This window comes from Comamonas sp. NLF-1-9 (genome assembly GCF_019195435.1).
Classification (GTDB): Bacteria; Pseudomonadota; Gammaproteobacteria; order Burkholderiales; family Burkholderiaceae_C; genus Comamonas_C.
Map to the genome: position 1 here is coordinate 57,672 of NZ_CP078069.1, position 113,117 is coordinate 170,788.

At 68.6% G+C, this 113,117-nt stretch carries 96 protein-coding genes (1 of these 96 only partly in view); 52 read left to right on the plus strand and 44 right to left on the minus strand.

Annotation, left to right across the window (positions count from 1 at the left end; genetic code table 11):
* Both KUD94_RS00265 and KUD94_RS00270 read right to left on the minus strand, forming a co-directional pair.
* Positions 1–318, minus strand: partial view of a polysaccharide deacetylase family protein gene (locus KUD94_RS00265; protein ID WP_218237935.1) — the beginning only. It extends 492 nt beyond the left edge of the window; 318 of the gene's 810 nt are visible here — the first part of the coding sequence; it begins with the start codon at positions 316–318; the stop codon falls past the left edge of the window.
* Between the two features lie 13 nt (positions 319–331).
* Entirely contained in the window at positions 332–1,354 is a 1,023-nt protein-coding gene (locus KUD94_RS00270) for a YncE family protein (RefSeq protein WP_255568888.1), read from the minus strand.
* 96 nt (positions 1,355–1,450) lie between these two features.
* Between KUD94_RS00270 and KUD94_RS00275 the strand changes: the two genes are divergently transcribed.
* Genes KUD94_RS00275 through KUD94_RS00285 form a run of 3 tightly spaced genes read left to right on the plus strand, consistent with a single transcriptional unit; the run spans position 1,451 to position 6,800 of the window.
* Positions 1,451–3,835, plus strand: a complete 2,385-nt coding sequence (locus KUD94_RS00275; protein ID WP_218237936.1) for a UvrD-helicase domain-containing protein — start codon at positions 1,451–1,453, stop codon at positions 3,833–3,835.
* A 20-nt stretch (positions 3,836–3,855) separates the two neighbouring features.
* A complete protein-coding gene (locus KUD94_RS00280; protein ID WP_255568892.1) occupies positions 3,856–5,235 on the plus strand; it encodes a chloride channel protein in 1,380 nt (459 codons plus the stop codon).
* The gene (locus tag KUD94_RS00285; RefSeq protein ID WP_218237938.1) at positions 5,232–6,800 is read left to right on the plus strand and encodes a GGDEF domain-containing protein; all 1,569 of its coding nucleotides are present in this window, start codon (positions 5,232–5,234) and stop codon (positions 6,798–6,800) included. Before KUD94_RS00280 ends, KUD94_RS00285 begins: the two co-directional genes overlap by 4 nt.
* Here KUD94_RS00285 and KUD94_RS00290 read toward each other — a convergent pair whose 3' ends face one another.
* From KUD94_RS00290 to KUD94_RS00305, 4 genes are all read right to left on the minus strand, one after another.
* Entirely contained in the window at positions 6,801–7,616 is an 816-nt protein-coding gene (locus KUD94_RS00290) for a BPSS1780 family membrane protein (protein ID WP_218237939.1), read from the minus strand.
* Between the two features lie 66 nt (positions 7,617–7,682).
* Positions 7,683–8,639, minus strand: coding sequence for a homoserine kinase (locus tag KUD94_RS00295; RefSeq protein ID WP_218237940.1), 957 nt, complete (start codon positions 8,637–8,639; stop codon positions 7,683–7,685).
* Between the two features lie 42 nt (positions 8,640–8,681).
* The gene (locus KUD94_RS00300) at positions 8,682–8,996 is read right to left on the minus strand and encodes a hypothetical protein (protein ID WP_218237941.1); all 315 of its coding nucleotides are present in this window, start codon (positions 8,994–8,996) and stop codon (positions 8,682–8,684) included.
* Positions 8,997–9,028: 32 nt separating this feature from the next.
* Positions 9,029–10,237: a serine hydrolase gene (locus KUD94_RS00305; RefSeq protein ID WP_218237942.1), complete on the minus strand. Its 1,209-nt coding sequence runs from the start codon at positions 10,235–10,237 to the stop codon at positions 9,029–9,031.
* A 56-nt stretch (positions 10,238–10,293) separates the two neighbouring features.
* Here KUD94_RS00305 and polA point away from each other — a divergent pair, with 56 nt between their 5' ends.
* The 7 genes from polA to KUD94_RS00340 all read left to right on the plus strand — a co-directional run bounded on the left by polA (position 10,294) and on the right by KUD94_RS00340 (position 18,335).
* Complete coding sequence (polA, locus tag KUD94_RS00310) at positions 10,294–13,053, plus strand: DNA polymerase I (protein ID WP_218237943.1); 2,760 nt, start codon at positions 10,294–10,296, stop codon at positions 13,051–13,053.
* 97 nt (positions 13,054–13,150) lie between these two features.
* Positions 13,151–14,167, plus strand: coding sequence for a hypothetical protein (locus KUD94_RS00315; protein WP_218237944.1), 1,017 nt, complete (start codon positions 13,151–13,153; stop codon positions 14,165–14,167).
* The gene (locus tag KUD94_RS00320) at positions 14,167–14,988 is read left to right on the plus strand and encodes a hypothetical protein (RefSeq protein ID WP_218237945.1); all 822 of its coding nucleotides are present in this window, start codon (positions 14,167–14,169) and stop codon (positions 14,986–14,988) included. Before KUD94_RS00315 ends, KUD94_RS00320 begins: the two co-directional genes overlap by 1 nt.
* A 155-nt stretch (positions 14,989–15,143) precedes the next feature.
* The gene (locus KUD94_RS00325; protein ID WP_255568899.1) at positions 15,144–15,809 is read left to right on the plus strand and encodes an AzlC family ABC transporter permease; all 666 of its coding nucleotides are present in this window, start codon (positions 15,144–15,146) and stop codon (positions 15,807–15,809) included.
* The gene (locus KUD94_RS00330) at positions 15,806–16,120 is read left to right on the plus strand and encodes an AzlD domain-containing protein (protein ID WP_218237946.1); all 315 of its coding nucleotides are present in this window, start codon (positions 15,806–15,808) and stop codon (positions 16,118–16,120) included. Before KUD94_RS00325 ends, KUD94_RS00330 begins: the two co-directional genes overlap by 4 nt.
* A 382-nt stretch (positions 16,121–16,502) precedes the next feature.
* Positions 16,503–17,387, plus strand: coding sequence for a dienelactone hydrolase family protein (locus KUD94_RS00335; protein WP_218239140.1), 885 nt, complete (start codon positions 16,503–16,505; stop codon positions 17,385–17,387).
* 114 nt (positions 17,388–17,501) lie between these two features.
* Complete coding sequence (locus tag KUD94_RS00340) at positions 17,502–18,335, plus strand: ZIP family metal transporter (RefSeq protein ID WP_218237947.1); 834 nt, start codon at positions 17,502–17,504, stop codon at positions 18,333–18,335.
* A gap of 18 nt (positions 18,336–18,353) precedes the next feature.
* Here KUD94_RS00340 and KUD94_RS00345 read toward each other — a convergent pair whose 3' ends face one another.
* Positions 18,354–19,088: a LytTR family DNA-binding domain-containing protein gene (locus tag KUD94_RS00345; protein WP_218237948.1), complete on the minus strand. Its 735-nt coding sequence runs from the start codon at positions 19,086–19,088 to the stop codon at positions 18,354–18,356.
* A gap of 9 nt (positions 19,089–19,097) precedes the next feature.
* Entirely contained in the window at positions 19,098–20,135 is a 1,038-nt protein-coding gene (locus KUD94_RS00350; protein ID WP_218237949.1) for a sensor histidine kinase, read from the minus strand.
* A 40-nt stretch (positions 20,136–20,175) separates the two neighbouring features.
* Here KUD94_RS00350 and argH point away from each other — a divergent pair, with 40 nt between their 5' ends.
* The gene (gene argH, locus KUD94_RS00355; RefSeq protein WP_218239141.1) at positions 20,176–21,654 is read left to right on the plus strand and encodes an argininosuccinate lyase; all 1,479 of its coding nucleotides are present in this window, start codon (positions 20,176–20,178) and stop codon (positions 21,652–21,654) included.
* A 119-nt stretch (positions 21,655–21,773) separates the two neighbouring features.
* The gene (locus tag KUD94_RS00360; protein ID WP_218237950.1) at positions 21,774–22,739 is read left to right on the plus strand and encodes a Bug family tripartite tricarboxylate transporter substrate binding protein; all 966 of its coding nucleotides are present in this window, start codon (positions 21,774–21,776) and stop codon (positions 22,737–22,739) included.
* Here the strand turns inward: KUD94_RS00360 and KUD94_RS00365 are convergent.
* Positions 22,726–26,130, minus strand: coding sequence for an EAL domain-containing protein (locus KUD94_RS00365; RefSeq protein WP_218237951.1), 3,405 nt, complete (start codon positions 26,128–26,130; stop codon positions 22,726–22,728). The two genes, KUD94_RS00360 and KUD94_RS00365, sit on opposite strands and share 14 nt — an antisense overlap.
* Positions 26,131–26,260: 130 nt before the next feature.
* On the opposite strand from KUD94_RS00365, the gene KUD94_RS00370 reads away from it, so the two are divergent.
* From KUD94_RS00370 to KUD94_RS00385, 4 genes are all read left to right on the plus strand, one after another.
* A complete protein-coding gene (locus KUD94_RS00370; RefSeq protein ID WP_218237952.1) occupies positions 26,261–32,266 on the plus strand; it encodes an alpha-2-macroglobulin in 6,006 nt (2,001 codons plus the stop codon).
* A gap of 109 nt (positions 32,267–32,375) precedes the next feature.
* A complete protein-coding gene (locus tag KUD94_RS00375; RefSeq protein ID WP_218237953.1) occupies positions 32,376–35,507 on the plus strand; it encodes an EAL domain-containing protein in 3,132 nt (1,043 codons plus the stop codon).
* A complete protein-coding gene (gene pbpC / locus KUD94_RS00380) occupies positions 35,504–37,750 on the plus strand; it encodes a penicillin-binding protein 1C (RefSeq protein WP_218237954.1) in 2,247 nt (748 codons plus the stop codon). The genes KUD94_RS00375 and pbpC overlap by 4 nt, the downstream gene beginning before the upstream one ends.
* Entirely contained in the window at positions 37,747–39,258 is a 1,512-nt protein-coding gene (locus KUD94_RS00385) for an AMP-binding protein (RefSeq protein WP_218237955.1), read from the plus strand. Before pbpC ends, KUD94_RS00385 begins: the two co-directional genes overlap by 4 nt.
* Before the next feature lie 181 nt (positions 39,259–39,439).
* Here KUD94_RS00385 and KUD94_RS00390 read toward each other — a convergent pair whose 3' ends face one another.
* The 5 genes from KUD94_RS00390 to KUD94_RS00410 form a co-directional block, all read right to left on the minus strand.
* Positions 39,440–40,099: an MAE_28990/MAE_18760 family HEPN-like nuclease gene (locus KUD94_RS00390; protein ID WP_218237956.1), complete on the minus strand. Its 660-nt coding sequence runs from the start codon at positions 40,097–40,099 to the stop codon at positions 39,440–39,442.
* Positions 40,096–41,205: a DUF262 domain-containing protein gene (locus KUD94_RS00395; RefSeq protein ID WP_218237957.1), complete on the minus strand. Its 1,110-nt coding sequence runs from the start codon at positions 41,203–41,205 to the stop codon at positions 40,096–40,098. Before KUD94_RS00395 ends, KUD94_RS00390 begins: the two co-directional genes overlap by 4 nt.
* A 214-nt stretch (positions 41,206–41,419) precedes the next feature.
* Positions 41,420–42,817, minus strand: coding sequence for a type II toxin-antitoxin system HipA family toxin YjjJ (gene yjjJ, locus KUD94_RS00400; protein ID WP_218237958.1), 1,398 nt, complete (start codon positions 42,815–42,817; stop codon positions 41,420–41,422).
* Positions 42,818–42,990: 173 nt separating this feature from the next.
* Complete coding sequence (locus KUD94_RS00405) at positions 42,991–44,757, minus strand: bifunctional diguanylate cyclase/phosphodiesterase (protein ID WP_218237959.1); 1,767 nt, start codon at positions 44,755–44,757, stop codon at positions 42,991–42,993.
* A gap of 15 nt (positions 44,758–44,772) precedes the next feature.
* A complete protein-coding gene (locus KUD94_RS00410) occupies positions 44,773–45,591 on the minus strand; it encodes a hypothetical protein (protein ID WP_218237960.1) in 819 nt (272 codons plus the stop codon).
* Between the two features lie 116 nt (positions 45,592–45,707).
* On the opposite strand from KUD94_RS00410, the gene KUD94_RS00415 reads away from it, so the two are divergent.
* Positions 45,708–46,373, plus strand: coding sequence for a DsbA family oxidoreductase (locus tag KUD94_RS00415; protein WP_218237961.1), 666 nt, complete (start codon positions 45,708–45,710; stop codon positions 46,371–46,373).
* Positions 46,374–46,557: 184 nt separating this feature from the next.
* Here KUD94_RS00415 and ruvC read toward each other — a convergent pair whose 3' ends face one another.
* Genes ruvC through KUD94_RS00450 form a run of 7 tightly spaced genes read right to left on the minus strand, consistent with a single transcriptional unit; the run spans position 46,558 to position 53,088 of the window.
* Positions 46,558–47,124 (minus strand): crossover junction endodeoxyribonuclease RuvC, encoded by a 567-nt coding sequence (ruvC, locus tag KUD94_RS00420; protein WP_218237962.1) that lies wholly within the window; start codon positions 47,122–47,124, stop codon positions 46,558–46,560.
* Positions 47,125–47,134: 10 nt separating this feature from the next.
* On the minus strand, positions 47,135–47,869 hold the full coding sequence (mtgA, locus tag KUD94_RS00425; protein ID WP_218237963.1) for a monofunctional biosynthetic peptidoglycan transglycosylase: 735 nt from the start codon (positions 47,867–47,869) through the stop codon (positions 47,135–47,137).
* Positions 47,866–48,705, minus strand: a complete 840-nt coding sequence (aroE, locus tag KUD94_RS00430) for a shikimate dehydrogenase (protein ID WP_218237964.1) — start codon at positions 48,703–48,705, stop codon at positions 47,866–47,868. The genes mtgA and aroE overlap by 4 nt, the downstream gene beginning before the upstream one ends.
* Positions 48,702–49,571 carry a TonB family protein gene (locus tag KUD94_RS00435; protein WP_370625902.1) on the minus strand — a complete coding sequence of 290 codons (870 nt, stop codon included), beginning with the start codon at positions 49,569–49,571 and terminating at the stop codon, positions 48,702–48,704. Before KUD94_RS00435 ends, aroE begins: the two co-directional genes overlap by 4 nt.
* The gene (locus KUD94_RS00440) at positions 49,568–51,631 is read right to left on the minus strand and encodes a ribonuclease catalytic domain-containing protein (RefSeq protein WP_218237966.1); all 2,064 of its coding nucleotides are present in this window, start codon (positions 51,629–51,631) and stop codon (positions 49,568–49,570) included. Before KUD94_RS00440 ends, KUD94_RS00435 begins: the two co-directional genes overlap by 4 nt.
* A gap of 53 nt (positions 51,632–51,684) precedes the next feature.
* Positions 51,685–52,446, minus strand: a complete 762-nt coding sequence (locus KUD94_RS00445) for a metallophosphoesterase (RefSeq protein ID WP_218237967.1) — start codon at positions 52,444–52,446, stop codon at positions 51,685–51,687.
* 57 nt (positions 52,447–52,503) lie between these two features.
* Entirely contained in the window at positions 52,504–53,088 is a 585-nt protein-coding gene (locus KUD94_RS00450; RefSeq protein ID WP_218237968.1) for a YqiA/YcfP family alpha/beta fold hydrolase, read from the minus strand.
* A gap of 111 nt (positions 53,089–53,199) precedes the next feature.
* Between KUD94_RS00450 and KUD94_RS00455 the strand changes: the two genes are divergently transcribed.
* From KUD94_RS00455 to KUD94_RS00485, 7 genes are all read left to right on the plus strand, one after another.
* Complete coding sequence (locus KUD94_RS00455; protein ID WP_218237969.1) at positions 53,200–54,435, plus strand: GGDEF domain-containing protein; 1,236 nt, start codon at positions 53,200–53,202, stop codon at positions 54,433–54,435.
* A gap of 39 nt (positions 54,436–54,474) precedes the next feature.
* Positions 54,475–55,650, plus strand: coding sequence for a rod shape-determining protein RodA (rodA, locus tag KUD94_RS00460; RefSeq protein ID WP_218237970.1), 1,176 nt, complete (start codon positions 54,475–54,477; stop codon positions 55,648–55,650).
* Positions 55,651–55,671: 21 nt separating this feature from the next.
* Complete coding sequence (gene tldD, locus KUD94_RS00465) at positions 55,672–57,132, plus strand: metalloprotease TldD (RefSeq protein ID WP_218237971.1); 1,461 nt, start codon at positions 55,672–55,674, stop codon at positions 57,130–57,132.
* A 291-nt stretch (positions 57,133–57,423) separates the two neighbouring features.
* Positions 57,424–58,578, plus strand: a complete 1,155-nt coding sequence (locus KUD94_RS00470; protein ID WP_218237972.1) for a 3-deoxy-7-phosphoheptulonate synthase — start codon at positions 57,424–57,426, stop codon at positions 58,576–58,578.
* A 77-nt stretch (positions 58,579–58,655) separates the two neighbouring features.
* Positions 58,656–59,639, plus strand: coding sequence for an MDR family oxidoreductase (locus tag KUD94_RS00475; RefSeq protein WP_218237973.1), 984 nt, complete (start codon positions 58,656–58,658; stop codon positions 59,637–59,639).
* Positions 59,640–59,705: 66 nt separating this feature from the next.
* A complete protein-coding gene (locus KUD94_RS00480; RefSeq protein ID WP_218237974.1) occupies positions 59,706–60,884 on the plus strand; it encodes an alpha-hydroxy acid oxidase in 1,179 nt (392 codons plus the stop codon).
* 191 nt (positions 60,885–61,075) lie between these two features.
* On the plus strand, positions 61,076–62,227 hold the full coding sequence (locus KUD94_RS00485; protein ID WP_218237975.1) for a DNA polymerase IV: 1,152 nt from the start codon (positions 61,076–61,078) through the stop codon (positions 62,225–62,227).
* Positions 62,228–62,245: 18 nt separating this feature from the next.
* Here the strand turns inward: KUD94_RS00485 and KUD94_RS00490 are convergent, their stop codons facing one another.
* The 5 genes from KUD94_RS00490 to KUD94_RS00510 form a co-directional block, all read right to left on the minus strand.
* On the minus strand, positions 62,246–63,817 hold the full coding sequence (locus KUD94_RS00490; RefSeq protein WP_218237976.1) for a PAS domain-containing methyl-accepting chemotaxis protein: 1,572 nt from the start codon (positions 63,815–63,817) through the stop codon (positions 62,246–62,248).
* Positions 63,818–64,039: 222 nt separating this feature from the next.
* Positions 64,040–64,885 carry an NADPH-dependent 7-cyano-7-deazaguanine reductase QueF gene (gene queF / locus KUD94_RS00495; RefSeq protein WP_218237977.1) on the minus strand — a complete coding sequence of 282 codons (846 nt, stop codon included), beginning with the start codon at positions 64,883–64,885 and terminating at the stop codon, positions 64,040–64,042.
* An 87-nt stretch (positions 64,886–64,972) separates the two neighbouring features.
* Positions 64,973–65,827, minus strand: a complete 855-nt coding sequence (locus tag KUD94_RS00500; RefSeq protein ID WP_218237978.1) for a 2OG-Fe(II) oxygenase — start codon at positions 65,825–65,827, stop codon at positions 64,973–64,975.
* A complete protein-coding gene (gene yaaA, locus KUD94_RS00505; protein WP_218237979.1) occupies positions 65,824–66,606 on the minus strand; it encodes a peroxide stress protein YaaA in 783 nt (260 codons plus the stop codon). Before yaaA ends, KUD94_RS00500 begins: the two co-directional genes overlap by 4 nt.
* Before the next feature lie 163 nt (positions 66,607–66,769).
* The gene (locus KUD94_RS00510) at positions 66,770–69,670 is read right to left on the minus strand and encodes an Rne/Rng family ribonuclease (RefSeq protein ID WP_218237980.1); all 2,901 of its coding nucleotides are present in this window, start codon (positions 69,668–69,670) and stop codon (positions 66,770–66,772) included.
* 553 nt (positions 69,671–70,223) lie between these two features.
* Between KUD94_RS00510 and KUD94_RS00515 the strand changes: the two genes are divergently transcribed.
* The 4 genes from KUD94_RS00515 to KUD94_RS00530 are packed head-to-tail and all read left to right on the plus strand — an operon-like array spanning position 70,224 to position 73,305.
* Positions 70,224–71,210: an RluA family pseudouridine synthase gene (locus tag KUD94_RS00515; RefSeq protein WP_218237981.1), complete on the plus strand. Its 987-nt coding sequence runs from the start codon at positions 70,224–70,226 to the stop codon at positions 71,208–71,210.
* Complete coding sequence (locus KUD94_RS00520) at positions 71,207–71,875, plus strand: HAD family hydrolase (RefSeq protein WP_218237982.1); 669 nt, start codon at positions 71,207–71,209, stop codon at positions 71,873–71,875. The genes KUD94_RS00515 and KUD94_RS00520 overlap by 4 nt, the downstream gene beginning before the upstream one ends.
* Positions 71,875–72,258 carry a Rieske 2Fe-2S domain-containing protein gene (locus tag KUD94_RS00525; RefSeq protein ID WP_218237983.1) on the plus strand — a complete coding sequence of 128 codons (384 nt, stop codon included), beginning with the start codon at positions 71,875–71,877 and terminating at the stop codon, positions 72,256–72,258. Before KUD94_RS00520 ends, KUD94_RS00525 begins: the two co-directional genes overlap by 1 nt.
* A 3-nt stretch (positions 72,259–72,261) precedes the next feature.
* Entirely contained in the window at positions 72,262–73,305 is a 1,044-nt protein-coding gene (locus tag KUD94_RS00530; protein WP_218237984.1) for a S49 family peptidase, read from the plus strand.
* A 14-nt stretch (positions 73,306–73,319) separates the two neighbouring features.
* On the opposite strand, the gene KUD94_RS00535 is transcribed toward KUD94_RS00530, so the two are convergent.
* From KUD94_RS00535 to KUD94_RS00545, 3 genes are read right to left on the minus strand one after another with little or no spacing between them, the layout of a single operon-like run.
* Positions 73,320–74,114 carry a crotonase/enoyl-CoA hydratase family protein gene (locus KUD94_RS00535; protein ID WP_218237985.1) on the minus strand — a complete coding sequence of 265 codons (795 nt, stop codon included), beginning with the start codon at positions 74,112–74,114 and terminating at the stop codon, positions 73,320–73,322.
* Between the two features lie 6 nt (positions 74,115–74,120).
* On the minus strand, positions 74,121–74,891 hold the full coding sequence (locus tag KUD94_RS00540; RefSeq protein WP_218237986.1) for an SAM-dependent methyltransferase: 771 nt from the start codon (positions 74,889–74,891) through the stop codon (positions 74,121–74,123).
* Positions 74,888–75,487 (minus strand): Maf family nucleotide pyrophosphatase, encoded by a 600-nt coding sequence (locus tag KUD94_RS00545; protein WP_218237987.1) that lies wholly within the window; start codon positions 75,485–75,487, stop codon positions 74,888–74,890. Before KUD94_RS00545 ends, KUD94_RS00540 begins: the two co-directional genes overlap by 4 nt.
* A 25-nt stretch (positions 75,488–75,512) precedes the next feature.
* Between KUD94_RS00545 and KUD94_RS00550 the strand changes: the two genes are divergently transcribed.
* From KUD94_RS00550 to KUD94_RS00660, 23 genes are all read left to right on the plus strand, one after another.
* Positions 75,513–76,067: a YceD family protein gene (locus KUD94_RS00550; protein ID WP_218237988.1), complete on the plus strand. Its 555-nt coding sequence runs from the start codon at positions 75,513–75,515 to the stop codon at positions 76,065–76,067.
* Positions 76,068–76,182: 115 nt separating this feature from the next.
* A complete protein-coding gene (gene rpmF, locus KUD94_RS00555; protein ID WP_218237989.1) occupies positions 76,183–76,374 on the plus strand; it encodes a 50S ribosomal protein L32 in 192 nt (63 codons plus the stop codon).
* 127 nt (positions 76,375–76,501) lie between these two features.
* A complete protein-coding gene (gene plsX, locus KUD94_RS00560; protein ID WP_218237990.1) occupies positions 76,502–77,551 on the plus strand; it encodes a phosphate acyltransferase PlsX in 1,050 nt (349 codons plus the stop codon).
* Positions 77,551–78,528: a beta-ketoacyl-ACP synthase III gene (locus KUD94_RS00565; RefSeq protein WP_218237991.1), complete on the plus strand. Its 978-nt coding sequence runs from the start codon at positions 77,551–77,553 to the stop codon at positions 78,526–78,528. The genes plsX and KUD94_RS00565 overlap by 1 nt, the downstream gene beginning before the upstream one ends.
* A gap of 52 nt (positions 78,529–78,580) precedes the next feature.
* Entirely contained in the window at positions 78,581–79,534 is a 954-nt protein-coding gene (gene fabD / locus KUD94_RS00570) for an ACP S-malonyltransferase (protein WP_218237992.1), read from the plus strand.
* Positions 79,531–80,271 carry a 3-oxoacyl-ACP reductase FabG gene (fabG, locus tag KUD94_RS00575; RefSeq protein WP_218237993.1) on the plus strand — a complete coding sequence of 247 codons (741 nt, stop codon included), beginning with the start codon at positions 79,531–79,533 and terminating at the stop codon, positions 80,269–80,271. The genes fabD and fabG overlap by 4 nt, the downstream gene beginning before the upstream one ends.
* A 96-nt stretch (positions 80,272–80,367) precedes the next feature.
* Positions 80,368–80,607 (plus strand): acyl carrier protein, encoded by a 240-nt coding sequence (gene acpP, locus KUD94_RS00580; protein WP_003058049.1) that lies wholly within the window; start codon positions 80,368–80,370, stop codon positions 80,605–80,607.
* A 65-nt stretch (positions 80,608–80,672) separates the two neighbouring features.
* A complete protein-coding gene (gene fabF, locus KUD94_RS00585; protein ID WP_218237994.1) occupies positions 80,673–81,917 on the plus strand; it encodes a beta-ketoacyl-ACP synthase II in 1,245 nt (414 codons plus the stop codon).
* A 105-nt stretch (positions 81,918–82,022) separates the two neighbouring features.
* Positions 82,023–82,448, plus strand: coding sequence for a hypothetical protein (locus KUD94_RS00590; protein ID WP_218237995.1), 426 nt, complete (start codon positions 82,023–82,025; stop codon positions 82,446–82,448).
* Positions 82,445–83,077: an RNA polymerase sigma factor RpoE gene (rpoE, locus tag KUD94_RS00595; protein WP_218237996.1), complete on the plus strand. Its 633-nt coding sequence runs from the start codon at positions 82,445–82,447 to the stop codon at positions 83,075–83,077. The genes KUD94_RS00590 and rpoE overlap by 4 nt, the downstream gene beginning before the upstream one ends.
* Before the next feature lie 43 nt (positions 83,078–83,120).
* Complete coding sequence (locus KUD94_RS00600) at positions 83,121–83,726, plus strand: sigma-E factor negative regulatory protein (RefSeq protein ID WP_218237997.1); 606 nt, start codon at positions 83,121–83,123, stop codon at positions 83,724–83,726.
* Positions 83,727–83,810: 84 nt separating this feature from the next.
* Entirely contained in the window at positions 83,811–85,292 is a 1,482-nt protein-coding gene (locus KUD94_RS00605) for a DegQ family serine endoprotease (protein WP_218237998.1), read from the plus strand.
* 174 nt (positions 85,293–85,466) lie between these two features.
* Positions 85,467–87,275, plus strand: a complete 1,809-nt coding sequence (gene lepA / locus KUD94_RS00610; RefSeq protein ID WP_218237999.1) for a translation elongation factor 4 — start codon at positions 85,467–85,469, stop codon at positions 87,273–87,275.
* Positions 87,276–87,280: 5 nt separating this feature from the next.
* Positions 87,281–88,258, plus strand: a complete 978-nt coding sequence (gene lepB, locus KUD94_RS00615) for a signal peptidase I (protein ID WP_218238000.1) — start codon at positions 87,281–87,283, stop codon at positions 88,256–88,258.
* 10 nt (positions 88,259–88,268) lie between these two features.
* On the plus strand, positions 88,269–88,634 hold the full coding sequence (locus KUD94_RS00620) for a DUF4845 domain-containing protein (protein WP_218238001.1): 366 nt from the start codon (positions 88,269–88,271) through the stop codon (positions 88,632–88,634).
* On the plus strand, positions 88,634–89,317 hold the full coding sequence (gene rnc, locus KUD94_RS00625) for a ribonuclease III (protein WP_218238002.1): 684 nt from the start codon (positions 88,634–88,636) through the stop codon (positions 89,315–89,317). Before KUD94_RS00620 ends, rnc begins: the two co-directional genes overlap by 1 nt.
* Positions 89,314–90,243 (plus strand): GTPase Era, encoded by a 930-nt coding sequence (gene era / locus KUD94_RS00630; RefSeq protein ID WP_218238003.1) that lies wholly within the window; start codon positions 89,314–89,316, stop codon positions 90,241–90,243. Before rnc ends, era begins: the two co-directional genes overlap by 4 nt.
* Positions 90,244–90,296: 53 nt before the next feature.
* Entirely contained in the window at positions 90,297–91,052 is a 756-nt protein-coding gene (gene recO / locus KUD94_RS00635) for a DNA repair protein RecO (protein WP_218238004.1), read from the plus strand.
* Complete coding sequence (locus KUD94_RS00640; RefSeq protein ID WP_218238005.1) at positions 91,049–91,828, plus strand: pyridoxine 5'-phosphate synthase; 780 nt, start codon at positions 91,049–91,051, stop codon at positions 91,826–91,828. The genes recO and KUD94_RS00640 overlap by 4 nt, the downstream gene beginning before the upstream one ends.
* On the plus strand, positions 91,825–92,481 hold the full coding sequence (locus KUD94_RS00645) for an N-methyl-D-aspartate receptor NMDAR2C subunit (RefSeq protein WP_255568924.1): 657 nt from the start codon (positions 91,825–91,827) through the stop codon (positions 92,479–92,481). Before KUD94_RS00640 ends, KUD94_RS00645 begins: the two co-directional genes overlap by 4 nt.
* Positions 92,478–92,873 (plus strand): holo-ACP synthase, encoded by a 396-nt coding sequence (gene acpS / locus KUD94_RS00650; RefSeq protein ID WP_218238006.1) that lies wholly within the window; start codon positions 92,478–92,480, stop codon positions 92,871–92,873. The genes KUD94_RS00645 and acpS overlap by 4 nt, the downstream gene beginning before the upstream one ends.
* 58 nt (positions 92,874–92,931) lie before the next feature.
* The gene (gene nagZ / locus KUD94_RS00655; protein WP_218238007.1) at positions 92,932–94,014 is read left to right on the plus strand and encodes a beta-N-acetylhexosaminidase; all 1,083 of its coding nucleotides are present in this window, start codon (positions 92,932–92,934) and stop codon (positions 94,012–94,014) included.
* 2 nt (positions 94,015–94,016) lie between these two features.
* Entirely contained in the window at positions 94,017–95,072 is a 1,056-nt protein-coding gene (locus KUD94_RS00660) for a 6-phosphofructokinase (protein ID WP_218239143.1), read from the plus strand.
* A gap of 18 nt (positions 95,073–95,090) precedes the next feature.
* Here the strand turns inward: KUD94_RS00660 and KUD94_RS00665 are convergent, their stop codons facing one another.
* The 8 genes from KUD94_RS00665 to KUD94_RS00700 form a co-directional block, all read right to left on the minus strand.
* Positions 95,091–95,792 carry an ABC transporter ATP-binding protein gene (locus KUD94_RS00665; RefSeq protein ID WP_218239144.1) on the minus strand — a complete coding sequence of 234 codons (702 nt, stop codon included), beginning with the start codon at positions 95,790–95,792 and terminating at the stop codon, positions 95,091–95,093.
* Positions 95,793–95,812: 20 nt separating this feature from the next.
* A complete protein-coding gene (livG, locus tag KUD94_RS00670) occupies positions 95,813–96,580 on the minus strand; it encodes a high-affinity branched-chain amino acid ABC transporter ATP-binding protein LivG (protein WP_218238008.1) in 768 nt (255 codons plus the stop codon).
* Positions 96,577–97,830, minus strand: a complete 1,254-nt coding sequence (locus KUD94_RS00675; protein ID WP_218238009.1) for a high-affinity branched-chain amino acid ABC transporter permease LivM — start codon at positions 97,828–97,830, stop codon at positions 96,577–96,579. The genes livG and KUD94_RS00675 overlap by 4 nt, the downstream gene beginning before the upstream one ends.
* Entirely contained in the window at positions 97,830–98,759 is a 930-nt protein-coding gene (livH, locus tag KUD94_RS00680) for a high-affinity branched-chain amino acid ABC transporter permease LivH (RefSeq protein ID WP_218238010.1), read from the minus strand. Before livH ends, KUD94_RS00675 begins: the two co-directional genes overlap by 1 nt.
* A 128-nt stretch (positions 98,760–98,887) precedes the next feature.
* Positions 98,888–99,943 carry a high-affinity branched-chain amino acid ABC transporter substrate-binding protein gene (locus tag KUD94_RS00685; RefSeq protein WP_370625903.1) on the minus strand — a complete coding sequence of 352 codons (1,056 nt, stop codon included), beginning with the start codon at positions 99,941–99,943 and terminating at the stop codon, positions 98,888–98,890.
* Positions 99,944–100,143: 200 nt separating this feature from the next.
* The gene (locus KUD94_RS00690; protein WP_218238012.1) at positions 100,144–100,764 is read right to left on the minus strand and encodes a mechanosensitive ion channel family protein; all 621 of its coding nucleotides are present in this window, start codon (positions 100,762–100,764) and stop codon (positions 100,144–100,146) included.
* Positions 100,765–100,782: 18 nt separating this feature from the next.
* Positions 100,783–102,333 (minus strand): lysine--tRNA ligase, encoded by a 1,551-nt coding sequence (gene lysS, locus KUD94_RS00695; protein ID WP_218238013.1) that lies wholly within the window; start codon positions 102,331–102,333, stop codon positions 100,783–100,785.
* Between the two features lie 158 nt (positions 102,334–102,491).
* Positions 102,492–103,604 carry a high-affinity branched-chain amino acid ABC transporter substrate-binding protein gene (locus tag KUD94_RS00700; RefSeq protein ID WP_218238014.1) on the minus strand — a complete coding sequence of 371 codons (1,113 nt, stop codon included), beginning with the start codon at positions 103,602–103,604 and terminating at the stop codon, positions 102,492–102,494.
* 227 nt (positions 103,605–103,831) lie between these two features.
* On the opposite strand from KUD94_RS00700, the gene KUD94_RS00705 reads away from it, so the two are divergent.
* Positions 103,832–104,374, plus strand: coding sequence for a YggT family protein (locus tag KUD94_RS00705; protein WP_218238015.1), 543 nt, complete (start codon positions 103,832–103,834; stop codon positions 104,372–104,374).
* Positions 104,375–104,429: 55 nt separating this feature from the next.
* Here the strand turns inward: KUD94_RS00705 and accD are convergent, their stop codons facing one another.
* The 7 genes from accD to asd form a co-directional block, all read right to left on the minus strand.
* On the minus strand, positions 104,430–105,302 hold the full coding sequence (gene accD, locus KUD94_RS00710) for an acetyl-CoA carboxylase, carboxyltransferase subunit beta (RefSeq protein WP_218238016.1): 873 nt from the start codon (positions 105,300–105,302) through the stop codon (positions 104,430–104,432).
* Between the two features lie 40 nt (positions 105,303–105,342).
* Complete coding sequence (trpA, locus tag KUD94_RS00715; RefSeq protein WP_218238017.1) at positions 105,343–106,152, minus strand: tryptophan synthase subunit alpha; 810 nt, start codon at positions 106,150–106,152, stop codon at positions 105,343–105,345.
* Positions 106,149–107,402, minus strand: a complete 1,254-nt coding sequence (gene trpB, locus KUD94_RS00720) for a tryptophan synthase subunit beta (protein ID WP_218238018.1) — start codon at positions 107,400–107,402, stop codon at positions 106,149–106,151. The genes trpA and trpB overlap by 4 nt, the downstream gene beginning before the upstream one ends.
* 14 nt (positions 107,403–107,416) lie before the next feature.
* Complete coding sequence (locus KUD94_RS00725) at positions 107,417–108,130, minus strand: phosphoribosylanthranilate isomerase (RefSeq protein WP_218238019.1); 714 nt, start codon at positions 108,128–108,130, stop codon at positions 107,417–107,419.
* Positions 108,127–108,951, minus strand: coding sequence for a tRNA pseudouridine(38-40) synthase TruA (gene truA / locus KUD94_RS00730; RefSeq protein WP_218238020.1), 825 nt, complete (start codon positions 108,949–108,951; stop codon positions 108,127–108,129). The genes KUD94_RS00725 and truA overlap by 4 nt, the downstream gene beginning before the upstream one ends.
* Positions 108,952–109,021: 70 nt before the next feature.
* Positions 109,022–111,688 carry a FimV/HubP family polar landmark protein gene (locus KUD94_RS00735; RefSeq protein WP_218238021.1) on the minus strand — a complete coding sequence of 889 codons (2,667 nt, stop codon included), beginning with the start codon at positions 111,686–111,688 and terminating at the stop codon, positions 109,022–109,024.
* Between the two features lie 247 nt (positions 111,689–111,935).
* Positions 111,936–113,048, minus strand: coding sequence for an aspartate-semialdehyde dehydrogenase (gene asd / locus KUD94_RS00740; RefSeq protein ID WP_218238022.1), 1,113 nt, complete (start codon positions 113,046–113,048; stop codon positions 111,936–111,938).
* Positions 113,049–113,117 lie beyond the last annotated feature (69 nt).

A 113,117-nucleotide genomic window follows, 5' to 3' on the forward strand; every position in this document is an offset into this window, starting at 1 on the left:
AAGATCGGCGCGCCAGACCGCGTGCTGCCAGGTGTGCGAGGCAAAGGCGTGGCCTTCGCGCGCGCGTTCGCGCCACCACGGCGCCCAGTATTGGCCCAGGCAGCCGTCGCCCTGCTGCGTGCGTTCGTGCGCGGCAAAAAAGGTGACCGGCACCTGCTGGCGCCGCAGCACCTCGGCCACGAAGGGCGCAATGCCCATGTGGCCGGTGTCAAAGCTCAGGTAGATGGCCTTGTCGCCATATTCAGCATGTTTTCGGGCTGCAGCGCTTATGGGGCAAGCGCCAGCAGCTATCACCGTGAGAGCAATTCTGCGCTGCATGCCCGGCTCCGCTTCAAGTGCGCGCGGCGTGGTCCAGGGTCCAGACGCCGTGCGGCGACTTGCCGACCTTGACCTGGGTGAGGACGGCGCGGCGTGCCACGTCGATCAGCGTGAGACGGCCGGCCCAGCGCGAGCCGACCATGATGAGCGCGCCGTCGCGCGAGACGTCCATGCAGTCGGGGCCCGAGGGCGCGGGGAACTCGGCCACCGCCCTGAGCGTGCTGCAGTCGATCTGGCTGATGGTGTTGGCCACGCGGTTGCTCACCAGCACGTGGCGGCCGTCGCCCAGCGCGCGAAAGGCGTGCGCGCCCTTGCCGGTGGCGATCTGGCCCACGGCGCGGGCCGGCTGGCCGGCGGCGATCTCGAACACCTGCACGCCGCTGCCGCCAGTCAGGCCGACCAGCAGATGGCGCCCGTCGGGGGTGCCAAAGACATCGGCCGGTGTGCTGCCGGTGGGCACGCGATCGCTCAGCCGCTGGCTGGCCAGGTCTATCGCCACCAGCTCGTCGCTGTCTTGCATGCTGGACCACACGGTGGTGCTGGCCGCGTCTATCCACAGATGGCTGGGCGTGCGCCCGGTGGGAATGCGCTGCACCAGCGTGGGGTTCGTGCCGTCCCAGTGGTAGAGGTCGATGTGGTTGAGCCGGTTGGCCGCGGTGACGAACCAGCGCATGTCGGGCGAAAAGCGCAGGTGGTAGGGGTCGAGGATGCCGGTGATCTGGCGCTGCACCTGGGCGCTGCGCGGGTCGATGAAGGTGAGCGAGTCGCTGCCGGCGTTGGCCACGATGACCGATTTTTCGTCCGGCGTCATGTACAGGTGGTGCGGCTCGCGGCCGGTGGCGATGCGCCGCTCCTCTACCCAGCGGCTGGGGTCGATCACGCTGACCGAGCCGCTTTGCGAGTTCAGCACCAGCACCGGCGTGCGCGGCGCCGCGGCCAGCGCCGGGCCAGGGCTGGCGGCGGCCAGCGCCAGGCTGCAAGTGAGAAAGCTGCGCCGCGACCAGGCGGGTGCAGCGGGGAATGCGGTTGCTGGCATGAAATGCTCGGGGCCGTGTGCAGCGGTTGCGGCGCGCGAGTCTACTCCCGCGCGAGCGCCCCCGGGGCCGCGCGCGGCGCCTTTCTACAATGCGGCATGCTTGCCCAAGACCGCGCCGGCGCCGGCGCCGAGATGCCGCTGCTCACGCACCTGAACCCCGAACAACGCGCTGCCGTGACCCTGCCCGCGGGCCACGCGCTGATCCTTGCCGGGGCGGGCTCGGGCAAGACCCGGGTGCTGACCACGCGCATCGCCTGGCTGCTGCAGACCGGGCAGGCCGCGCCCGGCGAGATTCTGGCCGTGACCTTCACCAACAAGGCGGCCAAGGAGATGCTTGCGCGCCTGTCGGCCATGCTGCCGATCAGCGTGCGCGGCATGTGGATAGGCACCTTCCACGGCCTGTGCAACCGCATGCTGCGCGCCCACCACAAGCTCGTCGAGCTGCCGCAGACCTTCCAGATTCTGGATGCGCAAGACCAGCTCTCGGCCGTCAAGCGCCTGCTCAAGGCCTACCAGGTGGACGAAGAGCGCCATCCGCCCAAGCAGGTGGCCTGGTTCATCAACGGCTGCAAGGAAGAGGGCCTGCGCCCCGACGCGGTGCCCGCGCCCAACGACGAAACCCGCAAGCGCGTGGAGCTGTACCGGCTGTACGAGGCGCAGTGTCAGCGCGAGGGCGTGGTCGATTTTGCCGAGCTGCTGCTGCGCTCCTACGAGTTGCTGCGCGACCACGAGCCGATTCGCGCGCACTACCAGCGCCGCTTTGCCCACATCCTGGTCGACGAGTTCCAGGACACCAACCGGCTGCAATATCTGTGGCTCAAGCAGCTTGCGGGCGACGTGGTGGACGGGCAGTTCAGGCCCCGGGGCAGCGTGATGGCGGTGGGCGACGACGACCAGAGCATCTACGCCTTTCGCGGCGCGCGCGTGGGCAACATGCAGGACTTCGTGCGCGAGTTTGCCGTGGGGCAGCAGATCAAGCTGGAGGAGAACTACCGCTCCTGCTCCAACATCCTGGACAGCGCCAATGCCTTGATCGCGCACAACAGCCGGCGCCTGGGCAAGAACCTGCGCACCGCCCGCGGCCCGGGCGAGCCGGTGCGTATCTACGAGGCCGAGAGCGACCTGATGGAAGCGCGCTGGCTGGTCGACGAAATCCGCCAGCTGGCCGCCGACGGCATGGCGCGCCAGCACATCGGCGTGCTCTACCGCAGCAACGCGCAAAGCCGGGCGCTGGAGTCGCAGTTGTTCAACGCTGGCGTGCCCTACCGCGTCTATGGCGGGCTGCGCTTTTTCGAGCGCGCCGAGATCAAGCATGCGCTCGCCTACCTGCGCCTGCTGGAGAACCCGCACGACGACACCAGCTTTGCCCGCGTGGTGAACTTTCCGCCGCGCGGCATAGGCGCGCGCACGCTGGAAGTGCTGCAGGACGCGGCGCGCGGTGCCGGCTGCTCGCTGTGGGACGCGGTCAGCAGCGTGGGCGGCAGCGCCGGCACCAAGCTCGGCGGCTTTGTCGCGCTGGTCGATGTGATGCGCGAGAGGAGCGGCGGCCAGAGCCTGCGCGCCATCATCGAGCAGGTGATCGAAGGCAGCGGCCTGGCCGAGCACTACCGCCAGGACAAGGAGGGCGAGGACCGCCTGGCCAACCTCAAGGAGCTGGTGAGCGCGGCCGAGAGCTTCGTGATGCAGGAAGGCTTTGGGCGCGACGCGGTGGCGCTGCCGGTGGATGAAACCGCGGCGCTCACGCAAAGCCCGGCGAGCCAGGGCGTGGACCCCGACGCGCCCCTGGGCGGGCCGCTGCTGGATGCGGCTGCGGGCGAGACCCTGTCGCCGCTGGTGGCCTTTCTCACGCACGCGGCGCTGGAGGCGGGCGACAACCAGGCCCAGGCCGGGCAGGACGCGGTGCAGCTCATGACGGTGCACGCCAGCAAGGGCCTGGAGTTTGACGCGGTCTTCATCTGCGGCCTGGAGGAAGGCTTGTTTCCGCACGAGAACGCGATGGCCGACCAGGGCGGCCTGGAGGAAGAGCGCCGCCTGATGTACGTGGCGATCACGCGCGCCCGCCAGCGCCTGTACCTGAGCCACGCCCAGGTGCGCATGCTGCACGGGCAGACGCGCTACAACATGGCCAGCCGCTTCTTTGACGAACTGCCCGAGGGCGCGGTCAAGCACCTCACGCCGCGGCGCCGCCTGCCGGGCTCTTACGCTACTGATTACGGAGCTGGTGGCGCCCGTCAATCAAGCGTTTCAGGCGTATTTGGCCTGGATTATTCCAGCCTGGGCAGCGCCAGCCTGCCGGCGCGCAAGGAGGCGCCGGCGCACGGCATCACCCAGGGCGCGCAGGTGTTTCACACCAAGTTCGGCGAGGGCCGGGTGCTGGCCATCGAGGGGCAGGGCGAGGACGCGCGCGCCCAGGTGGCGTTCACCCGCCACGGCACCAAGTGGCTGGCGCTGGCGATCGCCAAGCTCACGCTGGTTGAATGAAGCCAGAGCCGGCTCCGCGCATGCGCCGCATCTCGCCGCTCGAGCCGCTGGTGATGCTCGGCACCGTGGTGCAGTGGCTGGTGCTGGCCATGGCCACGGGCGCGCTGGTGGGCACGGGCTGCAGCGTGTTTCTGGGCGCCTTGTTCAAGACCGAGGGGCATTTGTACGACGCGCCCTGGTGGCTGCTTGCGCTGCTGCTGCCGCTCGGTGGGCTGATCAACGGCTTGCTGCTGTACTACGCCTGGGAAAAGCGCCGCGGCCCGCTGCACGACGAGCCCATCGTCGCGGTCAACGAGCAGGCCGGGCGCATGCCGTTCACCACGCTCTGGGTCAAGCCGGTGGCGGCGCTCGTCACGCTGGGCTGCGGCGGCTCGGCCGGCAAGGAAGGGCCGTGCTCGCACATTGGCGCCAGCGTTGCGGCGGGCGTGGGACAGTTGCTGCGCCTGAACGCCGAGCTGAGAAAGCGGCTGGTCGCCTGCGGCGTGAGCGCGGGCTTTGCCAGCGTCTTCGGCACGCCCATTGCCGGGGCGATCTACGGCGTGGAGATGCTGGCGATAGGGCGCGTGCGCCACGACTTTCTCTTTCCCGGCATCGTCGCCGGCGTCACGGCCTTCGTCGTGAGCCGCTGGTGGGGCGTGCCCTATCCGGAGTTTCACATCGCTTTCGAGGCGCATTTCACGCTGCTGCTGTTTCTCAAGACCGTGCTGGTGGGCGTGCTCTGCGGCCTGGCGGCGCTGGTCTTCGTCGAGCTCTGCCACGCGGTGCGCAGGCTGTTTGCGTGGCTGCACACGCGCACCGGGCTGTGGCCGCCGCTCGCGCCCATGCTCGGCGGCGTGTTGCTGGCGCTTTTGATGCTGGTGCTGCCCAGCGACTACCTGGGCTTGTCGCTGCCGCAGATGGAGCGCGCATTGGCCGGCGAAGGCATGCCGGCTGCGGGCTTTTTGTGGAAGGCGCTGCTGGTGGCGCTCACGCTGGGCTCGGGTTTCTATGGCGGCATCGTCACGCCGCAGTTCGTCATCGGCGCGGTGGCGGGCGCGGCCTGCGCGCCCTGGCTGGGGCTGGCCGTGGCCCAGGGCGCGGCCGTGGGGCTGGTGGCGGTGGTGGCGGCCGCGTCGAACACGCCACTGGCCGCGCTCATCATGGGCGTGGAGCTGTTTGGCTCGGGCTCGATCTGGTATGTGGCCGGCGCCTGCGTGGCCGCGTATCTGGTGATAGGGCACCGCAGCGTCTACCCGGCGCAGCACCTGGCCTATGCCAAGTCGGCCTGGATCATGGCCTCGCCCAACGCCCCGGTGGGCGACGAGAAGGTGCAGCTGTCCTACGGTCTGCTGCGCTGGTGGGGCGACCTGCTGCGCCAACTGCGGCGCTGGCATCAAGGGCGCTCGGGGGGCGGCGCATGAGCTTCAGGGCACGGGACGGGGCCTGGGCCTTCCGCCGGCTCGCGGCGGCGCTGGTGCTGCTGGGCGCCACGCTCGCCGCGGCGGGCGCCTGGGCCTGCGGCGAGGGCGTACACCTCAAGCGCCCGGTGGAGTTGTCTGAAGCCGAGCGCAGCGCGATCGCGGCGATGGCGCCGCTTGCCGTGCTGGCGCTGCAGGCGCCGCCGATGACGCGCCGGGACGCCGACGCGGCGCAAGGCTATTCCGGCGTGGGCATGGACGCCTGGTGCTTCATCGCCCGCCAGGTCGGGCTGCGCTACCGCATCGAGCCCGAGCGGGGCGACACCGTGGCCGACAAGATCGCCCGGGTGCAGGCCGGCCAGGCGCAGGTGCTGCTCTCGCTCAGCCCCGAGCCGCAGCGCGCGGCCCGCGGACTGTTCACGCTGCCCTACTTCGAGAGCAATTACGCGGTCATAGGGCGCAAGAGCGCGCGCCTGGTGGTGCACAACATGACGGACCTTGCGCTGCTGCGCGTGGGCCTGGTCAAGGGCGTGGCCTTCGAGCCGGTGCTGCAGGCCTTCATGCCGCCCGAGCAACTGGTGCTGTTCAACCAGAGCGACAGCCGCGAGCTGTTCAAGGCGCTGCGCGAAGGCGCGATCGACGTGGCCGTCTACCCCAAGGCGATCTTTGCGGAAAAGCGCTACGAGCTCGAATACTTCGATCTGGAGGTGGTGCACACGCTGCGCAATCTGCCGCGGCGCTACGGCTTTTACTTCAGCCCCGCGCCGGACAACGAACTGCTGGTGCGCGTGTTCGACCGCTACCTGCAGGCCATGGACCTGAGCGATTCGATCAACCTGCACGAGGACGCCGAGCAGCAGTTCATCGAGCGCTACGTCGCCCAGCGCAGCCAGCGCACCTACTGGCGCGCGGGCGCAGTGCTGGCGGGGCTGCTGGCCATCGTCTTCTTCCTGGTGCTGCGCCGCTACCGCCATCTGATGCGCGTGCTGGCCGAGCGCAACCAGCGCATCCTGCAGCAGCAGCGCGTGCTCGCTGCCAGCCATCGGCGGCTGCAGCAGCTGAGCCAGACCGACGGGCTCACCGGCCTGACCAACCGGCGCGAGTTTGACCACGCTCTCGCGCGCGAGCACGAGCGGCGCTCGCGCAGCGGCACGCCGCTGAGCGTGATCATGATGGACATAGACCACTTCAAGTGCGTCAACGACCACTACGGCCACGCGGTGGGCGACGACTACCTGCGCGCGGTGGCCCGGGTGCTCAGGCAGAGCGCGCTGCGCCCGGCCGACATCGTGGCGCGCTACGGCGGAGAAGAGTTTGTCTGCCTGCTGCCCGACACCGGCGCGCAGGACGCGCGCCAGGTGGCCGAGCGCATCCGCGAAAACCTGCGCAGCCTGCAACTGCCCAACGCCAGCGCGCCCAAGCCGGAGCTGACGCTGAGCTTTGGCGTTGCCACGTTGGTCGATGGCCGGGCCAGCGCGGCGCAATTGCTCGAGCGCGCCGATGCCGAGCTCTACGCGGCCAAGCGCGCCGGGCGCGACCGCGTGCACGGCAGCGAGCTGCGCGCCTGATCAGGCAGTGCCGTCCTCGGGGACGGGCGCGCGGGCCGTGGGCTCGAAGCAGTCGCGAAAGCTGAAGACGATGGAGGAAAAGAACATCGCGGCCAGCACGATGGCGGTGGTCACCAGCACGCTGGCGGCAAGGCCGGTGCCCATGCCCAGCTCGCTGAGCACCGTCAGCACCAGGCTCACGACGATGCCGGTGGCCATGAACAGGCCGGCCCAGCCCAGCGCATAGACGCTGAAGGCGCCGATGTTGCGCAAGCACGCCACGGCGCTGAAGAACATGGCCTTGACCGGCGCCACGCCCCACCAGTGCACCAGCGCCGGCGCATGCCAGAACAGCAGGGACAGCGGCAGGTAGAGCAGCACCGCCAGCCACATCGCCGCCTGAAAGCGCCCGGATTCGGCCAGCTCCTGCGTGACCGGATGCACGCCCAGATAGACGCCGGCGAATTCGCCCCCGTCCACCAGCGCCGACAGGCCCAGCAGCAGCAGAAAACCCGCCGCGTAGAGCAGGCCCAGCAGCGCCATGCTGCGCAGGCGCTGGCGCGCGCTGCGCAGCGCCGACACCATCAGCGCCGGCGCGGCCAGCCGGCTGCTGCTGCCCTCGGTGTCGGCGCTGGCCACCATCATCACCAGCGTGGCGCTGGGCAGCAGGGCCAGCGCCAGCGCCGTGCCCACGAGAGGCAAGACCGTGGCCAGCGACATCGCGGCCATGCACAGGAAGAACAGGCCGGTCAGCGCCATGGGCTGGCGCCAGAAGGTGCGCACACCCAGGCGCACCCAGAGGATGCCGGTGCGTGCGGGAACGAGTTGAAGTTTCATGCGGGATGGTGCAACAGCGGCGCAGGAGACTGTAGCGCACGGCGCCTGTCCCCGGCCGGGGTGCAGCTATGCCGGAAGGCGCACGGGGTGGGCCACGCGCTCGCGCAGCACGCGCTCGAAATGGCCGGGGTCGTGGGCCTTGAGCATCTGCGCGTCGCGCGGCAGGTGGTAGTCCCACAGGCGCGAGATCCAGAAGCGCAGCGCCCCGGCGCGCAGCATCGCGGGCAGCAGCGCCCGCTCGTGCCGGGTGAGCGGGCGCACGCCCTGGTAGGCGCCCAGCAGCGCGGCAAAGCGCCCCGCCTCGTGGCGCCCGGTGGGCAGGTCCACGCACCAGTCGTTGAGCGCCACCGCCAGGTCGAACAGCCAGGTGTCGACCCCGGCGAAGTAGAAGTCGAAGATGCCGGTGAGCACCTCGCCCTCGAACATCACGTTGTCGCGAAACAGGTCGGCATGCACCGGCCCGCGCGGCAGCGCGGCGTAGGCGGCGCTTTGCGCCACATGGTTCTGGTAGGCCAGCTCGGACTGCAGCAGCCGCGCCTGGGCGGCGTCCAGATGCGGCAGCACCTCGGGCGCGGTGGCGTTCCACCAGGGCAGGCCGCGCAGATTGGCCTGCTCGCGTTCGTAGTCGCGCGCCGCCAGGTGCATGCGCGCAAGCATGGCGCCCAGCGCCGCGCAGTGGCGCTCATCGGGCGCCAGTTGGCTACTGCCGGCCAGGCGCGTGGCCAGAGCCGCGGGCTTGCCGGCCACGGTGAACAGGATGTCGCCCTGCGCGTCGCCCTGGGGGTCGGGCACGGGGATGCCGGCCTGCGCCAGGTGCTTCATCAGGTAGAGGTAGAAGGGCAGTTGCGCGTGCGCCAGGCGCTCGAACAGCGTGAGCACGTACTGCCCGCTGCTGCTGGTCAGAAAGTAGTTGGTGTTCTCTATGCCGCCTTCGATGCCGCGCAGCTGCACCAGGGTGCCAAGGCTCAGGCGCTGCAGCAGTGCGCTGGCTTCAGACTCGGTGACGGGGGTGAAGACGGCCATGGGCAGAGGGTCCGGCGCAGCCGGAGCAGGCGGGCGCGCGGTTCAGAAGGTGCCGAGCTTCCACAGGCGCGCGCCATCGCTCGGGCGCACCTGGTAGGAGGGCAGCTCGCCCCCCAGCTTGGGCTGCACGGTGATGGAGCGCGTTTCGCCGCCCACGCGCAGCTCGTCCACGCGGCTGCCTTCGTCCTCGATCACGATGCGCTGCACCCGCCGGCCCTGGTCCATGCCGGTTTGCTCATCTTGCGATAGCGCCTGACGCTCTGCAGGCAAGGGCTGGGCCGGGTTTTGATTGCTGGCCTGCGCCAGCACGCCGGTGCTGACGAGGGAGGCGAGGACGAGAACGAGGGGTGCGCGCATGGTGGCTTCGATTGTAGGCCGCATGCGCGCCTTCAGCGGCCCGCGGCCTCGTCGTCCAGCGCCTGCTGCACCGCCAGGTAAAAGCGCTCGCGCTCGGCAAACGCCGGGTTGTCGGCCGAGCCCGCCTTGGGCCAGTCGGCGTTGGTGACGATCACCAGCCGGCGCGCCGGGTCGATGAAGATGCCCTGGCCGAAGATGCCGCGCGCCGCAAAGCTGCCGCTGTCGTAAGTCCACCACTGGTAGCCATAGCCGCGCCCCGGCGCCTGGATGTCCGCCTGCTTGTGCGTGGCGGCCTGCAGCCAGCCATCGGGCACGATCGGTTCGCCGTTCACCCGCGCGCCTTCCAGGATGAACTGCCCCATGCGCGCGTAGTCGCGCGCCGCCGCCTGGATGCAGCAGCCGCTGATCTCCTTGCCGGTCTTGGACAGCAGCCAGGTGGCCTGCTGCTGCATGCCCGCGGGCTGCCAGATTTTTTCCTGCAGGTATTGGGTGAGGGGCTTGTGGATGGCCGCCATCAGCATCACGCCGACCAGGTTGGTCTCGCCCGTGCTGTAGTTCCAGCGCTCGCCCGCGGGCGCGGCGCGCGGGAGCTTCCTCATGTAGCTCACCAGCGCGTCCACGCCGGGCTCTGGCACGTGGTTGTTGAAGCGCGCCACGTCCGAGTTGGGGTCGCCATAGTCCTCGTTCCACTGCACGCCCGAAGTCATGGTGAGCAACTGGCGCACGCTCACGTCGTCGTAGGCCGAGCCTTTCATGTCCGGCAGGTAGTCGCTCACCTTGTCGTCCATGCTCTTGATCAGCCCGTCCTTGAGCGCCGCGCCGACCAGCGTGGAGGTGAAGGACTTGGCTACCGAGAAGCTGGTCCAGCGCCCATCGGCGTCAAAACCCAGGCCGTAGCGCTCCAGCCGGATCTTGCCGTCTTGCAGGATCAGCAGAGCGGCGCTGTGCTGGCCTTGCATGAAAGCGTCGAGGTCCACGCCCAGCTTGAGCGGCTTGCCGCCCGGCAGGGGGCGAGGCGTGGCCGAGGGCTGGGCGGTATGCCATCTGGCCAGCAGCGGGATGCGGTCCATCGCGCGAAAGGCGGCGTCGCGCTGGGTCTGGCTCCAGAACAGAATGTCGCGGTTGGTCGGGAAAGTGGCGAGCAGCCCGCGCGCCTCCTTGTCCAGGCTGAACCAGCCGATCGCGGCCGCGGCAAGGATGAGGACGATCAGCGCAAGCAGCAGGCGTTTGAGGGTTCTCATGGGTGCTCTCCGTGGGGAGGCGCCATCGTAAGGGCATCCGTGGGCACAATCTGCACATGAGCGACACCCCCACCCTGCTGCTGGTCGATGGCTCCAGCTACCTGTACCGCGCCTACCACGCCATGCCGGACCTGCGCGCGGTGCCGGGCGACCCCAAGAGCCATCCCACGGGCGCGATACGCGGCATGGTCAATATGCTGCGCGCGCTCGGCCATGAGCACGCGCCGGCCTATGCCGCCTGCGTGTTCGATGCGCCCGGCCCGACCTTTCGCGACGACATCTTCCCCGAGTACAAGGCCAACCGCTCGCCCATGCCCGACGATCTGCGCGCGCAGATCGCGCCTATCCACGAAGTGGTGCGGCTGCTGGGCTGGCCGGTGCTGTGCGTGCCCGGGGTGGAGGCCGACGACGTGATTGCCACGCTGGCCACGCGCGCCGCCGCCCAGGGCCTGCGCGTGCTGATTTCCAGCGGCGACAAGGACTTGAGCCAGCTGGTGAACGAGCGCATCACCATCATGGACACGATGAACGGCAAGCGCCGCGACGTGGCCGGCGTGACGGCCGAGTTCGGCGTGCCGCCCAGCCTGATGGTGGACTTCCAGACCCTGGTGGGCGACGCGGTGGACAACGTGCCGGGCGTGGCCAAGGTCGGCCCCAAGACGGCGGCGCGCTGGCTCGCGCAGTACGGCTCGCTCGATGCGCTGATGGCGCACGCCGACGAGATCAAGGGCGTGGCGGGCGAGAACCTGCGCGCCGCCCTTAGCTGGCTGCCCACCGGGCGGCGCCTGGTGAGCATGCGCACCGACTGCGACCTGAGCGCCGCGCTGCCCGGTTTGCCTGCTTTCGATTCGATAGCTGCAGGCGCAGAGCAGACGCAGGGTTTGCGCGATTTTTATGAAAAATTCGGCTTCAAGACCCTGGCACGGCAACTGCAGGACGAGGCGTCTTCGACCGCTGCCGAGCAGCGCATCGAGGAGCAGGCGAGCCATGCGGCAGCGCAGGCGCAGGCCAGAGCGGTGGACTATGAGGTGGTGCTGAGCTGGCAGGCGCTGGATGCCTGGATCGCCAGGCTCATGGCCGCGCCGCTCGTGGCGCTGGATACCGAAACCACCTCGCTCGATGAGCAGCACGCGCGCATCGTCGGCATCAGCTTCAGCGTGGAGCCGGGGTCTGCCGCCTATGTGCCGCTGGCGCATGCCGGGCTGGAGGCGCCCGAGCAATTGCCGCTCGATGAGGTACTGGCGCGCCTCAAGCCCTGGCTGGAAAGCCCGGCGCACGCCAAGCTCGGCCAGCACATCAAATACGACCGCCATGTGCTGGCCAACCACGGCGTCGAGGTGCGCGGCTATGTGCACGACACCATGCTGCAAAGCTACGTGCTCGAGGTCACGCGGCCGCACAATCTCGCCAGCCTTGCCGAGCGCCACACCGGGCGCACGGGCCTGAGCTATGAAGACCTGTGCGGCAAGGGCGCCAGGCAGATTCCTTTTGCGCAGGTGCCGGTGGACAAGGCCGCGGCCTACGCCTGCGAGGATTCCGACCAGACCCTGGACGTGCACCGCGTGCTCTGGCCCCGACTGGAGAGCGACGACAAACTGCGCGCCATCTACGAGCTGGAGATCGCCACCAGCGAGGTGTTGTTTCGCATGGAGAGAAACGGCGTGCTGATCGACGCCGACAAGCTCGCCGCGCAAAGCCACGAGCTTGGCCTGCGCATCAGCGAGCTGGAGCAAGAGGCCTATGAGCTCGCCGGCCAGCCCTTCAACCTGGGCAGCCCCAAGCAGTTGGGCGAGATCTTTTTTGACAAGCTGGGCATGCCCGTCGTCAAGAAGACCGCCACCGGCGCGCGCTCCACCGACGAAGAGGTACTTGAAAAGCTGGCCGAGGACTACCCCTTGCCGGCGCGGCTCTTGGAGCACCGCAGCCTGTCCAAACTCAAGAGCACCTATACCGACAAGCTGGCCACGCTGGTCAACCCGGCCACCGGCCGCGTGCACACCCACTACGCCCAGGCCGTGGCCGTCACCGGGCGCCTCGCCAGCAACGAACCCAACCTGCAGAACATCCCGGTGCGCACCGCCGAGGGCCGACGCATTCGCGAAGCCTTCGTCGCCCCGCCCGGGCGCGTGATCGCCAGTTGCGACTACAGCCAGATCGAGCTGCGCATCATGGCCCACATCAGTGGCGACGCGGCCTTGCTCAAGGCCTTTCACGAGGGCATGGACGTGCACCGCGCCACCGCAGCCGAGGTCTTTGGCGTGGCCGCCGACCAGGTCAGCAGCGAGCAGCGGCGCTACGCCAAGGTGATCAACTTCGGTCTGATCTACGGCATGAGCAGCTACGGCCTGGCCAAGAACCTGGGCATCGACAACCAGGCGGCCAAGAACTACATCGAGCGCTACTTCGAGCGCTACCCCGGCGTCAAGCGCTACATGGACGAGACCGTGCAACTGGCGCACCGCCAGGGCTACGTGCAAACCGTGTTCGGCCGGCGCCTGTACCTGCCCGAGATCAACGGCGGCAGCGGGCCGCGCAAGAAGGCCGCCGAGCGCGCCGCCATCAACGCGCCCATGCAGGGCACGGCCGCCGACCTCATCAAGAAGGCCATGATCGCGGTGCAGCAGCGCCTGGACGCCGAGAAGCCCGACATCCTCATGGTGCTGCAGGTGCACGACGAGCTCGTCTTCGAGCTGCCCGAGAGCGAGGTCGACTGGCTGCGTCGCGAGATTCCGGCGCTGATGGCCGGCGTGGCCGACCTTGCCGTGCCGCTGATTGCCGAAGTCGGCGTAGGGGCCAATTGGGAAGAGGCCCATTGAAGAAATGCCAAGGAAAAACCCTGATCCGCTCTGCGGGATCGGGTTGCGGCCTGTAAATATATGTAATATCGGTCGCTCTATTTACCACGGAGGGTGTATGCGTCCGATCCTGACAGTGCTTTTTTCTTCGATTCTCCTTGCCGCATGCGGTGGCGGCAGTGATGACGGTCCCGCGGCTCCAGGCAATCCTGGAAGCCCCGGCGGCACGGGTCAGGGTGCCGACGCTCCGGCGGCGGTCATCGCCGAGTCCAATTACGTGAGCGTGGCTCAGAAGACCCTCGCAGCCAACGGCTTCCTGGTCGATTCGTCGGCCATCCTGCCCGTGGGCGCCGAGGTCGTCGCGCAGCCTGAGCTGGTGCAGTTTGCCCAAGCGCAGATCCACAAGGTGCCTGGCTGGTTCGCGCGTTCGCCCGTGACCGTCGCAGGTGCCACGGAGAGCATCACCGAGCGCTGCAGCCAGGGCGGCTTCATGACGGTGAGCGCTACCGACGCCAACAACAACGGGATCGCCGACGCGGGCGACTCGCTCTCCATCAGTGCCGACCGATGCCGTGACGGCGGCGTCGAGATCAACGGCAGCTTGTTCTTCGTGTTCACGAGAGTCAGCGGCAATCTGGAGTCCTATCCCTACTCGATCGCTGCCACGATCACCTACAGAAACCTGACGCTCGCAACGGCCCAGGAAAGCCTCACCGGCAACGGCAGCATCGCGATCGACGCCCGGGTGGATTCGCCCAGCCAGAGCAATGTTCGCCTGGACGTCGACAGCTTTACGGTTTCGTACAGCTACGCAGGCAAGACCGACACGCAAGGGCTGTATCGCTATACCGTGGCGCTGGCGCAAACCCGCAGCACGAATACCTCTTCCGTCAACGGCATATTCGTCAGTTCCGCGCTGGATAGCCGGTCGGTACGCATTGCCACGACATCGCCGTTCGTCACCCAGGCCGCCAATCGCTATCCCTCCAGCGGTTCGGCCACCATCCATGGGGCTGCCGGCGCCAGTGTGCGTGTCACGGCCGTCGACGCGAGCGCGGTTCGGCTGGAGCTGGATGCCAATGGCGACGGTCAGTACGAGATCAGCGAGGTCAGGCGCTGGAACGAGCTGCACTGATGCTTTGTGCCCGTATCGTGCGCGGCGCGACAGCGCTGGCGCTGGCGGGCGGCGTGAACGCGGCAGCGGCCGGCTGCGGCGCTCCCGCATGGGGCGCCGTTGCCGGGCTGGAGCACAGCCAGTGGCAGGAGTACGCGGCCGACGGCTCTCGCCTGCTGCGTGAGCGCGGTGATCTGGCGCTGGCTGGCCTGCAGTTCGACATCGAGTGCGAAGGCCTGCAATGGTCCGCCCAGTGGCTGCGCAGCCAGGGCGAACGCAGCTACGACGGACGCACCAACGCCGGAGTGCCGTTCCAGTCGCAGACCCGCGTGCGTCTTGAACGCTTGCAACTGCAGGCTTGGTGGCCCCTGCAGCCATCCTGGGCGCTGGGCGCGCGGCTGCGTCAGCAGACGCTGGAGCGGGAAATAGCCGGGCGCGGTGCCGTGCTGGGTTATCCGGAGCGCTACCGGTATTGGCAAGCCTCCATCGGGCTGCGCCATCGGCAAGTGCTTGCTTCGCATCTTGACTGGCATGTCGCGCTGTGGCTCGGTGCCGGCCCGAAGGGGAGTGTGCGGGTTGAGCTGCCAGGCTACGACCCGGCCGTCCTGGATCTGGGCCGCAGCCGCGTGCTTTCGCTCGAACTGGGTCTGCAAGGCGGAGCCCGGGCGGAGCAAACCGGTTGGACCTGGAATGCCCTCTTGGCCTATGGCCGCGAAGCGACATCCGCAGGTCCGAATACGCTGCTCACGCGCCTTGGTCGCCCGGTTGGCGCCTCCGCGCGCCAGCCGCGTTTTGCGCAGCAGCAGTGGCAGTTTCGCGCCGGGGCTGCCTATCGGTTCTGATACCGACTCAAGGCAAGGCATCAGAGCGTCTCTCTCGCGGCATGAAGCCGCAATTTGCCGCCGCAGCGCCCGGGGCCGCGCGCGCGTGCGGGACAGCGGTCGGCGCAGCCGCTCGCTTAGCATTCCAGGTTTTGGATGGCACGCTGGGGGCGCTCGTGGCTTTGAATTTGACGCCCGCCGTGCGCATGGGCTTGTCGATTGCGCTTGCCACCGGGCTGTACGGCATCTCCTTTGGCGCGCTGGCGGTGGCGGCGGGGCTGACGGTGGCGCAGGCCATGGTGCTCAGCCTCTTGATGTTCACCGGCGGCTCGCAATTTGCCTTCATCGGCGTGGTGGCGGGCGGCGGCAGCGCCTCGGCGGCGGTGGGCGCGGCGAGTTTGCTGGGGGTGCGCAATGCCGTCTATGGCGTGCAGTTGAACCACTTGTTGATGCCGCGCGGCTGGCGCAAGTGGTTGATGGCCCAGCTCACCATCGACGAGTCGGCCGCGACCGCGCTGAGCCAGGGCGAGGCCGCCGAGCAGCGCCGCGGCTTCTGGACGGCAGGCTGGGGCGTGTTCGTGCTCTGGAACCTGTTTACCCTGGCCGGCGCGCTGCTGGGCGATGCCCTGGGCGACGCCCGCACCTGGGGGCTGGACGGCGCGGCGGTGGCGGCCTTCCTCGGGCTGCTCTGGCCGCGCCTGAAGGGCCGCGAGCCGCTGGCGCTGGCCGTGCTGGCCGGGGTGGTGACGGCGGCAGCCATCCCCTGGGTGGCGCCGGGCCTGCCGATCTTGCTGGCCGCGGCGGCAGGCGCCGCCTGGGGCTGGTGGGGGCATGCGCGATGACGCTCTGGCAGGCCATCGTGCTTGCAGGCCTGATAGCGTTTGCCACCAAGCTCGCGGGCTATGCGGTGCCCGCGCGCTGGCTGCAAAACCCGCGCATGCACCGCGTGGCGGGCGCGCTCACGGTGGCGCTGCTGGCGTCGCTCACGGTGCTGAACACCTTTGCCGAGGGCAGCGCGCTGCGCCTGGACGCTCGCCTGGCCGCGCTGGCGGCAGCGGCGCTGGCGCTGTGGTGGCGCGCGCCCTTTTTGCTGGTGGTGCTGCTGGGCGCGCTGGCCTCCGCACTGCTGCGCGGGCTGGCGCCGATGGCCTGACGGGGAGGCCGATGGTTTGATGGGAGAGTGTGGTGAATTGCCGCTTGATCGCCGGTGAATCCGCGCTGCTGCAGCGCCTGCTGCCCGGGCCGGGGCAGCGCGTGATCGCGCTGGGCGGCGGCGCGGCCGCCCTGGCGCCAGGGGGCCAAAGAGCGCCTTGCCGCGCCGGCGCACTTTGCCGACCTTGCCGACTTTGAACGGCGCAGGATGCATCCGAGCTTTGCCGGGCATCCCATCGACGACGCCCTGCGCGCACGCACGCTGGCCGCTTTTGCGCCACACTGCGCTTCGGCGGGCGCGCGCTTTGAGCGCCGCATGCACCTGCGCGTTCTGCAGGGCCTGCCTGCCTGATACCCTGCCACGCACGATGGAGAAGTTCACCATGCACGACGACTTGCACACCGACGCGGCTGCCCTGCTGGGCGGCACGGGCGCGGCCTCGCGCCGCAAGGCCCTGGGATTGATGCTGGGTGCGGGCTACGCCGCAGCCGCCGCGCCGCTGATGGCGCAGACGGCGATAGCGACCAGCCCCGACGGCCTGGAGGTGGGCGAGGTCAGCTACCCCTCGGGCGACTTTCAGGTGCATGCCTACCGTGCCGCGCCCAAGGGCGGCAGCGGCTTGCCGGTCATCCTGGTCATTTCGGAAATCTTCGGCGTGCACGAATACATCGCCGACGTCTGCCGGCGCCTGGCGCACGCGGGCTATCTGGCGATTGCGCCCGACCTGTTCGAGCGCCAGGGCGACCCCATGGCCTATGGCGAGCTGGCCAAGCTGATGAGCGAGGTCGTCGCCAAGGTGCCCGACGCCCAGGTCATGCAAGACCTGGACGCCAGCGTCGCCTGGGCCGGCAAGCACGGCGGCGACGCTGCGCGGGTGGGCATCACCGGCTTTTGCTGGGGCGGGCGCATCACCTGGCTGTACGCCGCGCACGCACCCGTGAAGGCCGCCGTCGCCTGGTATGGGCGCCTCACGGGGCAGGACACGCCCTTGCAGCCCAAGCAGCCGCTGGCGCTGGCCGCGCAGGTCAAGGCGCCGGTGCTGGGCCTGTACGGCGGCAAGGACGAGAGCATTCCCGAGAGCACCATAGAGCAGATGAAAGCCGGGCTGGCCAAGGCCGGCGCGCCGGCCAATGCCTCGCGCTTCGTCGTCTACCCGGATGCGCCGCACGCCTTTCATGCCGACTACCGCGCCAGCTACCGCAAGGACGCGGCCGAAGACGGCTGGAAGCGCACGCTTGCCTGGTTTGCGCAGCATGGCCTGAAATAGCTGCGACACTCCTTCTCCCTCCGGGCAAGGCGGCGGCACAGGCCCGCCGCGCCCGCCTTGAACAAATTCATATAAAAACAGGCGCAAACCCTTGCTGAGCAAGCGCCAACAGCAATGCTTTTGATAGTTATGCTCATCGCCACGCTGGCCGCCGGCATAGGCAGCGTGTGGCTTGCGGCCGTGCTGCTGCGCCTGGGCATGGGCGGGCGCTGGCGCGTGGGGCCGCAGCATCTGCTGAGCCTGGCGGCCGGCGCGCTCTTGTCCACCGCCTTCATGCACCTGCTGCCCGAAGCCTTCGAAGACGCGCCCGCGCACCCGCTGTTTGCCACGCTGCTGCTCGGGCTGGTGTTCTTCTTCATTCTGGAAAAGGCCGAGCTCTGGCACCACGGCCACGAGCACGGCGGCCACGCTGGCTCGGCGCGCAGCGAGGGCGCACACGCCCACGAGCAGCACGCGCACGATCATGTGGACCACGGGCATGGGCACCCTCCGCTGCACGCGCGCGGCGGCTGGGCGCTGCTGGCCGGCGACAGCCTGCACTGCTTTGGCGACGGCGTGATGATTGCCTCGGCCTTCGTCGCCGACCTGCGCCTGGGCGTGGTGGCGGCGCTGTCGGTGCTGGCGCACGAAGTGCCGCACCACGTGGGCGATCTGGTGGTGCTGCGCCAGGGCAAGCGCCGCGCCGCGCTGCTCAAGGTGTCGCTGGCCGGCGCGGCCAGTGCGCTGGGCGGCCTGGCGGGTTATTTCATCGTCGGCCGCTGGGAGGCCGCGCTGCCCTATTTTCTCGTCGTGGCGGCCAGCAGCTTCGTCTACGTGGCGCTGGCCGACCTGATCCCGCAACTGCAGCGGCGCATGTCCGCCGCGCAGGCGCTGGTGCAGATCGTCTGGCTGCTCGCGGGCATGGGGGTGGTGATGGCGGTGGCCAGCTTTGCGCATGCTGCGCATTGAGCCGGCGGGCGCCTTGCTTCAAGCTTCCCGCGTGAGGATCTCCCGCACCGCAGCCACCTGCCTGCGCGAGACCGGCAGAAGCTCGGTGCTGCCGCGCAGGCGCACCGCCCAGCCGTCGCCTTCCTCCAGCTCGGGGTGGCGCTCCAGCGCGCGCAGGGCGTGGCGGGCGATGAGGGTATTGCGGTGGATGCGCACCAGCTCCTGCGGATGGCGCTGGTGCAGCTCGGTCAGGGCGCCGTCGATCACGTAGCTGCGCGTGGCGGTGCGCAGCGTCAGGTATTTGAGTTCGGCGCGGATGTAGAGCACCTCGGCGAGCGGGACGCGTTCGGTGCGGCCCTGGTCTTGCACCAGCAGGGCGGGGCCGTCTGAGCTTGGCGCGGGTGTTGCGGGGCGATGGCGGCGGCCGGCCTTGGCCAGCGCCTGCTGCAGGCGCTCGCGGCGCACCGGCTTGGTCAGGTAGTCGGCCGCGTCCAGCTCGAAGGCGCAGACGGCGTGTTCGGCGTGCGCGGTGACGAAGACGATGGCCGGCGGCTCGGCCAGGCGCGCGATCTGGTGCGCCAGCGCCAGGCCGTCCTGCCCGGGCATGTGGATGTCCAGCAACACCAGGTCGAAGGCCGGCGGCTGGGTGAGCAGCGCCAGCGCCTCGCCCGCGTGGGCGGCTTGCACCGCCTGGTGGCGGGCATCGAGCTCGGCCAGCAGGGTGCACAGGCGCTTGCGCGCCAGGGCTTCATCGTCGACGACCAGAATGCGCATGGCGCTGTCTCAAACGGCGGGCAGGCCTATGCGCACCTGGTAGCGCCCGCCCTGGGCGCCGGCGCTGAAGTCGCATTCCACGTCGTGCAGCAGCTTCAGGCGCGCGCGTACGTTGTTCAGCGCAATGCCGTGCCCCGGCGCCGCCGGCCCGAGCGCATGGGCGCGCGGCGGCAGCGAATTGGTGATGGTGATGAGCACGCGTGCGCCGCGCCGCTGGGTGCGCACCTCGATCAGGGCGGCAAGCGGCGAGGGCTCGACGCCGTGCTTGACCGCGTTTTCCACCAGCGGCTGCAGCAAGAGCGGCGGTACGCGGGCGCTGCCGGCGCGCTCGTCGAGCTTCCAGGCGAGCTGCATGCGCTCGCCAAAGCGGATCTGCTCGATCGCCAGGTAGTGGCGCGCCAGTTGCACCTCTTCGGCCAGGCTGGCGCTGTCGCCCTGCTCGAGCAGCGCGTGGCGAAACAGCTCGCTCAGGTCTTCCAGCAGGGTTTCGGCCTTGGCCGGCTCCTCGCGCACCAGGGCGATGGCGCTGTTCAGGCTGTTGAAGAGAAAGTGCGGCCGTATGCGTGCCTGCAGCTCGGCCAGGCGCGCGGTAGTGGCCGCCGGCGCGCGCGCGTGCGCGCGCAGCACCAGCGCGGCCACCAGCAGCGCCGACAGCAGCGCGCCGCTGGCGGCGCTGGCCAGCCACCTGGGCTCGCTGCTGCCCGTCACATAAGCGAGCAGCGCGCAGGCAAGCAAGCCGGCCAGCGCCCCCAGCACCACGCCGGCGCAGACCTGCAGCGGCACGCGCGCGGCCTGCAGCACGCGCTTGAGGCTGCAGGCGGCCAGCAGCCAGGCGAGCGTGGCGGGCAGCACGCCGCCGGTCAGCATCGCCAGTTGCTGCAGCCACTCGGCGGGGCTCGCGGCAAGAAAGAGCAGCGCCACGCCAGAGACCAGCTCCACGAACAGCACCGCGCGCAGCACCACCCCGGCATGGCAGGCGTCGAAGATCAGCGTGCCCGCTGCCGGCGGGCGTCGCGTGCTGGTCGATAGAATTTGCGGCTTTGTCATTGCTGGCGCCGTGGACCTCCCGGTGCCGATTATTGCCGCCATGCCCGACCAGCCTTCCTCCCCGTCCCACGATCAGCTCGCGAGCAAGGCACAGGCATGGTCGGCGCTGTTTTCCGAACCCATGAGCGAGCTGGTCAAGCGCTACACCGCCAGCGTCTTCTTCGACCAGCGCCTGTGGCAGGCCGATATTGCCGGCAGCCTCGCCCACGCCGAGATGCTCGCGGCGCAAGGCATCCTGAGCCGCGAAGACCATGCCGCGATCGAACGAGGCATGGCCACGATCACGCAGGAGATCGAGGCCGGCCAGTTCGACTGGCAGCTCGATCTGGAAGACGTGCACCTGAACATCGAGGCGCGCCTGACCCAGCTCGCGGGCGACGCGGGCAAGCGCCTGCACACCGGGCGCAGCAGGAACGACCAGGTGGCCACCGACGTGCGCCTGTGGCTGCGCGGCGAGATCGACCTGATCGACGGCCTGCTGCGCGCGCTGCAGCGGGCGCTGGTGGAGGTGGCCGAGAACAACGTGGAGGTGATCCTGCCGGGCTTTACCCACCTGCAGGTGGCGCAGCCGGTGAGCTTTGCCCACCATCTGCTCGCTTACGTGGAGATGTTTGCGCGCGACGAGGCGCGCATGCGCGACGTGCGCCGCCGGGTGAACGTGCTGCCGCTGGGCTCGGCCGCGCTGGCCGGCACCAGCTACCCGCTGGACCGCGAGCGCGTGGCCAGAACCCTGGGCATGGTCGACGACCAGGGCCGGGCCTGCGTATGCCAGAACAGCCTGGACGGCGTCTCCGACCGCGACTTCGCGATTGAATTCAGCGCCGCTGCGAGCCTGGTGATGCTGCACGTCTCGCGCCTGTCCGAAGAACTGGTGCTGTGGATGAGCCAGAGCGTGGGCTTCATCCGCATCGCCGACCGCTTCACCACCGGCTCTTCGATCATGCCGCAGAAGAAAAACCCGGACGTGCCCGAGCTCGCCCGCGGCAAGACCGGGCGGGTGGTCGGCCATCTGATGGGCCTGATCACGCTGATGAAGGGCCAGCCGCTGGCCTACAACAAGGACAACCAGGAAGACAAGGAGCCGTTGTTCGACACCGTCGATACGCTCAAGGACACGCTGCGCATCTTTGCCGAGATGATAGGCGGGCAGGTGAACCCCGCCACCGGCACCAAGGAGGGCGGCATCCGCGTGAATGCCCAGGCCATGCGCGCCGCCGCGATGAAGGGCTACGCCACGGCGACCGACCTGGCCGACTACCTGGTGAAGAAAGGCCTGCCGTTTCGCGATGCGCACGAGACCGTCGCGCACGCGGTCAAGGCGGCGCAGGAGGCGGGCGTGGATTTGTCCGCGCTGCCGCTGGCCACGCTGCAAGGCTTTCATGCGAGCATCGAGGCCGACGTGTTCGAGGTCTTGTCGCTCGAAGGCTCGCTCAGGGCGCGCCAGACCCTGGGCGGCACTGCGCCGGTGCAGGTGCGCCGCCAGATCGCGCGCCACCGCGAGCGCCTGGCAGAGAATTGAAATCCATAGCTGTCAGCGCATGTCCTACAAGCGTCTTATGGCGTTTTGTATCTGAAAGCCAATAAACACCAGCGCAACAGGCTCACTTTTTCAAGAAGCAACCACCCCGGGAGACCTCCATGCAACTGACCCGTCGCCATCTTCTGTCCGCCGCCGCAGCGCTGGCGGCCGTGCCCGCCTGGGCGCAGGACGCCAAGCCGCTGCGCGTGCTCGTGGGCTTTCCGCCCGGCGGCGGCACCGACGCGATTGCGCGCCTGCTGGCCGACAAGCTCAAGGACGTGCTCGGGCGCACCGTGGTGGTGGACAACCGCCCCGGCGCCGGCGGTCAACTGGCGGCGCAGACGCTCAAGAGCGCGCCGGCCGACGGCTCCACGGTCTTCATCACGCACGACCACACCATCTCCATCCTGCCGCAGGTGGTGAAGAACCCGGGCTTCGACTCGCACGCCGACTTCGTGCCCGTGGGCGGCTTTGCCTCTTTCGTCAACTGCTTTGCGGTCTCGGGCGGCACGCCGGCCAAGAGCTTTGATGAGTACGTGCAATGGGTCAAGGGCAAGAACCAGGGCAAGAGCGCGGTCGGCATTCCGGCGCCCGCGTCCACGCCGGAGTTTCTCGTCAAGCTTCTGGGCCAGCGCTACCAGCTCGACCTGGTGGCCGCCCCCTACCGCGGCAGCGGTCCCCTGATTGCCGACATGCTGGGCAACCAGATTCCGGCGGGCGTGGGCTCGGTGCCCGACTTCATCGAAAACCACCGCGCCGGCAAGCTGCGCGTGGTGGCGGTGCTGGGCACGCAGCGCCAGGCGCAGTTGCCCGACGTGCCCACCTTCGACGAGCTCGGGGTCAAGGGCTTCGAAGACTTGCCCTACTACGGCTTCTTCGCGCCCAAGGGCACGCCCGAGGCCTTTGCCCAGCAATTTTCCGCGGCCCTGGCCAAGGTGGTGCAGATGCCCGAGGTGAACCAGCAACTGACCAGCATGGGCCTGACGGTGGATGCGATGACGCCGGCCCAGCTCGGCGCGCGCGAGGGCGCCTACACCGCAGCCTGGAAGCGCATCATCAGCGACAGCGGCTTCAAGCCCCAGTGAAGGGCAAGCCCGGCGCGGCGGGCGGGCGCCGCGCGAGCCAGGCCTCGAGTTCAGCGATAGGCAGCGGCTTGCTGAACAGATAGCCCTGGTAGGCCAGGCAGCCGTGCTGGCGCAAAAAGGTCTGGTGCTCGGGCGTCTCCACGCCCTCGGCCACCGCTTGCAGGCCCAGGCTGTCGGCCAGCGCCACCACCATGCGGGCGATGGCCGCATCGTTGGCGTCGCTGAGCACGCCGCGCACGAAGCCCTGGTCGATCTTGAGCTGATCCAGCGGCAGGCGCTTGAGGTAGGCCAGCGACGAATAGCCGGTGCCGAAGTCGTCCAGCGCAAAACCCACGCCGTGGGCCTTGAGCAGTTGCATGCGCCCGATCACCTCCTCGATGTGGTCGATCAAGAGGCTTTCGGTGATCTCGAGCTTGAGCCGCTGCGGCTTGGCGCCGCTGGCCTGCAGGATGTCGAGCACCAGCTGCGCGAAGTCCGCATGGTGAAACTGCCGGGCGCTCACGTTCACGGCAATCGTCAACCCCTCGGTGGCCGAGTGCGCGGCCCAGGCGCGCAGTTGCTCGCAGGCGGCGCGCAGCATCTGCTGGCCCAGCTGCAGGATCAGGCCGGTTTCCTCGGCCAGCGCGATGAAGGCGCCCGGCGCCACCACACTGCCATCGGGGCGGCACCAGCGCACCAGCGCCTCCACGCCCAGCACGCGGCCGCTGTCGTCGAGCTGGGGCTGGTACCAGGGCACGAACTCGCCGCGCTGCAGCCCGTCGCGGATGGCGCGCTCCATGCCGGTACGCGCGTCCACCGCCGCCTGCATCTGCGGATCGAAAAAGGCCAGGGTGTTGCGTCCCGCCTCCTTGGCGCGGTACATCGCCATGTCCGCCTGCTTGAGCAGCTCGGCCACGCTGCGGCCCTGGTTGCCAAAGAGCGCCACGCCAATGCTCGCGCTGTGGTGGTGCTGCTCACCGGCCAGGGTATAGGGCTGCTGCAGCGCCAGCAGCAGCTCGTGGCACAGGCTGCGCGCCTGAGACACCATATCGCCCATGGCCAGCGGCAGGTTCTCGACCAGCACGACGAACTCGTCGCCGCTCACGCGCGCCACCGTGTCGCCCTGGTGCACGCAGGCAACCAGCCGCTGCCCGAGCTGGCGCAAGAGCTCGTCGCCCACGTCGTGGCCGCGGGTGTCGTTCAGGCTCTTGAAATTGTCCACGTCGATGAGCAGCACCGCGCCGCCGCACTGCTTGCGCGCAGCGCCCACCAGCGCATGCTCCAGCCGGTCGATCAGCAGCCGGCGGTTGGGCAGCTGGGTGAGCGGGTCTTGAAAGGCCAGTTGCTGGATGCGCGCTTCATTGCGCTTCTTGTGCGACAGGTCGGTAAAGGCCAGCGCGTAATGGCGGGTGCGCCCGCCGGCGTCGCGCACCACGGCGATGGAAAACCACACCGGGTAGGGCTCGCCGCTCTTGCGCACGCCCCGCACTTCGCCCTGCCAGGCGCCCTCGCGCTCGAGCTGGGGCTGCAGGCGCTTGAAGAAGCCGGCCGGCTCGCCTTCGTCCTCGTCCGTGCGGATGGGGTAGCCCACGGCCTGCTGGCGGTCATAGCCGGTGATGTCCATGAAGGCCTGGTTGATCGCCACCACGCTCGCATCGGGCCCGAGGATGGCCATGGCCTCGCTGCTGTTGTCGAACACCGTGGCGGCCAGGCGCAGTTCGTCCTCCATCTGCTTGCGCTCGGTGATGTCCAGCATCACGCCGACGATGCCGCCAATCGAGCCGTCGGGGCGCAGGAAAGTGGCCTTGTGGCAGAGCATGTCGCGCGGCTGGCCGCGGGCGTCCTGCACCCGGCTCTCGTAGGTCTGGCGCCCGGGCTCGCGCAGCAACTGCGCGTCGGCGGCCATGTCCTGCACCAGATCGCAGGCGCGCTGCGGCGCGAGCTCGGCCACGGTGCGGCCGAGAAAGCGCTCGGCCGCCTCGCCGGTGAATTGCTCGAAGGCGCGGTTGGCGCCCAGAAAGCGCGCTTGCCTGTCCTTGTAGAAGATGGGGTTGGGTATGGCCTCGAGCAGTTGGCGCATGAAGCTCAGCTGCTGGCCCAGCGCCTCGGTGCGTTCCTTCACCTGGCGCTCCATCTCGGCGTTGGCGCGCTCCAGCGCCTCGCTGCGCTCTTGCAGCAGGCGCTGGTTGCGCCGGCGCTCGGAGATGTCCATGCCCGTGCCGTGGTAGCCGATGAAGCGGCCCTCGGCATCAAAGCGCGGCGCGCCGCTGACCGACAGATAGCTGGTGCTGCCGTCGGGCGCGAGCAGGCCGTATTCGAAATTGCGGAAGCTTTCATGGCGCTGGTGGCGGGCCACGTGTTCGGCCAACTGCTCGGCGCTCACGCCCACCAGTTGCAGCTCCCAGCGGCGCTTGCCCAGGAAGTAGCCGGGTGCAATCTTGAGCTTGCCCAGCACGTCGCCGTAGATCTGCGTGGTGCGAAACTGCGCGTCGCTCTCCCAGAACCAGTCGGAGGACAGCCGGGTATAGGTGTCCAGCGTTTGGGTGCGCTCGCGCACCAGGCGCTCGGCGTCTTCGCGGGCGCTGCGCAGTGCCGCCATGCTGCGGTGGCGCTCGGTGATGTCGGTGTAGGTGCTGACCGCGCCGCCGCCGGGCAGCGGCCGGTCGGCCACGGCCATGACCTGGCCGTCGGGCGTCTCGAACTGGAAGTCGTTGGCCTGGCCGGCGCGCAGGCGCTGCAGCCGCTTGTGCAGCCGCTCGCGCGCTTGGGCGCTGTCCATGCCGCGCGCCCGCAAAAAGTGCTCCACCATGGCCTGCAGGCTCTGGCCGCGGCAGGCGGGCTCTTCGGGCCAGCCGGAAAGCTCCAGATAGCGCTGGTTCCACACCACGAGCTGCAGCTTCTCGTCGAACAGCGACACGCCTTCGTCGATGTGCTCTATCGCCTGGTGCAGGCGCGCGAGGCTGAAGCCCACCGCGGCGCTGGCGTGCTGCAGCAGCTCGCTCAGGTTGGTCGCCGGTGCCTGCGCCGGCGGCGGGTGGTAGTCCCTGCCGCGGTGCGTGGTCTGCAGCAGGGCGGTGACGCAAAAGCGCAGGATGCGCAGCAGCGGGCGCACCACCGGCAGCGGCCCCGAGAGGGTGAAGCAGCTCACGCGCCGCCCGTCCAGGTCGATCGCGGTGAGCATGCCTTCGAGCATCACGCCCGAGCGCTCGGCCTCCTGCGCGCTCACGCTGTATTCGTCGAACTCGCCCTGCATGATGCGCCGGGCGATGGGGTGCACGCTGCCTATGCGCTCGCGCCGGCTGGACGCGACGATGCGCCCGTCCGCGTCCATGAAGTTGCACACCAGCGCAAGCTCGGCATGCAGCATGTCGCAAAGTTCCTGGCCGAATTCGATGTTGAAGCCCGTGGACATGGCGAGATTTACCTTGCAGCAGACCCGAAGCAGCAGATTGACACGGCTGCAACAAATGCACAAGCGCGGTTTGCCTCAACAATAGTGCAGATTTAGAGTTTGCGCTCCAACAATGAGGGACGGAGGGAAGATGCTGCAGAGATCGACATGGGCAGGGCTGGGCCTGGCCGCCATGCTGGCCCTGGCCAGCGGCGCGGCGCAGGCTCTGACGGTGGTCAGCGTGTCGCCGCGCGGCGAGGTCGCGCAGGTGCGCCAGGTGGTGGTCAGCTTCGATGCGCCGGCCGTGCGCTTTGGCGACCCCAAGGCGGACGATCCGTATGCGCTCTCCTGCAGCGACGCGATTGCCGCGCGCGGGCAGGCGCGCTGGCTCAGCGATCGGCGCTGGGTGTTCGACTTCGCGGCCGATCTGCCGCCCGGCGTGCGCTGCACGCTCACCCCCAGGCCAGACTTCAAACCGGCCGAAGGCGCAAGCTGGAAGCGCGCAACCAGCTATCAATTCAATACCGGTGGGCCTTTTGTCCAGCGCGTCTATCCGGGCAGCTGGGGCAGCATTGAAGAGCAGCAGTACTTCATCTTGCAGCTCAACGGCGATGCCAGCGCAGCCAGCATTGCCGAGCACGTCTGGTGCGACCTGGAAGGCGTGGGCGAGCGCGTGCCGGTGCGCGCCATCGACGGCGCCGAACGCGAGGCGCTGCTGCGCGCACGCCAGCTCTGGGAGGCGGCGCAGAAGGCGCCACTGCGCTACCCGGTGCTCACGTGCGCGCGCCGCGCTGCGCCCGACAGCCACCTGGAGCTGGTCTACGACCAGGGCGTGAGTACGCCCAGCGGCATCGCCAACCGGGTCGCGCGCCGCTACAAGTTCACGGTGCGCGCACCCTTCAGCGCCGAGTTTTCCTGCGAGCGCGAGAACGCCCAGGCCGCCTGCCTGCCGATACGCCCCATGCGGCTCTCCTTCAACGCCCCGGTGGTGCGCAAGCTGGCCATGGGCATACGCCTGAAGGGCGGCGGCCAGACCCTGACGCCGCAGCAGGACGAAGGCGTGCAGCCGGCCGACGACGATGTGGTGCAGGCGGTCAGCTTCGCCGGCCCGCTGAGCGCAGACACCGCCTACGTGCTCGAGCTGCCGGCGGGCTTTCAGGACGCCTCGGGCCGCCTGCTGGACAACGCCGACAGCTTTCCGCTGAAGGTGGCCACGGGCGCGCAGCCGCCGCTGGCCAAGTTTGCCGCCGCGCCCTTTGGCATCATCGAGCGCTACGCCGAAGGGCCGGACGGCCCCGCGCTGCTGCCGGTGACGCTGCGCCGCGTCGAGCAGCAACTCAAGGTGCAGGGCTTGCAGCCCGTGGCCGATGCCGGCAAGGTGAGCACGCTCAGGCCCCAGAGCGACGCCGAAATCATCGACTGGCTGCGCCGCGTCGAGCAGCTCGAGGAGCTGTGGATCAAGCGCAGCGACGCCCAGCCCCTGGTGCGCGACCCGCTGCCCCCGCCGATGCGCGCCGAACCCACGCAGCAGGAGCGCGAAGCCGGCTACTACACCCCGGACGAGGCCACTTATGTGCAGTCGCGCCGCCTGTCGCTGCTGGCCGGCCAGCCGGGCGTGAAGAAACTCGATCTGCCCGGGCCCGACAAGGGCGATGTGCGGCCCTTCGAGGTGGTGGGCATACCGCTGGACGCGGGCTTCAACGTGGTGGAGATCGCCTCGCCCCTGCTCGGCCAGGCGCTGCTCGATGAGCGCTATGGCAGCACGCGCGCGATGTACGTGCGCACCACCGCGCTGGTCACCAACCTGGCCGTGCACTTCAAGCTCGGGCGCGAGAACGCCCTGGCCTGGGTGACCACGCTGGATCAGGGCCGGCCGGTGGCCGACGCCAGCGTGCGCGTGTCCGACTGCAAGGGCAAGACCCTGGCCACGGCGCGCACCGGCGCCGACGGCATCGCGCGGCTCGAGGGGCTCTCGCCCGAGGCGCCGTCCTGCGACGGCCCGAACTACTGGCGCCAGGCCTATTTCGTGAGTGCGCGCGCGCAGGACGACCTGGCCTTCACCTGGAGCGACTGGCAGCGCGGCATAGAGCCCTGGCGCTTCAATCTGCCGATCAGCACATCGCCCGCGGCCGACAGCGTGGCGCACACCGTGTTCGACCGCACCCTGGTGCGCGCCGGCGAGACGGTGTCGATGAAGCACCTGCTGCGCGAGCAAAACGGCCAGGGCCTGGCGCTGCCGCGCGAGCGCCCCAACCAGTTGATCATCACCCACGTGGGCAGCGGCCAGCAGTTTCGCCAGCCGCTGCACTGGCAGAGCACGCCCACCGGCGGCTTGAGCGCGCTCAGCAGCTTTGCGCTTGCGCCCGCGGCACATCTTGGCCAATACCAGGTGAACCTGGGCTGGAGCCAGGGCGGGCGCCAGTTCGAGGGCGGCAGCTTTCGGGTCGAAGAGTTTCGCCTGCCGGTGTTCGAGGGGCGCATAGCGCCGGTGGCCAGTGGTCCGCTGGTGCGCGTCGGCGCGCTGCCCACGGCGGTGCAGGTGGCCTATGTCTCGGGCGGGCCGGCGGCGCAACTGCCGGTGCGGGTGTCGGCCGTGCTGCGCGAGCGCTCGGTCGACTTCGAGGACTACCCCGGCTTCAGCTTCAGCGCGCCGCAGGAGCGCGCGGGCGACGGCGAGGACGACGGTGATGCGCCCGAGCCCGCGCCGCGCCAGCGCGTGGTGGCCGACAAGCTTGCGCTGACGCTGGACGACAGCGGCAGCGGCCAGGTGACGCTGCCCGAGCTGCCGCCTTCGCGCCAGCCGCAGGAGCTGCTGCTCGAAGCCGATTACGCCGACCCCAATGGCGAGATCCAGACCCTGCGCAGCACGCAAACGCTCTGGCCCGCGGCGGTGGTCGCGGGCATCAAGACCGAGGGCTGGGCGTCTTCGGGCGAGCGGGTGCGCTTTCGCGCGCTGGCGCTGGACCTGGACGGCAATGTGCTCAAGGGCGTGCCGCTGAGCGTGCAGGCGCTGGCGCGCTCTACCACCACCAGCCGCAAACGCCTGGTGGGAGGCTTCTACAGCTACGACAACCGCAAGCAGACGCAGGATCTGGGCACGGTCTGCACCGGCGTGAGCGACAAGCGCGGCCTGGTGCTGTGCGAGGCCAAGCTCAGCCAGCCCGGCGAGGTGCAACTGGTGGCCACCGCGCGCGACAAGGACGGCAACGAAGCCCAGGCGGCGACATCGCTGTGGATCACGCGCCAGGGCGAGCTGTGGTTCGGCGGCGAAGACCACGACCGCATCGACCTGCTGCCCGAAAAGCGCGAGTACGCGCCGGGCGACACCGCGCGCCTGCAGGTGCGCATGCCGTTTCGCCACGCCACGGCGCTGGTCAGCGTGGAGCGCGAGGGCATTCTGGCCACGCAGGTGATGGAGCTCGACGGCAAGGATCCGACGATAGAACTCAAGATCGACGAGCGCTGGAGCCCGAACGTCTATGTGAGCGCCCTGGTGCTGCGCGGGCGCCTGCGCGAGGTGCCCTGGTACAGCTTCTTCACCTGGGGCTTCAAGTCGCCGCGCCAGTGGTGGCGGGCGTTTCGCGAGGAAGGCAAGCAATACATCCCGCCTACCGCCATGGTCGACCTGTCGCGCCCGGCGTTTCGCCTGGGTGCGGCCGAGCTGCGCGTAGGCACGGCCGCGCACCGCATCGACGTCAAGCTCACGACCGACCAGCCCAGCTACCAGGTGCGCGGCAAGGCAAAGGTGACGGTGCAGGCCACGCTGCCCGACGGCAAGCCGGCAGCCCATGCGCAGGTGGCGCTGGCGGCGGTGGACAAGGCGCTGCTCGAGCTCATGCCCAACACCAGCTGGAATCTGCTGCAGGCCATGCTGCAGCGGCGCTACTGGGGCGTGAGCACCTCGACCGCGCAGATGGAGATCATCGGGCGGCGCCACTACGGCAAGAAGGCCGCGCCCGCGGGCGGCGGCGGAGGCCATGCGCAGACGCGCGAGCTGCTCGACACCCTGCTGCTGTGGCAGCCCATGATCGAGCTCGACGCCGATGGCCGGGCGCAGGTGCAGGTGCCGCTCAACGATGCGCTCACCACCTTCGAGATCGCCGCCGTGGCCGACGCCGGTGTGGCCTTGTTCGGCACCGGCAAGACGAGTGTGCGCGTCACCCAGGACTTGCAAATCATCAGCGGCCTGCCGCCGCTGGTGCGCGAGGGCGACCACTTTCGCGCGCAGTTCACCCTGCGCAACACCACGGAGCAGCCGATGAAGGTGCAGGTGACGCCGCGCGCCACGCTGCTCGAACTGCCGGCCCAGAGCGTGGAGCTGGCCCCCGGCCAGGCGCGCGAACTGGGCTGGGACGTGACCGCGCCGGCGCAGCTTGGCCAGACGCGCCTGCAGGAGCTGCTCTGGGAGATCAGCGCGCGCGACACCCTGGGCCAGGCCCACGACGCGCTCAAGCTCAGCCAGCGCCTGCTGCCCGCGGTGCCGCTGAGCGTGCAGCAGGCCACGCTCACCCAGTTGAGCGACAGCCTCACGCTGCCCGTGGCCGCGCCGCGCGACGCGCTGCCCGGGCGCGGCGGCATCAAGCTGGCGCTGCAGCCCAAGCTGGCAGAGGGACTGCCCGGCGTGCGCGACTGGTGGGCCAACTATCCCTACAGTTGTCTGGAGCAGCTCGCGAGCAAGGCCGTGGGCATGGACGACGGCGCAGCCTGGCGCGTGCTCATGGCGCAACTGCCCACCTATCTCGATGAGGACGGCCTGGCGTATTACTTCGCGCCGCGCAGCGGCATCACGCACCGCGGCAGCGACACCCTCACCGCCTACCTGCTGGCCATGTCCAGCGAGGCGGCGCGCCTGAACCCGGCGTTCGCGCTGCCGGCCGAATCGCTGCAGGCCATGCAGGCGGGTCTGACGGCCTTTGTCGAAGGCCGGCTGGAACGGCGTTTCTGGAGCCCGCGCAAAGACCTGGAGCTGCGCAAGCTCGCCGCGATCGAGGCCTTGTCGCGCTACGGCAAGGCCGACGCGCGCTGGCTGCGCAGCATCACCATCGCGCCCAACCAGTGGCCCACGCATGCGGTGATCGACTGGGTCAACATCCTGCAACGCGTGCACGGCGTGCCGCGGCAGCAGGAGCAACTGGCGCAGGCCATGCAGGTGCTGCGCGCCCGCCTGTCCTGGCAGGGCACGCGGGCAGGCTTCAGCACCGACCAGAGCGACTACTGGTGGTGGCTGATGCAAAACGGCGACGTCAACCTGGCGCGGCTCATGCTTACCGTGATGGACGATCCGGCGTGGGCCCAAGACATGGGGCGCCTGGCCAACGGCTTCATCGCGCGCCAGCAGGGCGGGGCCTGGCACACCACCACCGCCAACCTCTGGGGCGCGCTGGCGCTGCAGGCCTTCAGCGCCAAGTTCGAGTCCGAGCCGGTCACGGGCGTCACCCGCGCCGCCCTGGGCGAGGCGCAGGCGCGCGTGGATTGGAGCCGCGTGGTGCGCGCCAAGGCGAGCGACGAGGGCGGCGCGCGCCACCAGACGAGCTGGTTCGGCGCGCCCGCGGCCGCTTCCAACTGGCTGAACAACACCATGTTCCTGCCCTGGGGCAAGGACGCGACCCAGGGTGAGCTGCGCCTGAACCACCTGGGCGGCGGCAAGCCCTGGCTCACGGTGCAGTCGCTGGCGGCGGTGGCGCTCAAGGCGCCGTTCAGCGCCGGCTACAGCGTGCAGCGCAGCGTGGAAACCGTGCGCCGCGCCGATGGGGCGAGCGCGCCGGACCAGTACGCGCGCGGCGACGTGCTGCGCGTCACGCTCAAGGTGCGGGCCCAGACCGACATGAGCTGGGTGGTCATCACCGACCCGGTGCCGGGCGGCGCCACCATCCTCGGCAGCGGCCTGGGGCGCGACTCCGAGATCGCCACCGGCGATGAAGAGGGCAGCGGCCAGGCTTGGCTGGCCTTCGTCGAGCGCTCTTTCGAGGCCTACCGCGCCTATTACGAATACCTGCCCAAGGGCGAGATCACGCTGCAATACACGCTCCGGCTGAACAATGCCGGCAGCTTTGCCTTGCCTCCGACCCGGGTCGAAGCGCTTTATGCTCCGGAGATGTTCGGCGAGGCACCCAACGCGCCGCTGCGGGTGGCGCCGCCCGCCCCGGCCAAGCCCTGAGCCGGTTGCGAGGGCGCTTTGCGGAGCACAACTTACCACCGGCCAGCGCCCGGGCTGAGGCCGGCGCCGGCCACCACCAGGGGAGCATGAGGTGCACAGGGTGCGGGGCATGGGTCATTGGCTTGCGGGCGCAGGCGTGCTGCTTGCGGGTCTGCTGCTTGCCTGGACGCTCGCGCACCGCCAGCAGCTTGCCAACGAGCGCATGGCGGCCGAGCGCTTCGGCCAGGCAGTGACGGCCACCACCGAGGCGCTCAGCCGCCGGCTGGAGGCCTGCTCCGCCATCGTCGCCGGCGTGCGCGACCTGTTTGCGGTCGACCCAGATCTGGACTGGCGGCGTTTTGACCGGGTATTGCAGGCGCGCGGCTTTCGCGCCCACTACCCCGAGCTGCGCACCCTGAGCTTCACGCGCGTGGTGGCCGCGCAAGACCTGCCGGCCATGGAGGAGCGCCTGCGCGCCCAGGCGCGGCAGGCGGGCCAGCCGCCGCCCGAGGAGCCGATACACCCGAAGCTGCAGGCGCGCGAACACTTCATCATCGAATACCTCTGGCCGCGCGATCTGTCGCTCGGCATGTGGGGCCTGGACATCAACGCCCGGCCCACCAGCCTGCAGGCCTTGCTCAGCGCGCGCGAGACGGGCATGCCGGTGCTCTCCGGCCCGCTGCAACTCAGCGAGATGCCCTACGAGCGCGAAGCCTTCACGCTGCGCTACCCGGTGTTCGGTACCGCGCCCGGCGTGGCGGACGGCGCGCCCGCCTTCATCGGCACGGTGGCGGCGACGGTGCGCGTGAGCGAGATGCTCGACGCGCTGCGCTACAGCGGGGTATTGCGCGGCATTGCGCTGCGCCTGCGGGACGCAGGCAGTACGGCGGCGCCGCTGGCGCCCGGCGCGGCGGTCTTCCTCGGCGAGACGGCGGACATGCAGGAGCGCTGGAACAGCTCGCCCCTGCGCCAGCAGGCCAGCCTGCAGATGCTCGGGCGGCGCTGGGAGCTCACCTATGTGCCCACGCAGCCGCTGCTCTCGGCCTCCGAGGCGGTGCTGCCGCAGTGGGTGGGCGCCGCCGGCGCGGCGGCGGCGCTGTGGCTGGCGCTGGGCGTGGCGCTGCTGCTGCGCCAGCGCGCGCAGGCGCTGCAGCGTGCCGAGCGCGCCGAAGACCTGCGCCGCAGCTCCGAGCACCGGCTGAGCGCGATGTTCTCCCAGACCGCGGTGGGCGTGGCGACGATCGACGTGCAGACGCTCAAGTTCGAGCGCGTAAACCGCAAGTTCTGCGAGATCCTCGGCTATACCCCGCAAGAGATCCTGCAACTGGACGTGCATGCCGTCTCCGACAGCCGCGACGCCGAGGCCAACGACCGTCTGCGCCGCCAGCTCAGAAACGGGGAGATTTCTGCATTCCACCTGGAGCGGCGCATGCGCCGCAAGGACGGCTCCTTCGTCTGGACCGACCTTACCGTCTCGCCCGTGGTGCGCGACGGCGGCGCGCCGCTATACAACATCGGCGTGGTGCAGGACATCACCGAGCGGCGCGCGATGCGCGACGAACTGGCCGCGAGCGAGCAGCGCCTGCGCGCCATCCTGGACCACCTGCCGGTGGGCATCGCGATGTGGCAGCGCGGCAAGGGCATGGTCTACCGCAACCGCCACTTTGCCGAAGTCACAGGCTACACCCGCGAGCGCCTGAGCACCAGCGCGCAGTGGTGGCAGATGGCCTACCCCGAGCCCGCGGCGCGCGAGCGCGCCCAGACGCTGTGGAAGACACGCTGCGAACGCGCCGAGACGCGCGACGGTGTCATCGAATGGGGCGAGTACGAGGTGTGCTGCGCCGACGGCCAGACCAAGCCCCTGGGCATATCGGGCGTGATGTTCAAGGACGCGCAGCTGGTCATCGTCGAAGACCTCAGCGGGCGCAAGGCGGCGCAGGACGAAATCAACTTCCTGGCCTGCTACGACGCGCTGACCGGTCTGGCCAACCGCCGGCTGCTGCTCGAGCGCATGAAGCACGTGCTTGCCGCAAGCGCCGCCAGTGGCCGCAGCGGCGCGCTCTTGATGCTGGACCTGGACCACTTCAAGACGCTCAACGAAACCCGTGGCCATGCGCGCGGCGACGCGCTCTTGCGCCAGGTGGCCACGCGCCTGCGCAACTGCCTGGGCGAGCAGGACATGCTGGCGCGCCACGGCGACGACGAATTCGTCATCGTGCTGGTCGGCGCGCACGACACGCGCGACCTGGCCGCAGTGCATGCGCGCGCGCTGGCCGAGCGCGTGCTCTCGGCGCTGCGCGCGCCCTTCATGCTCGACGGCGGGCACTACCACACGACGGCCAGCGTGGGCGCGGTGGTGTTCCAGGGCGAGGGCGAACCGGCGGACGCGCTCTTGCAGCAGGTGGACATGGCGATGTACCAGGCCAAGGAGGCCGGGCGCGACGCGGTGCGCTTTTACGACCCGCAGATCCAGAGCCGCGTGCAGGCGCGCGCGAGCCTGGAGCGCGACCTGCGCCATGCGCTCGAGCGCGGCCAGTTCGAGCTGCACTACCAGGCCCAGGTGCAGGGCGGGCGCATCACCGGCGCCGAGGCGCTGCTGCGCTGGCACCATCCGGTGCAGGGCTATGTGGCGCCGACGCAGTTCATCGCGCTGGCCGAGCAGACCGGGCTGATCGTCGGCATAGGCGACTGGGTGCTGCGCAGCGCCTGCGCGCAGCTGGCGCTATGGGCGGGCGAGCCGGCGCTTGCGCCGCTCACGCTCGCGGTGAACATCAGCCCGCGCCAGTTCTCGCAAAGCGACTTCGCCGCACAGGTGCTGGCGGCGCTGGCCGGCAGCGGCGCCAACGCCCGGCGGCTGGAGCTGGAACTGACCGAAGGCCTGCTGCTGCAAGACGTGGAAGACACCATCGCCAAGATGATGCAGCTCAAGGCCTACGGGGTGGATTTCTCGCTCGACGACTTTGGCACCGGCTACTCCTCGCTGTCCTACCTCAAGCGCCTGCCGCTCGACCAGCTCAAGATCGACCAGAGCTTCGTGCGCGACGTGCTGCTCGACCCCAACGACGCGGCGATTGCGCGCACCATCGTCGCGCTCGGTCACAGCCTGGGCCTGCGCGTGATTGCCGAGGGCGTCGAGACCGTGGCCCAGCGCGACTTCCTGCGCCAGCACGGCTGCGAAGCCTGGCAGGGCTATCTGTTCAGCAAGCCGCTGCCGCTGGCCCAGTTCGAAGCCCTGGTGCGCGCCGGCGCGCCCCTGTCATGAAGGCGCTGCGCTGGCGCTTTCTTGCGCTGGCACTGGCTCTGGCGCTGGCGGCGGGCTGGGCAGGCGCGCGCACGCTGCCGGACTTTGCCGCGGTGCGCGCGCAGTACCGCTCTTCTGAAACCCTGGTGCTCTCGCGCGAGGGCGAGGTGCTCGAGCGCCTGCGCACCGACCCTACGGTGCGCCGCGGCGCCTGGCAGCCGCTCGATGAAGTGTCGGCCGCGCTGCGCCACGCGCTGGTGGTGAGCGAGGACAAGCGCTTTTACGAGCACAGCGGCGTGGACTGGGCTGCGGTCTCGGCCGCCGCCTGGGCCAATCTGCTCAACCGGCGCACGCGCGGCGCAAGCACCATCACCATGCAGCTCGCCGGCCTGCTCGACACCGAGCTCGGTCGCCCCGAAGGCGGGCGCAGCCTGCTCACCAAGGCGCAGCAGGCGCTGGCCGCGCGCGAGCTCGAGCAGCACTGGCGCAAGGACCAGATCCTGGAGGCCTACCTCAACCTGGTGCCGCTGCGCGGCGAGCTGGTGGGCATCGACGCGCTCAGCCGCACGCATTTCGGCAAGGCGCCCCACGGGCTGGACGCGCGCGAGAGCGCGCTGGTCGCCGCCCTGGTGCGCGCGCCCAACGCGAGCGCGAGCGCGGTGGCGCGCCGCGCCTGCGGCGTGCTGCGCGCGATGCAGCCCGAGGCCGACTGCGTGGCGCTGGGCTTCTTCGTCTCCGCCGCGCTGCAGCGGCGCGCCTTCAAGCCTGCGGCGGGCGTGGCGCCGCACTTTGCGCGCCAGTGGCTCGCAAGCCAGCCGGCGCCGGGTGAGCGCACGCCGCTGAACGCGCGCCTGCAACGCCATGCGCAGCAAAGCCTCAGGCGCCATCTGCGCGAACTGGCGGGGCGCAATGTGCAAGACGGCGCGCTCGTCGTGCTGGACAACGCCAGCGGCGAGGTGCTCGCCTGGGTCGGCTCCTCGGGCGGCCTGAGCGAGGCCCCCGAGGTGGACGGGGTGCTCGCGCTGCGCCAGCCCGGCTCCACGCTCAAGCCTTTTTTGTATGCGCAGGCGATTGCCGAGCGCCGCCTCACCGCCGCATCGCTCATCCACGACGCGCCCACGCAGATACCGACCGCGGGCGGCCTGTACATCCCGCAGAACTACGACCGCCAGTTCAAGGGCTGGGTGACGGTGCGCACCGCGCTCGCCTCCTCGCTCAACGTGCCGGCGGTACGCACCCTGGTGATGGTCACGCCCGATGCGTTTTTCCGCCAGTTGCGCGCCTTCGGCCTGCCGCTGCGGGAGTCGGGCGGCTACTACGGCTACAGCCTGGCGCTGGGCGCGAGCGAGGTGGCGCTGCTGCACCTGACCAATGCCTACCGGGCGCTGGCCAACGGCGGGCGCTACACGCCGGCGTCGCTGCGCCTGGGGCAGACGCAGGCAGCGCCGGTGCAGGCCGTGCCGGAGGGCGCTGCCTTCATCGTCGGCGACATGCTCTCGGACGTGCAGGCGCGCGTGCCTACCTTCGGGCTCGACAGCGTGCAGGGCACGCGCTTCTGGAGCGCGGTGAAGACCGGCACCAGCAAGGACATGCGCGACAACTGGGCCGTGGGCTGGTCCGAGCGCTACACCGTCGGCGTGTGGGTGGGCAATGCCTCGGGCGCCGCCATGCACGATGTGAGCGGCGTGAGCGGCGCCGCCCCGATCTGGGCCGACCTGATGCGCTGGCTGCACCGCCACGAGGCGAGCCGCGCGCCCCAGGCCCCCGCGGGACTGGTGCGCCAGCCGGTGCGTTTTGTCGCCGCCAGCGCCGAGGCAGCGCGCGAGGAGTGGTTCATCGACGGCACGCAGCAGGCGGTGTTTGCCATCAAATCAGGAGCTGAAGGCGCAGACCTGGCAAGCGTAAACACCCGATTTGATGCAAATTCTTCCCGCGCCGCAGCCCAGCCCCGGGCGCGCATCCTCGAGCCGGCCGACGGCACCATCCTAGCGCTGGACCCCGACATTCCCCCCGCCCACCAGCGCCTGTGGCTGCAGGCGGCAGGCGGCCAGGCCCTCGCCTGGCGCATAGACGGGCAGCGCGTGGGCAGCGGCGAGCGCCTGGCCTGGCTGCCCTGGCCCGGGCGGCACAAGGTAGAGCTGCTGGGCAAGGGCGGCGAGGTGCTCGACAGCATCGCCCTGGAGGTGCGCGGCGCCGTCCTGCGCGCGCCCGCGCCCGCCCAGCGCATCGACGCTGCCCTGACCCAGGGCCGCAGCCAGCCATGAACATTGCCCGCCTGCTGCTGCGCGGCGCCCAGGTGTTCGCACAGCGCCCGGCGCTGCTGCTCGGCGCGCGCGTGCTGCACGACTACCGCAGCCTGGCGCAGCGGGTGGCGGCGCTGGCCGGCCACTTGCGCACGCGCGCGGGCGTTCAGCCCGGCGACCGGGTGGTCTTGTACAGCGCCAACGCCCCGGCCTATCTGGAGGCGCAGCAGGCCATCCACTGGTGCGGAGCGGTCATGGTGCCGGTCAACTACAAGCTGCACGCGCGCGAGCTGGCGCACGTGCTGGCAGACAGCGGCGCGCGCCTGGTCTGCACTTCGGCCGAGCTGCAAGAGGCGGCGCTGCAAGCGGGCGCCGCGCCCAGGCGCCTGCTGGTATTGGGCGACCCCGCCTGGGAGCGGGCGGCCGGCGGCCCGGCGCTGGCGCTGCACCAGGCCGCGCCCGAAGACCTGGCCTGGCTGTTCTACACCTCCGGCACCACCGGCCGGCCTAAGGGCGTGATGCTGAGCCAGCGCAACCTGCTGGCCATGACCATGGCCTATTTCACCGACGTGGATCAGGTGGCGCCCGAGGACGCCATGGTCTACGCCGCACCCATGTCGCACGGCGCGGGCCTGTACCAGTACGCCCACATGCTGCGCGGCGCACGCCATGTGGCGCCCGAGTCGGGCGGCTTCAACCCGGCGGAGCTCGCCGATCTGGCCGCCAGCGTGGGCCATCTGTCGCTGTTTGCCGCGCCCACCATGGTGCACCGCCTGGTCGCTCATCTGCAGCGCAGCGGGCGCGGCGGCGAAGGCTTCAAGACCATCGTCTATGGCGGCGGGCCGATGTATGTCGAAGACCTGCGCCAGGCGCTGGCCGTGATGGGGCAGAAGTTCGTGCAGATCTACGGCCAGGGCGAATCGCCCATGACCATCACCGCGCTGGCGCGCGAGCATCTGGCAGACGTCAGCCATCCGCGCTGGGCGCAGCGCATCGCCTCGGTGGGCGTCGCGCATTCCTGCGTGCAGCTGCGCGTGGCCGACGGCGAAGACCGCGACCTGCCCACAGGCGAGTTGGGCGAGGTGCTGGTGCGCGGCGACACCGTGATGGCCGGCTACTGGAACAACCCGGAGGCCACCAGGCAAACCCTGGGCGGCGGCTGGCTGCACACCGGCGACATCGGCAGCCTGGACGAGGACGGCTTTCTCACCCTGCGCGACCGCAGCAAGGACGTAATCATCTCCGGCGGCTCCAACATCTATCCGCGCGAGGTGGAAGAGGTGTTGCTGCTGCATCCGCGCGTTGCCGAGGTGGCGGTGGTCGGCGAGCGCGACGCCGATTGGGGCGAGATCGTCGTCGCCTTCCTCGTCGCCGAAGGCGAGCCCGTGCCCGATGCTGAATTGGACGCGCTGTGCCTGGCGCACATCGCGCGCTTCAAGCGGCCCAGGCACTACCGCTGGCTGCCCAGCCTGCCCAAGAACGCCTATGGCAAGGTGCTCAAGTCGGAGTTGCGGGCGCGGACATGGTAGATGGGCAAGGCGGGCCTTTTGTGCTGCGCGGTGTGGACGACTATCGGTCAGAAGCGGCCGCCCCTCCGCTGCAGAAGCAGGGGCTTGACTCCGTCATAACGGGCTTCCGGAGCAACGCATAAGCAGCTCGGTGGAGGCAGTGCATTTTGCGGCCGGAACGAATTTGGTCACCAGTTAGGCGTCACCTTCCACGCGACGATGCAAGATATGCCTGTGTATACACTTTGTTCTCGACCTGGTTTCTGAAGAGTCGCATCAACTCGACTACGCCGTCGATTAATTCATCGACCTCATGAACATCGACAACTGACTCATCTCCGTGGGCGATCGAGTTGCGCCGCCTCAATAGAACGAGATCAATGAATGTCTCGTAGGGCTGGAAGATGGCGCAATCTATGCCGCAGACCAGACAGATGTTCTGAAGGATCTCAAACTTCAAATTAGAACCAGTGTTGACTAATTCCGGGTGCACCTGTGAGAAGCATGCGTTTCCAGGATTGAGCGCCTCAGAGATTAGGTCACAGCGAGTCTTAAGACTCGGGCGGTTCGCAACAAACGCGCCTAGCCGAACCAAGAACGAGTTCACGTAGAACTGCTGCTGCAGGGATATATACGTCAGGCGGCGCAGCGCCACATACTCGAAGTATTTCGACGCAGCGAACTTGACATGGCCCTCCCAGTGCGCATAGGAGATGGTAACGAGCGCTTTCAAAAGGACTTGCTGAGCATTTGGGTCAGCGTCTCGGATAGTGCGCTTGAGATCAGACAACTCCCGAAGGCGGGACGTAAAGTCGGCGTCGAGCTGCGCCGAAAGATCTGACTCGGTTCTCGCCTTGCTCACGGCTTGAACCACTTTGCCCCCAACGGGACGCTTCTAGATATACGAAGCGTTCCACGTAGCCCAGATACGTGCAGAGTGGTCACTTCATTAGATTTCCAAAGATCTGAAATCCGCTGCCGAACAAAGGTCACTGGATCAGGGAGCGTGCGAACGCCAGCGTAGTTCTTGGCTACTCCCACAGCAATGCACTCAAGCGCCACGAGCCCGACTCGGCCACCAGCTTGTCCATTGGTTTGGCGGCGCAACGCGTCTGTTCCAAAAGCTTCATTGAGTACGTTAAATGTGAACTCGAAGCAGGCACGTGACTCCACCACTTCGGCCTCCACGGCGAGAGTCTGCATTCCTTCATCGACGTACTCTTCAACGTCCAACTTGTCGTCGTACGGAACGTACACATGGCACAGGAAACGGCAAAGATACTCTAGGTGTTTTTGGCGTTCTTCCTGTTCGTCCGTTAATGAAATTGCTGTCCGAAAGGCCGGTGACGTGGCGAGTTCCTTGAGAAACGCGAAGTAACCCGCATTCACCATGATGATCACACAGTTGCGTAGCTCTTGAGGATTAGCTGGTGTGCCTCCTGAATTCAAGCGTTGGAACAGATCGAACTTTGTCTTGTTATCACTGGGTCTTTTGAGAATTTCAACTCCAATGCGAGCTCTCCGTATACTGAGCTGAGCTGTCTTGTCGAGTGGCGCTTGCTCGTCGATAGGTAGATCCGGAATGGCTTCCGATGACTCCCAAACGGTATTTCGTAAGGATGGAAGATATTTCGTGGCTTCTAAATAAGACGGCGGGAGAATGTCACCCTCAGGGCCGCGAAGGAGTCCCATGAATTCAAGTATTGTCGATAGTCTCTGTAGACCGTCTATCAGTTCCCATTTCGCGGTTTCGCGTTCGAAGACGAAGATTGGTGGCAAAGGAATGCCTAGAAGAATCGACTCGATCAGTTTTGACTTCTGACTTGCCTCCCAGCGAAAGAGGCGCTGGAAGTCAGGGTCGATGACGATCTCGCGATCCTTATACATATTCACGATCTCACCAACCGACATCTGATATGCGTCGGTTCGCACTAGCCGCTGGGAGACTTCAATCTCTTTACTGAGCATGACGTTCTTTCGGTTCGATCGCCTGTTCGACCAGCCGATCACATGGCGAGTCTACGATGGCTTTCGCGTTTGTCACGACAGGATGTGCGTGGCGCCGCAAGCGGGATGACCGCTACGGGGCCCGTAGCTCGGAGGACAGCGTTGGGCCGGCATCCGCCCTTACGGCCTCCGGTTTGCGAAATACGAGGAACCCGGTAGAAGCATCGCGGCATCGTCATGCATGCTCCGCCGCAGCGGACAGCCGCCCCGCATGCTCTGCACAAGTCTTGCGAAACCCCGCGCTGATGCGCCCGTCCCCCGCCGCCGCCTGCCAGAAATCGCGCGCCGCCCGCCATGCCGCATGCCATACCGCCCGCTGCGGTGGCAGCGGCAGCGGCGGCTCGAACGCGCGCACCGGCACCTCGCCGCCCGGCAGCGGCGCGTGCAGCATGGGCAGCATGTCGTAGGCCGGGGCCAGCGTCAGGCGGCCATCTCCGGGGCGCATGGCGAGGTTGCCCAGGTGCATGTCGGTGTTGGCGATCAGGCGGCCGAACCACCACAGGTGGGCGATGCGCTGCACATCGTCTGACGCCAGCAAACCGTGCGCCACGAGGCGCGCGGCCAGCACGGTCCAGTCGCGCGAGGCGTCGCCCAGCAGGGCGGCGTTGGCGGTTTCCATGCTGCACAGCGGGCTGCGGCCGTGTTCGCCGTGGCGATCGAACCGTTCCAGCTCCAGAAAGGTGCGCCCGCCGTGCTGCAGGATGCGGCTGGTGGCCGCCTGCACACCGGGCAGGCGCGCGGCGTGCTCCAGCGCCAGGTGTTCGCACACCAGCAGGTCGGACCAGCGCTGCACGGTGGGCGATGCGGCGTTGGCGCCCGAGAACTTGACCAGCACGTGTGGCGTGCCGCTGGGCGTGCCGGGCGGCAGGCTGCGGCGTGCGGCGAACTTGGGGAATTCACCCGCCGCGCTGGAACCCGGTACGCCGCCGGCCACGGCCTCATCGGCCAGTCGGGCGTAGGCGGCTGCGGTGGCTTCGGGGGCGATCGGCGGGGGCAGCGCCTGCCGTTGGGCCTGCCACAGCGCACAGGCGTCGTCGCCGACGATCCAGTTGCCGCTGGTGTCGCTGCCGCGCTGCGAGAGCACGTGCAGCACCTCGTCATCGCTCCAGGCCTGCGGGTCGGGCGCCACGCCCAGGGCGCGGTGTTCGGCGTGGGCCAGCAGGCGGCCCATGTAGCCCTGCGGGCGCATGTCGTACAGCGGGTAGGGCAGGCCGGGCCACCAGCCGTCGCGTGCATCCATGGGCACGGGCCAGCCGCTGCCCGCCAGCGGCATCCAGCAGCCGCCGCCCCGCAAGGGGGCCAGCGGCGCCAGCAGCTCGGCCTGGCCTTCGGTCGTGATGGCGTACACCGGCAAGTCGGCCAGCACGCCCCGGCCCGCATGCAGCGGGCGGCGCAGCGCGTAGCGCGCGCGCCGGGCCTTGCCCGCGCCTACCAGCTCACCGGGCGGCAGGCGCCGCAGCAGGCGGTGCAGCGTGGGCACGCTCACGCCCAGCGCGTCGGCCAGGGCAGCGGCGGCGGCCGGGGCGCGCACGGCGAGGGTGGTGCGCAGTCGATAGAGGTCGTCTGCAGCCATGAATGAGAAGATTCTTGAGAAGATTTATAAATTGAAAATCATGATGAATCAATCACTTGTTGATGGCAAATCGTGAACGATGAGAAGATTCATGAAAGATGTGCAAAGCACGGGCCATGCTGCCCCGCCATGCTCGATGGGCTTGGCACAGTGGCTGCCTGCCGGCTTGCTCGTCAGGCGGCCGCGCCCGTCTGCCGCAGGCACCAGGCCTCGAAGTCGGCGAGCGGCAGCGGGCGGCTGTAGTGGTAGCCCTGAAAGCTGGCGCAGCCCATCGCCGCGAGCAGGTCGCGCTGGGCGGCGGTTTCCACGCCCTCGGCGATCACCGCCAGGCCCAGGCCCCGGGCCAGTGCGGTGATGGAGCGGGCAATCGCGGCGTCGTTGGCGTCGGTCTCGATGTCGCGCACGAAGCTCTGGTCGATCTTGAGCTGCTGCAGCGGCAGGCGCTTGAGGTAGGCCAGCGAGGAATAGCCGGTGCCGAAGTCGTCGAGCGAAAACTGGATGCCGTGCGTCTGCAGCGCCCGCATGGTGGCGATGACGGCATCGGCGTCCTGCACCAGCAGGCTTTCGGTCAGCTCCAGCTTCAGGCGATCGGGCGGCGCGCCGGTGCGGGTGAGCAGATCCAGCACCTCCTGCGTAAAGCCCGGCTGCAGGAATTGCGCCGCGCTCACGTTCACCGCCAGCACCAGGTCACTGAACAGCGCGCGGCCCTTCCATGCCGCCAGCTGCAGGCAGGCCGCGCGCAGCACCCAGCTGCCCAGGGGCACGATGAGGCCGGTTTCTTCGGCCAGCGCAATGAAGTGCCCGGGCGCCAGCAGCCCGCGCTCGGGGTGTTGCCAGCGCACCAGGGCTTCGGCGCCGAGCACGCTGAGCAGACCGCCGTGCAGTGCCACCTGGGGCTGGTAATGCAGGCGCAGCTCATCTGCGGCAATGCCGGCGCGCAGCTCGCGCTCGGTGCGCATGCGCTCGGTGATGGCCAGCTCCAGTTGGCTGTCAAAGAAGTGCAGGCTGCCCCGGTTGGTTTGCTTGGCCTGGTACATCGCCAGCTCGGCCTGTTTGAGCAGGGCTTCAGGCTGCTGCGCCTGGTCGGCAAACAGCACGATGCCCATGCTGGCGCTGCCCTGGTAGTCGGTGCCGCCGATCTGGCAAGGTTGGCCGAGCGCCTGCAGGATGCGCTGGCCCGTGGCCTCGGCCAGCGCGGCGGCCTGTTCGCGGTGCTTGCAGGCGGTGTGCAGCACGATGGCAAATTCATCTCCGCCGGGGCGTGCCAGGCTGGCCGTGCCCCCGTCCAGGCAAGCGCCTATGCGCTCGCCCAGCAGGCGCAAGAGCGCATCGCCCTGGGGCAGGCCCAGGCTGTCGTTGAGCGATCGGAAATCGTCCCAGTCCAGCAGCAGCAGCGCCGCGTGGTGCTGGTGCTCGGCCGCCTGGCGCCCGGCCTCCCTGAGCATCTCGTGCAGCAGCGCGCGGTTGGCCAGGCCGGTGAGCACATCGTAGAAGGCCAGGCGGTGAATTTCTTCCTGCGCACGCTTCTGCTGCGACAAGTCGGTGTAGCTCGCTACCATGTGGCTCACTTGGCCATCGCCTTCGCGCACGGAGGTGATGGTCATCCACTTGGGAAAGACCTCGCCGCTCTTGCGCCGGCCCCAGATCTCGCCCGCCCACTGGCCGGTGCGTCCGATGGAGTCCAGCATCGCCGCATAGAAAGCCTGGTCGTGGTGGTTGGAGCGAAACAGCTTGGGCGTCTTGCCCAGCACCTCTTCTTCGCCGTAACCCATGAGCTGGCAGAAGGCCGCGTTCACGCGCTGGATGCGCGCGCGCGCATCCGTCACCATGATGGCCTGGGTGGTGTGAAAGATCACCTCGGCCACGCGCAGCTGTTCGTCCTGCGTTTGCAGGCGTGCCTGTGCGGCAGCAAGTTTTCGGGTGTTGAACCAGTCTGGCATGGCAGGCAGCGGCTTTCAGGGCAGGGGACGCGGCTCACCGGCCATCACCACGGCCTTGCGCGGCAGGTGCAGCATGGTCAGCCCATCGAGCATGAAAAAACCCGCCTCCCAGGGGTTCTTGATGATGAAGGCAGTGCGCACCTGCTCGTACAGCGGCGTGCCCTTGGGGATTTCGTGCGCGACCGATTCCATGATGGTGTAGTTCCAGTGGATCGCCTCGTCGAAGGTGAACTTGGCGCGCTCGTCGATCACGAAGAAGCAGCGCGGATCGCGCGCCAGCACCGAGAGCTTGAAGGTGCCGGGCTCGATGATGAGGAAGACGTCGTCGTCCTCGCTCGTGAGGAAGGCCAGCACCGTGGTGTGTGGCTGCTCTGGCGTGAGCGTGGTGAGCACGCCGACCTTGTTTTCGTGGTCTTTTTCCTCGGGCGGCGCCATTGCGCTGAGCGTGGCCAGCGGCAGGGCTTGCGCCGCTCGGGTGTCCTCAGGGTATTCGTAGCCCGGCGCGCGAATGTCTTCGATGAGCTTGAGGCCATGCACGAGCTGGCATTCGAGCGGATCGACGGTGATCCAGTTCTCGTCGATGTGCACGATGCGGCCCTTGTACGACGCGCGGTACACGCGCAACTCGGCATCGAGTTCGTCGACGCCGGTGCGGTTGTCCAGATGCAGCGTGACCAGCGAGTCCATGGCCAGCGCATGCCCGCGCGGGATGAAGAACCTGATCTGGTCATTGCGCCGCAGATAAACCACGCCGATGTGGTGCACGATGCCGCGCCCCTGATAGCTTGCCAGGATGCCGAGGAATTGTTCGCCCAGATAGTCTTTGAGTGCCATGGATATTCTGCCGTTGCCCACGCTTGCAGCGGAGCGCGTACACAATGCCTGGTACGCGATCGGCGTGCGGCGCCATCGTAGCGGCGCTTTGTACCAGCTTGCATAAAGGATGAAACATGGCCGTCGAACCCGTGGTGTTGAAGCTGGACTTCGTCTCGGACGTGGTTTGCCCCTGGTGCGCCGTGGGCTTGCACGCGCTCGAGCGCGCGGCGGCGCAGCTCGAGGGCGAAGTGGCGCTGGACTGGCACTTCCAGCCCTTCGAGCTCAACCCCGGCATGCCCCCCGAGGGGCAGGACCTGCAGGAGCATCTGAGCGAAAAATACGGCTCCACGCCCGAGCAGCAGGCGCAGATGCGCGCCGCCATCACCGCGCGCGGGGCAGAGGTGGGCTTCGAGTTTCATCTGGAGCGGCGCCTGCGCACCTGGAACACTTTCGATGCGCACCGGCTGCTGCACTGGCAGGGCGAAGAGGGCGCGCCCGGCGGCCAGCGCGCGCTCAAGCATGCGCTGCTCAAGGCCTATTTCACCCATGGAGAAAACCCCTCGGAACCCGCGCTGCTGCTGCGCCTGGTGGCCGAGCTCGGCATGGACCAGCAGCGCGCACGCGCCATTCTTGCGGGCGACACCTACGCCAGCGCGGTGCGCGAGCGCGAAGCCCACTACCGCCAGCTCGGCATTCAGTCGGTGCCTTCGGTGGTCCTCAACGACCGCCACCTGATCCAGGGCGGCCAGCCGCCAGAGGTGTTCGCCCAGGCGCTGCGCCAGGTGGCCGCAAGCGCTTGAGGCAGGGCTGAACAAACCCTTCGCGCGCCGCGCACCTCAGCCTGGGGGGCTGCGGCCTTGCAAATCCTCGCAACAGCGCCTGCCATTGCTGCGGTTTGCCCCTTGCAGCCCACCCCATGCCGGGCGCGCGCCATCGTGGTGGCTTGTTCCGCCTTGCCTTGGGCCGCGCGCCCCGCCCGGGTGTTCAATAGCTGCGCCCGCCCTTGTACATCGCATGCTGGCGCCGGTGCAGGGTAGCGACCTCGCCCACGCGCGCCATGGCGGCGCCCGCGTGCGCGTGGGTGATCGCAAGGCCCAGCGCGTCGGCCGCGTCGGTGCCGGGCAGGCCGGGCAGACAGAGCAGTCGGCGCACCATCTCCTGCACCTGGGACTTGGCCGCGCGCCCGTGGCCGACTACGGCCTTCTTCATCTGCAGCGCGGTGTATTCGGCCACCGGCAACTGCGCATGCACCAGCGCGGTGAGCGCCGCGCCGCGCGCCTGGCCCAGCAGCAGCGTCGATTGCGGATTGACGTTGACGAAGATGATCTCGATGGCGGCGCAGTCCGGCGCATAACGCTCGGCCACTTCCGAGATGCCGTCAAACAGCAGGCGCAGGCGCCCGGGCAGGTCGCCCAGCGCCAGGTCCGAGCCGCCGCGGCGCGTCGTGCGTATGGTGCCGCTGGCCACGTAGCTCAGGCGCTGGCCATCGGCTTGCACCACGCCGAAGCCGGTGGTCTGCAGGCCGGGGTCTATGCCGAGGATGCGCGTCATGGCCGCGAGCTTAGGGCAATTGGGCCGCGCCCATGCGCGCGAGGATGGTGCGCGTGCGCCCGGCGAGGTAGGCCGAGTGCGGCGTCTTCTCGAAGCGCCGCGGCGCGGGCAGCATCACCGCCAGGCGCGCGGCCTCGGCTGCGTTGAGCTCGGCCGCGCTCTTGCGGTAGTAGTGGCGCGCGGCGGCTTCGGCGCCGTAGATGCCTTCGCCCCATTCGACGCTGTTCAGATAGATCTCCAGGATGCGCCGTTTGCTCAGCAGCCGCTCTAGCGCAAAGGTGAGCACCAGCTCCTGCGCCTTGCGCACCAGCGTGCGCTCGCCCGACAGCAGCAGGTTCTTGGCCAGTTGCTGGGTGATGGTGGAGCCGCCGCGCACTTTCGGCGCTGGCGCCGTCTGGCCCGGGCGGCGCGCCCGCGCGCGCTCGGCGCGTTCGCGCGCAAGCGCGTTGCGCTCCCAGGCTTTTTCGATTGCGCTCCATTGCACGCCGTCGTGCTGCACGAAGGCGTCGTCCTCCGAGGCCAGTACCGCGCGCTTGAGCTGCTCGGAGATCTGCGCATACGCCACCCATTGCTGCTGCCAGCGCAGCCGCCCGGGCGCCTGCAGTTGCTGCCACAGGGCGCTGCGCTGAAAGCTCGTCGATTCGGGGTTGAGGCGCGCCATCAGCGCGATGCGCAGCACGAAGAACAACTGCAGCGCCAGCAGGCCTGCGAGCACCAGCGCGAGCCAGCGCGCCAGCGCCCTCATGGCGCAAGCAGCGCGCGCAGCTCGGCCAGCACCTGCGCTGCGGGCGGGCGCACGCCACGCCAGAGCGCGAAGGCCTCGGCCGCCTGGTGCACCAGCATGCCCAGGCCGTCGCGCGCGCTGGCGCCGTGGCGCGCGGCCCAGTCGAGAAAACCCTGGGCGGGCGGACCGTACATCATGTCCAGCGCCAGGCTGCCCGGGCGCAGCACGCTCACGGGCACCGGCACGCCGGCCCCTGCGAGGCTGCTGGCGCTGGCATTGATGATGAGATCAAAATCGGCCTCTGGCGCTTGCTGGTCAAGCGCGAGCAGCTCTGTTTTTGATAGTTTTGCAAGGTCTTGGTGGCTGGCGACCAGCGCCTGGGCGCGCTCGGGCGTGCGGTTGCAGATGGCCAGGCGCCGCGGGCCGCGCGCCAGCAGCGGCGCGAGCGCCCCGGCCGCCGCGCCGCCCGCGCCGATCAAGAGCACGTCGCGCCCGGCGAGCAGCACGCCCGCGCCCTGCTCGATGTCGGCCACCAGGCCCAGGCCGTCGGTGTTGTCCGCGTGCACCGCGCCGTCGCGCAGCACCAGGGTGTTGGCCGCGCCGGCGCGCGCCACGCGTTCGCTGCGGCTGTCGGCAAGTTGCGCCGCCTGGGCCTTGAAGGGCACGGTGACGTTGCAGCCGCGCCCACCCTCGGCGGCGAATGCGCGAAGGGCCGCGGCAAAGCCGTCCAGCGGCGCAAGCCGCGCCTCGTAGCGCAGGCGCTCGCCGCTCAGCTCGGCAAAGCGCGCATGGATCCAGGGCGAGCGACTGTGCGCAATCGGGTGGCCAAACACGCAGTACAGGTCGGGGCGGCTCATTGCGGCTCCCGCAGTTCGGCTTCGAGCTGTTGCTCGCGCGTGAACTTGAAGCGCGCCACCATCGCGAGCTGGTCGGTTTGCGCGCGCATTTGTGCATTGAACGCGCCAAACGGCCCGGCAGCGCGCGCGATCGCCTGGGCGCGCCGGTCCAGCAGCGCATTGCCCGAGCCTTGCACGATCTCGGTCGCGAGCACGCTGCCGTCGTGGTTCACGGTGAGGATCATCACCAGTTCGCCATAGAGCTTCTTGCCGCCGGCCTCGGGGAAGTTGCGCGTGCCCTTGTCCTCGACCTTGCGGCGCAACCGGTCGTAGTACAGCGCATAGACCGCCTCGCGCGTGGCCGGGCTGATGTAGCGCTTGCGCGGGCGGGCGTTTTCTTCATTGATGCGTTTTTCGATCTCGGCCAGCAGGCGCACGAGCTGCTGGCGCTTTTGCTCCTGCGCGCGGCCCTCGGCGCTTTGCGCGGCCTGTCGCGGATCGGGCGCGGGCAGGCTGGCGATCTGGCGGCGCACCTGCACCAGCAGTTGCTGCTGTTGCTGCTGCAATTGCTCCATCTGGCGCTCGGCGTCCTGGGCGTCGTCGCCGGTGCTGGTCAGCGCGGAATAGGGCAGGGGGCTGCTGGCGCGCCCGCGCGCGGCTTCGCCTCCGCCGGCCAGCGCGCTCTGCGCCACTGCCTGGGCCTTCTCGGGCGGCTGCTCGCCCTTGGCGTTGACCAGGATGACCTCCAGCGGCGTGTCCTGGAAGATGCGGTCAAACGTGGCCGGGGCGACGAAGCGCACGGTGAGCAGCGCCGCGTGCGCCGCGATCGAGATGCCCAGCGCAAGCTGCAGCGTGCCCAGGTGGCGTGGCAGGCGCGGCATGCTCAGCTCGCGCCGGCCTGGCCGGGGGCGTCTTCCTGCACGTCCACCGCGATCGCCAGCGTGGCCTGGGGCGCGTCGGCGTCCTCGTCGTCGATCAGCGCGTCGTCGCCCGCGTCCAGCGGGTCGTCCAGGCGCGCGACCAGCGTGCCGCTCACCTCCAGCGAGATTTCGTCGGCCGCGCCCAGGCGCACGCGCACGCGCGCGCCGCGGCTGAGCGTCTGCGCGCCCAGCACCGGCAGCACCAGCGGCAGGCGATCGGCGCGCACCAGAAAGTCGCCGTTGCTGCCTTCGCGCAGCACGGCGCCGTCCAGCTCGGTGATGCCTTGCTGCTTGAGGTAGCGCAGCGTCCACCAGCGCTCCATGCTGCTCTGGTAGGCGTTGTAGGCGGCGTAGGTGGTGTCAAAGCCGCTCACGATGGCAAACAGGCTCGCGTCCTTGGGCTTGAAGGGCGCGGCCAGCGCGGCCGTGGTGCCGTGGCGCACGCAGGCGATGATCTGCCACTGGTTGACCAGGTCCACATAGCGGCGCAGCGGCGAGGTGGCCCAGACGTAGCAGGGCACGCCAATGCCCGCGTGCGGCAGCGCGCGCAAGCCCATGCGCACCTTCACGCCGGGGGCCAGGCTCGCCTGGCTGCGGTAGATGCCGGGCACGCCGTGGTCGGCCAGCAGGCGCCCCCAGCTGCTGTTGGCGACGATGGCCGCTTCGGCGACGATCAAGTCCAGCGGCGCGCCGCGCTGGCGCAGCTCGATGGCGACGGTCTCGCTGCCGTCGGGCTCGCTGCCTTGCACATCCAGCAGGCGAAAGGTGTAGTCGGGGCGGCTGAAGTTCTCGGGTTTGCCGCGCAGCTCTTCGCGCCCGACCTTGAGATGGCGCGCGAGCTTGTACAAAAAAGTGAGCTCCTCGCGCTTGTCCAGCAAGGGCTGGGGCGTGTTTTCTTTCGAAATCGAAGGGTTGGTGATCCAGTCTTCGGTGACGATGTGATCGAGCTGATCGTGGCGGAAGTTGATCGCCACCTGCACGCGCTCGAGCCGCGTCTCGCTGGCCAGCACCGCCAGCGTCGCCTCGTCGTAGCTGACGTACAGCGACAGCGCCGGGTTGGCGCGTTCGGCGTCCAGGGTGTAGCTGTGCACCACTTCGGGCGGCAGCATGGTGATCTTGTGCCCGGGCAGGTAGACCGTGGACAGGCGCTGGCGCGCGATGGCGTCGAGCGCATCGCCCGGCGCGATCGCCAGGCCCGGCGCCGCGATGTGGATGCCTACCGTGACCCGGCCCGTGCCCAGGCCCTGCACCGACAGCGCGTCGTCGATCTCGGTGGTCTCGGAATCGTCGATCGAATAGGCCAGCACCGGCGCCAGCGGCAGGTCCTGCGCCGGCGCGGGCGCGCTCACTGGCGCAAAGCCCGTGCCCCTGGGGAACCACTCGAAGAGAAAGCGCTGCCAGTGAAAGTCGTAGGCCGAGGCGATCGCACCCGCGTCCTGCAGCAGCGCCAGCGGCGCCTTGTGCGCGCTGCGGCTGGCCTGCACCACTGCCTTGTATTCGGGCGCATTCTTGTCGGGCTTGAAGAGGATCTTGTAGAGCTGCTCGCGGATCGGCGCGGGGCAGTTGCCGGCGGCCAGTTGCCCGGCCCAGTCGTCGATCTGCGCCTGGATCTGCTCCTTGCGTGCGATCGCGGCCAGCGCCTGCTCGAGGACATCGGCCGGGGCCTTCTTGAAGCGGCCCTTGCCGGCGCGGCGAAAGTAGTGCGGCGCCTCGTGCAGAGCCAGCAGCATGCCGGCGAGCTCGGGCGCGGGGGCGCTGGCGCTGAAATAGTCGCGCGCCAGCTCGGCAAAGCCGAATTCGCCCTCGGGCGCGAACTCCCAGGCCAGCGGCAGCTCGACGGCGGCGGCCACCTCCTGGGCCTGCGCCAGCAGCGCGGCCGGGGCGGGTTGCTCGAACTTCAGCAGCTGCGCCGCGGCCTTGACCTTGACGCGCTTGCCGCTGTCGAGCTCGATCTGGGCGGAAGCGTCGGTCTCGGAGAGGATGCGCCCGGCGTGAAACTTCCCGGCGTCTTCAAACAATGCATGCATGGAGGAATTTTCCCATGCGCAGGGGCGCGGGCCGGCGCGGGCGGCGCGCGGCTTCAGATTTCAAGCACAAGGCCAGGGTCGAAGGCCTGGTTCTCGTTCACCCCGTCTCTGGCGTAGCCGCGCGGATTGGCCACCACGCGGGTTGCGCCTACGCGGTAGTCGAAGCTGTCGTGCACATGGCCATGCAGCCACAGCGCCGGCTGCCAGCGCAGGATCTGTGCCTGCAGGTCAGAGACGAAGGCGGCGTTGATCGGTGAGCCCGCAAAGCGCGCGGCAATGCTGCCGTGCGCGGGCGCGAAGTGCGTCACCACCACCGTCGGGCCGTCGAAGCTTTCGGCAAAACGCCGCTCCAGCCAGGACACCGATTGGTCGAACAGCAGTTGCGACAGCGCCGGGCTGAAGCAGTCCTCGAAGTCGGGCGCTACCTTGATGCGGGTGTAGTCGCGTGCAAAGCCGGTGATCTTCTGCAGCGCCTGGGCGCGCCCCGGGTCGCCCTGCAGCAGGCGAAAGTCCGACCACAGCGTGCAGCCCAGAAAGCGCACGCCCTGGTAGCGCCATTCGTCCTGCTCCAGCACCTGCACCGTGCTGCCTCCGGCGTGCTCGCGCAGCTGGGCGTAGGTAGTGGCGATGTCGCCGCCGAAGAACTCATGGTTGCCGGCGACGAACACCGCGGGCTGGCGGTACTGGCGTGCCCAGGCCATGGCCTGGGCGGGGCGCTGCAGGTCACCGGCCAGCACCACCACGTCGGCCTCGGTGGGCGGCGGCTGCATGGGATGGACGGACAGGTGCAGGTCGGACAGCAGGGCGATTTTCATGGCGGGGCTCGGCGCGGTCGGGGGAGAGCCAAGAATAAGCCAGCGCGCGGCCGCGGCTCAGGCCAGGCGGCAAAAGGCCAGCACCTCGTCCAGCCAATCGGCAAAGCTCGACAGCGCGTGGTCGCCGCCCTCGAGCACGATCTGGCGCGCCCGGGGGTAGCGCGCAAGCATCTCGCGCCAATCGAGCACTTCATCGCCCCGGGCGGCAATCAGCAGCTCGGGCCCGGCCGGCGGCTGGCCGCGCACGTCGAGCGCGCGCAGCTCCTCGATGTAGCGCGGCGCGAAGAAGAAGTGCTGCTCGGGGTCGTGCCACTGGCTTTGCTCGCCGATGTATCGCGCCAGGTCGCGCGCCGGATCGACTGCGGGGTTGAGCAGCACGCTCCTGCAGCGCTTGTCCTGCGCCACGCGGCTGGCGTAGTAGCCGCCGAGCGAGGAGCCGATCACCGCCATCGCCTCGCCCGGCCAGTGGCGCACGCCTTGCAGCAGCTTGTCCATGGCCGCAGCGGGCGAGGGCGGCAACTGCGGGCACCACAGGCTCACGCCCGGATGGCGCGCCGCCACGGCCGCGGCCACCATGCGCGCCTTGGTGGACTGGGGCGAGGAGCGAAAACCGTGCAGGTAAAGGAGGTAGATGTCGGTCATGGGTCGGTGCACGGCCCGTTGGCCTGCACTTGATCGAGGTGCATGGTCAATCGCGCCCCGTTGCCAAGGGTTGCAGATAATGGCCGGATTCTGACTTGTTCACTCTGGCCGGTGGCATCGCACTTTCTCAACTCCTTCCTGCCCACGGAAGAAGGTTGGCTGATCGGGGAAGGCCTGGCGGATCCGCGTTGGCGCATCCGGCGCTGGGATGGCGAGTTCGTCGATCGGGGCGCAGAAGACGACTACCTCGGCCATGCGCAGAAGTTCATGGCGCGGCAATTGCTGATGGTGCTGTGGACCTGGCTGGCCATGGTCGCCCTGTTTGCCGTTCTGGACTACGCCGCCCTGGGCTGGTCGAGTTCGTTTGCCGTCTTGCTGCTCGTGCGGCTGGCCGGGGCCGTCTGTTTCCTGGCGCTGGCTGCGGCCGTGCGCCGCCGGCCGATGATCGCCGCGCGAGGCCGGGCGATCTCTATCCTGCTGGCCCTGAGCGTCGCCGCCTATCTGCTGGTGATCGCCATGCGCCCGCAGATCTCGCTCTGGGTCTACGGCATGACGCCGCTGCTGCTGTTCATGCTGTTTTCCTTCGTGCCCAACCGCCTGCGTTATTCGCTGGCGTTGGCCATCACCCTGGCCGTGTGCATGCTGCCGATGGTGGGTTGGATTCACGGCTGGGCGGCACGCGAACAGGGGATTCTGGCGTTGCTGCTGGCTTGGCCCATCGCGCTGGGCTACTACACCATGCGGCGCGTGCAAAGGCTGCAACGCATGCAATTTGCCCTGAGGGAAACCCTGAGGCGACAGGCCGCGATCGATCCACTCACCGGCTTGTACAACCGGCGCGAATTTCACCATCGCGCAGCCCAGGAGGTGGCGCGCGCCAGGCGCGAAGGCAGCAATCTGTCGATGCTGATGTTCGATCTGGATCATTTCAAGCGGATCAACGACCGCTACGGCCATGCCGCCGGGGATGCGGTATTGCAGGCCGTGGCCGATCTGGCGCGGTCGGTGTTTCGCTACTGCGATGTCGTTTGTCGCGTGGGCGGCGAGGAGTTCATCGTGCTGCTGCCTGCAAGCAATCTGGACGCGGCCGCGCGCGCCGCCGAGCGCTTCTTGCAGCGTCTGCGCGCCAGCGACATCGTCTTCGGTGGCCAGCGCCTGCCGGTTCGGGCGACGCTGGGCGCGGCCACGCTGGGAACGCGGAGCCTGGATGGCTTGATGCGCCTGGCCGACAGTGCGCTGTACGCGGGCAAGCAGGCCGGGCGTGACCGCGCCATGCTGGTCGATGCGGATGGAGCCGTGCGCCCGCTGCCCGAAGGTGGGCCGGGCGATCAGGTCATGGCGGCCTGAGGCGCTCGCGCACCCTGGCCCGGGGATAATCGCGCGCCGATGTCCCCGACCGCCTTTGACAAGCCCACGCTCTTGCAGCGCATCGTGCCGCTGTTTCGCGGCTTCGATCTGTTGCTGCTGGCGCTGGTGCTGGTGCTCATGGGCATAGGGCTGGTGGCCATGTATTCCTCGGGCTACGACTTCGGCCACCGCTTTGCCGACCATGCGCGCAACCTGCTGCTGGCGCTGGGCATTTTGTTCGTCGTCGCACAGGTGCCGCCGCAAAAGCTCATGGCTCTGGCCGCGCCGGTCTATGTGCTGGCGGTGGCGCTGCTGGTGGCGGTGGCGCTGTTCGGCATCACCAAGAAGGGGGCGCAGCGCTGGGTCAACCTGGGCCTGGTGATCCAGCCCAGCGAGTTCATGAAGATTGCCATGCCGCTGATGCTCGCCTGGTGGTTCCAGCGCCGCGAGGGGCAACTCAGGGCGCTCGATTTTGCGGTGGCCGCGCTGCTGCTCGCCGTGCCGGTGGCGCTGATCATGAAGCAGCCCGACCTCGGCACGGCGCTGCTGGTGCTGGCCGCGGGGGTGTCGGTGATCTTTTTTGCCGGCCTGCCCTGGAAGCTGGTGCTGCCGCCGCTGATTCTGGGGGTGGCGGGCATCGCCGCGCTGGTGTGGTTCGAGCCCAGCCTGTGCGCCGACGGAGTGAACTGGCCGCTGCTGCGCGACTACCAGCAACAGCGCGTGTGCACGCTGCTCGATCCGGCGCGCGATCCGCTGGGCAAGGGTTTTCACATCATCCAGGGGATGATTGCGATCGGCTCGGGTGGGCTCTGGGGCAAGGGCTTCATGTCGGGCACGCAGACGCACCTGGAATTCATCCCCGAGCGCACCACGGACTTCATCTTCGCCGCGTTTTCCGAGGAATTCGGCCTGGTGGGCAACCTGGTGCTGATCGCCTGTTTCCTGCTGCTGGTCTGGCGCGGGCTGGCGATTGCCGCCGGGGCCACGACGCTGTTTGCGCGGCTCATGGCGGCGGCCATTTCCGTCATCTTCTTTGCCTACGCCTTCGTCAACATGGGCATGGTCAGCGGCATCCTGCCGGTGGTGGGCGTGCCGCTGCCCTTCATCAGCTACGGCGGCACGGCCGCAGTCACGCTGGGCGTGGCGCTGGGGGTGCTGCTGTCCATTGCCCGGGCTGCGCGCCAGGAACCCGAAGGCCTGCCCGCGCCTCTGTAGGCGCTGGAGGACAATCACCCCATGATTTCACGTGAACCGACGATAGAGCGCCTGGCCACGGCCCGCGCCTTGCTGCTGGAGCCTTTCGGGCTCGACGAGCGCCACCTGGCGCAGGCCCTGGCCGAGATCCGCGCGCACCGCGTGGACGACGCCGATCTGTACTTTCAGTACACGCGCAGCGAGGGCTGGAGCCTTGAGGAGGGCATCGTCAAGACCGGCTCGTTTTCCATCGACCAGGGTGTGGGCGTGCGCGCGGTGAGCGGCGAGAAGACGGCGTTTGCCTATTCGGACGACATTTCGCTCGCTTCGCTGCTGGACGCGGCGCGCACCGTGCGCACGATAGGCAGCACCGGCGCCGCGCGGCGCGTGAAACTGCCGGCGGCCAAGGTCGCGCGCTCGCGTGCGCTCTACCCTGATCTGGACCCGATCGCGAGCCTGGGCAGCACCGACAAGGTGCAACTGCTCGAGCGCGCCGAACGCGCCGCGCGCGCCAAAGACCCGCGCGTGGTGCAGGTGATGGCCGGCCTGGCCAGCGAATACGACGTGGTGCTGGTCGCGCGTGCCGACGGCACCCTGGCGGCCGACGTGCGCCCGCTGGTGCGCCTGTCGATCACCGTGATTGCCGAACACAAGGGCCGGCGCGAGATCGGCTCGGCCGGCGGCGGGGGGCGCTTTGGCCTGGCGTATTTCAGCGACGAGCAGGTGGCCCGCTACGTGGACGAGGCGGTGGATGCGGCCTTGATGAACCTGGAGTCGCGCCCCGCGCCCGCGGGCGAGATGACGGTGGTGCTGGGCCCGGGCTGGCCCGGCGTGCTGTTGCACGAGGCCGTGGGCCATGGGCTGGAGGGCGACTTCAACCGCAAGGGTTCGAGCGCCTTCACCGGCCGCATCGGCGAGCGCGTGGCGGCCAGGGGCGTGACGGTGCTGGACGACGGCACCATCGCCGATCGCCGCGGCTCGCTCAACGTGGACGACGAAGGCTACCCGACGCAAAAGAACGTGCTGATCGAGGACGGCATCCTCAAGGGCTACATGCAGGATGCGCTCAACGCCCGGCTGATGGGCACGGCGCGCACCGGCAACGGCCGGCGCGAGAGCTATGCCCACCTGCCCATGCCGCGCATGACCAATACCTACATGCTGGCGGGCGACAAGGACCCGGGCGAGATCGTTGCGAGCATCAAGAAGGGCTTGTACGCGACCAACTTCGGCGGCGGGCAGGTGGACATCACCAGCGGCAAGTTCGTCTTTTCGGCCAGCCAGGCCTGGTGGGTGGAAAACGGCAAGCCGATCTACCCGGTCAAGGGCGCGACGCTGGTGGGCAGCGGCCCGGACGCGCTCAAGCGGGTGCGCATGATAGGCAACGACCTTGAGCTCGACAGCGGCGTGGGCACCTGCGGCAAGGAAGGCCAGAGCGTGCCCGTGGGCGTGGGCATGCCCACGGTGCGCATCGACGCGCTGACCGTGGGCGGCACCGCCTGAGGCGGCTTTCCCTCCCGGCGCGGCGTCGCATTGGCGTGCCTTGCCGCGCTGCGCCGCACTGTCTGTGGCGCCCCGGCAACGGCCCATGTTGCAGTGCGGCAGAAAAGCGTGCTACATTGGTTTCATGGCTTCGCACCACGCGTTCTACTTTTACTTCTGGTTCTCGACCCCGGCGGTTGAGAGGTAGGCGCGCACGCACTGAGCCCAGTCCTCATCAGAAAACCGCCGAAGCGACAAGCCCGGCGGTTTTTTTTTGCAGTTCCACATCCACTCCAAGCAAGGAAGAGCGTCATGAACCCCCCCAGCAGCAAGAACGAGACCTGGCAGTACGGCAGCGCCACCACCAGTGCCACCGACGACCAACGCATCCAGGAAATTGCCGTGCTGCCCCCGCCAGAACATCTGATCCGCTTCTTCCCCATTCGTGCCACGCCCGTGGAAACGCTGATCGCGGACACGCGCCGGCGCATCCATCGCATCCTGCGCGGCGAGGACGACCGCCTGCTGGTCGTGATCGGCCCCTGCTCCATCCACAACCCCCAGGCCGCGCTCGATTACGCGCGCAAGCTGCAGGCGGTGCGCGCGCAATACCAGAACGAGCTGGAAATCGTGATGCGCGTGTACTTCGAAAAGCCGCGCACCACGGTGGGCTGGAAGGGCTTGATCAACGACCCCTACCTGGACGGCAGCTACCGCATCGACGAGGGCCTGCGCATCGCGCGCGAGCTGCTCATCGACATCAACCGCCTGGGCGTGCCTGCGGCCAGCGAACTGCTGGACACCATCAGCCCGCAATACATCGGTGACCTGATCAGCTGGGGCGCGATCGGCGCGCGCACCACCGAAAGCCAGGTGCACCGGGAACTGGCCTCGGGCATGTCCGCGCCCATAGGCTTCAAGAACGGCACCGACGGCAACGTGCGCATCGCCACCGACGCGATACAGTCCGCCAGCCGCGGCCACCACTTCCTGTCGGTGCACAAGAACGGCCAGGTGGCCATCGTGCATACCGCCGGCAACCAGGACTGCCACGTGATCCTGCGCGGCGGCAAGGAACCCAACTACGACGCGGCCAGTGTTGCCGCGGCCTGCGAATCGCTGGCGGCCGCCGGCCTCACGCCCTCGCTGATGATCGACGCCAGCCACGCCAACAGCCGCAAGCAGCACGAGCGCCAGGTCGAGGTGGTCGGCGACATCGCCGGCCAGGTGGCCGCGGGCTCGCGCAGCATCTTCGGCGTGATGATCGAGAGCGCGCTGGTGGAGGGCGCGCAGAAGTTCACCCCGGGCAAGGACGATCCGCGCCAGCTCGTCTTCGGCCAGAGCATCACCGACGCCTGCCTGGGCTGGGACGATTCCCTGGGCTGCCTGCAGACCCTGGCGGGGGCCGTGGCCGCGCGCCGCGCCAAGACCACGGCGGCGCAAGAGGAAGCGCTGGCTACCGCCTGATGCCGGTGTAAGCTCCCGTAACCGAGGCTGGCGCCGCAAGGCGCCGGCCCGCCGGACAGCACACAGGAGCGAACGCCATGTTTCAAGGCATCTGGATCGACAAGGAAGACGGCCAGTACCGGGCCGATCTGCGCGGCATCACCAAGGAGCAACTGCCCGAAGGCGATGTGACGGTGCGCGTGAGCCACTCCACGCTCAACTACAAGGACGCGCTGGCAATCACCGGCAAGTCGCCCGTGGTGCGCACGTTTCCGATGGTGCCGGGCATTGACTTCGCCGGGGTGGTCGAGACTTCGTCCCATCCCGACTACAAGAGCGGCGACTCGGTGGTGCTCAACGGCTGGGGCGTGGGCGAGAAGCACTGGGGCGGGCTGGCCGAGTTTGCCCGTGTGCAGGGCGACTGGCTGGTGCCGTTGCAGGCGCCGTTTTCGCTGCGCCAGGCCATGGGCATAGGCACGGCGGGCTACACCGCCATGCTCTGCGTGATGGCGCTGGAGCGCCATGGCCTCACGCCGCAAAGCGGCCCGGTGGTGGTCACCGGCGCGGCCGGCGGCGTGGGCAGCGTGGCGGTGGCGGTACTCGCCCGGCTGGGCTACGAGGTCAGCGCCGTTACCGGCCGGCCCGAGCAGGCCGACTACCTCACGCGCCTGGGTGCGCGCCACATCGTCGAGCGCGCGTCGCTCAGCGCGCCGGGCAAGCCGCTGGCGCGCGAGCAGTGGGCCGGCGCGATCGACGTGGCGGGCGGCTACGTGCTGGCCAACGTCTGCGCCGCGATGCGCTACCGCGGCGTGGTGGCGGCCTGCGGCCTGGCCTCGGGCATGGATTTTCCGGCGACGGTAGCGCCCTTCATCCTGCGCGGCGTCACGCTCGTCGGGGTGGACAGCGTGATGGCGCCGCGCCCCGAGCGCCTGCAGGCCTGGAAGCGCCTGGCCAGCGACCTGGACGTGACGCTGCTGGACGCGATCACCCAGGAGGTGCCGCTGGCGCGCGTGCTCGAACTCGCGCCGCAGATGCTTGCGGGCAAGGTGCGCGGGCGCGTCGTCGTTGCGGTGCGCGGCTGACAGCGGCGCACGCGCCGGCGGCTGCGGCGCTACCATGCGCGGTTTGACTCCATTGCTGCCCCCACCATGCCCAAGCTTGCGAAGATGACCTGCATCGAGGACTTGCGCGTCGTGGCACAAGACCGCGTGCCGCGCATGTTCTACGACTACGCCGACTCCGGCTCGTGGACCGAGAGCACCTACCGCGCCAACGAGCGCGCCCTGCAGCGCATCCAGTTTCGCCAGCGCGTGGCGGTCAACCTCGAAGGGCGCAGCACCGCCACCACTATGGTCGGCCAGAAAAGCGCGATGCCGGTGTGCATCGCGCCCGTGGGTCTGACCGGCATGCAGTGGGCCGACGGCGAAATCCATGCGGCGCGCGCGGCCGAGAAGTTCGGCATACCGTTCACGCTCTCGACCATGAGCATCTGCTCGATCGAGGACATCGCCGAGCACACCAGCTCCGACCTGGTGTTCTGGTTCCAGCTCTACATGATGCGCGACCGCGAGGCCATGGCGCGCATGATCGCCCGCGCGCGCGACGCGGGCTGCAGCGCGCTGGTGCTGACGCTGGACCTGCAGGTGATAGGCCAGCGCCACAAGGACATCAAGAACGGCCTGAGCGCGCCGCCGCGGCCCACGCTGGCCAACATCTTCAACCTCATGACCAAGCCGCGCTGGTGCCTGGGCATGGCGCGCACGCGCCGGCACAACTTTCGCAACCTCGTCGGGCACGTCAAGGGCGTGTCGGACATGAAGTCGCTCGCCGCCTGGACCAACGAACAGTTCGACCCCCGCCTGTCCTGGGCCGACATCGACTGGGTGCGCCAGCAGTGGGGCGGCAAGCTCATCCTCAAGGGCATCATGGAAGCCGAGGACGCGCGGCTGGCGGCCGAGCACGGCGCGGACGCCATCGTCGTGTCCAACCACGGCGGGCGCCAGCTCGACGGTGCGCCCGCCAGCATCGAGGCGCTGCCGGCCATCGTCGATGCAGTGGGCGATCGGCTCGAAGTCTGGGTGGATGGCGGCATCCGCAGCGGCCAGGACGTGCTGCGCGCCTGGGCTCTGGGGGCCAAGGGCACGATGATAGGGCGCGCGATGGTCTACGGCCTGGGCGCGTTCGGCGAGGCGGGGGTGAGCAAGGCGCTTGCCATCATTCATCGCGAGCTCGACGTGAGCATGGCGTTCTGCGGCCACACCAACATCCAGAACGTGGACCGCTCCATCCTCGTGCCAGGCACCTACCCGCTGGCGCCAGATTCTTGATTTTGATAGCTGCTTGCGCTGTATTGGCAAGGGTTTCAGTGATGAATCTACTTGAAATCGTTTAGGGCAGCGCGCAAGCGGCTATGAATTGAGGACAGGCTGGCGCGTTTTCACGGCCATGCACGGGCCGGCGCGCGACAATCGGGCGCGTGAGAGCCGCCGCTTCCCCCCGCCGCATCGCCCACCTGGACATGGACGCGTTCTACGCCTCGGTCGAGCTGCTGCGCTACCCCCAGCTCAAGGGCCTGCCCGTGGTCATAGGCGGCGCGGCCAGCGGGCAGGACCGCGCGCGCAGCCTGGCCTACGCGGGGCGACTGCACGAGGTGCCGCTCGCAGCCTTTCCCCGTCTGGCCAGCTACGTCGGGCGCGGCGTGATCACCACTGCCACCTACCCGGCGCGCGCCTTTGGCGTGGGTTCGGCCATGGGCATGATGAAGGCCGCCCGCCTGTGCCCGCAGGCGCTGATGCTGCCGGTGGACTTCGCCGAATACCGGCGCTGGTCGCGCCGCTTCAAGGAGGTCGTCGTCTCGATCGCGCCGGTGATGGAAGACCGCGGGGTCGATGAGGTCTACATCGACCTGAGCGCTCTGCCTGAGGCCGGCATCGACGGCGGGCGCGTGCTGGCGCAGCGCCTGCAGCAGCGCATCCTGCAGGCCACCGGCCTGAGCTGCTCGATCGGCGTGGCGCCGAACAAGCTCATCGCCAAGATGGCCAGCGAGTTCGAAAAGCCCGGCGGCATCGCCGTCGTGCAGCCCGAGGACTTGCAGCCACGCATCTGGCCGCTGGCCTGTCGCAAGATCCACGGCGTCGGGCCCAAGACCGATGCGCGCCTGCAGCGCTGCGGCATCCACACCATCGGGGAGCTCGCCGCCCGCCCGCGCGCCTGGCTGATGGCGCAGTTTGGCGCGGCCCACGGCGCATGGCTGCACGACGCCGCCTGGGGGCGCGACGAGCGCCCCGTACTCACCGAGAGCGAGCCGGTGAGCATGAGCCGCGAAACCACCTTCGAGCGCGACCTGCATGCGGTGCACGACAAGGCGCTGCTGGGCCGCATCTTCACCGAGCTGTGCGAGCAGGTGGCATGCGACCTGCGCAAGGACGGCTACCTCGGGCGCACCATAGGCATCAAGCTGCGCTACGAAGACTTCAAGATCGTCACGCGCGACCACACCATCGCCGAGCCCACGCAAGACGCCGCGCACATCCGGCGTATCGCCGGGCTGTGCCTCAAGCGCGCACCGCTGCAAAAGCCGCTGCGGCTGCTGGGGGTGCGGGTCGGGTCGCTGCTCAAGGCGTCTGAATGGCGGGATCAACCCGCAGCGCAGGAGCTGGCGCTGTTTTGAGCCGCGCCCCTTTCTGCCTCACGCCACCTGGCGCATCTTGAACACGTCGAGCGTGCGCCCCAGCACCCCGGCGTTGTCGCTCATGGCCCGTGCGGCGGCGGCCGATTGTTCGACCAGTGCGGCGTTCTGCTGGGTCATGCGGTCCAGGTCGGCCACGGCGTGGTTGATCTGCTCGATGGCGCTCGATTGCTCGCGTGCCGAGCCTTGCATGTCGGCCATCAAGTGGCTGACGTGTTGCACCGATTGCACCATGCTCTCCATCGTTTTTCCTGCGGCCTGCATTTGCCGTGCGCCGCCGCGTATCTGCAGGACCGATTCGCCGATCAGGCCGCGCACCTCGGCGGCCGCTTGCGCGCTGCGCTGCGCCAGCGAGCGCACCTCGCTGGCGACCACCGCGAAGCCCCGGCCCTGCTCGCCCGCGCGGGCGGCCTCGACGGCGGCGTTCAGCGCCAGGATGTTGGTCTGGAACGCGATGCTCTCTATGGTGGCGATGATCTGCTCCATCGTGCGCGAGGATTGCTCGATGGCTTGCACCGCCTCGCCCGCCTGGCTCACTTCGCGTCCGCCGTCGCGCGCCAGAGCGGCGCTGCGTTCGCTGTCAGCCAGGATGCGCCGGGTAGCGTCCACCGACTGATGCACCGTCCCCGCCAGCTCTTCCATCGTGGCGGCGGTTTGCTCCAGGTAACTGGCCTGCGCCTCGGTGCGAGCCGAGAGGTCTTGTGCGCCTTGGGCGATTTCGGAAGACGTCGTGCCGAACTTGCCGATCTCGTGGCGTGCGTCGCCGACCACGGCGTGCAGGTTGATCTGGACCTGGCGCAGCGCCTGCATCAGTCGCGCCAGCGGATGACGGCCTTTCGTTTGGCAACTGCCGCTGGTCAGATTGCAACTGGCCAGATCTTGCGCGAAACGATTGGCATCGTGGATGGCATCGGTGATACGCCGGTGAAAGCGCCACAGGATCACGGCGCCGATGACCAGCAGCGCCAGAGACTGCGCCAGCGCGACCCGAGGGCCGTGCCAACCCAGCCACGCCGGGGCCGCAGCCATTGCCAACAGCGGCAGCATCATCACCGCCAGGCGTTGGGTGAAATTGGTGCGCCCGAGCTTGCCCAAGGCATCGCGCCAGCCTCTGGGCCGCACCCTCCCGGCATGCAGCTCAAAGCTGGGCCGGGCCCGTTCGCGTTCGGCCTTGATGCGCGCATACAGCGCCTCGGCCGCCTTGATTTCCTCGCGCGTGGGCTTCTCGCGCACCGACATGTAGCCTTGCGGCTTGCCGTCGGCCATGATGGGTGTGACGTTGGCCCGCACCCAGTAGAAATCGCCATTCTTGCGGCGGTTCTTCACCAGGCCACGCCAACTGCGCCCGTGGCCTATGGTGGCCCACAGGTCCTTGTAGGCCTCGGGCGGCATGTCCGGATGGCGGATGAGGTTGTGCGGCTGCCCCAGCAGTTCGTCCATGCCGTAGCCGCTGACCCGGGAAAAGGCGGCGTTGCAGTGCGTCATGCGGCCCTGCTTGTCGGTCACCGACATCAGCAGCTCCTCGGCGGGGAAGTCGTATTCGGTTTGCGTGACGGGCAGATTGACGCGCATGGCAGCGAACAGGTCGCAAGAGTGAGGGAATGCGCGCAAGCCCCCGAGGCGGCTGCGCGCGTGGCGCGGGACGGGCGGATTATCGAGAACGAGTGGGCGCCTGGACAGGAGAAAAATGCCGTCTTTTTGACGTGGCGCAAGAGTTTTGAAAGCTGTTTGGAAGATCGGTCGAGCACGCCGATGGATGTCCGGATGCGCGCCCCGATCGGATTGCGCGGCGCGCTACTGCCGCGCGGTGCGCCCGCCGCGGGGTAGCGCCATGGGGTGGCTGGTGCGCAGCGGGTTGATGTCCAGGCCGCCGCGGCGGGTGTAGCGGGCGAAGACGGTGAGCTTGATCGGCTGGCAGCGCGCGCGGATGTCGCCGAAGATGCGCTCCACGCACTGCTCGTGAAAGCCCTGGTGCTCGCGAAAGCTCACCAGGTAGCGCAGCAGCCCGGCCTGGTCGATTTGCGGGCCGCTGTAGTGGATCTGCACGCTGGCCCAGTCGGGCTGGCCGGTGACCGGGCAGTTGCTCTTGAGCAGGTGGCTCACGAGGACCTCTTCTACCGGCGCCTCGTCCAGCGCGGCGCTGAGCAGCTCGGGCGCGGGCTGGTAGTGCGTGCATTCCACCTGCAGACGGTCCAGCAGCAGGCCGTCGAGCTCGTCGATGTGCTCGCTCTCGAACTGTTCGGGCAGCAGCAACTGCACGCCCACGCTGCCGGGGTGCTCGGCGCCGCGCCAGGCGGCGGCGCTCAGGTCTGCGCGCAGGCGCTCGCGCACCGCTTCGGGGCCGTCAAAGGGGGTGGCGTTGAAGCTGTTCAGGTAGAGCTTGAGCGATTTGCTCTCGATCAGGTTGGGCGTCTCGCACGGTATGGTCAGGCGCGCCAGCGCCACCTGGGGCTTGCCGCGGCGATCGAGCCAGGAAAGCTCGTAGGCGGTCCACAGGTCTGCGCCGAAGAAGGCCGGGGCTGCGCTCAGGCCTGCGGCCTCGCGCCCTTCGGCGCGGGCGATGGGGTAGAGCAGCGCGGGGTCGTAGTCGCGCGGGTAGCTGCTGGGCGCGCCCAGCGGGGAATGCTGGAGGGAGTTCATCTCTTGAATTGATAGCTGCTCGCGCTTGTCCGGCAAGCGTTTGGGCGGCTTTTTGCTTTGAATTTACGACGGCGTCTGCCCGGGCTTTCAGCGAAATTCGCGCTCGCGCAGCCACTTGGTGGCGATCCATTTTTCGCCCTCGATGACGGGCGCGCCGCCGTGCAGGCTGCGTGTGCTCGGGTGCGGGCGCTCGTAGCTGAAGAAGACGGCGTTGCCGCGGCAGGGCGCGACTTCCAGGTGCACGTCGGGGAAGATGGTGGCGCCGCCCTTGGCCGGGTCGTTCAGGTAGATCACCAGCGTGCCCACGCGCTGGCCGCCGCGCGCCAGGATGGCGGCGGTGCCGGGCTGCTGCGGGTCGAAGTAGTCGTAGTGCGGCTTGTATTCGGCGCCCGGCTGGTAGTTGAGCACCTGCAGCCCTTCGCCGTTTTGCACCGGCCAGTTGAGCAGGCGCGCGATGCGCTCCTCGATGGCGCTGATGACGGGGGTTTCGCCGCGCTGAAAGAACATGCCGTCGCTGGTGCGTTCCTGGTTCACCTCGCCGTCGCCGGTGTCCTGGCGCACGGTGAGCGAGCGTTTCAGGCGCGGCCTGGCGGCGGCGATCAGTGCGTCGCATTCTTCGGGCGCGAGCAGACCGCCGAACAGCACCACGCGTGGCGAGGCCAGGGTCATCAAGACCTGCACCCGGCGATCGCCCAGGTCGATGTACAGCGGCGCCTCGTCCAGCGCCGGCTCGGGTACGGGCACCGCGGGCGGCCAGCCCTGGGTGCGGGCGGCCTCGTCCACGTGGCTGCGCAGCACCTGCTCGATGGCGTCGACGGCCACGTCCTCGCTCCAGCCAACCTTGCACATCGCGCCGATCAGCGCGGGCGCGCTCACGCCGGCGCCGGCCTGCTCGATGATCCAGGCGCGCAGCTCTTTGGTGATGGTCTGGCTTGCGCTCATTGGGCCTCCTTGCGGCGAAACACCAGACGCTCGGCGCTCGATGCGGCGGGCGCGAAGGCGTAGCCGGCGCGGTCAAATTCCTGCAGTTGCTCGGGCCGGCTGGCGCGCTGCTCAATCGCCCAGCGCGCCATCAGGCCGCGCGCGCGCTTGGCGTGAAAGCTGATGATCTTGTAGCTGCCGCCCTTGTAGTCCTCGAAGACGCAGGAGAGCACGCGCGCCTTGAGCGCGGCGGTGTCGACCGCCTTGAAGTATTCTTGCGAAGCCAGATTCACCACTACCGGGCTGCGCGCGCCGCCCAGTTGGGCGTTCAGGGTTTCGCTGATGCGCATGCCCCAGAACTGGTAGAGATTGGCGCCGCGCGCATTGGCCAGGCGCGTGCCCATCTCCAGCCGGTAAGGCTGCATCGCATCGAGCGGGCGCAGCACGCCGTACAGGCCGCTGAGTATGGCCAGGTGCGCCTGCGCCCATTGCAGATCGCGCGTGCCCAGGCTGGCCGCCTGCAGCCCGTCGTACACGTCGCCGTTGAAGGCCAGCGCCGCGGGGCGGGCGTTGGCCGGCGCGGGGTCTTCGCTGAAGGCCGCGTAGCGCGCGACGTTGAGCGCGGCCAGCTTGTCGCTGATGGACATCAGCGCCGCGATCTGCTGCGGCGACTTTTCCCGCAGCAGCGCAATCAGCGCGTGGGTGTGCTCGAGCAGGCGCGGCTCGGTGGGCGCCGGCAGCCCCTGGGGCAGCGGGCTGACGTAGTCCAGGGACTTGGCAGGAGAGAGCAGAAACAGCATGGCGCAAACAAGGCAAGAGTGGCTGCCATTGTCCCGCAGCCGGAGCGGGCGCAAAAACAAGGGCCTGCCACGCGAAGCGGCAGGCCCGGAACTTGGTGCTCAAAAGCGCTGCAAACCCTTGTCCGACAAGCGCTTGCAGCTATCAATACCGATGTGTTCTGGCTCAGGCCTGGCTGTCAAAGGGCAGTTGCACCTGGCGCAGGTCGCGGCGGGTTTCGACCAGCACCAGCGGGCCTTCGTCCAGCACCGGCGGCGCGGGCCGCTCGCGCGGCACATGCACCGGCTTGGGCTCGGCGGCGATCGCGGCCTGCACCGCGGCGACCTTGTCGGCGTCGGACTGCACCCACACCAGGCCGCTGGCGGCGGCGCTCTCCTGCAGGCTGTGCAGCGGCAGCGCATAGGGCTGCTGCGGCGCGCTCGCCGGGGTGCTGGCAGGTGCTTGCGCTGGCGCGGGCTGGGCCACGGCGGCCGGTGCCGGTGCGGGTTCGGCAGCCAGGGTGACGTCGATGTGCTCCTGCGACGGCAGCGGGCTGGCCGGGCCGCCGGGCGAGGTGACGTCGATCAGCGTCTGCGGGCCTTCGTCCTCGGCGGCCGGTGCGGCGGCGGATGGCTCCGCAGCAGGCTCTGCGGCCGCGGCGAAGTAGCTGCGCCGGGCGGGCGCGGCGGCTTCTTCGGGCTCGAGCATCACCGTCGGCGCGAAGTCCGCTGGCGGCTCGCTGTCGGGCGCCTGGGCGTTGGTGTCTTCGGCGGCTTCTGCGCTGCGGCTGCCGCGGCGGCGGTCGCGCCCATAGCGGTCGCGAGAGCGGCGCGGGCGGCGCTCGCCGTTGGCCTGCGTTTGCTCTTCGGTGTGCTCTACCGCGCCAAGCTGGATCACCGCCTCATCGCCCGAGGTGCTGGCCATGGTGTCGGTGGTGCCCAGCGGCGTGGCGGGTGCTGCGCTGGCGGCCTGCTCGGCGGCGTCGCGCTCGCGCGGCTCGCGCCGGCGGCTGCGTTCACCGTTGCCTCTGCTGCGCTCGGTACTGCGCTCGCTCGCCTCGGAGTCGGGCGTGCGGCCGTTCTGGCGCGACTCACCGGCCTCGCGCTGGCCGTTGCGCGGCTCGCGTGCTTCGCGCGGTTCACGCGGTTCACGCGGTTCACGCGGGGTGCGCGGGGTGCGCGGCTGGCGCGCACGCTCCTGGCCGTTGGCCTCGGAGCGTTCGCCGCGTTCGCCGCGCTGGCCGCCGCGGCGCCCGCCACGGCGCTGTCCGCTGCGCTCTTCGCGCCCGGCTCCGGCCTCGGCAGCCGGTGCGGGTGCAACCGGCGCTGCCGCTGGCTGCGCCGGCGCCGTGGCCATGCCGAACAAGCCCTTGAGCCAGGACAGAAAACCCTGCTCCTGCACCTGCACGCGCGGATGCAGCGCGGGCTGCACCGGCGCGGGGGCAGGTTCTGGCGCGGCCGGGCGCGGCTGGGCGACGGGCGCGGGCGCATCGGGCAGCACGCCTTTGATCACCGGGGTCTGGCGGTTGGTCGGCTCCTGCGAGCGGCGGGTGATCTGCGTCGGCTCTTCCTGCGCGTCGGCCATCTTGTAGCTGGCGTCCAGGTTGTCCAGGCGCGGGTCGTCGTGCTTGAGGCGCTCGAGCTTGTAGTGCGGCGTCTCCAGCCCCTTGTTCGGAATCAAGACGACGGAGATGCGCTGGCGCAGCTCGATCTTGGCGATCTCGGCGCGCTTTTCGTTGAGCAGAAAGCTCGCCACCTCCACCGGCACCTGGCAGTGCACGGCGGCGGTGCTGTCCTTCATGGATTCTTCCTGGATCATGCGCAGCATCTGCAGCGCAAAGCCCTCGGTGTCGCGCACGTGGCCGGTGCCGTCGCACAGCGGGCAGCGGATGTGCGCGCCTTCGGACAGAGCGGGCTTCAGCCGCTGGCGGCTCATCTCCATCAGGCCGAACTTGGAAATCGAGCCGAACTGCACGCGCGCGCGGTCCTGGCGCAGCGCATCGCGCAGGCGGCTTTCCACCTCGCGCCGGTTCTTGGCCTCTTCCATGTCGATGAAGTCGATCACGATCAGCCCGCCCAGGTCGCGCAGGCGCATCTGGCGCGCGACTTCGTCGGCCGCTTCCAGGTTGGTGCGCGTGGCGGTTTCCTCGATGTCGCTGCCCTTGATGGCGCGCGCCGAGTTCACGTCGATCGAGACCAGCGCCTCGGTGTGGTCGATGACGATGGAGCCGCCCGAGGGCAGCTGCACCATGCGCGCGTAGGCCGATTCGATCTGGTGCTCGATCTGAAAGCGCGAAAACAGCGGCGCATCGTCGCGGTAGCGCTTGACGCGCGCCGCGTGCTCGGGCATGACGTGGGCCATGAACTGCTGCGCCTGCTCGTAGATGTCGTCGGTGTCGATCAGGATGTCACCGATGTCGGCGCTGAAATAGTCGCGGATCGCGCGTATCACCAGGCTCGATTCCTGGTAGATCAGGAAGGCGCCCTTGCCCGCCTTGGCGGCGGTGTCGATGGCCGACCACAGTTTGAGCAGGTAGTTCAGGTCCCACTGCAGCTCGGCGGCCGAGCGGCCTATGCCGGCGGTGCGCGCGATGATGCTCATGCCCTTGGGGTATTCGAGCTGGTCCATCGCCTCCTTGAGCTCGGCGCGGTCCTCGCCCTCGATGCGCCGGCTCACGCCGCCGCCGCGCGGGTTGTTCGGCATCAAGACCACGTAGCGGCCAGCCAGGCTGATGAAGGTGGTCAGGGCCGCGCCCTTGTTGCCGCGCTCTTCCTTCTCGACCTGGACGATGAGCTCCTGGCCTTCCTTGATCACGTCCTGGATCTTGGCCTGGCTGGGCGAGACGCCCTCGGCAAAGTACTGGCGCGAGACTTCCTTGAATGGCAGGAAGCCGTGGCGGTCTTCGCCGTAGTCGACGAAGCAGGCCTCCAGCGAGGGCTCCACGCGCGTGACCACGGCCTTGTAGATGTTGCTCTTGCGCTGCTCGCGCCCTTCGATTTCGATTTCGTAGTCCAGCAGTTTCTGGCCGTCCACGATGGCCAGGCGCCGCTCTTCGGGCTGCGTGGCGTTGATGAGCATCCGTTTCATGATGCGTGTCCTTTGTTCCAAGCTGCGGCCTGCACGCGGCAAGGCGCCGCGCCAGGACCTGAAGCCCCGCGCAAACGGGGCCGCGAATGCCTGGGCCGAGGCACCGATGACGGCAGCGGGAAAGGCGCACGCACCCGGCGCGGGCCGCGCAAGCTGAGAGGCTCAGCTGCGCGGGCGCAGGGGTGGGGCGAGGATGAAGGCGAAATGCAGGAAGGGCGGCTTCGCTATCGGATTGGAAGCTGCTTGCGCCCGCCAGACGGGCGTTTCAGGCGTATTTGATGCACAAAATGCAGGCTCGCGCCCGCACCAGTGCGACCAGATCCACGCCAGAACTACCCACATGATTTCGCTTTGGTCCGCTGGCGCCCTGCGCGAGAGCAGAGGCAACCAGCCTTGAATTCCGTATGCTGTGTTTCGATGCATCAGCCGCCCGGGCGGTGCGTGCTGGCAAAAGGCACTCGCTTCCCGGTGGCATCAACCAACCTGCGCGACCGGTCGGGCTGGTGGCCACTAAACTTCAGCCACTTCAACCACTTACACACTCTTCGCTCAGGTGACCGCAATTATAGGGGGCAATCCCCCGGCAGCCCCGGCGGCGCGCCAGCTGCGGGTGGACGCCGAATCGGCCGGCCAGCGCCTGGACAACTTCCTGCTGCGCCAGCTCAAGGGCGTGCCCAAGACGCACGTCTATCGCATCATCCGCAGCGGCGAGGTGCGCCTGAACAAGGGCCGCAGCAGCGCCGACGCGCGCCTGGCCGAGGGCGATCTGGTGCGCCTGCCGCCGCTGCGTCTGGCCCAATCGGCGCCGGCGCCGGTCGCGCCCGCGCGCGAATTCCCCATCCTGCTCGAAGACGACTGGCTGATCGCGCTGGACAAGCCCGCCGGCCACGCGGTGCACGGCGGCAGCGGCGTGAGCTGGGGCGTGATCGAGCAACTGCGCCGTGCGCGCCCGCAGGCGCGCTTCCTGGAACTCGTGCACCGGCTGGACCGCGACACCTCGGGCGTGCTGCTCGTGGCCAAGCGCCGCAGCGCGCTCACCGCGCTGCAACAGCAGTTTCGCGAACGCCAGACCGGCAAGACCTATCTGGCCCTGGTGATCGGCACCTGGCCCGAGCGTTGCAAGCTGATCGACCTGCCGCTGCACAAGTACCTGCAGCCCGATGGCGAGCGGCGCGTGCGCACCACCAGCGCCCAGGACCCCGACGGCATGCGCGCCATCACCCTGGTGCGCCGGCGCAGCCTGCTGGCCGCGCGCCACGCCCAAGGCTTGCCCGCCCTGAGCCTGCTGGAGGTGACCATCAAGACCGGGCGCACCCACCAGATCCGGGTACACCTGGCGAGCCAGGGCCACCCTATCGCCGGCGATGAAAAATACGGCGACTTCGACCTCAACCGCCGCCTGCACAAGCAGGGGCTGGCGCGCATGTTCCTGCACGCCTGGCGCCTGGCCTTCACCCACCCGGCCAGCGGCGAGCCGCTGCAACTGCTGGCCGAACTGCCGCCCGAGCTGCAGCATTTCTTGGACGAGCCCAGCGCATGAACCCAGCCACCTCCCGCCGTTTTGACCTGATCGCCTTCGACTGGGACGGCACCCTGTTCGATTCCACCCGCATCATCGTGCGCTGCATCCAGCAGGCAGTGCACGACGTGGGCGGCGCGGTGCCGGACGAGGCGGCCGCGGCCTGGGTCATAGGCATGGCGCTGCCGCAGGCGCTGGCGCACGCGGCGCCCGACGTGCCGCCGGCCAAATACCCCGAGCTTGCGCAGCGCTACCGCCTGCACTACATGCGCCACCAGGACGACCTGAGCCTGTTTGCCGGCGTGCTGCCCATGCTCGAGCGCCTGAAGGCGCGCGGCCACCTGCTGGCCGTGGCCACTGGCAAGAGCCGCCGCGGCCTGGACCAGGCGCTGGCCAGCGCGCAGTTGCGCGGCGTGTTCGACGGCTCGCGCACCGCCGACGAAACCGCGGGCAAGCCCGACCCGCTGATGCTCAATGAATTGATGGCCGAGTTCGACCTGCCGCCCGAGCGCGTGCTGATGGTCGGCGACACCACGCACGACCTGGAGATGGCCGGCGCCGCCCGCTGCGCCAGCGTTGCCGTGGCCTATGGCGCGCACGCGAGCACGGGTTTTGCCGCGCTCTCGCCCCTGTTCGTGGCGCCCACGGTCGCGGGCCTGGACCACTGGCTTGCGGAGCACGCCTGATGGCGCCGCCCGAGCCGCAGGCCCAAGGCATCTACCTGTGCGACAGCGGCGCGCTCAGCGACGGCGGCCGCGGCGTGGCCTTCGACGTGGTCTACCGCGGTGAACGCCTGCGCGCCTTCGCGGTGCGCTGGCGCGGCCAGGTGCATGCCTACCTGAACCGCTGCAGCCACGTGCGCAGCGAACTCGACTACCGCGAAGGCCATTTCTTCGATGCCCGGGGGCAACTGCTGGTCTGCGCCACGCACGGCGCGGTGTTCGAGCCCGACACCGGCTGCTGCGTCGGCGGGCCGGGGCGCGGGCCGCTGGTGAAGGTGCGGCTGAGCGAATCGGCGGGCAGGGTGTACTGGCATACTGCAGCGCTGCTGCAACCGCCCCCGCCCTGACCGATGACCGACGCCCTGCGCCCAGACCCTGAAGATTCTGGGTCAAATCTGCCTGAAACGCCCGATCTGTGGGCGCAAAAAGCTATCAAAGACGGAGCAAACAAGACGAGGGCGGAACGCGCGCATCGCTGGGAGCGCGAAGTGCTGGAAAAGCTCGTGCTCGCCACCGTGCGCGAGCAGCGCGCCGCGCGGCGCTGGCGCATCTTCTGGCGCCTGCTGTGGCTGGCCATCGTCGGCGCCCTCATCTGGAATTTCAGCGCGCGCGAGCTCACCGGCGTGGCGCGCGTCTCGCCGCACACCGCGGTGGTCGACATCAAGGGCGAGATCGCCGCCCAGGCGCCGAGCAGCGCCGAATCGGTCATCGCCTCGCTGCGCAGCGCCTTCGGCGACCCGGGCTCCAAGGCCGTGGTGCTGCTGTTCAATTCGCCCGGCGGCAGCCCGGTGCAGGCCGGCATGATCAACGACGAGATCGCGCGCCTGAAGGCCAAGTACGACAAACCGGTGTACGCGGTGGTGGAGGAAGCCTGCGCCTCGGCCGCCTACTACATCGCTGCGGCCGCCGACGACATCTACGTGGACAAGGCCAGCATCGTCGGCTCGATCGGCGTGCTCATGGACGGCTTCGGCTTTACCGGCACCATGGACAAGCTCGGCGTCGAGCGGCGCCTGCTCACCGCCGGCGAGAACAAGGGCTTTCTCGACCCCTTCAGCCCCATGCTGCCCGAGCAGCGCGACTACGCGCTCAAGATGCTCGAGCAAATCCACCAGCAGTTCATCGCCGCGGTCCAGCAGGGCCGGGGCGAGCGCCTCAAGCCCACGCCCGAGACCTTCAGCGGCCTGTTCTGGACCGGGCAGCAGGCGGTGCAACTGGGCCTGGCCGATGGCCTGGGCAGCCTGGATTACGTGGCGCGCGAGATCGTCAAGGCCGAGGACATCGTCGACTACACCCAGCGCGACAACATGGCCGAGCGCCTGGTGCGCCGCTTCGGCGCGGCCTTTGGCGAAGCGGCGCTGCAGGCGCTGCGCAATCTGCCGGCGCTGCGCTGAACGCGCGCGGCACTTCAGTCGCGCTCGCCGCCGTCCGGGGCGGCCTGGCCGTGGCGCCCGGCGCCGCGCGCAAAGCGGGCCGCACCGGCGGCGCCTTCGGCCGCCACCAGCGGCACGCCCTGGCGCCCCTCATGCTGCAGCGCGGCCTGCAGCGGCAGATCCCACTGTGCGTAGGCAGAGTCGCGGTCGGCGCGCAGGCATTGCTGCGGAAAGGCCGCAAGCTCGCGCGCCAGCGCCAGCGCGGCTTCCAGCGCCTGGCCGCGCGGCACGACGCGCGAGACCAGGCCGATGGCCAGCGCCTCTGGCGCGCCCACCGCGCGCCCGGTCAGGATCAGGTCCAGCGCCCGCCCCATGCCTATGGTGCGCGGCAGGCGCACGGTGCCGCCATCGATCAAGGGCACACCCCAGCGGCGGCAGAACACGCCAAGCTGGGCGTCCTCGGCCGCCACGCGCAGGTCGGCCAGCAGCGCCAGCTCCAGACCGCCGGCCACCGCATAGCCCTCGATCGCCGCCACCAGCGGTTTGGACAGCGCCATGCGGCTCGGGCCCATGGGCGCGCGCGGCCCGCCCTCGGGGTCGAGCTCGTTGCGCAGCAGCGGGTCGGCCACCGCCGCCAGGTCGGCGCCGGCGCAAAAATGCCCGCCGGCGCCGGCGAGCACCGCCACGCGCAGCCGCTCGTCGGCCTCGAAGCGCTCGAACGCGGCGCGCAGCAAATCGGCCATGGGCCGGTGCACCGCATTGCGCTTTGCCGGGCGGTTGAGCGTGATCAGCGCGAGCACGCCGCGGGTTTCGAAGAGGACGTCGCTCATGGGCGTTCAGGCTCCTATCGCAAAGACCGTGGGCAGGCGCCCGATGTCTGCCGCGCCCTGGCTGCGCCAGGCGGCCACCGGCATGCTGCGCACGCGCGCCTGGGCCAGGGTCAGGCCGCTGGCCAGCGCCAGCCGGGTGCTGCCCTGCAGCTGCTGCACCAGCGCCTGCCACAGCGCGGCGTTGCGGTAGGGCGTTTCGATGAAAAGCTGGGTCTGTCCCTGCCTGAGGGCCAGCGACTCGAGCTGGCGAATGCGCTGAGCGCGCGCCTCGGCCTGCTGCGGCAGGTAGCCGACGAAGGCGAAGTTCTGCCCGTTCAGCCCGCTGGCCGCCAGCGCCAGCAGCAGCGACACCGGGCCGACCAGCGGCACCACGCTGATGCCCGCATCGTGCGCGGCGCGCACCAGCGCGCTGCCCGGGTCGGCCACCGCCGGCATGCCGGCTTCGCTCACCAGGCCCAGGTCGTGGCCTTGCAGCAGCGGCGCGAGCAGAGCGCGCGCGTCAAAGCCGCCGACGTGGTCGCCCTTCTTGTGCACCGCGTGCGGCAGCTCGGTGATGCTTTGCATCTGCAGCGGGCAGGCCAGCGCCTGGTGCTCGGCCAGGCGCTTGAGGTAGGCGCGGCAGCTCTTGGCGTTCTCGCAGACCCAGTGGCTGAGCGCGGCGGCGCGCACCATCGTCGCCTGGGGCAGCACCTCGGTCAGCGGCGCCTGGGGCGTGCAGCCGAAGTCCAGCGGCGCGGGCACCAGGTAGAGCGTGCCTGGCAGGGCGGGCGCGCTCATGGCAGGCGCACACCGGCGGCGCGCAGCAGTCGGGCCACGCGGATCAGCGGCAGGCCGACGAGGGCCGTGGGGTCGTCGCTGTCGATGGCCTCCAGCAGCGCAATGCCCAGGCCCTCGCTCTTGGCGCTGCCGGCGCAGTCGTAAGGGGTTTCGGCGCGCAGGTAGCGCTCGATCTCGTCCGCCTGCAATGTGCGAAAGCGCACGCGCACGCTGGCCAGGTCGGTCTGCAGCAGGCCACTGGCCTGGCAGGCGAGGGCGACGGCGGTGTGAAACACCACAGTCTGCCCGCTCATGCGCTGCAGCTGCCGCAGCGCGCGCTCGTGCGTGCCGGGCTTGCCCAGGGGCTCGCCGGCGAGGTCGGCCACCTGGTCGGAGCCGATCACCAGCGCCTGCGGCTCGCGCGCGGCCACCGCCTGCGCCTTGGCCCGGGCGAGCCGCAGCGCGAGCGCCGCAGGCGCTTCGCCCGCCTGCGGAGTTTCATCGACTTCAGGGGCCAGGACGCTGAACTCCAGGCGCAGGCGCTGCAGCAGTTCGCGCCGGTAGCGCGAGGTCGACGCCAGGATGAGCGCGGGCGGGTGAAGGGCGGTTTGCGTCATCGGGCGATTCTCTTACACTGCCTGCATGAGCAAGGCGTTCTCTGCAGACCGGCTGGATGTGAAGGCCTTCGCGCAGGCCGGCGCGCAGCTGTCGGGGCACGACACGCTGCTGCGCTACAAACGCCTGGCGCAGATGGCGCACAAGCTGCACCCCGACTTGCGTGTGGACTGGACGGCGCACGGCGAACTGCGCGAGCGCGCCGGCCTGCCGCCCGCCGTCTGGCTGCAGTTGCAGGCCACGGCCGAGCTGCCCCTGGTGTGCCAACGCTGCCTGGGCAACGTGGATGTGCCGCTGCAGGTGCAGCGCTGGTTTCGCTTCGTCCCCGATGAGGCCAGCGCCCTGGAGCAGGACAACGACAGCGAAGAGGATCTGCTCGTGCTCTCGCGCGAGTTCGACCTGCACGAGCTGATCGAGGACGAATTGCTGCTCGATCTGCCCCTGGTGCCGCGCCACGAGGAATGCCCGGTCGAGCTCAAGATGTCGGTCGGCGAAGAAGAGCTGCAAGAGAGCGCCGCACCCGCGGCGGCCAACCCCTTTGCCGCCCTGGCCAACTTCAAGCTGCGCGCCCCGGGCAAATGAGCGTGGACGCTCGGGGCGTTTCATTTATAATCGCCGGTTTCGCGTAAGCCTGCTGAGTTTGCGGCCGGGCTGGGCGCGCCGCTTCAGTTACCCCAAGACATCAGGATCTCGCACCATGGCTGTTCAGCAAAACAAGAAGTCCCCCTCCAAGCGGGGCATGCACCGCTCGCACAACGCGCTCAAGACGCCGGGCACGGCGCTCGAGCCAACCACGGGCGAAGTGCATCTGCGCCACCACATCAGCCCCAACGGCTACTACCGCGGCCGCCAGGTCATCAAGGCCAAGGGCGACGACGGCGAGCTCTGATCGCCCGCTGCGGCCCAGCGCAACTGCCGGGGCCCGCTGCTACCTCAGGGTAGCGCGGGCCCTTGTCGTTTTTGGTGCAGCCGCTTGCAAGTGACACAATCGCCGCCATTGCAAACACGAACACACGATGATTACCCTGGCAGTCGATTGCATGGGTGGCGACCATGGACCGCAGGTGACGCTCGCGGCCTGCCGCCGCTTTCTGGAGGCGCATGAAGACGCGCAATTGCTGCTGGTAGGCCAGTTGCCGCAGGTGCAGGCGCTGAGCCACGCGCGCGCGCACGCGGTGGCCGCCAGCGAGGTGGTAGCGATGGACGATTCGGTGGAGGTGGCGCTGCGCCGCAAGAAGGATTCGTCCATGCGCGTGGCCATCCAGCAGGTCAAGGACGGCGCCGCCCAGGCGGCCGTCTCCGCGGGCAATACCGGCGCGCTGATGGCGACCGCGCGCTACCTGCTCAAGACCCTGGAGGGCATAGACCGCCCGGCCATCGCCACGCAGATCCCCAATGCCCGGGGAGGCGCCACGACGGTGCTCGATCTGGGCGCCAACGTCGATTGCAGCGCCGAGAACCTGCTGCAGTTCGCCATCATGGGCTCGGCCCTGGTGGCGGTGCTCAAGGGCGAGCCGCGCCCCACGGTAGGCCTGCTTAACGTCGGCGAGGAGGCGATCAAGGGCAGCGAACTCATCAAGCAGGCCGCCGAGCTGCTGCGCACGGCCGGCGCGCGCGGCGATCTGAACTTCATCGGCAATGTCGAGGGCAACGACATCTTCCGCGGCGTGGCCGACATCGTGGTCTGCGACGGCTTTGTCGGCAATGTCGCGCTCAAGACCATAGAGGGGCTGGCCTCGATGATTGGCGGCTTCATGAAGGAAGAGTTCTCGCGCAGCATTTTTACCAAATTTGCGGCGATCGTCGCCTATCCGGTGCTATCTGCGCTCAAAAGGCGCATGGATCACCGGCGTTACAACGGCGCCGCCCTGCTCGGGCTGCGCGGCCTGGTGTTCAAGAGCCATGGTTCGGCCGATGCGCTGGCCTTCGAGCAGGCGCTGGTGCGCGCGTATGATGCGGCGCGCAATGACCTGCTGGCGCAAGTGCGCGGCCAGGTCGCTCGCGCGGCACCCTTGCTGGCTGCCGCAGAAACGGCCCTTGAGACCACCGCCTCGCCAGGACTTTGATGAGACGCTATTCACGCATAGTCGGCACGGGCAGCCATCTGCCGCCCCGCCGAGTCAGCAACGATGAGCTTGCCGCGCAACTGGCGCGCCAGGGGGTAGAGACTTCCGACGAATGGATCGTCGAGCGCACCGGCATCCATGCGCGCCACTTCGCCGAACCCGAGGTCAGCAGCAGCGACCTGGCCGAGCACGCGGCGCGCAAGGCGCTGGAGGCGGCGGGCCTGGGCGCCGACGACATCGACCTGATCATCGTCGCCACGTCCACGCCGGACATGGTCTTTCCCTCCACGGCCTGCATCCTGCAGCACAAGCTGGGCATTGCCGGCTGCCCGGCCTTCGACGTGCAGGCGGTGTGCACCGGCTTTGTGTACGCGCTGGCCGTGGCCGACGCCATGGTGCAGGCAGGAAGCGCGCGTTGCGCTCTGGTCGTCGGCGCCGAGGTTTTCAGTCGCATTCTCGATTTTTCCGACCGCACTACCTGCGTGCTGTTTGGCGACGGCGCTGGCGCGGTGGTGCTGCAGGCGAGCGATACGCCGGGCATCCTGGCCAGCGACTTGAACGCCGACGGCCAGCACGTCGGCCTGCTGTGCGTGCCCGGCCATGTCTCGGGCGGAGCGGTACTCGGGGATCCGCTGCTCAAGATGGACGGGCAGGCGGTGTTCAAGCTGGCGGTGAGCGTGCTTGAAAAGACCGCCCACGCCACGCTGGAGAAGGCCGGCGTCGCCGAGTCCGAAGTGGACTGGCTGGTGCCGCACCAGGCCAATATCCGCATCATGCAAAGCGCTGCGCGCCGGCTGCACCTGCCGATGGAAAAGGTCGTGGTCACCGTGGGCGAGCATGGCAATACCTCGGCCGCCTCGATTCCGCTGGCGCTGGACCATGCGGTGCGCGCCGGCCAGATCCAGCCGGGCCATCAAGTCCTGATCGAAGGCGTGGGCGGCGGCTTCACCTGGGGTTCGTTGCTTGTAAAAATGTAGCTGCTTGCGCTTGCTGGACAAGCGTTACAGCCGGATTTGATGCTTAACTGATATGGCAGTCACATTTGCTTTTGTCTTTCCCGGTCAGGGCTCGCAGTCGGTGGGCATGCTCGACGCCTGGGGCGATCACCCGGTGGTGGCGCAGACGCTGGCCGAAGCGTCCGAGGCGCTGCATGAAGACATCGGCGCGCTGATCCACAACGGGCCCAAGGAACAGCTGGCGCTCACCACCAACACCCAGCCGGTGATGCTGGTCGCCGGCGTCGCCGCCTGGCGCGTGTGGCGCGCCGAAGGCGGCGCCCTGCCGGTGGCGCTGGCGGGGCATTCGCTGGGCGAATACAGCGCCCTCGTGGCCGCCGGCGTGCTCAGCCTGGCGCAGGCCGCGCCCCTGGTGCGCCTGCGCGCTCAGGCGATGCAGGACGCGGTGCCGGTCGGCGCGGGCGCGATGGCCGCCATCCTGGGCCTGCCGGCCGAGCAGGTGGAGGCGGGCTGCCGCCAGGCCAGCGAGGCGTTTCCCGCCGGCTCGGGCGAGGTGGTGGAAGCGGTGAACTTCAACGACCCGGCGCAGACGGTGATCGCAGGTACGCGCGAGGGCGTGGCCCGCGGCTGCGAGCTGCTCAAGACCATGGGCGCCAAACGCGCGCTCACGCTGCCGGTGTCGGCGCCGTTTCACTCCAGCCTGATGAAGCCGGCGGCGGAAAAACTGCGCCAGGCGCTCGCCGAGCTGAGCCTGGCGCCGCCGCAGATTGACGTGGTCAACAACGTCGATGTGGCGGTGCAGCACGAGCCCGAGGCGATCCGCGATGCGCTCTACCGCCAGGCCTTCGGGCCGGTGCGCTGGGTGCAGTGCGTGCAGGCGCTGAGCGCACGCGGCGCCAGCCACATCATCGAATGCGGTCCGGGCAAGGCGTTGAGCGGCATGGTCAAGCGCATCGACGCCGCACTGGTGGCCGCCAGCCTGCACGACCCCGTGTCGCTGGCCGAAGTCAAGGAGTTGCTTGCATGAACACCCCCGCATCTGCGCGCATCGCGCTTGTTACCGGCGCTACCCGCGGCATAGGCGCGGCCGTCGCTGCGGAGCTGGCCCGGCGTGGCATGCTGGTCGTGGGCACGGCGACATCGAGCGAGGGCGCGGCGCGCATCGGCCAGGCGCTGGCGCCGCACGGCGGCCAGGGCGTGGTGCTGGACGTGACCGAGGCAGCGGCGGTCGACGCCGCCATCGACGCCATCGTCAAGACGCATGGCGGCCTGCACGTGCTGGTGAACAACGCCGGCATCACGCGCGACCAGCTGGCCATGCGCATGAAGGACGAAGACTGGGACGCGGTGATGGACACCAACCTCAAGGCGGTGTTTCGCGTCAGCCGCGCGGCGATCCGCCCGATGATGAAGCAGCGCAACGGCCGCATCATCAGCATCACCAGCGTGGTCGGCGCCTCGGGCAACCCGGGCCAGGCCAATTACGCGGCTGCCAAGGCGGGCGTGGCCGGCATGACGCGTGCGCTGGCGCGCGAGCTGGCCAGCCGCGGCATCACGGTCAACTGCGTGGCGCCGGGTTTCATCGCCACCGACATGACCGCCGGCCTGCCCGAGGAGCAGCACAAGGCGCTGCTCGGCCAGATTCCCCTGGGGCGCCTGGGCAGTCCAGAGGACGTCGCCCACGCCGTGGCCTATCTGGCCAGCCCAGAGGCCGGCTACGTCACCGGGCAGGAGCTGCACGTCAACGGCGGCATGTACATGTAGGACGGGGCGCCGGGCGCCGCCCGGCGGGCAGGCTGCGGCCATATGCCGTGCGGCTAGAATCTCCGATTTGTTCACAACCCCAAGACGGAACCCCCCATGAGCGATATCGAAGCACGTGTCAAGAAGATCATCGCCGAGCAGCTCGGCGTGGAAGAGTCCCAGGTCACCAATGAAAAGGCTTTCGTGGCCGACCTCGGTGCCGACTCGCTGGACACGGTCGAACTGGTGATGGCACTGGAAGACGAATTCGGCATCGAGATCCCCGACGAAGACGCGGAAAAGATCACGACGGTGCAAAACGCCATCGACTACGCCAATACCCACCAGAAGGCTTAAACGCCCCTGCTGCCACCCTGCATGGTGCCGGGGCCGGGCAGTTCTCATTTTGGAAAGCTGAACGCATGAGCCGACGTCGCGTCGTCGTGACCGGCCTGGGTTGCGTCACCCCCGTGGGAAACACGGTGCGTGAGGCCTGGGCCAACATTCTGGCTGGCCGCTCCGGTATCGGCCCCATCACGCGCTTTGACGCCTCCGCCTTCGCCTGCCGCATCGCCGGCGAGGTCAAGGGCTTCGACCTGGATGCCTACATGACATCCAAGGAGGCGCGCACCATGGATACCTTCATCCACTACGGCATCGCCGCGGCCGAGGAGGCGGTGCGCGACGCCGGCCTGCCCGTGGGCGACGCGCTGAGCGAGGAGCTGGCGGTGCGCATAGGCTGCATCGTCGGGTCCGGCATAGGCGGGCTGCCGCTGATCGAGAACACGCACGCCGAGCTCGCGGCGCGCGGGCCGCGGCGCATCACGCCGTTTTTCGTGCCCGCGTCCATCATCAACATGGTGGCCGGGCATGTGTCCATGCGCTTTGGCTTCAAGGGCCCCAACCTCTCGGTGGTCACGGCCTGCACGACCGGCCTGCACTGCATAGGGGAGGCGGCGCGCAAGATTGAATATGGCGATGCCGACGTGATCGTCGCCGGCGGCACCGAAGCGACGGTCTCGCCGCTGGGCGTGGGTGGCTTTGCCGCGATGCGCGCGCTGTCCACGCGCAACGACGACCCCGAAGGTGCCTCGCGCCCCTGGGACAAGGACCGCGACGGCTTCGTGCTTGGCGAAGGCGCGGGCGTGCTGGTGCTCGAGGAATACGAGCATGCCAAGGCGCGCGGCGCGAAGATGTATGCCGAGCTCTCGGGCTACGGCATGAGCGCCGACGCCGGTCACATGACCGCGCCGAACATGGACGGCCCCCGGCGCGCCATGCTGGCAGCGCTGCACAACGCCGGAGTCAATGCCGACGAGGTCGACTACCTCAACGCCCACGGCACCTCCACCCCGCTGGGCGACGTCAACGAAACCAATGCGATCAAGGCGGCGCTGGGCGATGCGGCGCGCAAGCTGGTGGTGAGCTCGACCAAGTCCATGACCGGGCATCTGCTGGGCGGCGCCGGCGGCATAGAGAGCGTGTTCACCGTGCTGAGCTTGCACGAGCAAAAAGTGCCGCCCACGATCAATCTGCTCAACCAGGATCCCGAGTGCGACCTGGACTACTGCGCCAACACGGCGCGCGACATGCCGGTCAAGGTCGCGCTCAAGAACAACTTCGGTTTTGGTGGAACCAACGGCACGCTGGTATTTCGGCGTGTATGAGCCCCTTGGCCCGGGGCGCTGCGCGGGCCTGAGTTGATGTCCGCACGCATTTGCCATCAGGCCCCGGCTGCCTCCTGCCCTCTTGCCCCCGCTGCATCGGCGGGCGTGGCTGCGCTCACGCTCTCGACGGGCGGGCTGGCGCTGCTGCTCGCCTGGCGGCTGTCCCAGGCGCCGAGCGCGGCCGCGGCCCTGGCGGGCGCGCTGGTCTGGCTGGCCAGCGCGCTGCTGGCCTGGCGCTGGTGGCGGGCCGGTGCAAGCGGCGTTTTGCAGTGGGACACGCAGCAGTGGCTGCTGTGTGGCGAAGGCGGCGACGCCGTGCCCTGCGGCGCGCCCGAGGTTTGCCTGGATTTGCAGCGCCTGATGTTGGTGCGCGTGAGGCCGCAGGGCAGGGCAGCGCAATGGCTTTGGCTGCAGCACCGCGGCCCGGCTCAGGGCTGGTCGGCCCTGCGCAGGGCGGTGTTTGCCGGGGGCGCACAGGCGCGTGCGGCCGCAGTGCCGGCGCCGGTCATGGCGCCCGAGGGCCGCACATGAGCGGCGAAGACGCCCCCGAGACGCCGGTCAACAGCGACATGCAGCTGGTCGAGCGCACCGTCGCGGGCGACCAGCGCGCCTACGAGCTGCTGGTGATCAAGTACCAGCGCCGCATCGAGCGCCTGATCGGCCGCATGGTGCGCGACGTCGACCTGGTGCAGGACATCGCCCAGGAAACCTTTTTGCGCGCCTATCGGGCGCTGCACCAGTTTCGCGGGGATGCGCAGTTTTATACCTGGTTGTATCGCATAGCCGTCAATACCGCGAAGAAGACGCTGATGGACCTCAAGCGCGATCCGCTCATCACCGAAAGTGCGCTGCGCAAGGCCTCCGACGAAGACGATGAAACTTCCGTGTTCACCCGCGAACTAACGACCGGCGAAACACCGGAGACGGTGCTGGCGGCGCAGGAAGTGGCGCAGGCCGTGAATGCGGCGCTGGAGGCCTTGCCGGCCGAGTTGCGCCAGGCGGTGACGCTGCGCGAAATCGAAGGCTTGAGCTACGAAGAGATCGCGCAGGCCATGGCCTGCCCCATAGGCACCGTGCGCTCGCGGATCTTTCGCGCACGTGAAGCGATCTCGGCCAAGGTCAAGCCCCTGCTGGAGCAACGCACGGGCAAGCGCTGGTAGAGGTCTGGATGGTGACAGTTGGAGACAGAATCGGGACAAGGCCATGATTGAGCAAGATGCTATGTACGAACGCCTGTCGGCTCTGGCTGACGGCGAGCTGGCGGAGCATGAATGCGCCGAGGTGCTGGCCTATGCGGGCTCCGAGTCGGGCCGCGCGGCCTGGCAGGCTTACCACGTGATTGGCGACGTGATGCGTGGTGTGCCGGTGGCGCCCACGCTCGACGCGAACATGCTGCAGCGCCTGCGCGCGCAGCTCGCGCAGGAGACGCTTGCCCTGGGCCCGCGTGCCGTGGCCGCGCCCGTCGCGCGCCTGGATCAGACGCAGCGCGAAGCGGCCAACGCTTCGCTGTGGCACTGGCGGCTGGCGGCAGGTTTTGCCTCCTTGACCGCGGCCGTGGCGCTGGGCTGGACCGCCTATGGCAGCCTGGGCGGCGCCCAGCAAGGGGCGCAGCTCGCGCATGCGCAGTTGCCCGCAGCGGGCGCGCCAGCCACGGTGGCATCGGCCCTGGTCGTGAACGAGCAGAACATCATTCGCGACCCGCGCCTCGATGAAATCATGCGCCAGACCGGACGCAACAACGGCATGAGCGTGATCATGCGCGAACCGCTGTTTCGCAACGCTTCGCTGGAATCCGGGGCGCGCCCTTGAATCTTGCCGCGCGCTCTCTTTGTGCGGCCGCACCGGCTCTGCGCGCTCTTGCGTGCCGCCCGAACCCCGAATGAGGACATGACGATGAATTTGCGCACCCACGCAGGCCAGCGGGCCCGCTCGCTGGCACTGGCCCTGGCCGTGCCGCTGCTCGCCGGCTCCAGTTTCGCGCTGATGCCGCTGCCGGTGCAGGCGCAGTCGGCGCCGGTGGTGCGCGGTCTGCCCGATTTCACCGAGCTCGTCGAGCTGGTCGGCCCCTCGGTGGTGAACATCCGCACGCTGGAGAAGGCCAGGAGCGAGGGCGCCCCGGAGGGCATGGACGAGGACATGCTGGAGTTCTTCCGGCGTTTCGGCATTCCGATTCCGAACATGCCGCGCCGGCGCGGCCAGCGCCCCGGCGGGCCGCAGGAGCAGCCGCGCGGCGTGGGCTCGGGCTTCATTCTGACGGCGGACGGCTACGTGATGACCAACGCCCACGTGGTCGAGGGCGCCGACGAGCTGCTGGTGACGCTCACCGACAAGCGCGAATTCAAGGCCAAGCTCGTGGGTGCGGACAAGCGCTCTGACGTGGCCGTGGTCAAGATCGACGCCAGCGGCCTGCCGGCGGTCAAGATCGGCGACGTCACCCGCCTGAAGGTGGGCGAATGGGTGATGGCCATCGGCTCGCCCTTCGGGCTGGAGAACACGGTCACCGCGGGCATCGTCAGCGCCAAGCAGCGCGACACCGGCGACTATCTGCCCTTCATCCAGACCGACGTGGCCATCAACCCGGGCAACTCGGGCGGGCCCTTGATCAACATGCGCGGCGAGGTGGTCGGCATCAACAGCCAGATCTATTCGCGCTCGGGCGGTTTCATGGGCATTTCCTTTGCGATTCCGATCGACGAGGCCATGCGCGTGAGCGACCAGTTGCGCGCCAGCGGGCGCGTCAGCCGCGGGCGCATCGGCGTGCAGATCGAGCCGGTGACGCGCGAGATCGCCGAATCCATGGGTCTTGCCAAGGCGCAGGGCGCGCTGGTGCGCGGCGTCGAAGTCGGCTCGCCCGCAGAGAAGGCCGGCATCCAGGCCGGGGACGTGATCACGCAATACGACGGCAAGGCGGTCGAGAAGGTCTCCGACCTGCCGCGCATGGTGGGCAACACCAAGCCCGGCACGCGCGCGGCCATCACCGTCTGGCACCGCGGCGCCGCGCGCGAGCTGAATGTCACGGTGGCCGAGCTCAAGGCCGATGCCGATGAGGCGGAGCGCGCCGACGACGAGGAAAGCCCGAAGGAAAAACCTTCGGCAGCGGCGCAGCAATGGGGCTTGAGCGTGGCCGAGATCACGGCCGAGCAGGCGCGCGAGCTGCGCCTCAAGGGCGGCGTGCGCGTCGTCTCCGTCGATGGCCCCGCTGCGCGCGCCGGGCTCAAGCCGGACGACGTGATCGTGGCGCTGGGCACGAGCGACGTGCATACGCTCAAGGATTTTGAAGCGGCACTGGCCAAGGCCGACCGCAAGAAGCCGCTCAGCGTGATGTTTCGGCGCGGCGAATGGGCGCAGTACGCGCTGATTCGGCCCGACAAGTGAAGGGGCGGCCGGTAAAATCCGGCGCTGCGGCGCGCCAGGCGTGCCGCCCCCGCCCCGCTACAATGGCTTCCCAACTTTACGCAGATGCCGGTTGGTCCGGGGGCGCGTCGCATCGCTGACGCGCCTTTTTTTATGGCCTCTGGCGGGCCGGCGCGGCCTCATTTCGGTTGTCGGATGAAACACATCAGGAATTTTTCCATCATTGCGCACATCGACCACGGCAAGTCGACGCTGGCCGACCGCATCATCCAGCGCTGCGGCGGCCTGCAGGAGCGCGAGATGCAGGCGCAGGTGCTCGATTCCATGGAGATCGAAAAGGAGCGCGGCATCACCATCAAGGCCCAGACCGCGGCGCTGCAATACCAGGCCAGAGATGGCCAGATCTACAACTTGAACCTGATCGACACCCCGGGCCATGTGGACTTCTCCTATGAGGTGAGCCGCTCGCTTTCGGCCTGCGAGGGCGCGCTGCTGGTGGTGGACGCGAGCCAGGGCGTGGAAGCGCAGACCGTGGCCAATTGCTACACCGCGCTGGACCTGGGCGTGGAGGTGTTGCCGGTCCTGAACAAGATGGATCTGCCGCAGGCCGATCCGGACAACGCCAAGGCCGAGATCGAGGACGTGATCGGCATCGATGCGAGCGACGCGATTCCGTGTTCCGCCAAGACTGGGCTGGGCATAGACGACATCCTGGAGGCGGTGGTCGCCAAGGTGCCGCCGCCCCGGGGCGATGCCGATGGGCCGCTGCGCGCGATGATCATCGACTCGTGGTTCGACAGCTACGTCGGCGTGGTCATGCTGGTGCGCATGGTCGATGGCCAACTGCGCAAGGGCGAGCGCATCAAGCTCATGGCCACGGGCGCGGCCTACGAGGCCAACCAGATCGGCGTGTTCACCCCGGCCCAGCAGCTGCGCGAGGTCTTGCGTGCGGGCGAGGTGGGCTACGTCATCTGCGGCATCAAGGAGCTCAAGGCGGCCAAGGTGGGAGACACCATCACGCTTGAAAAAAAGCTGCCCAACAACGCAGGACCCGCTACCCAGGCGTTGCCCGGTTTCAAGGAGGTCCAACCCCAGGTCTTTGCCGGGCTTTATCCGACCGAGGCCAACCAATACGACCAGTTGCGCGACGCGCTGGAAAAACTCCAGCTCAACGACGCCTCGCTGCATTACGAGCCCGAGGTCAGCCAGGCGCTGGGCTTCGGCTTTCGCTGCGGCTTTCTGGGTTTGCTGCACATGGAGATCGTGCAGGAGCGCCTGGAGCGCGAGTTCGATCAGGACTTGATCACGACCGCGCCCAGCGTGGTGTATGAGGTGCTCAAGGGCGACGGCGAGCTGATCCACGTGGAAAACCCCTCGAAGATGCCCGACCAGGGCCATATCGAGGAGGTGCGCGAGCCCATCGTCACGGTGCATCTGTACATGCCGCAGGACTATGTGGGGCCCGTGATGACGCTGGCCAACCAGAAGCGCGGCATCCAGCTGAACATGCAATACCACGGCCGCCAGGTGATGCTGACCTATGAGCTGCCGCTGGGCGAGATCGTGCTGGACTTCTTCGACAAGCTCAAGTCGATCTCGCGCGGCTATGCCTCGATGGACTATGAGTTCAAGGAGTACCGCGCTTCGGACGTGGTCAAGGTGGACATCCTGCTCAACGGCGAGAAGGTCGATGCGCTGTCGATCATCGTGCACCGCAGCCAGGCGCAGTTTCGCGGCCGGGCGGTGGTGGCCAAGATGCGCGAGATCATCAGCCGCCAGATGTTCGACGTGGCCATACAGGCCGCGATCGGCGCCAACATCATTGCACGCGAGACGGTCAAGGCCTTGCGCAAGAACGTGCTGGCCAAGTGCTATGGCGGCGACATCTCGCGCAAGAGAAAGCTGCTGGAAAAGCAGAAGGCCGGCAAGAAGCGCATGAAGCAGATCGGCTCGGTCGAGGTTCCGCAGGAAGCGTTTCTCGCCATCCTGCAAGTGGAGGATTGAACTTCATGCGCGCCATTCCCGCCATCACGGCCGTCATCCTGGCGGCCTTCGTTGCCTACATCGTCGCCTGGTACCTGGGCTCCATCGAAGGCAATTTCGCGCTGCTGCTGATGCTGGCCACGCTGGTCACCGGGCTGTACTGGGTGGCCGAGCGCTGGTACTTTCTGCCCCGGCGCCGGCGCGCTGCCGAGGCGCTGGAGGCTGCGGCCGCACAGCGGCGCGCCGAGCTCGACCGCATGGGCATCGCCAAGACGGACGAATCCGACAGCCGCGAAGCGCGCGCGCGCCTGCTGGCCCAGCCCTGGTGGCTGGACTGGACGGCGGGGCTCTTTCCGGTGATTGCCGCGGTCTTCCTGCTGCGCTCCTTCCTGTTCGAGCCGTTCAAGATTCCCTCGGGCTCGATGATTCCGACCCTGCTCGTGGGCGACCTCATCCTGGTCAACAAATTCACCTATGGCCTGCGCCTGCCGGTATTCAACACGCGCATCACCCAGGGCAATGCGCCCCAGCGCGGCGACGTCATGGTGTTTCGCTATCCGCCCCAGCCCAGCCTGGACTACATCAAGCGGGTGGTCGGGGTGCCGGGCGACGAGGTGGCTTATCTGAACAAGCGCCTGAGCATCAATGGCCAGGAGGTGGCGATCAAGGAACTGCCCGAATTCTTCGACCAGGATGCGATGCGCTACTTCACGCAGCGCCAGGAGCAGCTGGGCACGCACACGCACAACATCATCGTGAACAAGGACGTGCCGGCCTTCATCCAGGGCGCGAGCCAGTTCAAATACCGCGACCATTGCAACTACAGCGTCGAAGGCGTGGTCTGCAAGGTGCCCGAGGGTCAGTATTTCATGATGGGCGACAACCGGGATAATTCGCTCGATTCGCGCTACTGGGGGTTCGTGCCGGAAGAGAACATCGTGGGCAAGGCCTTTTTTGTCTGGATGAATTTCGGTAACCTTAAGCGCATCGGTTCATTTGACTGAAGGAGGGGCCATGGTGAAGCAGCGCAATGCACTGGTGGGCAAGCAAAGGGGCTTGTCGTTTCTTGGCGTGATCTTCATCGGTGTGTTTGCGGTAGCGGCCTTTGCTGTCGGCGGACAGTCGGTGCCCATCCTGCTTGAATACCAGGCGATCAAGAAGGCCGCGACCAAAGCGGCGCGCGAGGAATCGAGCGTGGCCGGCATCCGCGCGGCATTCGATCGCGCTGCCGCGATCGACGATATTTCATCCATCTCCGGCAAGGACCTGGAAGTCACCAAGCGCAACGACAAGATCGTGGTGAGCTTCAAGTACGAGCGCGAAATCGCGCTGTTCGGGCCGGCCTACCTCGTCTACCGCTTCCAGGATTCGGTCAATTAGTGCCCAGCGAGCTTCTTGACGCCTTGCAGCAGCGGCTGCAGCACCGGTTTGCCGACACGGGGCTGCTGCTGCGGGCGCTCACCCATCGCAGCCACGGCGCCGAGCACAACGAACGCCTGGAGTTCCTGGGCGACGCGGTGCTGGAGCTGGCGGTTTCCACGCTTTTGTACACCCGCATGCAGCAGCTACCCGAGGGCGAGCTCTCGCGCGTGCGCGCGCTGCTGGTGCGCCAGGATTCGCTGCACCGCATTGCCCTGCGCCTGCAACTGCCGCCGGTGCTGCGCCTGGGCGAGGGCGAGGCCCGCTCGGGCGGGCGCGAGCGCCCGTCCATCCTGGCCGATGCGGTCGAGGCGCTGATCGGCGCGGTGTTTCTTGATGCCGGCTACGACGGCGCCACCGCCCTGGTCGGGCGCTTGTTCGAGGGCGTGCGCTTGGACGGCCAGCTGCAGGCTTCGGCCAAGGACGCCAAGACCGCGCTGCAGGAATGGCTGCAGGGGCGGCGCATGCAGTTGCCGCGCTACAGCGTGGTGGCCACCAGCGGTGCGGCGCACCACCAGGTCTTTGAAGTGGACTGCGAAGTGGCCGAACGGTCGCTGAGCGAACGCGGACAGGGCGCCACCCGGCGCGCGGCCGAGCAGGAGGCGGCCAAGGCCATGTTGCAACGTTTGAAGGCAGGCCAATGAGCGATACCCAGGCGCCAGAGCCCGACGCTGCTGGCCAGCGCTGCGGGCTGATTGCCATCGTGGGCAAGCCCAATGTGGGCAAATCGACGCTGATCAATGCGCTGGTAGGGCAGAAGATTTCCATCACCAGCCGCAAGGCGCAGACCACGCGCCATCGCATCATGGGCATACGCACGCGCGGCAGGGCGCAGTTCGTGTTTGTCGACACGCCGGGCTTTCAGACGCGCCACGGCTCGGCGCTGAACAAGTCGCTGAACAAGGCGGTGCTGGGCGCGGTGAACGACGTGGACCTGGTGCTCTTCGTGGTCGAGGCGGGCAGTTTCTCGCTGCAGGACGCGACGGTGCTGAGCCTGCTCAAGAGCGACATTCCCGCGCTGCTCGTGGCCAACAAGCTCGACACCGTGCACCGGCGCGCCGAGATCGCGCCCTGGCTCAAGAGCATGCAGGAGCGCCATCCCTTTGCCGAGTTCGTGCCCATGTCTGCGCGCAAGCCGGCCGACGTCGAACGCCTGCTCGACCTGGTCGAGCGCTACCTGCCCGAGCAGCCCTGGTGGCATGCCGAGGACGAGCTGACCGACCGCAACGAGCGCTTCCTGGTCAGCGAGACGGTGCGTGAGAAACTCTTTCGCCTGACCGGGGATGAGCTTCCCTATACCTCCACCGTGGTAGTAGACCAGTTCAAGGAAGAACCCAGCCCGCGCCACGGCCGATTCGTGCGCATTGCGGCGACCATCGTCGTCGAGCGCGACAGCCACAAGGCCATGGTGATCGGCGACAAGGGCGAGCGGCTCAAGCGCATAGGCTCGGAGGCGCGCCAGGAGCTCGAGCGCCTGATGCAGGCCAAGGTCTTTCTCGAGCTGTGGGTCAAGGTGCGCTCGGGCTGGGCCGACGACGCGGCGCGCGTGCGCTCCTTCGGTTACGAGTGAGGCGCGCCGCTGCATCCGCCCGGCAGCGCACCAGCTCTTGCACGCACAGCCCCATGGCCACACGCCGCATCACCGATGAGCCCGCCTACATCCTGCACAGCCATGCCTTCAGTGAATCGAGCCTGATCCTGGAAGTGTTCAGCCGCCACCACGGGCGCGTGGCGCTGCTGGCCAAGGGCGCGAAGAAGCCCACCTCGGGCTTTCGGCCGGTGCTGCTCTCGCTCATGCCGCTGCGCCTGGCCTGGGGCGTGAGCGCGGCGGCCGAGGTGCAGACGCTCAGGGCGGCCGAATGGATGGGCGGGCATGTGATGCCTGTGGGCGAAGCGCTGCTCTCAGGGCTCTACCTCAATGAGCTGCTGCTGCGCCTGCTGGCGCGCGACGACCCGCAGCCGCGGCTGTTCGACCTGTATGCGGGCGCGGTGCAGCTGCTGGCCGGCGCACACGGCGAGGTGCTGGAGCCGGCCCTGCGCGCCTTCGAGCTGCTGCTTCTGCGCGCGCTCGGCCTGCTGCCGCGGTTGGACGAGGAAACCGCCACCGGCGCGCCGCTGCCCGCGCAGTCGGCCTTTGTGCTCGTGGCCGAGGCCGGTTTGCGCCCGGCGCTGGCCGGCGAGCGCGGTGCGCTCGAGGGCCAGCGCTGGCAGCAACTGGAGCAGGCGTTTGGCCAGGCCCAGCCCCTGCTTGCCATGCTGCGCGTCTGCGCGCCAGTGGCCGCAGAGCTCAAGCCGCAGTTGCGCGCGCTGCTGCAATACCATTGTGGCTCGCCCCTGCTGCGCACGCGCCAGCTTCTGATGGACCTGCAATCGTTATGAGCCCCAGCCCCGCGACCGCGCTGTCGGTCAATGTCAACAAGGTCGCCCTGGTGCGCAATACGCGCCACCTGGGCATACCCAGCGTGCTCACCGCCGCCCGGGCCTGTCTGCGCGCCGGTGCTCACGGCATCACCGTGCACCCGCGCCCCGACGGGCGCCACATCCGCGCGCAGGACGTGGCCGATCTGGCCGCGCTGCTGCGCGACTGGCCGGGGGCCGAGTACAACATCGAGGGCAATCCGACGCAGAACCTGATGGACTTCATTCGCCAGGTGCGCCCCAGCCAGGCCACCTTCGTGCCCGACAGCGAAGACCAGTTCACCAGCGACCATGGCTGGAGCTTCCCCGAGGACGCAGAGCGCCTGCGCCCGCTGATCGCCGAATGCCATGCGCTGGGCGTGCGCGTGAGCCTGTTCATGGACCCGGTCGCGGCGCAGATGGCGCCGGCGCGCGCCGTGGGCGCCGACCGCATCGAGCTCTACACCGAGCCCTATGCCGCCGCCTGGGGCACGCCCGGGCAGGAGGCGCAGCTGCAGCGCTATGCCGAGGCGGCGCACGCGGCGCTGCAGGCGGGCCTGGGCGTGAACGCCGGGCACGACCTCAATCTGCACAACCTCGCCGCCTTCGTCGCGCGCGTGCCGGGCCTGCTCGAAGTGTCCATTGGCCATGCCTTCATCTCCGACGCGCTGGAGCTCGGCTACGAGCGTGCGGTGCAGGCCTACCTGGCCTGCATGGACCGCGGCATGGCCGAGCGCGCCGCAGGGCCAGCGCGGTGAACGCGGTGCACGAGCTGCTGCAGCACAGCTGGAGCACGGCCTGGCAGCAGCTTGGCCTGCCCTCGGGCGCGGCCGACGAGCAGCTGCGCGGCAAGCTGCTGGCCGCCTGGGGCGGGCCGGAGCGCAAGTACCACGCACTCGGCCATCTGCAGCAGTGCCTCAGGGCGCTGGAGTCGGTCTGGAGCCTGCCCGAGCGACCGGCCGAACTGGCGATTGCGCTGTGGTTCCATGACGCGATCTACGAGGTGCGCGCATCCGACAACGAGCGGCGCAGCGCCGACTGGGCCGCGCAGGCGCTCATAGAGCACGGCGCGCCCGAGCAGGTGTGCGCGCGCGTGCACGCCCTGGTGATGGACACCTGCCACGCGGCGCAGCCGGCCACGGCCGACGGCCTGTGGATGGTAGACATCGACCTGGGCATCCTCGGCGCCTCGCCCGAGCGCTATGCACAGTACGAAGCGCAGATCCGCGAGGAATACGCCTGGGTGCCGAGCTGGCTCTACCGGCGCAAGCGCCGTGCGCTGCTGCGCCAATTCCTCGGGCGCGACACGATCTACGGCACGCCCTACTTTCGCATGCTGCTGGAGCTGCCCGCGCGGCGCAATCTGGAGCAGGCCGTCGCCGCCCTGGGCGGCAGACCGGCGCGGACATGATCTACGGCATAGGCACCGACATCTGCGACGTGCGCCGTATCCAGGCGAGCCTGCAGCGCCATGGCGAGCGCTTTGCGCAAAGAATCCTCTGCGACGCGGAGCTCGCCGTCTGGCAGGCACGCAGCCGCCGCTGGCCAGAGCGCGGCGTGCGCTATCTTGCCACCCGGTTTTCCGCCAAGGAGGCGTTTTCCAAGGCGGTCGGGCTCGGCATGGTCATGCCCATGACCTGGCGCTCCTGCGAAATCCTGAACCTGCCGGGCGGGCGCCCCGCCGTGCGCCTGCACGCGGCGCTGGCACAGTGGTTTGACGAGCGCCGCCTGCTCTGCCACCTGAGCCTGACCGACGAGAGCGACTACGCCGCAAGTTTCTGCGTGGTAGAAAAAATTGAATGAAATCGGCCTCTAGCGCCCGCGGATAAAGCGCTACCAGCTATCAAAAACGGAGATTGCCATGCCCGAACAATCACCTTTGATCATCGACGTCGCCGCCACCACGCTGAGCGCGGACGACCGGCGCCGGCTCGCGCACCCGCTGGTCGGCGGCCTCACCCTGTTCACGCGCAACTGGGAAAGCCGCGCCCAGCTGGTGGATCTGGTGGCCGAGATCAAGGCCTTGCGCGCCGACCTGCTGGTCTGCGTCGACCACGAGGGCGGGCGGGTGCAGCGCTTCAGGAGCGACGGCTTCACCCATCTGCCGCCAATGCGTGCACTCGGCAGGATGTGGATGCAAGACGGCAGGAAAGGCGAGGGCAGCGGGGCGATGCGCGCACTCAACGCTGCCACCGCCACCGGCTACGTGCTGGGCGCGGAGCTGCGCGCCTGCGGCGTGGACTTGTCGTTCACGCCGGTGCTCGATCTGGACCACGGCAGCAGCGGCGTGGTTGGCGACCGCGCGCTGCACCGCGACCCGCGCGTGGTGGCGGCGCTGGCTCGTGCGCTGATGCACGGCCTGCGGCAGGCCGGCATGGCCAATTGCGGCAAGCACTTTCCCGGCCATGGCTTTGCGGCCGCAGATTCGCATGTGGATCTGCCCGTGGATGAGCGCAGCCTCAAGGCCATCCTGGCGGACGACGCCGCGCCTTACCCCTGGCTGCGCAGCGCGCTCGCCAGCGTGATGCCGGCGCACGTCGTCTATCCGCGCGTCGATGCGCGCCCGGCGGGCTTTTCGCGCCGCTGGCTGCAGGACATCCTGCGCGAGCGCCTGGGTTTTGACGGCGCCATCTTCAGCGACGACCTGAGCATGGAGGGCGCGCGCCGCCTTGCCGGCCAGCCGCTGGGCTATGCCGATGCGGCGCTGGCGGCGCTGGCGGCCGGCTGCGACATGGTCTTGCTGTGCAACCAGAGCCTGGGCGAGGGCCGGGGGCTGGACGAGCTGATCGACGGCCTGGAGCGCGCGCTGCAGCAAGGGCACTGGCAGCCCGACGGCGCGGGCGAAGAGCGGCGCCTGGCGCTGCTGCCGCAGACGCCGCCACTGCCCTGGGACGAGCTGATGCTGCAGCCGGCCTACATGGCGGCGCTGGAGCAGCTGGCGTGAAGCTGCGCGTAGGCATGCTGACGGGCGGCGGCGACTGCCCGGGGCTCAACGCCGTCATCCGCGCAGTGACCAAGTCGCTGATCCGCCACGGCCAGTGCGAGGTGCTGGGCATAGAGGACGGCTTTCAGGGCCTGATGGAGCAGGTGCCGCGCGTGCAGCGGCTGGACTGGCAGCGCGTGAGCGGCATCCTGCACCTGGGCGGCACCATCTTGGGCACGAGCAACAGCGCCAACCCGCTGCGCGATGCAAGCACGCTCGCCCAGGTGGCCCGCAACCTGGCAGTGCTGCAGCTGGACGTGCTGGTAGCCATAGGCGGCGACGGCACCATGAGTCTGGCCCACGGCGTGGCCCAGGCCACGGGCGTGCACTGCGTGGGCGTGCCCAAGACCATAGACAACGACATTGCGCACTGCGAGCGCAGCTTCGGCTTTGACACCGCCGTCACCACTGCGGCCGAGGCGCTGCGCCGCCTGGAGAGCACCGCCAGCAGCCACCACCGCGTGATGATCGTCGAGACCATGGGGCGCCACGCCGGCTGGCTGGCGCTGGAGGCGGGCCTGGCGGGCGCCGCCGACGTCATCCTGCTGCCCGAGATCGACTACGACATCGAGGCCGTGGCCGCGCATTGCCGCGCGCGCGAGCAGCGCCAGCGCTACACCATCATCTGCATGGGCGAGGGCGCCAAGGCCAGGGGCGCGGGCCTCACGGTGCGCGAGCAGGTCGCGGGCAGCCCCGACCCGGTGCGTCTGGGCGGCGTGGGCCACGTGCTGCGCACACAGTTGCAGCCGCTGCTGGCGAGCGAGGTGCGCACCACGGTGCTCGGCCACCTGCAGCGCGGCGGCGACCCCACGCCGTTCGACCGCGTGCTGGCCACGCGCTTTGGCCACCATGCGGCGCAACTGGTGGTGCAGCGGCGCTTCGGCCAGATGGCCACGCTGCAGCACGGGCGCATAGGCAGCGTGCCCATGGCAGAGGTGGCCAATGTGCAGCGCACCGTGGCGCGCGGGCATGAGCTTGTCACCATGGCGCGCGACATCGGCGTCTGCCTGGGCGACTGACCGCCGGCGCCGGCGTGTTCAGCCGCCGAGGTAGGCCTTGCGGATGTCGGGATTGGCCAGCAGGTTGGCGCCGGTGTCTTCCATCACCAGGTGGCCGTTTTCCAGCACGTAGCCGCGATCGGCGATGGACAGCGCGCGGTTGGCGTTCTGTTCGACCAGAAACACCGTCACGCCGTCGGCGCGCACGGTTTCGATGATCTCGAAGATCTGCGCGATGATGAGCGGCGCCAGGCCGAGCGTGGGTTCGTCGAGCAGCAGCAGGTGCGGTTCGCTCATCAGCGCGCGGCCTATGGCCAGCATTTGCTGCTCGCCGCCGCTCATGGTGCCGGCGCGCTGGTTGGCGCGGTCCTTCAGGCGCGGGAACAGCTCGAAGACGTGGGTCACGCCCTTGTCGATCGCGTCCTTGTCCTGGAAGAAGCCGCCCATCTTGAGGTTTTCCAGCACCGTGAGCTGCGGGAACACGCGCCGCCCCTCGGGCGAGACCGCAAGACCCATGCGCATGATCTCGTGCGTGGGCGCATGGGTGATGTCGCGGCCTTCCAGGATCACCCTGCCGCCGCTGGCGCGCGGCGTGCCGCAGATGGTCATCAAGAGCGATGTCTTGCCCGCGCCGTTGGCACCAATCAGCGAGACGATCTCGCCCTGGTTGACGTGCAGCGACACCTCATTGACGGCACAGATCGCGCCGTAGTGGGTGGACAGCTTCTCCAGTTGGAGCATGGGAGTGGTGCTGGCATTCATCAGGCTTCTCCCAGGTAGGCCTTGATGACCCGCTCGTCGTTGCGCACCGCTTCGGGCGTGCCCAGGGCAATCGGGCGCCCGTACTCCATCACCAGAATGCGTTCGGAGACGCCCATCACCAATCCCATGTCGTGTTCGATCAGCAGCACCGTCACACCGTAGTCGCGGCGCAGGCGGTCGATCAGCTGCTGCAAGTCCTTCTTTTCCTGCGGGTTCAGGCCCGCCGCCGGCTCGTCGAGCATCAGCAGACGCGGCCCGGTGATCATGCAGCGCGCGATCTCCAGGCGCCGCTGGTGGCCGTAGGCGAGGTTGCCGGCCTCGCGGTTGGCGTACTGGCGCAACTCCATCACGTCAAGCCATTTGAGCGCGTTGTGGATCTTGAGCTGTTCGCTCTCGCGGTAGCGCCGGGTGTTGAACAGGCCAGACAGCGGCGGCGGGCGGTGCTGGCGGTGCTGGGCCACGAGCAGGTTTTCCAGCACCGTCATGCTCTTGAACAGGCGCACGTTCTGGAAGGTGCGCACCACGCCTTCATTGGCCACGTGGTGGCTGGGGTGGCCGGCGATGCTCTTGCCATTGAGCGCGATGGCACCGGTCGTGGGCTTGTAAAAACCGCTGATGCAGTTGAACACCGTCGTCTTGCCCGCGCCATTGGGCCCGATGATGGCGAAGATCTCCTTGGGGCTCACCTCGAAGCTGATGCCGTCGACCGCCAGCAGGCCGCCAAAGCGCATGCTCAAGTCCTTGACGGTGAGAATCGGCGCGCTCATTGCGGCACCTCCACCTGGTGGCGCTTCATCGGCAGCAGGCCCTGCGGGCGCCAGACCATCATCACGATCATCACGAAGCCGAAGATCAGCATGCGGTACTGGGAAAATTCACGCGCGAACTCGGGCAGCACGGTGAGCACGATGGCCGCGACGATCACCCCGAGCTGCGAGCCCATGCCGCCGAGCACCACGATGGCCAGGATCAGCGCCGATTCGATGAAGGTGAAGGATTCGGGGTTGACGATGCCCTGGCGCGCGGCGAAGAAGGCGCCGCCAAAGCCCGCGAACATGGCCCCGAGCGTGAAGGCCGAGAGCTTGATCTTCATCGGGCTCATGCCAAGCGAGCGGCAGGCGATCTCGTCTTCGCGCAGCGCCTCCCAGGAGCGGCCTATGGGCATGCGTATCAGGCGGTTGCTGATATACAGCGTGATGCAGGCGAGCAGCAGCGCCATCAGGTAGAGAAAGATCACCATGTGCATGGTGTTGAACTCGATGCCGAAGAACTGGTGGAAGGTGGTGCCGCCTTCCACCGTGGGGTTGCGCGTCATCGGCAGGCCGAACACCGTCGGCTTGGGCAGACCGGCGATGCCGTCGGGCCCGCCGGTGAAGTCCACCAGGTTGACCAGCAGCAGGCGGATGATTTCGCCAAAACCCAAGGTCACGATGGCCAGGTAGTCGCCGCGCAGGCGCAGTACCGGAAAACCCAGGATGAAGCCGAAGAAGGCCGAGACCGCGCCGGTCAGCGGCAGCGCCTCCCAGAAACTCCAGCCCGCCCAGTGGTAGAGCATGGCGAAGGTGTAGGCGCCGGTAGCGTAAAAGCCGACGAAGCCCAGGTCCAGCAGCCCGGCAAAGCCGACGACGATGTTCAGGCCCAGGCCCAGCATCACGTAGATCAGCGTGAGCGTGGCGATGTCCACCGAATTGCGCCCGCCAAAAAAGGGCCAGATCACGGCGGCCATCAGCACCGCCAGCACCAGCACGCGGTGCTGGCCTGGCTCGAAGCTGGGTAGCGCAGGCAATTTCAGCGTCGGCAGGCGCGGGAACACCAGCGGGCGCAAAAATTGCACCACGAAGACTGCGAGGCACCCCCAGAGCAGGGTGGACCAGTTGGGCACCAGCGTGGTGCGCGCGCCGGCGCGCTCCAGGTGCAGCGTGAACGAGGGCAGCAGCACGATCGCCGCGAGCACGGTCGCGACGATGGCGCCGCGCAGCGCGCCGCGCACGTCGGTGGAGGATGCGGTGCTTGCCATCAGACTTTCTCCACTTCGGGTTTGCCCAGCAGCCCGGTGGGGCGGAACATCAGGATCAGCACCAGCAGCGCGAAGGCGACGATGTCCTTGTATTCGGACGAGATGTAGGCTGCGGCCAGGGTCTCGGCAATGCCCAGGATCACGCCGCCGAGCATGGCGCCGGGGATGCTGCCTATGCCGCCGAGCACGGCCGCGGTGAAGGCCTTGATGCCGGCGATGAAACCGATGAAGGGGTTGAGCTTGCCCACGGCCAGGGCGATCAGCACGCCGCCGACGGCCGCCAGTATCGCCCCCAGGACGAAGGTAAAAGAGATCACGCGGTTGGTGTCTATGCCCAGCAGATTGGCCATGTGCATGTCCTGCGAGCAGGCGCGGCTGGCGCGGCCCATGCGCGAGTTGCGGATGTACAGCGTGAGCAAGACCATGAGCACCACGGTGACGGCGATCACCAGCACGCGGGCATAGGGAATGAAAATCTCGAAGCCGCCGCCCTCGCCGCCAAAGCGCATCGCGCCGGGAATCAGCGCGGGCACCGCCATGTCGCGCGCGCCCTGGCCCAGCGCCATCCAGTTCTGCAGGAAGATGGACATGCCGATGGCAGAGATCAGCGGCACCAGGCGCGGGCTGCCGCGCAGCGGCTTGTACGCGAGCTGCTCGACCACGTAGCCGTAGACGGCGGTGACCAGCACCGCGACCAGCAGCATCAGCGTGATCACCAGCCACACCGGCAGGCCGCTTTGCACGCCCACGGCGGACAGCGTGACCAGCCCGACGTAGGCGCCGATCATGTAGATCTCGCCGTGTGCGAAGTTGATCATGCCGATGATGCCGTAGACCATCGTGTAGCCGATGGCGATCAGCGCATAGATGGCGCCGAGCGACAGGCCATTGAAGAGCTGCTGCAGCAGCTGGGGTAGGAAATCAGACATGGAGGCCCTCGGGCAAAGCGCGCACGGCCATGGTGCGCACTCTAGGGAGCAAATACGGCAGCGCCGCCTGACGGTGCTGCAGCGGTATGCACTGCAGCACGGCGGCGGCGCTCAGCCTGTGGCCAGGCTTACTTCACGAGGGACTTGGAGCCGTCCTTGTGCCACTCGAAGACCTGGAACTCGAAGGACTTCAGGTCGCCCTTGGCATCCCAGCTGGTGGCGCCCAGCGGCGTTTCGAAGGTGGTGGCGTGCATGTGGTCGGCCACCTTCTTGGCATCGTCGCCCACGGCCTTGACGCTGTCCAGAATCACCTGGGCAGCGGCATAGGAGGTCAGCTGGAAGGCGCCCGAAGCGTCGCGCTTCTTGTCCTTGAAGGCCTTGACCACCGCAGCGTTCTTGGGGTTGGAGGCAAAGTCGGCGGGCAGCGTCAGCAGCATGCCTTCGACGGCCGGGCCGGCAATCGCGTTGATCTCGGGGTTGCCCACGCCCTCGGGGCCCATGAGCTTGACCTTCAGGCCTTGCTCGCCGGCCTGGCGCAGCAGCAGACCCATTTCGGGGTGGTAGCCGCCGTAGTAGACGAAGTCCACGCCCGCGCTCTTGAGCTTGGTGATGACGGCGGAGTAGTCGCTGTCGCCGGCGTTGATGCCTTCGAACAGTGCCACGTCCACGCCGGCCTTCTTCAGGTCGTCGCGCACCGCAGAGGCGATGCCCTGGCCATAGGACTGCTTGTCGTGCAGCACCGCAACCTTGGTCGGCTTGATCTTCTCGATGATGAACTTGGCGGCGGACGGACCCTGCTGGTCATCGCGGCCGATGGTGCGGAAGATGTAGTGGAAGTTCTTGCCGTCCGTCAGCGCGGGCGAGGTGGCCGAGGGCGTGACCACGACCACGCCTTCGTTGTTGTAGATCGGTGCGGCGGCAATCGAGGCACCCGAGCAGACCGGGCCGACGACGTAGTGGATCTTGTCGTTGACCACGCGGTTGGCGGCAACCGGTCCTTGCTTGGGTTCGCAGGCGTCGTCAACCACCACGGTTTCGACCTTCTTGCCATTGATGCCGCCGGCAGCGTTCACGATTTCCACGGCGGTGAGCACGCCTTCCTTGATCATGTCACCGTACTGGGTGAGCGGGCCGGTGGCCGGGATCACCATGGCGATCTTGACCTGCGCGTGCGCGGGGAACATCAGCGATGCACTGGCCAGGCCAATCGCACCCACCAGGGTATGCAAGCGGAATTTCATGGAGTCTCTTTTCAAATTGGTAGAAGTGAAAAATCTCTGCGACGCCGGTAAGCGCCTGCGAGAGGGACAAGGTTAACCGTTTGCGACCGTTTGACCATCGGGAAAACCTGATGTCGGCCGCGGGTTTTGCGTGAATTTTTCTGTTAAAGAGGGTCGCGGACCGGCGGCGGCTGCAGGGTCTGCACGGGCTGCGGCTGCGGGCCGCCGGCCGGCCAGCGCCTGAGCACCCGCTGGAAGACCAGCGCATTCGGAATCTGCAGCAGGCGCGGCTCCTGGCCGGGGCTGGCGTCCTGCAGCGTGGTGTAGAGCAGATTGATGTCCACCACCTTGCCCAGGGGTCCGGGTTTTTCCGTGTTGGTGTCGAGCAACTCCACGTGGTCGCCCACGCGAAACGGCCCCACCATGAAGATCAGGAAGGCGCAGAAGATGTTGGACAGCACGCTCCAGGCGGCAAAGAAGGCCACTGCGCCCACGGCCGCAAAGCCGGTGAGGGCGCTCCAGAGCACGCCGGCCGACACGCCCAGGCGCTCGAGCACCAGCAGGAAGGCGCCGCCCAGGATCAGCAGGCGCAGCAGCGCATTGATCGGCTTGACGAGCTCGTGCGGAAACTGGTAGTGGTCGCCGGCGCGCAGGATCAGCCGGCGCAGCGCATGGTGCAGCGCCAGCGCCACCAGCACGATCAGCAGGATCTGCACCGTGGGCACGATGAACTCCAGCCAGTCGTGCATCCACGGCGGCAGCGTGGCCTTCAGGCGTGCCAGCATGGCTGCGGCCTCGGCCTCTTACTGCTCGCGGCGCAGGGCCGGGAACAGGATCACGTCGCGGATGCTCGCGCTGTCGGTGAGCAGCATCATCAATCGGTCTATGCCTATGCCGCAGCCGCCGGTGGGCGGCAGGCCGTACTCCAGTGCGCGCACGAAATCGTGGTCGAAGTACATCGCCTCTTCGTCGCCGGCGTCCTTGGCCTGTACCTGGGCGGCAAAGCGCGCAGCCTGGTCTTGCGCGTCGTTGAGCTCGGAAAAGCCGTTGGCCATCTCGCGCCCGGTGATGTAGAGCTCGAAGCGCTCGGTCACCTCGGGGCGCTCGTCGTTGGCGCGCGCCAGCGGCGAGATCTCGGTCGGATGCTCCATGATGAAGGTCGGCTGCCAGAGCTTTTCTTCCACCGTTTCCTCGAAGTACAGCACCTGCAGGCTGGCCAGCGAGCGGCGCGAGAGCTGGTCTTTTTCTTCCTTGAGGCCGAGCTTGCGCAGCGCCGCGATCAGCCACTGCGCGTCGTCCACGCCCGCGCCCGCGTCGGTGTGCGCCACGATGGCCTCGCGTATCGTCATGCGCGCAAACGGCGCGGCCAGGTCCACCGGGCGCCCGCCATAAGTGAGCTGCAGCGTGCCGGTGGCCTTGAGCGCGGCGTCGCGCAGCAACTGTTCGGTGTAGTCCATCAGGTCGCGGTAGTTCCAGTAGGCGGCGTAGAACTCCATCATGGTGAACTCTGGGTTGTGGCGCACCGAGATGCCTTCGTTCCTGAAGTTGCGGTTGATCTCGAACACGCGCTCGAAGCCGCCGACCACCAGGCGCTTGAGGTAGAGCTCGGGCGCGATGCGCAGGTACATCTCCTGATCCAGCGCGTTGTGGTGCGTGACGAAGGGCTTGGCGTTGGCGCCCCCGGGAATGGGGTGCAGCATGGGCGTTTCCACCTCCAGGAAGCCGTGCTCGACCATGAAGGCGCGAATGCCCGAGACCGCCTGGCTGCGCGCGATGAAGCGCCGGCGCGCGGCCTCGTCGGTCATCAGGTCGAGGTAGCGCTGGCGGTACTTCATCTCCTGGTCCTGCATGCCGTGGAACTTGTCCGGCAGCGGGCGCAGGCTCTTGGTCAGCAGGCGCAGCGCGCTCACCTTGATGGACAGCTCGCCGGTGCGCGTCTTCATCAGCGTGCCACTGGCGCCAAGAATGTCGCCCAGATCCCAGCGCTTGAAGTCGGCGTAGAGCTCTTCGCCCAGCGCATCGCGCGTGATGTACAACTGGATGCGCCCGCCGGTCGTGCCCAGCGAGCCGTCCTGCAGCGTGGCAAAACTGGCTTTGCCCATCACGCGCTTGAGCATCATGCGCCCGGCCACGCTCACCTGCACCGCCTGCGCCTGCAGCTCGGCGTCCTCCCTTTCGCCGTAGCGCTGCTGCAGCTCGGCCGCGTGCTGGTCGGGCTTGAAATCGTTGGGAAAAGCCACGCCCAACCCCTGCGCCTGGCGCTCGCGCAGCAGCCGGAGCTTGTCCTTGCGCTCGGCAATCAGCTGGCTTTCATCAAGCCCGGAGGGGGCGGCGGCGGAATCGGTGGTTTGCATGGCGAAATGGGGCGCCGCCGCGCGGTGCGGGGCGCCGGTTCAGGGCAGGCGCGGGCCTGCGGTGATGAAAACCGCCGATTCTAGGAGGCCAGGAGGGCGGCTTTGCTGCCGGCCTCGCGAAAATCCGCCCGCCCCGGCGTGCCGGGTGGCGCGCCGATTTACTTGACCAGGGTCTTGCTGCCGTCCTTGTGCCATTCGAAGACCTGGAACTCGAAGGCCGTCAGGTCGCCATTGGCTTTCCAGCTGGTGGGGCCCAGCGGGGTCTGGAAGGTGCTCTTGTGCATGTGCTCGGCCACGAGCGTGGGGTCGTCGCCTACCGCCTTGATGCTGTCCATGATGACCTGCGCGGCGGCGTAGGAGGTGAGCTGGAAGGCGCCCGAAGGGTCGCGCTTCTTGTCCTTGAAGGCCTTGACGATGGCCGCGTTGCGCGCGACGGCGGAAAAATCCGCCGGCAGCGTCACCAGCATGCCCTCGACCGCGTCGCCGCCGATCGAGTTGATCTCGTCGTTGGCCACGCCCTCGGGGCCCATCATGCGCATGTTCAGGCCCGCTTCACGCGCTTGGCGCATCAACAGCCCCATCTCGTTGTGGTAGCCGCCGAAGTAGACGAAATCGACACCGGCTGCGCGCAGCCGGTCAATCACGTCGGAGTAGTCCTTGAGCCCGGGGGTGATGCCTTCGTACATGGCCACGTCCACGCCCTCGCGCCCGAGGATCTTGCGTGCGGTGTTGACGATGCCGCGGCCATAGGCCTGCTTGTCGTGCAGCATGGCCACCTTGCGCGGCTTGAGCTTGTCGATGATGAAGCGCGCGGCGACCGCCCCTTGTTCATTGTCCGGGCCTATGGTGCGAAAGATGTAGTGGTAGTCGTTACCGTCGGTGAGCGCCGGCGAGGTGGCCGAGGGCGTGACTGCCACGACGCGCTGGCTGTTGTAGATCGGCGCTGCCGCTATGGTTGCGCCCGAGCACAGCGGGCCGACGATGTAGTGGATCTTGTCGTCAAGCACCCGGTTGGCCACCTTGGGGCTCTGCTTGGGGTCGCAGCCATCGTCGTACACGGTGGTCTGCACCTGCTTTCCGTTGATGCCGCCCGCCGCGTTGACTAGTTCGACGGCGGTATTCACGCCCTGGGTAATCATGTCGCCGGTCTTGGTAAGTGGCCCGCTGGCCGGTATGACGATGGCGATCTTGATCTGGGCCTGGACCGTGAACGTAAAGGCGGTTGCGGCAAGAGCCGTCAACGCCGTGCGTAGGCGCATGCGAAGCTTCATGTAAACCTTCTCGGACAGGTTGATTCGAGGGTGCCGCGCGCTGTGTGTGCGCCGGCAAGTCCGACTAGATTAATCGTTGGCCGAGCTTTGGCAAGAGGGTTAACCTGCGCCCGGGGGTCTTTCTCTGCGGCCGCTGCAGTGCCCGACGGCCCGCGCGCTGACCAGCGCGACCCGGTCACCCCGTGGCATGATGGTACGCCCCTTGCCCCACTCCGCCGCACCGCCCCATGCTCTACCAGATCTTTTCATTTCTGCTGGACGTTGTCGCCAGCGTGGTCACCGGCGCCTGTCTGCTGCGCGTGTACATGCAGCGCCTGCAACTGCCGTTTGGCAACCCGGTCGGGCAGGCGGTGCTGGCGCTCAGCGACTGGCTGGTGCTGCCGCTGCGCCGGCTGCTGGCGCCGCGCAGCCGCTGGGACGTGGCAAGCCTGCTGGCGGCGGTGCTGGCCCAGGCGGTGCAATACCTGGTGCTGATGCTCTGGGCGGGCGCGGGCCTGGGCGGCCTGGTGTTGCTGGTGCTGTTTGGCATCGTGCGCGTGGCCATCCTCGGGCTGATCGGCCTCATCATCTTGCATGCCGTGCTGAGCTGGGTGCCCAACCATTCGCCGATTGCCGGCGTGGTCGCGCGCCTTGCCGAGCCCTTGCTCGCGCCGCTGCGCCGCGTGCTGCCGCAGCCCCAGGGGCTGGATTTCTCGCCGCTGGTGGCGCTGCTGATACTGCAGGTGCTCCTGATCGTCCTGGGGAACCTCCAGGCCGCTTCCTTGTTTTGATGAAATACGGCTCTAGAGACCGTCAGTAAAGCGCTGGCAGCTATTGTTTTTGAGATCAGGCGATGGCGTCTGCAGGCAGGCGTTGCAGCATGGCCAGCAGCCGGGCCACGGTGGCCGGCAGCTGGCGGCGGTCGACGATCATGTCCACCGCGCCCTTGCTTTGCAGGAATTCGGCGCGCTGAAAGCCTTCGGGCAAGGTCACGCGCACCGTGGACTCGATCACGCGCGGCCCGGCAAAGCCGATCAGCGCGCCGGGTTCGGCGATCACGATGTCGCCCATGAAGGCAAAGCCGGCCGAGACGCCGCCCATGGTCGGGTCGGTGAGCACGCTGATGTAGGGCAAGCCCTTCTTGGCCAGGCGGGTGAGTGCGGCATTGGTCTTGGCCATCTGCATCAGCGACAGCAGGCCCTCTTGCATGCGTGCGCCGCCGGTGGCGGTAAAGCAGATGAAGGGTACCTTCTGCTCGATGGCGTTTTCCACGCCGCGCGCAAAGCGCTCGCCGACGACCGAGCCCATGGAGCCGCCCATGAAGTCGAACTCGAAGGCCGCGGCCACCAGACTGATGCTCTTGACCGCGCCGCCCATGACCACGAGCGCATCGGTCTCGCCGGTGTGCTCCAGCGCCTCTTTCAGGCGCTCGGGGTATTTGCGGCTGTCCTTGAACTTGAGCGCGTCCACCGGTATGACTTCCTGGCCGATCTCGTAGCGCCCCTCGGCGTCCAGGAAGGCGTCGAGCCGCGCACGCGCGCCGATGCGGTGATGGTGGCCGCAGTGGGGGCAGACGTTGTGGTTGTGCTCCAGGTCGGTCTTGTAGAGCACGGTATCGCAACTCGGGCACTTGATCCACAAGCCTTCGGGCATTTGCCGGCGCTCGGCCGGGTCGGTGGGCTGGATCTTGGAAGGCAGGAGTTTTTCAAGCCAGGACATGGTGGTTTCCTTCGGTATGGGCCGCGGGCGGCCCAGGTATTCAGGCGTCCAGTGCCTTGCGGATCTGGCGCAGGAAGTCGATGGTGACCCCGACGACGCGTTCATGCGGCTGGTCTTCGACGAGCTCGATGATGCGACTGCCCATGACCACGGCATCGGCCACGCTGGCGATGGCCCGGGCGGTTTGCGCGTCGCGTATGCCAAAGCCCACGCCGACCGGAATCTTCACGTGCTCGCGGATGCGCGGCAGCATGGCCGCCACTTCTTCGGTCTTGAGCGCGCCCGAGCCGGTCACGCCCTTGAGCGAGACGTAGTAGACATAGCCGCTGGCCACGCGCGCTACCTGCTGCATGCGCTCGGGCGTGGAGGTGGGCGCAAGCAGGAAGATCAGGTCGATGCCGCTGCGGCGCAGCTCGGCGCCGAACTGCTCGCATTCCTCGGGCGGGTAATCGACGACGAGCACGCCGTCCACGCCGCAGGCGGCGCAGTCGCGCGCAAAGCTGCCCGGGCCGCGCTGCTGCTCGTAGCGCTCCACCGGGTTGGCATAGCCCATGAGCACCACCGGCGTCGTGCTGTTGCGCTGGCGAAAGAGCCGCACCATCTCCAGCACCTCGGCCAGGCCTATGCCCAGTTGCAAGGCCTTTTCCCCGGCCTTCTGGATCACCGGGCCGTCGGCCATGGGATCGGAAAACGGCACGCCCAGCTCGATCACGTCGGCGCCCGCTTCGACCATGCCGTGCATCAGCGCGGGCGTGATGTCGGCAAACGGAAAGCCCGCCGTGACGTATGGAATCAGCGCCTTGCGGCCCTTGGCCTGCAGGGCTTCGAAGGTGTCGGCAATGCGGCTCATGCGCGGGCCCCCTTGACCGTGGCGCCCTGCTGGCTTGGCCGGTCGAAGTATTCGCCGCCGGCCAGGTCGGCCACCGTGCCTATGTCCTTGTCGCCGCGGCCAGAGAGGTTCACGAGAATGGCTTGTTCGGGCGACATGGTCGGCGCCAGTTGCATCGCATAGGCCAGCGCGTGGCTCGATTCCAGCGCCGGGATGATGCCTTCGGTGCGGCACAGGTGGTGAAAGGCCGCGAGCGCCTCATCGTCGGTGATGCCCACGTAGCGCGCGCGCCCGGTGTCCTGCAGCCAGGCGTGTTCGGGGCCGACGCCGGGGTAGTCGAGCCCGGCGCTGATCGAGTGCGTCTCGGTGATCTGGCCCTTGTCGTCCTGCAGGATGTAGGTGCGGTTGCCGTGCAGCACGCCGGGGCTGCCGCGCTCCAGGCTGGCCGAATGCTTGCCCGAATCGAGCCCCTGGCCCGCGGCCTCGACGCCGATCAGCTGCACCGCCTCATGCGCGATGTAGGGGTAGAAGATGCCCATGGCGTTGCTGCCTCCGCCCACGCAGGCGAGGACGGCATCGGGCTGGCGCCCGGGGCCGAGCAGCTCGGGCATCTGCGTGAGGCATTCGGTGCCGATCACGCTTTGAAAGTCGCGCACCATCATCGGGTAGGGGTGGGGGCCGGCCACGGTGCCGATGATGTAGAAGGTGTTGTCCACGTTCGCCACCCAGTCGCGCATGGCCTCGTTGAGCGCGTCCTTGAGCGTGCGGCTGCCGCTTTCCGCCGGCACCACGCGCGCGCCCAGGAGCTGCATGCGATAGACGTTGGGGCTCTGGCGCCTGACGTCTTCGGCGCCCATGTAGACCACGCACTCCAGACCGTAGCGCGCGCAGATCGTGGCCGTGGCCACGCCGTGCTGGCCCGCGCCGGTCTCGGCGATGATGCGCGGCTTGCCCATGCGCCGCGCGAGCATCGCCTGGCCGATCACGTTGTTGATCTTGTGCGCGCCGGTGTGGTTGAGGTCTTCGCGCTTGAGGTAAATCTGCGCGCCGCCGAGCTCGCGGCTCATGCGCGCCGCGTGGTAGACCGGCGAGGGGCGGCCGACGTAGTGCGCGAGTTCGCTGCGAAATTCCGCGATGAAGTCGGGGTCGTTCTGGTAGCGCGCGTAGGCGGCGCGCAGCTCGTCGATGGCGTGCGTCAGGGTTTCACTGACGAAACTGCCGCCATAGGGGCCGAAATGGCCACGGGTATCGGGTTGGTCGTATTGCAACATTTGATTCTTGGGGGTCAGGCTGCGTCGGCCGCACGCACGGCGGCGACGAAGCGGGCCATCTTGCCGGCGTCCTTGATGCCGTGTACGGGCTTGCCGTCAGGGCCTTCAAGCTCCACGCCGGAGCTCACGTCAACGGCCAGCGTCCTGCAACGCGGGCGCACTGCCCTGATGCCATCGCCCACGTTGGCAGGTGTGAGCCCACCAGACAAAACGAGGTGAGCGTCGACGTAGGGTGGCAGCAGTGACCAAGGGAATGTTTTGCCGCCCCCGCCATAGCCTGGGGTTTGGGCATCCAGCAGGATGGCACGGGCGCGGGAGTGATCGTGGGCGTATTTTACGAGGTCAAAGCGCCCGGCGGCGGCGCCGCCCGGAATGCGCGCTGCGCGCAGGTAGGGAGTGCGTCCGCCGGCGCTGGCCTGCCAGCAGTCTTCGGGCGATTCATCACCATGAAATTGGGCTGTAGCGCCCGGTACGCATGCGCAAGCAGCTATTGTTTCAGAAGCAGACGCATTGACGAAAAGCAGCACTGGCGTGACCAGGGGCGGCAGGCGGGCAGCCAGCTCGGCGGCGCGCTCGGGCGTGACGCAGCGCCGGCTGGCGCGGTAGAGCACGAAGCCGATCGCATCGACGCCCAGGGCCACGGCGGCGTCCACATCGGCTTCGCGGGTCAGGCCGCAGATCTTGATGCGGGTGCGTGTTGTCGTGGCATGCGTCGGGCTGGCGCTCATGGCAGCCAATCATACGCAGGCGCGCGATCGGGCAGACCCCAGACGCGCTCGTACACCGGCCCAAGAAAATACAGCCCGTCGGCCATGAAGGTCGGCGCCGCCATGCTGCGCGAGCGCGCCTGCAGCAGCTCCTGCATCCAGTGCGCCGGCCGCGCGCCCTGGCCTATGGCGATGAGGCAGCCCATGATGTTGCGCACCATGTGGTGCAGGAAGGCGCTGCCTTCGAACTCGAAGCGCCAGTAGCCCGTGGGGCAGCCTTGGGCGCCGGTGTCGGCCGGCTGCAGGGCGGCGCGGTGGGAAATGTCGATGCGCTGCAGGCGCTTGACCGGGCTCCTGGCCTGGCAGCCGGCGGCGCGAAACGCGCTGAAGTCGTGCTCGCCGATCAGGTAGCCGGCGGCTTCCTGCATGGCTGCGAGCGCCAGCGGCTGAAACACCCAGCCGACGCGCCCGGCTTCCACGCTGGGACGCACGGGCGACTGCAGCAGCACATAGGCATAGCGGCGCGCAACGGCGCAGGCGCGCGCATGGAAGGCGTCTGGCACCCGCCGCGCCCATTGCACCGCCACGTCGGGTGGCAAGAAGCGGTTGGTGCCGCGCACCCAGGCGAACTCGGGGCGCTCGATGTCGGTATCGAAGTGCACTACCTGCATCAGCGCGTGCACGCCGGCATCGGTGCGCCCGGCGCACAGCGTGGCGACGGGCACGGTGGCAAAGCGGGTGAGTGCCGCTTGCAGGTGGTCTTGCACGGTGCGCCCCGAAGGCTGGCTCTGCCAGCCCTGGTAGGCCTGACCGTTGTAACTTACGCCCAGAGCGATGCGCATGCCTGCTGGCCCACGGTGCCCGCACCGGCGCGGCGCGCGGGGCGCTGCCCGCAGCGGCGCCGCGCTGCGCTCAGTCCAGCGCGCCGAGCATGCGCTCGGCCCTGGCCTTGAGCTCACCGTCGGCCTGGGCGATGACCTCTTCGACCAATGCGCGTGCGCCTTCGCTGTCGCCTATGGCCTTGAACTCCTCGGCCAGCGCGAGCTTGGTGGCCAGCGGGTCGCTGGGCAGCGGCTCTGCAGGAGCGGCCGGGGCGGCGGCGCTGATGTCGATGGCCGGGCTGGCAGGCTGGCTCAGGTCCAGCGACAGCTCGCCCAGATCGAATTCCAGCGCGGCCGGCTCGGTGCCTGTGTCTTCATGCTTGGAGAGCGGCATGGGGCCGGATTCGGCCAGCGCCAGGTCGTCGGTCGGGAAGTCCAGCGTGTGGCCGAGATCGTCTGGCGCCGGCGAGGGGGCCTGTACGGGCGCTGGCGCCAGCGCGGCCGGCACGGTGGTGAGCACCTGGGGCACGGTGTCCGCAGCCCTTTCTGCATCGCGGGCACGCGCCGCTTCGGCCGCGGCGGCGAAGCTGGAGCCGGCATCGGCCTGCAGGGGTGCGGGCGCGGAGGCGCCGCTGTCCAGGTCCAGATCCAGGTCGATTTCGGGCAACACCGAGTCGGGCGCCGGTGCCGCCGGGGCAGTGGGCGGCGCGCTGAGTTCGGGCGCATCGATGCCGGCCAGCGCCGGTTCGCGCACCTGCGGGGCGGCGGCAGGCGCCTGCGCGCTTGCGGTGCCGGCAGCTGCGGCGGCGGCTACGGGCAGGGTGCGGTAGAGCGGGTTGTTGCCGTCGAGCTCTGCGCCCAGGCGCTGCACGCGCTCCCATTCGGCGCCCTGGCCCTGGCTGAGCTCGCGCACCTGGCGCGCGGCCGCTTCCAGGCCTACGCGGTCCTGGCGCTTGGCGTAGATCTCGGCCAGCTTTGCCGGAATGGCCACCTGCTGCGGATGCAGCAGCGCCGCTTCCTTGAGGATGGCTTCGGCCTCGGGGTCTTTGCCATAGGCGAGGTAGACGTCGGCCTCGGCCACCGGGTCCACGTCGCCAATCTGGTCGAGCTGGCTCGGGGAGTAGAGCGTGGAGGTGGAGCCGGTGTTCAGGTCGCTGCTGGTGGTGTCCACCTCCTGGCCGCCACTTTCGGCAAAGAAAGAGTCGGGGTGGTCGGCGTCGTCGGCAAAGGTGGTCTCGGGGTTTTGCGGGTTGCGCCGGCCCTGCTGCCAGCGGTAGCCGGCCCAACCCAGCAGCAAGAGCAGCAGCGCCAGGGCGCCGCCCGTCATCAGCGGGTCTTGCGTGAGTTCGTCGAGCAGACTGGGTTCGGCTGCGGGCTGCGCGGGCGGCGCTGCGGGCGTGGCCGCTTGCGGCGCGGGCGCGGGTTCTGGCGCCGGCGCGGGTTCGGGTGCTGGAGCGGCGGCGGGTTCAGTGGCGGGTTCGGTGGCGGCAGCGGCCAGGGCCGGCGGCGCGGTGAGCTCGGCAGTGCCGTCCGCGGCCGGTGCGGCGGCGCTTGAATCTGCCGGCGCGGCGGTCGCCGGCGTGCTGGCCGCCGAGGCGCTGTCTGCAGCCGGCGCCGTGGTCGCAGGTGCGGCGGATTCGGCAGGGGCTGCATCCGCACCATTGCCCAGCTTCTGCAGCTCGGCGACGTTGCGCGAGAGTTCGGCCAGACGCGCCGATGTCTCCTGCGTCTGGCGGCTCTCGGCGGTCTTGGCGTCGTCCGCCGCCTTGGCCGCGGCCTCGCCCTTGCTCAGCGTCAGCTTGTCGGTCTGGGCGGCTTCGGGCTTGCTCTCGGCCACCTCGGTCTGCACCTTGCCGCTGTCGGCGCGCGTGGCCGACGGCACGCCGGCGCTGGGCGCGGCCCCGGCCAGGCGCTGGCGGAAGGCATTGAAGTCGTGGATCTGCGCCGCGATGATCTTGCGCGCCTGGGCGGCGGACGTGGCCTGAGCCGCTTCCTTGCCCGGCAGTTGCAGCACCGCGCCTGCGCGCAGGCGGTTGACGTTGCCGTCGATGAAGGCCTCGGGGTTGGCGCGCAGCAAGGCCAGCAGCATCTGGTCGAGCGAGACGCCGCTGGGCCGGTGGGCGCTGGCGATGGCGCCTGCGGTGTCGCCGGCATGTACCGTGACCTCGCGCGCCGCGCTCTCGGCGGCGGGTGCGCGCGCGGGGGCGGACGCCGGCGCAGCAGCCTGGGGTCTGGCGGCAGGCAGCGGTGCGGGCGCCGCGCTGGGGCTGGGCACGGCGGCCGATTGCGCGCCGCTCGCGCCGGCTTCGCCGGTCTGGGCGGCCAGGGGCGCAGGCGCCGACGGGCGGCGCAGCGCCGGCGGGTCGAACAGCAGGGTGTAGCTGCGCACGATGTGGCCGGCGTTCCAGGCGGCGTCGATCACCAGGTCGATGAAGGGGTCGCTCACCGCGCGGTCGCTGCTCAACTGCAACACCATGGCGCCCTGGGCTTGCTGCTTGAGCTCGAGGCGGATGCCATGGACCGCCGGGGAGAACTCCAGGCCCTGGGCGCGGAAGACCTCGGGGCTGGCCATGCGCACGCGCAGCGATTCGGCTTCGGCGGGCGTGATGCGCGGCAGCGCCACTTCGGCGCGCAAGGGCTCGCCCAGGGCAGACTGAACCGTGACCTTGCCGAGGGTCAGCGCGCTGGCGGTGGAGACGTACAGGCCCGTGGTGAGGGCGGCCGCAGTGGCCAGGAGGGAAAGGTTCCAGCGATGCATGGGTGCGGCAGTCTGCGTTGTGTGTCTGTTGGTTGCCTTGCGCTTTGAAAACAGGAGCGCAAAAGCCCCTGATGACGGTTGAAAGCACCTTAGCATCAATGTGTTGCACTGACAAGCTGAGGATGCGGTTCAGCTTTTTTTCAGACCTTTTGTGCCATTTTGTCGCATCGCCTGTTGGCAACTGGCAACAAGCGGGCGCGGCGCCGTCCCACCGCGCCGCCGCCCCTTCGGGCAGGCCCTGGCGCGCTCAGGCGGCCAGCAGGATGCGCAGCATGCGCCGCAGCGGCTCGGCCGCGCCCCAGAGCAACTGGTCGCCCACCACGAAGGCAGAGACGTACTCGGGCCCGAGGTTGAGCTTGCGCACGCGCCCGACCGCGATGTCCAGGCCGCCGGTGACCGCAGCGGGCGTGAGTTCATGCACGCTGCGCTCGCGCTCGTTGGGCACGAAGCGCACCCAGGGGTTGCCGCCGCGGATCAGCGATTCGACCTCCGCCAGCGGCAAGTCCTTCTTGAGCTTGAGCGTGAGCGCCAGCGAATGGCAGCGCATCGCACCGATGCGCACGCACAGGCCGTCGACCGGAATTGGCGCGCTCGTGCCCAGGATCTTGTTGACCTCGGCCTGGCCCTTCCATTCTTCCTTGGACTGGCCGTTGTCCAGTTGCGAGTCGATCCAGGGGATCAGGCCGCCGGCCAGAGGAGCGCCGAAGAATTCGCGCGGCACGTCTTCGCGTATGGTCTGGGCGACCTTGCGGTCGATCTCCAGGATGGCCGACGCCGGCGTGGCCAGCTCATCCTGCACCGCAGCGTGGATCACGCCCATGCCCTTGAGCAGCTCGCGCATGTGGTTGGCGCCGCCGCCCGAGGCCGCCTGGTAGGTCATGGAGCTGACCCATTCGACCAGGTCTGCCTTGAACAGACCGACCATGCCCATGAGCAGGATGGAATTGGTGCAGTTGCCGCCTATCCAGTTCTTGCCGCCCGCGGCGAGCTTGTCCTTGATCAGTCCCTCGTTGACCGGGTCCAGAACGATGACCGCGTCGCTCTGCATGCGCAGCGCGCTGGCGGCGTCGATCCAGTGCCCCTGCCAGCCGCTGGCCCGCAGCTTCGGGAACACTTCCTTGGTGTAGTCGCCGCCCTGACAGGTGATGACGATGTCGCACTGGGCGAGCTCGGCGATGTCGTTCGCGTCCTTGAGCTGGGTGTGCGTGCGCGCCATCGCGGGCGCCTTGCCGCCGGCGTTGGAGGTGGAGAAGAAGACCGGCTCGATCAGCTCGAAGTCGCCCTCGGCCTGCATGCGGTCCATCAGCACGGAGCCGACCATGCCGCGCCAGCCGACGAGACCTACCAGTTGCTTGCCCATTGCTCTGCCCTTTCAAAAAATAGAAGCACCGTCAGGCGCTGTTTTCTTGCCCCGGCTCGTCTGGCCGGA

Bases quoted from the DNA above. Each gene is read 5' to 3' on its own strand.
- KUD94_RS00270 (WP_255568888.1), bottom strand. From the start codon at position 1,354: ATGCCAGCAACCGCATTCCCCGCTGCACCCGCCTGGTCGCGGCGCAGC.
- KUD94_RS00275 (WP_218237936.1), top strand. From the start codon at position 1,451: ATGCTTGCCCAAGACCGCGCCGGCGCCGGCGCCGAGATGCCGCTGCTC.
- KUD94_RS00280 (WP_255568892.1), top strand. From the start codon at position 3,856: ATGCGCCGCATCTCGCCGCTCGAGCCGCTGGTGATGCTCGGCACCGTG.
- KUD94_RS00285 (WP_218237938.1), top strand. From the start codon at position 5,232: ATGAGCTTCAGGGCACGGGACGGGGCCTGGGCCTTCCGCCGGCTCGCG.
- KUD94_RS00290 (WP_218237939.1), bottom strand. From the start codon at position 7,616: ATGAAACTTCAACTCGTTCCCGCACGCACCGGCATCCTCTGGGTGCGC.
- KUD94_RS00295 (WP_218237940.1), bottom strand. From the start codon at position 8,639: ATGGCCGTCTTCACCCCCGTCACCGAGTCTGAAGCCAGCGCACTGCTG.
- KUD94_RS00300 (WP_218237941.1), bottom strand. From the start codon at position 8,996: ATGCGCGCACCCCTCGTTCTCGTCCTCGCCTCCCTCGTCAGCACCGGC.
- KUD94_RS00305 (WP_218237942.1), bottom strand. From the start codon at position 10,237: ATGAGAACCCTCAAACGCCTGCTGCTTGCGCTGATCGTCCTCATCCTT.
- polA (WP_218237943.1), top strand. From the start codon at position 10,294: ATGAGCGACACCCCCACCCTGCTGCTGGTCGATGGCTCCAGCTACCTG.
- KUD94_RS00315 (WP_218237944.1), top strand. From the start codon at position 13,151: ATGCGTCCGATCCTGACAGTGCTTTTTTCTTCGATTCTCCTTGCCGCA.
- KUD94_RS00320 (WP_218237945.1), top strand. From the start codon at position 14,167: ATGCTTTGTGCCCGTATCGTGCGCGGCGCGACAGCGCTGGCGCTGGCG.
- KUD94_RS00330 (WP_218237946.1), top strand. From the start codon at position 15,806: ATGACGCTCTGGCAGGCCATCGTGCTTGCAGGCCTGATAGCGTTTGCC.
- KUD94_RS00335 (WP_218239140.1), top strand. From the start codon at position 16,503: ATGCACGACGACTTGCACACCGACGCGGCTGCCCTGCTGGGCGGCACG.
- KUD94_RS00340 (WP_218237947.1), top strand. From the start codon at position 17,502: ATGCTTTTGATAGTTATGCTCATCGCCACGCTGGCCGCCGGCATAGGC.
- KUD94_RS00345 (WP_218237948.1), bottom strand. From the start codon at position 19,088: ATGCGCATTCTGGTCGTCGACGATGAAGCCCTGGCGCGCAAGCGCCTG.
- KUD94_RS00350 (WP_218237949.1), bottom strand. From the start codon at position 20,135: ATGACAAAGCCGCAAATTCTATCGACCAGCACGCGACGCCCGCCGGCA.
- argH (WP_218239141.1), top strand. From the start codon at position 20,176: ATGCCCGACCAGCCTTCCTCCCCGTCCCACGATCAGCTCGCGAGCAAG.
- KUD94_RS00360 (WP_218237950.1), top strand. From the start codon at position 21,774: ATGCAACTGACCCGTCGCCATCTTCTGTCCGCCGCCGCAGCGCTGGCG.
- KUD94_RS00365 (WP_218237951.1), bottom strand. From the start codon at position 26,130: ATGTCCACGGGCTTCAACATCGAATTCGGCCAGGAACTTTGCGACATG.
- KUD94_RS00370 (WP_218237952.1), top strand. From the start codon at position 26,261: ATGCTGCAGAGATCGACATGGGCAGGGCTGGGCCTGGCCGCCATGCTG.
- KUD94_RS00375 (WP_218237953.1), top strand. From the start codon at position 32,376: ATGGGTCATTGGCTTGCGGGCGCAGGCGTGCTGCTTGCGGGTCTGCTG.
- pbpC (WP_218237954.1), top strand. From the start codon at position 35,504: ATGAAGGCGCTGCGCTGGCGCTTTCTTGCGCTGGCACTGGCTCTGGCG.
- KUD94_RS00385 (WP_218237955.1), top strand. From the start codon at position 37,747: ATGAACATTGCCCGCCTGCTGCTGCGCGGCGCCCAGGTGTTCGCACAG.
- KUD94_RS00395 (WP_218237957.1), bottom strand. From the start codon at position 41,205: ATGCTCAGTAAAGAGATTGAAGTCTCCCAGCGGCTAGTGCGAACCGAC.
- yjjJ (WP_218237958.1), bottom strand. From the start codon at position 42,817: ATGGCTGCAGACGACCTCTATCGACTGCGCACCACCCTCGCCGTGCGC.
- KUD94_RS00405 (WP_218237959.1), bottom strand. From the start codon at position 44,757: ATGCCAGACTGGTTCAACACCCGAAAACTTGCTGCCGCACAGGCACGC.
- KUD94_RS00410 (WP_218237960.1), bottom strand. From the start codon at position 45,591: ATGGCACTCAAAGACTATCTGGGCGAACAATTCCTCGGCATCCTGGCA.
- KUD94_RS00415 (WP_218237961.1), top strand. From the start codon at position 45,708: ATGGCCGTCGAACCCGTGGTGTTGAAGCTGGACTTCGTCTCGGACGTG.
- ruvC (WP_218237962.1), bottom strand. From the start codon at position 47,124: ATGACGCGCATCCTCGGCATAGACCCCGGCCTGCAGACCACCGGCTTC.
- mtgA (WP_218237963.1), bottom strand. From the start codon at position 47,869: ATGAGGGCGCTGGCGCGCTGGCTCGCGCTGGTGCTCGCAGGCCTGCTG.
- aroE (WP_218237964.1), bottom strand. From the start codon at position 48,705: ATGAGCCGCCCCGACCTGTACTGCGTGTTTGGCCACCCGATTGCGCAC.
- KUD94_RS00440 (WP_218237966.1), bottom strand. From the start codon at position 51,631: ATGCATGCATTGTTTGAAGACGCCGGGAAGTTTCACGCCGGGCGCATC.
- KUD94_RS00445 (WP_218237967.1), bottom strand. From the start codon at position 52,446: ATGAAAATCGCCCTGCTGTCCGACCTGCACCTGTCCGTCCATCCCATG.
- KUD94_RS00450 (WP_218237968.1), bottom strand. From the start codon at position 53,088: ATGACCGACATCTACCTCCTTTACCTGCACGGTTTTCGCTCCTCGCCC.
- rodA (WP_218237970.1), top strand. From the start codon at position 54,475: ATGTCCCCGACCGCCTTTGACAAGCCCACGCTCTTGCAGCGCATCGTG.
- tldD (WP_218237971.1), top strand. From the start codon at position 55,672: ATGATTTCACGTGAACCGACGATAGAGCGCCTGGCCACGGCCCGCGCC.
- KUD94_RS00470 (WP_218237972.1), top strand. From the start codon at position 57,424: ATGAACCCCCCCAGCAGCAAGAACGAGACCTGGCAGTACGGCAGCGCC.
- KUD94_RS00475 (WP_218237973.1), top strand. From the start codon at position 58,656: ATGTTTCAAGGCATCTGGATCGACAAGGAAGACGGCCAGTACCGGGCC.
- KUD94_RS00480 (WP_218237974.1), top strand. From the start codon at position 59,706: ATGCCCAAGCTTGCGAAGATGACCTGCATCGAGGACTTGCGCGTCGTG.
- KUD94_RS00485 (WP_218237975.1), top strand. From the start codon at position 61,076: ATGGACGCGTTCTACGCCTCGGTCGAGCTGCTGCGCTACCCCCAGCTC.
- KUD94_RS00490 (WP_218237976.1), bottom strand. From the start codon at position 63,817: ATGCGCGTCAATCTGCCCGTCACGCAAACCGAATACGACTTCCCCGCC.
- queF (WP_218237977.1), bottom strand. From the start codon at position 64,885: ATGAACTCCCTCCAGCATTCCCCGCTGGGCGCGCCCAGCAGCTACCCG.
- KUD94_RS00500 (WP_218237978.1), bottom strand. From the start codon at position 65,827: ATGAGCGCAAGCCAGACCATCACCAAAGAGCTGCGCGCCTGGATCATC.
- yaaA (WP_218237979.1), bottom strand. From the start codon at position 66,606: ATGCTGTTTCTGCTCTCTCCTGCCAAGTCCCTGGACTACGTCAGCCCG.
- KUD94_RS00510 (WP_218237980.1), bottom strand. From the start codon at position 69,670: ATGAAACGGATGCTCATCAACGCCACGCAGCCCGAAGAGCGGCGCCTG.
- KUD94_RS00520 (WP_218237982.1), top strand. From the start codon at position 71,207: ATGAACCCAGCCACCTCCCGCCGTTTTGACCTGATCGCCTTCGACTGG.
- KUD94_RS00525 (WP_218237983.1), top strand. From the start codon at position 71,875: ATGGCGCCGCCCGAGCCGCAGGCCCAAGGCATCTACCTGTGCGACAGC.
- KUD94_RS00530 (WP_218237984.1), top strand. From the start codon at position 72,262: ATGACCGACGCCCTGCGCCCAGACCCTGAAGATTCTGGGTCAAATCTG.
- KUD94_RS00535 (WP_218237985.1), bottom strand. From the start codon at position 74,114: ATGAGCGACGTCCTCTTCGAAACCCGCGGCGTGCTCGCGCTGATCACG.
- KUD94_RS00540 (WP_218237986.1), bottom strand. From the start codon at position 74,891: ATGAGCGCGCCCGCCCTGCCAGGCACGCTCTACCTGGTGCCCGCGCCG.
- KUD94_RS00545 (WP_218237987.1), bottom strand. From the start codon at position 75,487: ATGACGCAAACCGCCCTTCACCCGCCCGCGCTCATCCTGGCGTCGACC.
- KUD94_RS00550 (WP_218237988.1), top strand. From the start codon at position 75,513: ATGAGCAAGGCGTTCTCTGCAGACCGGCTGGATGTGAAGGCCTTCGCG.
- rpmF (WP_218237989.1), top strand. From the start codon at position 76,183: ATGGCTGTTCAGCAAAACAAGAAGTCCCCCTCCAAGCGGGGCATGCAC.
- plsX (WP_218237990.1), top strand. From the start codon at position 76,502: ATGATTACCCTGGCAGTCGATTGCATGGGTGGCGACCATGGACCGCAG.
- KUD94_RS00565 (WP_218237991.1), top strand. From the start codon at position 77,551: ATGAGACGCTATTCACGCATAGTCGGCACGGGCAGCCATCTGCCGCCC.
- fabD (WP_218237992.1), top strand. From the start codon at position 78,581: ATGGCAGTCACATTTGCTTTTGTCTTTCCCGGTCAGGGCTCGCAGTCG.
- fabG (WP_218237993.1), top strand. From the start codon at position 79,531: ATGAACACCCCCGCATCTGCGCGCATCGCGCTTGTTACCGGCGCTACC.
- acpP (WP_003058049.1), top strand. From the start codon at position 80,368: ATGAGCGATATCGAAGCACGTGTCAAGAAGATCATCGCCGAGCAGCTC.
- fabF (WP_218237994.1), top strand. From the start codon at position 80,673: ATGAGCCGACGTCGCGTCGTCGTGACCGGCCTGGGTTGCGTCACCCCC.
- rpoE (WP_218237996.1), top strand. From the start codon at position 82,445: ATGAGCGGCGAAGACGCCCCCGAGACGCCGGTCAACAGCGACATGCAG.
- KUD94_RS00600 (WP_218237997.1), top strand. From the start codon at position 83,121: ATGATTGAGCAAGATGCTATGTACGAACGCCTGTCGGCTCTGGCTGAC.
- KUD94_RS00605 (WP_218237998.1), top strand. From the start codon at position 83,811: ATGAATTTGCGCACCCACGCAGGCCAGCGGGCCCGCTCGCTGGCACTG.
- lepA (WP_218237999.1), top strand. From the start codon at position 85,467: ATGAAACACATCAGGAATTTTTCCATCATTGCGCACATCGACCACGGC.
- lepB (WP_218238000.1), top strand. From the start codon at position 87,281: ATGCGCGCCATTCCCGCCATCACGGCCGTCATCCTGGCGGCCTTCGTT.
- KUD94_RS00620 (WP_218238001.1), top strand. From the start codon at position 88,269: ATGGTGAAGCAGCGCAATGCACTGGTGGGCAAGCAAAGGGGCTTGTCG.
- era (WP_218238003.1), top strand. From the start codon at position 89,314: ATGAGCGATACCCAGGCGCCAGAGCCCGACGCTGCTGGCCAGCGCTGC.
- recO (WP_218238004.1), top strand. From the start codon at position 90,297: ATGGCCACACGCCGCATCACCGATGAGCCCGCCTACATCCTGCACAGC.
- KUD94_RS00640 (WP_218238005.1), top strand. From the start codon at position 91,049: ATGAGCCCCAGCCCCGCGACCGCGCTGTCGGTCAATGTCAACAAGGTC.
- acpS (WP_218238006.1), top strand. From the start codon at position 92,478: ATGATCTACGGCATAGGCACCGACATCTGCGACGTGCGCCGTATCCAG.
- nagZ (WP_218238007.1), top strand. From the start codon at position 92,932: ATGCCCGAACAATCACCTTTGATCATCGACGTCGCCGCCACCACGCTG.
- KUD94_RS00665 (WP_218239144.1), bottom strand. From the start codon at position 95,792: ATGCTCCAACTGGAGAAGCTGTCCACCCACTACGGCGCGATCTGTGCC.
- livG (WP_218238008.1), bottom strand. From the start codon at position 96,580: ATGAGCGCGCCGATTCTCACCGTCAAGGACTTGAGCATGCGCTTTGGC.
- KUD94_RS00675 (WP_218238009.1), bottom strand. From the start codon at position 97,830: ATGGCAAGCACCGCATCCTCCACCGACGTGCGCGGCGCGCTGCGCGGC.
- livH (WP_218238010.1), bottom strand. From the start codon at position 98,759: ATGTCTGATTTCCTACCCCAGCTGCTGCAGCAGCTCTTCAATGGCCTG.
- KUD94_RS00685 (WP_370625903.1), bottom strand. From the start codon at position 99,943: ATGTTCCCCGCGCACGCGCAGGTCAAGATCGCCATGGTGATCCCGGCC.
- KUD94_RS00690 (WP_218238012.1), bottom strand. From the start codon at position 100,764: ATGCTGGCACGCCTGAAGGCCACGCTGCCGCCGTGGATGCACGACTGG.
- lysS (WP_218238013.1), bottom strand. From the start codon at position 102,333: ATGCAAACCACCGATTCCGCCGCCGCCCCCTCCGGGCTTGATGAAAGC.
- KUD94_RS00700 (WP_218238014.1), bottom strand. From the start codon at position 103,604: ATGAAGCTTCGCATGCGCCTACGCACGGCGTTGACGGCTCTTGCCGCA.
- KUD94_RS00705 (WP_218238015.1), top strand. From the start codon at position 103,832: ATGCTCTACCAGATCTTTTCATTTCTGCTGGACGTTGTCGCCAGCGTG.
- accD (WP_218238016.1), bottom strand. From the start codon at position 105,302: ATGTCCTGGCTTGAAAAACTCCTGCCTTCCAAGATCCAGCCCACCGAC.
- trpA (WP_218238017.1), bottom strand. From the start codon at position 106,152: ATGAGCCGCATTGCCGACACCTTCGAAGCCCTGCAGGCCAAGGGCCGC.
- trpB (WP_218238018.1), bottom strand. From the start codon at position 107,402: ATGTTGCAATACGACCAACCCGATACCCGTGGCCATTTCGGCCCCTAT.
- KUD94_RS00725 (WP_218238019.1), bottom strand. From the start codon at position 108,130: ATGAGCGCCAGCCCGACGCATGCCACGACAACACGCACCCGCATCAAG.
- truA (WP_218238020.1), bottom strand. From the start codon at position 108,951: ATGCGCATCGCTCTGGGCGTAAGTTACAACGGTCAGGCCTACCAGGGC.
- KUD94_RS00735 (WP_218238021.1), bottom strand. From the start codon at position 111,688: ATGCATCGCTGGAACCTTTCCCTCCTGGCCACTGCGGCCGCCCTCACC.
- asd (WP_218238022.1), bottom strand. From the start codon at position 113,048: ATGGGCAAGCAACTGGTAGGTCTCGTCGGCTGGCGCGGCATGGTCGGC.